Below are 114,514 nucleotides of genomic sequence, written 5' to 3' on the forward strand. Positions count from 1 at the left end.
TCTGAGCCTCGCGACGGTCGCCACGCTCGTCGGCGAGCTGCTCGATCTGCGGATGATCACCGAGGTCGGGTTCGAGGACTCGGCGGGCGGCCGCCCCCGGGGCCTCGTGGCCGTCAACGCGTCGGGGGGCGCGTTGATCGGCGTCGACATCGCGGAGACGTACGTCCGTGTCGAGCTGTTCGACCTGGCGCTGAATGTGCTCGCCCGCGCCGAGGAGGACGTCCGTCCCGGTGAGAGCCTCCCCGAGGAGATGGTCGGCCATGTCGCCGCCGCCGTCGGCTCGGTGGTCGCACAGGCCGGCGTCGAGGGCGCGCGGGTGCTGGGCGTGGGCGTCAGCGTGCCGGGGCAGGTGGACCGCGACACCGGCGTCGCCGAGTACGCGCCCAACTGGGACTGGCACGACGTGCCGCTGCTCGACCTGCTCACCGAGCACATCGCCTACCCCCTGTACCTGGACAACCCGCTGCGCGCGGTCGCGGTCGCCGAGCTGTGGTTCGGGGCCGCCCGCGGGCGCGGGGACGCCGTGGTGGTCACCCTCGGAACCGGCGTGGGCGCCGGGCTCGTCCTGGGCGGCGGGCTGCACCGCGGGATCAGCAACAGCGCCGGCGAGTGGGGCCACAACACGATCGTCCTCGACGGCCGGCTGTGCCACTGCGGCAACCACGGCTGCGTGGAGACGTATGTCGGCGCGCCCGGAATCATGCTGAACCTGCGGGAGCTCAGCCCCGGCAGCCCGCTGCTGCACCCGGAGGACCAGACGGCCACCATCGCCGCGCTGGCCCAGGGGATGCGCGAGCACGACCCGGTGGCGGTCAAGGTGGTCCGGGACACCGCCCGTTACCTCGGCGCCGGCATCGCCGACCTGGTCAATCTGTTCAACCCCGAAGTGGTCGTGCTCAGCAGCTGGGTCGCGGCCGCCCTGGGCGAGCCCCTGGTCGCGGAGGTGCGCGAGGCCGTCGCCCGGCACGCGCTGCCGCGTCCGCTGGCCGCCACCGAGATCGTCCTCTCCCCGATCCCCACCGACCCGGCATGTCTGGGTGCGGCGACGTTCGCACTGGAAGGCGCGCTGCAGTCCGTCGGGCAGAGGAATGCCAAACGCACCCCCGCAAGGAGCCGTACCGCACCACCTTCATGACGACGGAAGGGATGCACGTGTCTCACCCCCACCCCCGCAGATCCGCCCTGTGGACGGCCGCAGCCGCGCTCGCCGTCGCGGGCCCCCTGATATCCGCCCCGTCCTCCTCGGCCGCCACCCCCACGGCGGCCGAGGTCTCCCCGCACGCCGCCCAGACCATCGACGACATCGGTGCGTCGGGCGCCTGGTGGGTCAACGACCTGCAGCACTTCAAGCCCGAGGTGCAGGCCCGGGTCGCGGGCCTGCTCTTCTCCCAGCAGGGCCTGGCCCTCTCCTCGTACCGCTACAACATCGGCGGTGGCGGCGTCGCGGTCACCACCCCGGCCCGCGCCGCCCAGGACTTCCTGGGCCCCGACGGCTCGTACAACTGGAGCAATGACAAGGGCGGCCGCACCTTCCTGAAGTACGCCGCGAAGTACGGCGTCAAGGACCTGATCGGCTTCGTCAACAGCGCGCCCGCCCAGTGGACGACCAACGGCCACAGCTGCGGCGGTCGGTTGAAGGCGGGCAGCGAGGCGGACTACGCCAAGTACGTGGCGGACGTGACCGACCACTTCGCCGAGCATGGCGTGAAGCTGGACTACATCAGCCCGTTCAACGAGCCGGACAACGACTTCGGGGACTGCGGCCAGGAGGGCATGCAGGTCACCGTCGACCAGCGCGACGACATCGTGCGGGCGTTGGGTGCCGAGCAGCGGGCCCGCAAGCAGCAGACGTCGATCATCGCCGACGAGTCCAGCAAGACGACCCAGTTCACCGACGAGCTGCCGCAGTGGATCTCGCAGCCCGGCACCGCGCAGTATGTGTCCGCGCTCGCCCACCACACGTACAACAACCCCAATGACGGCCAGCTGGGCAACGTCTACGAGACGTCGAGGGCGGTCGGCAAGAAGTCCTGGGCCACCGAGATCTGCTGCTTCGGCAAGGGCGGCACGGGCTGGAACCAGGAGTACGACCCCACCATCGACAACGCCCTGCTGATGTCGCGGATCATCTACAAGGACTTCGCGAGCTCGCACGATTCGGCGTTCCAGTGGTGGGTGGCCCTGGCCAGCGGCTACGGCACCTCACCCACCGAGCGCAACGACACGGGCTGGAACGACGGCCTGATCTACTACGACCCCGACTACGCGACGAACGGCAACCAGCAGCTGTACTTCACCAAGCGGTACTACGCGCTCGGCCAGTACAGCAGGTTCGTGAGGCCGGGCTCGGTCGCGCACGACGTGACCGGGGCGCCGGACGGCGTCGAGGTGTCGTCGTACGACCGGGGCGGCAAGTGGGTCGTCGTGGTCAACAACCACAACTCCACCGACACCCCGCTGAGTTTGCACTTCAACAACAAGACACCGGTGCGGGCCGCGCAGGCCGTGCGGACCTCGGCCACCGAGGACTGGGCGAACGTCGCCAGGCCGACGGTGAGCGGCGGCACGGCCTCCACGACCCTCGCGGCCCGCTCCATCACGACGTACGTCTTCGACCAGAAGGGCAAGGGCAGTTCGGCGATCACGGGTGCGCTGCAGGGCAAGCAGTCCGGCAAGTGCCTGACCGCGGGCGCGTCCGGGGCCGCCATCAGCACGTGCACCGGCGGGACCGAGCAGTCGTGGTCGTACGACGGCAAGGGCGCCCTGAAGGGTGCGAACGGCTATCTCACGGCCGGGAGTTCGGGCCTGACGACGACGGCCGACTTCACCGGTGACGCAAGCCAGCGCTGGCTGCTGAACGCCAACGGCCAGATCCTCAGCGAGGCGTCCGGCAAGTGCCTGGACGTCAGCGGGCAGGCGACCGCCGACGGCGGCAAAGTGATCCTGTACAGCTGCAACGGCGGCACCAACGAGGTCTGGAACAAGGCCTAGTCCCCCTGTACCGAGGGCCGCCGGCCACACCCTGACCCGGCGGCCCTCACCCCCGCACCGACCCCCATGTTCGGGATTCCGAACCGGATTTAACGCTTCGAACAGACTTCGTCCAACCCCTTGCCGAAGCCTTAGCCGAAGGTTAACGTCCCCGCACCACAACGCAATTCGAGCCACGCAGCAGCCAGGTGCGCTGGAGCCGTGGAGCCGCAGCCGCAATCGAGACAAGGACGTCAGCATGTCGGCAATGAGCAACAGCAACTTCTCCCGTCGGTCCATATTCCGGGCTGCCGCGGGCATGGCCGCGGCCGGCACGCTGGCTGCGTGCGGCAGCAACAACGGGCGGGGCGGGAGCGGTGGGGGCTCGGGCAAGCAGCTCACCCAGTACTTCCACGCCTACGGCGAGGCGGGTACGGAGCAGGCCCTCAAGCGGTACGCGGCGGCCTACAAGAAGGCCAACGTCAACACCAACTGGATCACGGGCAACAACTTCGAGTCCGCGCTGTTCGCGGCGCTGCTCACCTCGAAGGCGCCCGACGTCTTCGAGTTCCACCCGCAGCTGCAGCTCGTCAAGAGCGGCCAGGTGGCGGACCTGACCGACATCATCGACCCGGTCAAGAGCGACTTCAACCCGAACGACATCAAGTCCCACACGGTCGACGGGAAGATCTACGGGATACGGATGATCGACGACCCGCAGTTCTTCTACTACCGCAAGTCGATGCTGGAGAAGGCGAAGGTCGACGTCCCGACCACGCTCGACGAGCTGATCGAGGCCGCCGCCAAGCTCACCACCGGCAAGGTCAAGGGCGTCTTCCTCGGCAACGACTTCAGCGCGATCCAGAACCCCATCATCTGGTCCGCCGGCGCCGACACCATCAACGAGAAGAACGAGATCGCCTATCACACGGACGGCGTCATCGGGGGCCTCAAGCAGCTGCGCAAGCTGTTCACCAGCGGCAACGTGCTCCTCGACGCCCCGACCGACTTCTGGGACCCGTCCGCGCTCAACCAGGGCCTGTGTGCCATCCAGTGGGGCGGCATGTGGTCCATGCCCGCCATGCAGAAGGCGCTCGGCGACGACCTCGGCATCTTCCCGTTCCCCAAGATCGGCAGCGCGGGCAAGCCGTCCGTCTACAACGGCGGCTGGTCGATCTTCGTCAACGCCAAGGGCAAGAACGTGGAGGCGGCCAAGGAGTACGTGAAGTGGCTGTGGCTCGACCAGACGCAGTACCAGGAGGACTGGGCCACCTCGTACGGCTTCCACATCCCGCCGCGCACCTCGATCGCCAACAAGGCCACCAAGCTCAAGTCGGGCCTGCCGGCCGAGGGCGTGAAGCTCTTCACGGACTACGGCCACTTCGACAACATCGCCTACGACCAGACCATGCAGAACGCGTTCGCCGAGGTGATCGCGTCCTCCGTCCGTAAGAACGGCGACCCGGAGAAGGCGCTCGACACCTGCGACAAGAAGGTCAACGTCGAGCTCAAGAAGCTGTTCGGATAGGCCGCCGGGAAGACCACGACATGTCGACCACCACCACACGCGGGGTCGCCCAGCCCGCCCCGGCCAAGGCCTCCCAGGCCCGGCCGCGGCGGGGCCTGCGGGGCAACGCCACCCTGAACTTCTGGCTCTTCACCGGGCCCTTTCTGATCGGCCTGGCGATCTTCGTCTTCGTGCCGATCGTCTGGAGCATCTGGCTCAGCTTCTTCGACGCCCGCTACACCGTCACACCGAGCCATTTCATCGGTTTCGACAACTACAAGCAGATCCTGACCAACAGCGAGTTCCCCGGCTCGCTGGTGACGTTCACCGTGTTCGCCGCGTTCATCGTGCCGACCACCTGGGCGCTGTCGCTGGGCCTCGCGCTGCTGGTCAACCGGCTCAGGTTCATGCGGGCGTTCTTTCGCTCGGTGTTCTTCCTGCCGACCGCCGTCTCCTACGTGGCCGCGGCCCTGATCTGGAAGATGTCCATCTTCAGCGGCGTCCGCTTCGGCCTCGCGAACACGGTCATCGGCTGGTTCGGCGCCGACACCATCGCCTGGATGTCCAACCCCACGCCGCCCTGGTACTGGCTGGTCATCGTGACCCTGCGCCTGTGGATCCAGTCCGGCTTCTACATGATCCTGTTCCTGGCGGCGCTTCAGAACATCCCGAGCGAACTGTACGAGGCGGCCGCCATCGACGGTGCGAAGAAGGGCTGGCAGACCTTCCGGTACATCACGCTGCCGCAGCTGCGGGCCACCTCCACCGCGGTGATCCTGCTGCTCCTCATCGCCGCCTACCAGGCGTTCGACGAGTTCTTCAACATCATCGGGCAGAAGGCGACCTGGGCCCAGACGCCGCTCATGGTGCTCTACAAGTCGGCCCTCGGCACCAGCCAGGACTACGGCGCGGGCAGCGCGGGCGCGGTCATCCTGTCGCTGCTCATCTGTCTCGTCACCCTGATCCAGGGCAAGTTCATGGGCTTCGGAAGGGGGGACGAGTCCAAGTGACCACCACCGCACCCCAGGTCGGCAAGCAGCGCAAGAAGGGCCGGGGCGTCTTCGGCAACACCGGGCTCTACATCGCCGTCGGTGTCGCCGCTCTGCTCTTCCTGATCCCCTTCTATCTGATCGTCCGCAACTCCCTCTCCACGGATCTGGAGATCACGGGCGAGAACTGGAAGGTGCTGCCCTCCTTCCAGTGGGGCAACATCTCCGAGCTGTTCGACGATCCCACGGTCGACTTCGGCCGCTCCATGATCAACTCGCTGGTGGTCGCGGTCCTGACCACCTTCGGCACCCTCCTGGTCTGTTCGCTGGCCGGCTACGGCCTGGCCCGCATCCCGTACAAGCACGCCAACAAGGTCTTCTACGCGGTCCTGGCGACCCTGATGGTCCCGACGGCCGTCACCTTCGTGCCCAGCTTCGTGCTCGTCTCGTCCCTCGGATGGGTGGACACCTACCGCGGTCTGATCATCCCGGGCCTGTTCAGCGGTTTCACGTGTTTCCTCTTCAGGCAGTACTTCCTGGGATTCCCCAAGGAGCTGGAGGAGGCGGCACGCGTGGACGGGCTCGGCTACTGGGGCGCGTACTGGCGGATCGTCGTGCCCAACTCGCTGAACTTCTTCGCGGCGATCGCCACGATCACCTTCATCAGCGCCTGGAACTCCTTCCTGTGGCCGCTGGTCATCGGCCAGGACCCGAGCTCCTGGACCGTCCAGATCGCGCTGTCCTCCTTCATGACCAACCAGACCGTGAACTTCCATCTGATCTTCATGGCCACCGCCATCTCCATCCTGCCCCTGATCTTCGTGTTCCTCTTCCTCCAGCGCTGGCTGGTGCAGGGGATCGCGCAGACCGGTATCAAGGGCTGACACCCGCAATCCCGAGACCTGGAGACCGATGACTTCCCGCACCACGGCCATCGACTACGTCGAGGACGTCTCGCCCGGCAGCGGCGCCCTCCCGCCCCGCGCCTGGTACCCGTCCTCCGATGCCAAGTCGCTCTCTCTGAACGGCAGTTGGCGCCTGCGCGTCTCCCCGACCGTCGACGCCGAGGACGACTCCTTCGCCGAGGAGGGGTACGACGCCGAAGGCTGGCCCGAGGTCACGGTCCCCGGCCACTGGGTCCTCCAGGGCGACGGCGCCTTCGGCCTGCCCATCTACACCAACCACCTCTACCCCTTCCCGGTCGACCCGCCGCACGTCCCGACGGAGAACCCGACCGGCGACCATCTGCGCGTCTTCGACCTGCCCGCGGACTGGCCGGCCGACGGCGGGGCCGTCATCCGCTTCGACGGCGTCGAGTCCTGCGCCCGCGTCTGGCTGAACGGCACGGACATCGGCGAGTTCAAGGGCTCCCGGCTGCCGCACGAGTTCGCGGTCGGGCACCTGCTGAAGCCGAGCGGCAACGTGCTCGCCGTACGCGTGCACCAGTGGTCCGCGGGCTCCTACCTGGAGGACCAGGACCAGTGGTGGCTGCCCGGCATCTTCCGTGACGTCACGCTGCTGCACCGTCCTGCCGGCAGCGCCCTCGACTTCTTCGTGCACGCCTCCTACGACCACGTCACCGGCGAGGGCACCCTGCGCGTCGACTCCGACGTGGACGGGCGGGTGACCGTGCCCGCACTGGACATCGATGTCGCGACCGGGGAATCGGTGACGGTGCCCGTCGAGGCGTGGACCGCCGAGACGCCGAAGCTCTACGACGGCGTACTGGCGACGGACGGCGAGCGCGTCCCGCTGCGCATCGGCTTCCGGACCGTCGTCCTCGAGGACGGCCTGATCAAGGTCAACGGCAAGGCGGTCCTCTTCAAGGGCGTCAACCGCCATGAGTGGCACCCCGAGAAGGGCCGCGCCCTCGATCTGGAAACCATGCGTGAGGACGTGCTGCTGATGAAGCGGCACAACGTCAACGCCGTCCGCACCTCCCACTACCCGCCGCACCCGGCCTTCCTCGACCTGTGCGACGAGTACGGCCTGTGGGTCGTCGACGAGTGCGACCTGGAGACCCACGGCTTCACCGAGCAGGCCTGGCGGGACAACCCCGTCGACGACGACCGCTGGACCCCGGCCCTTCTCGACCGTGCGGCCCGCATGGTCGAGCGGGACAAGAACCACCCGTCGGTCGTCATCTGGTCGCTGGGCAACGAGGCCGGCACCGGGCGCGGCCTCACCGCCATGGCCGAGTGGATCCACGGCCGCGACGCCTCGCGCCTCGTGCACTACGAGGGCGACTGGAACTGCCGTGACACGGACATGTACTCGCGGATGTACGCCTCCCACGCCGAGGTCGAGCAGATCGGCCAGGAGCTGGACGGGGGCACGCACAAGCGGCGCCGGCTCCCCTTCATCCTGTGCGAGTACGCGCACGCCATGGGCAACGGCCCCGGCGGACTCGCCGACTACCAGCGGCTGTTCGAGACGTACGAGCGTCTCCAGGGTGCCTTCGTCTGGGAGTGGATCGACCACGGCATCACCCACCCCGAGCTGGGCTACGCCTACGGCGGGGACTTCGGTGAGGAGCTGCACGACGGGAACTTCGTCTGTGACGGGCTGCTGTTCCCGGACCGGACTCCGTCGCCGGGGCTCCTGGAGTTCAAGAAGGTCGTCGAGCCGGTCGGCATCGGGGGCGACGGCTCCGACGGAACCGTACGGGTGACGAACAAGCAGGACTTCGCCGACCTGTCCGCCTTTGCGTTCGAGTGGTCGTACCAAGTGGACGGGGAGACCGTCGAGTCGGGTTCCCTGCCGGTGCCCGCGCTCGGCCCGGGCGAGTCGGCCGATGTGAAGCTGCCCGAGCCGCCCGCCGACGGTGGCGGCGGCGAGACACAGTGGACGGTGCGGGCCTCGCTGGCGGCCGACACGGCCTGGGCGGCCAAGGGCCATCCGGTGGCATGGGGCCAGTTCGCCGTGGTCGCACGGCCGTTGCCGACGGTCACGGCGTCCGACGGGCCGGTCCTCGGTGAGCGGGTCATCACCCTGGGCCCGGCCTCCTTCGACGCCCGCACCGGTGCGCTGAAGACCGTCGGCGGGATCGCGGTGAACGGTCTGCGCCTCGACGTGTGGCGGGCGACCACCGACAACGACGAGGGCGCCGAGTGGCAGACCGACGCGCGCTATGCGGAGCTGTGGCGCAAGTACGGCCTGCACCGCATGCGGCACCGGCTCGACGGCGTGGAGATCGGCGACGACGCGCTGACCGTACGGACCCGGGTGGCCCCCGCCGCCTGGGAGTTCGGCCTCGCGACCGTGTACCGCTGGACGTCCGACGGCAACCGGCTGAAGCTGACGGTGTCGGTGGGCCCGGAGGGTGAGTGGACGGTGCCGCTGCCGCGGCTCGGCGTCCGCTTCGGGCTGGACGCGGGCGCCGATCGCGTGCGCTGGTTCGGCGGCGGCCCCGGTGAGGCGTACCCGGACACCAAGTCGGCCTCGCAGATCGGCCGTTGGGAGTCCACGGTCGACGCACTGCAGACGCCGTACCTCCGCCCGCAGGAGAACGGTGCACGCGCCGACGTCCGCTGGGCGGAGATCGGCGGACTGCGCATCGAGGGCGACCCGGAGTTCTCCTTCAGCGCCCGGCGCTGGACCACCGAACAGCTGGACGCGGCCTCGCACCGCACCGATCTCACCCCCGGCGGCACCGTGTGGGTCAACCTCGACCACGCCCTGCACGGCATCGGCACCGGGTCCTGCGGCCCGGGCGTTCTGCCGCAGTACCAGCTGCGCGCCGAGCCGGCCGAGTTCTCCTTCGTCTTCTCGGAGATCAGTTGACGGACACCGACATACGGTCCACAGCGGCCGGCCGGCTCTTCAGCAGGCCGGCCGCGGTGGCGTCGTGCGTCGGCTTCGTCCTCATCGGCATGCTCCAGGCGCTGTACGGCCCCTCGGTGCCGGGTCTGCGTGCGGAGTTCGGTCTGTCCCCGGCCGGTGCCGGGCTCGGTCTGAGCCTGCACTTCACGGGCGGTGTCGCGGGCGTCCTGGCCTTCAACGCGATCCACTCCCGGATCAGCAACAGGGCGCTGCTGGCGGCGAGTTACGGCCTGATGGCGCTGGGCGGCGCCGGCTTCGCGCTCGCCCCCGACTGGCCCCTGGCGCTCGGCGCCGCCTTTCTCGGCGGCCTCGGGTTCGGCGGCATCGACTACGGCCTCAACCAGCTCTTCGCGGTCGGCTTCGGCGACCGTTCCACGGCCATGCTCAACGTACTCAACGCCCACTTCGGCATCGGGGCGGTGCTCGGTCCGGCGGTGGTGGCCTGGCTGGGTCCGGACGCGTACGCCTATGCCTTCGGGGCGTGTGCGGTGCCGGCCGCGGTGCTGGTCCCGCTGGGATCGAGCGGCGTCCGTACCCGCCCTGTCGAGCGGTCGGAGAAGGAGCGGCGGCCCGGCTCGCGGGGCGGCGGCCTCTCCCGCGTCCTCGTCGGCTTCCTCGCTCTGTACATCCTGAACGTGGGCGTGGAGGCGGGGGTGGGCGGCTGGGAGCCCACGCATCTGGAGACCGTCGGCTACAGCGCGACCGTGGCCGCCTCGGCGACCTCCGTGTACTGGCTGATGATGACGGCGGGCCGTTTCCTCGTCGTGCCGATCACCCTGAGGCACTCCCCCGAGCGGATCCTGACGATCTGCGCGGCCGGCATGACGGTGTGTCTGCTGCTGGCACGTGTAAAAGGAGTGGCGCCGGTGGCCTACGCCGGTGTTGGGTTGTTCATCGCGCCGGTCTTCCCGACCGGACTGCCCTGGCTGAACAGGGCGCTTCCCCAGGCGAGGCGCGCCGGTGCCTGGGTCATCGCCGCGTCGATGATCGGCGGAGTGGCGGCTCCCCCGCTGCTGGGGGCGGGCATCGAGGCCTCGGGCATCCACGCCGTCCCCTGGCTGCTGACCGCGCTCTCCGCCGCCTCGCTCGCGGTGACCGTCTGGCTGATCCAGCTCACCCGGAGGTTCATCGAGTGATCGGCAGTATCGAGGTCCGCTCCCTCTCCCGCTCCTTCCACACCACCGTGCGCCGTCCGGGTCTCGCCGGCGCGCTCAGATCGCTCGTCAACCCGGAGCGCGCCGTCAAGCACGCCGTCTGCGACATCAGCTTCGACGTGGCGCCGGGTGAACTCCTCGCCCTGCTGGGCCCGAACGGCGCAGGCAAGTCCACCACCATCAAGATGCTCACCGGCATTCTCACGCCCACCTCCGGCGAGGCCCGGGTGGCGGGCGTGGTGCCGTACGAGGAGCGGGAGCGCAACGCCCGCAACATCGGGGCCGTGTTCGGGCAGCGCACCCAGCTGTGGTGGGACCTGCCGGTGCGCGAGTCGTTCTCGATCCTGCGGGACATCTACGACGTTCCGGATGCCGAACACACCGCCCGGCTGCGGGAGTTCGACGACATCCTCGAACTGTCCGCCTTCTGGGACACCCGGGTGCGCCATCTCTCCCTCGGCCAGCGGGTGCGCTGCGACCTGGCCGCGGCCCTGCTGCACGACCCGCCGGTCGTCTTCCTCGACGAGCCGACCATCGGCATGGACGTGGTGGTCAAGGAGCAGGTCCGGGAGTTCCTGCGCCACCAGGTGGAGGAGCGCGGCCGTACGGTGCTGCTGACGACGCACGACATGACGGAGGTCGAGCGGCTCGCCGAGCGGGTCGTCCTGATCAACCACGGGCGGCTGGTCCTCGACGGCACTCTCGACGAGATCCGCCGCAAGTTCGGCTCGACCTGGCAGGTGCGGGCGACGCTCGCCGACGGGCACGGCGACGTCGTACCGCCCCCGGGCATCGCGCTGCTGCGGCAGGACGGCCCGCAGGTGGTGTTCGGCCCGGATGGACCCGAGGCCCCCACGGTCCACCAGGCGCTCAAGGCGGTCATCGAGCGGTACGAGGTGACCGGCATCGCCATCGACGAGGCGGACCTGGAGGACGTCATGCGGGTCGCGTACGCGCATGCGGAGCCCGCGGCGGAAGGGGTCTGACATGGCCGTTCCGCACGCGTGGCGGGCCGCCCGCGTCACCCCGCTCGGCGAGCTGCACGCCCCGCCCCGGATGACGGCCGTCCTGGTCCGGCTGGTCGTCCAGGTGGTCCTGGTGGCGTCCCTGTGGAGCGGCCTGTACGCACATTCCGGCGCCACGGCCGGCATGAGCCGCGAGCAGGCCATCACCTACGCCGTGCTGGCCGTACTCGCCTCCCGGCTAAGGGAGTTGGACCAGTACACGGGCCGGGACACGGTTCTGCAGCACATGCACTTCGGCACCATCGTCTACTGGTATCTGCGTCCGCTGCCGCCCGCCCGCTACCACGCGCTGCGCGCGCTCGGCGAGCAGGTCTACGGGGCCGCGTGGGCGCTCGCCGGATACGCGGTGTGTCTCGCGGCCGGGGTGATCGAGCCGCCCGGGTCGGCGGCCGTGGCCGGGGTGTTCGTGGTCAGCCTGCTCCTCGGCCAGCTGGTCCTCTACTTCGTGATGCTGCTCCTGGACCAGCTGTGCTTCTGGACCATCCGCAACAACTCCGCGATGCTCATCCTGCTCTTCGCGCAGAACCTGCTGTCCGGGGTGTACGCCCCGCTGTGGTTCTTCCCCGGCTGGTTCCGCACCATGAGCACCTTCCTGCCCTTCCAGGCGACGCTCAGCGTGCCCCTGTCGCTGTACGTGGGTCGGATCCAACTCTCCGACGCGGGCGGGCAGTTGGCGATCCAGGCCGTGTGGGTCGTACTGCTCTTCCTCCTCACCCGGTTCCTGTGGCGGCGGGCCGCCCACCGGGTCATCTCCCAAGGAGGCTGAGGCTCATGAATGCCGTCCGGATCGCCTGGCGCATCACACGCCTCAACATTCGCGCCCAGATGGAGTACCGCATCGAGTTCCTGCTGAACATCGCGATCGGCGCGATCTGGCAGGTGTCGGTGATCGTGTTCGCGACCGTGCTGCTGACCCGGTTCACCGGGATGGGCGGCTGGGACAGCTCTCAGGTGCTGCTGATCCCGGCGACACGGATGCTGGCCCACGGTCTGTTCGTGCTGTGTCTGGGCCGGGTGCACCAGCTGGGCCGGTTCGTCCAGGAAGGGAAGATCGACACCTATCTGCTGCGCCCGATGCCGGTCCACCGGCAGGTGCAGCTGGAGTTCTTCCCCACCAACGCCTTCGGTGACCTGACGGTCGCCGTGGGCCTGATGGTCGGCGCCCTGTCCCGCAGTCACCTCGACTGGACGGCGGGGCGGGCCGCGTATCTCATCGCCTGTGTGCTCGGCGGCATGCTGCTGGAGGCCGCCCTGTTCACGGCGGTCGCCTGCGCCGCGCTCCGCTTCCCGGCCGCCGACTACTGGGGCCGCTGGCTGGAGGAGCTGCTCGGCACCTTCGGCAGCTACCCGCTGAACGTGCTGCCCAAGGCGGTGGGCGGCTTCCTCACCTTCGGCCTCCCGCTCGCCTTCGTCGCCTACTTCCCGGCCGCGGTGCTCACCGGGCACGGACACGACACGGGCGTCCCGTACTGGCTGGCGGCCGCCTCCCCGCTGCTCGGCGCGCTCGCGTACCTCGGGGCGCGGCTGCTGTGGCGCTGGAGCCTGAACCACTACACGGGGGTCAATGGATGATCCCCCTCAACGCGCCCGTGCCGGCCGGGGCTTCGTTTCCCTGAGCCGCCACGCTCGGCCGCCGTTCACGCGGTGACCAGGTCGTTCCAGTGCTCTGCCAGCTCCGGAATGGGCTGCGGGACGGGGCCGAGGCCTCTGTCGTACGGGGCTTCCAGCTCGTCGACGGCGTCCTTGACCGCGCGTTCGGAGAGGGCCGGCGGTACGGGGGGAAGCGTGTAGCGGACGCCCGGGCCGTCGCAGGGGTGCGGGGTGGTGTCGGCGTGGTGCGGTACCGGTGTGTAGCTGGTCCAGTCGAGGCTGTTGAGGCGGTGGATCTGTTCGGCCCAGTGCTGGGCGTCACGCATGTCACCGCGGCGCAGATGGAGCAGATACAGGCACAGGGCGGCGGTGACGCTGCCGGCGCCCGCGGTGTAGCGCCACCAGAACTGGGCGCCCTCCTCCTGGTCGGCGAGGTACAGCAGACAGGCGAAGGTGAGGGCGCCGTCGGGGTCGCGTTCGGTGTCGAAGGCGGTGATGCGGCGGGCGGCACCGTGGTGGTGGACGGTGCCGCGGCACAGCAGGCGCAGGTCGTGCGCCGCCTGTTCGTGCAGGGCGGCCGGGAGCGGGTTGGCCCCGGCGGTGCGGCCGCGGTGCGCGGCGATGGTGAGGAACCGCATCCAGCGCAGCTCGTGCAGGTCACGTGCGAGGTCGTGCCGGGCGGCTTCCAGGTCGGCGTAGCTGTACTCGCCCCGGAAGACGCGGGAACGGCGCAGGGCCTCCTCGATGCTGCGCGGGGTGCGGTTCACGGGTGGGTCACTCCTTCTCGTCGTCGGCGGTGTCGGGAGCGGTGCAGGGGGCGACCTCGGTCCGGTAGCCCATGGCGGTCGCGAGCCGGTGGATCGCGGTGCGCCGGGTGGACCGTACGGTGGCCTCACGGATGCCCATGATCAGCGCCGTGTCCCTGGTGTCGAACTCGAGCACGTCACGCAGCAGGATCACGTCGAACTGGCGCTCGCTCAGCCGTGACATCTGCCGGAACAGGCCCAGCCCTTCCTCGAGTTCGGCGATCTCCTCTCCGTACTCGGCCTGGAAGGCGCTGCGGAAGGCGCCGAGCAGGGGTGCGCTGGCCGCGCGGATGGCCCGTGCGAAGGCGAGGGTCTCGGTCGTCGCCGGGCTGCGGCCCTGAGCGGTGAGTTCGCCGTGGACACGCTGCTTGAACAGGGCCCAGGCGTAGGCGCCGGGATTCTCCATGGCCTCCAGGCGGGGCCAGATGGTGGCCAGGTACAGGAAGGTGCGGTTGACCAGCCGGCGGGCTGCGAGGGCGTTGCCGCCGAGGTGGATGCGGCTGTACTCGAAGCACGCGCGGTCGTAGCGGGCGTGGAAGTCCCAGAACTCCGGCGGCATGACGAAGTCGGAACTGCGCCTCGTGCCTCCCGCGGGGTCGGGCTGCGGGCTGGTCATCGGTGGCCTCCTTCGGTCCAGGAGGCCTGGGCGGGGGGTGTCGGAGCGGGGGGAGGCTGCTGTTCGCTCAGGGCGAGGGCCCCTACGCGGACTCCGGCGCCGAGCAGACGCCGCACTAAGAACCACACGTCGGGCGCGTACGAGCGCGCCACGGCGGCGAAGGCCAGCACGAGGCTGACTACGTCGTAGTTCACAGTGACTGTTTTCCTTCTCTTTCAGTCAGTGCCGTTACCGCCCGGTCCCCCGCACTGGACGGGCCTGACACCTAGAGCCTCGTTGCTCTGGGAAACAGACAACCGGACGCGACCCGGGAAACGTGCAGTCCTTCGAACAGATCTTTCTAACGGAGGGTAACTTTCCGCTGACGGTTGGCCAGCGGCGAATTCACACCCGCGCACCGCCATGGCACGTCGGCCCTCGCACCTCATGTGCCACCCCCGCCGAACTGCGCATCCACCGAAAGCGAAGGATTTCGAACGCCGTTTGCGCGAACGTGACTTGATGGACCCCGTAGGTGCTGTGCCATAGGTCACAGTCACCCGGAAGGGATGCGGGCCGCCGCGCAGGATGGGGCCATGAACCCGCCCTTCGACGACCCCACTCCCCGTCAGGTCCGGCCCGGCGAGTACCCCGCACTGGACGAGGCTCTCGCCCTGGTCAACCGGGACCTCGCCGCGACGCTGCCGGAGCAGGCCCCGCTCCGGATGATGGCCCTGCCGCACGGGGAGGAGGGCGAGCCGGAAAACGTGTACGTCAGTCCGCCCGACGGCGATTGGTGGGGCAGCCGGCTCTGGCTGAACTCCCCCGACTCGCCCCGCGACGACCCCCTCGCCACTCTCGCCGTCGTCGCCGAGGCGGCGCAGGACGCCCTCACCGAGGACCTCTGGCAGGCCTGGCCGGTGTGCACCGTGCACGACCTCGGGATGCATCTGGGCGAGGCGGACGGGCGGCCCGTGTGGCGGTGCGCCGGAGCCGGGCGGGACCCGGAGCACGTACGGGCGGCGGTCGGAGAGCTCGACACGCTCCGTCGGGGACGGTGATCACGCCAACTCCGCCCGGAACCCCTGGCGCCACGACGGGTACCGCGGCTCCCAGCCCAGCTCCCGCCTCGCCTTGGCGTTGGAGAAGCCGCGGCCCTCGGTCATCATGGCGACCACCATCTCGCCGGCCAGCAGCCGGGCCAACCACGCCGGGAGCCGCCGCGGCGGCTTGGCGCCGGCGCACCGCGCGAGATACGGCAGCCACTCGGCGACCGGCGCGGGCTCGTCGTCGACGATGTTGAAGACACCCCTGGCCTTCTGCTCCACGGCCAGCACGGTGGCGCTCGCCGCGTCGTCGAGATGCACCCACGAGGTGTAGCCGGTGCCGCCCCCGACGAGCGGGAACATCCGCCTGCGCACCATCCTCACCTGGTCGTCGTTGGCGCCCGGCCCGTAGAACGCGCCGTAGCGCAGGGCCGCGCCGCCGGCGCTGACGACGGCGTCCTCGAGATGACTGAGGGCCTTGGTCCCCTCCAGCACCTCCAGCGGGTCCTCCTCGGTCTTGACCCAGCCGCCCTCTCGGTTCCCGTTGAAGCTGGCATGGCTCTGCGCGACGACGTGCGAGACGCCGGTGGCCTCGGCAGCGGCCAGCAGATGGTCGATCCCCTCGGTGCGGAGCCGGTTGGTGGTGGCGAAGAACCGCTCGGCCTTCCGCATGTCGGGCTTGCCCGCGTGCACCTCGGAAAGGCCCGTCATCTGATGCACGATCACGTCCGGCCGGGCCTTCGCCACCGCCTGACCGACCGACACCGCGTCCAGTCCGTCCATCACGACCCCTTCGGCACCCAGCCGCGTCAGCAGGTCCAGCTTGGCCGGACTCGTCGTCGTGGCCGTCACCTGATGCCCCCGGGCCACCAACTGCCCCACCAGCCGCCGCCCCAGGACCCCGCTCCCGCCTGCCACGAACACCCGCATGACCATCACCTTCCTGATCCCGAACCTGTTTCCGAAGCCCTTCTTCGAGATCTGGGACGAGACAGCCCGGCCGCCTGTGACACGGGAATCAAAATTCGTTCGCCGAGAAGCAGCTAGGAGCACTAGGTTATTTCCTAGGGCTCCTAGGAAAGGCATTCAATCCATGGTCAGAGCCGGCCTCACCCCCGCCCGTATCGTCGCGGCGGCAGCCGACCTCGCCGACGAGGTCGGCTTCGAGAACGTCACCCTGTCCGCCCTGGCCCGCCACTTCGGCGTGAAGGACGCGAGCCTCTACTCGCACATCAGGAACCTCGACGACCTCCGCACCCGCCTCGCGCTGTTCGCGGGCGCCGAGCTGATCGACCGCATCGCCCTCGCGGTCGCGGGACGGGCCGGCAAGGACGCGCTGGCCGCCTTCGCGGGCGCCTACCGGGAGTACGCGCTGGAGCGGCCCGGGCGGTACGCCGCCACCCAGATCCGTATGGACCAGACGCTGATCGCCGCCTCTCCCGGCTTCCGCCGCACCGCCGAGATCACTTACGGCATGCTCCGCGCCTACGGCCTCGAGGAACCCGATCTCACCGATGCCGTACGCCTGTTGCGCAGCACCTTCCACGGCTACTGCGCCCTGGAGGCCACCGGCGGCTTCGGCGCCGCACGCGAGGTACAGAAGTCCTGGGACAAGGCCGTCGACGCCCTGCACGTGACGCTCGAGAACTGGCCCCGGGAGAACAACAACGAGATGGACAGCGAGAACAACAGCGAGGAGCAGAGCAATGGCTGAGGACCTGCACTACGACGTACGCGGCAAGGGGCCCGTCCTCCTGATCGTCCCGGGCGGGGCCGGGCATCCCATGGGGTTCGCCCCCATGACGGACGTGCTCGCCGACCGCTTCACCGTCGTGACGTACGACCCCCTCGGGCTCGCGCACGGACGGCTCGGCGAACCCGTCGGCGACCAGCGGGTGCAGGAGTGGAGCGACGGGGCAGTCCGCGTCCTCGACGAGGTCCTCGCCGAGGACGAGTCCGCGTACGCCTTCGGGACCAGCTCCGGCGGTATCGCCGTCCTCGACCTGCTCGCCCGGCACCCCGAGCGGCTGAGGCACGTCGTCGCACACGAACCGCCGTGCGTGGGGGTGCTCCCCGACGGGCCACGGCAGCAGGCCCTGTTCCAGGAGGTGTACGACACCTACCGCGCCGCCGGACTGCGGGCAGCCGCCGTCCGGCTGGGCGCCGTGCTCGCGGGACAGCGGCCGGAGGACCATCCGTCGGGTCAACCCCTCTCCCGTGAGGAGGAGTTGGGCACCCCGATGGCCCTCTTCCTCGTCCATGTCCTGCGGCAGTTCACCTCGTACGCCCCCGACCTCCCCGCGCTCGCCGCCTCATCCGCGAGACTCACCCTCGCGGCAGGTTCCGACTCACGCGGTCAACTCCTCCACCGCACCGCCCGGTTCCTCACGGAGCGCTGCGGCGACGGCAGCCGCTTCGTCGAGTTCCCCGGCGGGCACATCGGTGTGGCCGAGCATCCCGTCGCGTTCGCCGAGCGGCTCACCGGGACGCTGGAGGAGGCGGCACACCCGCCCCTCTGACCACCTAGACTGGAGGCTTCGGGGGAGGGAGCGTGCCGTGTCTCAACAGCAGCTGGGACGCGGTCCCTTGAGATCGGACCGCACCGCACCGGAACCCGGCGGGCCGAGCGAGGCCGCACGGTTCGTCGGCTGGCTGGGCAGCCTCGGCTGCGCTGCCGCCGGGTATGCCGTCTTCCAGTTCCTGTTCGGGGTGCTGCCCGGCTCCCTCGGCGGGGAGGCCGCCAAATACCTGATCTCGGGGGTCAGCGGGATCGGGACCGGCGTGGCCGCCTGGCTCGCGGCGGCACTGCTCAGGGCCCGTGCCGCGGCCGGCCCCTCCCGGCCCGCCACCACCGCCCCCGTCGTCATGGAACGCTCCGCGCCGGGCCCGCTCCCCCAGGTCTACGCCGCCGCGTACGCCACCCTCGTCGACAAGGTGTGCGTGGTCGACGACCCGGCCCGCGGGCGGCTCACCGGCTGGTCGCACTCCCTGGGCGAGAGCAGCCCGCCCCGCCCCACCTCCGTGGGCACGGCCTACGGCCTGCACATCATGCTCGACTTCGGCGTGCCCGACGGACGGCTGCGCACCGGCGATCTCGTCGACACGCTGTGGCGGCTGCGGCTGCCCCACGGGGGCTGGTCCGCGCGGTCGCAGGGCGCGGAGCCACGGCCCGAGGTCACCGCGCTGGTGCTGGGCGCACTGGCCCGGGCGGGCGCGTCCCGCGAGCGGCTGGCCGAGGAGGTCGGCCGCTGCACGGCCGGCTTCACCCGCGAACTCGACCGCGCCGGGCGGGAGTCGACCCACGTGGTGACGACCGTGCTGCGCGGATTGCTGCGCGCCGCCCCCGAATCCGCCGTACTGCCCGTGCTGCGCGAGGCCCTGTGCGACGGCGCGATCAGCGACCCGCGCCGTGATCACCTGCGCTGCTGGAGCTACCGTCTCGACCCGCCGTACGGAATGCCCTCCGCGCTGCACACCGCGCAGGCGGTGGTGGCCCTGGACCGGGCCGCCCGGGTGCTGGACGAAGCCGAGGGCGCGGGCGCCCGCTCCGCCCGCGAGGACGGGGTGCGCTGGCTGCTGGCCTGCGCCGGCGCGTCCCACATCCGCTGCCCGGACCTGCGGAACCTGCGCGAGGAGGTGCGCCGCCCCCGCACCGACGACCCCGAGCGCCACGAGGTGCTGAACGTACGGCACTTCACCGCGTCCTGGGTGCTGCGCGCCCTGATGACCCCGGGCGCCCGCGAGGTCGCGGCACAGGACGGACTGGAGGATGCCTGGCGGGAGCGGCTGGACGGGGCGGCGGCCGCCGTGTGGGCCGGGCAGACGGACGGCATCTGGTCCTGGGGCCGGACCGACAGCAGTGAGCTGCGGCATCCCATGTGGATGACCTACCAAGGTCTTTCGGCGCTGCGGGCACATGCCGTATGGATGTATCGACCGGAAGAATGAACCGGAAACCGTAGGCCGAAAGCAGCGAACGCGGAGGTATGTGTGCATGGGCGGTCGGCAGGTTCTGGCGGCGCGACGACTGCTGGCCGGGACGCTGGACGGTGAACTGCCCGAACACGAACGGGTCGCCGCGGCCCGCTGCGTCGTCGCCGAACTCGGTTCACCCGAGCGGCTGTTGGAGCTGGTCGCCGAGCTGGCCTCCGGCGAGGGCGATCCGGAAGGGTGCGCCCGGCTCTCGTACCGGCACGTCCTCGGCTTCGACAAGCTGCTGCTGATCGACGGCGGACCGCGGCACATGCTCCGCGCCCACCTCTGGCACCCGGGCGCCGGAGCGATCGGCAAGGAGGACATCCACAACCACCGCTCCCCGCTCGCCTCTTACGTCGTCCGCGGGCGGCTCGCCATGGAGTTGTACGACGTGGAAGGCGGCGGCAGGGACGGGATCCCGGCCGCCCGGTACGAGGAGTCGCTGAGGGAGGGTTCGGCGGACTGGCTGCTGGAGCCGGCCGGTCCCGCGCGGCTGCGGCTGACGCATGTGGGGCAGTACGCGGCGGGCAGCGCGTACGCCCTGCCGGCGCACACCCTGCACCGCGCCTGGTGCGACACGGACGTACCCACGGTGACGCTGTTCCTGGAGACGGGAAGCGGACGACGGCAGCACACCGACGTGTTCACCGAGGCGGGCCCGCATCCGGGTGCCGTACCGAAGGTGCCGCTGGAGACGGACGACTATCTGGCGGCGCTGGACGGACTCGCCGAGCTGCTCAGGAGTTCGTGAAGGCCTGGTCCACGATGTCGAGGTTGTACTCGTCGATCTCGACCGTGGTGAGCTCGGAGCGTTCGAGCCAGGCATAGGCCTGGTCGGCCCGAGGGAGGGTGATCTGCTCGCTCAACGGCCTGACCAGGAAGTTCTCCTGCCAGTTCTTGATCTCGTGCCCTCGGTACTCGCTGACGAAGGACGACTCGCCGACCTTGCGGACGACCTCACCGAGGAGCCCCGTCTCCTCCTTCAGCTCCCGCAGCGCACCGTCCCGGGCGCTCTCCTCCGGATCGAGCTTGCCGCAGGGGACGCCCCACACTCCGGGCAGGAACTTCTCCGTCTCGCTGCGGCGGACCAGGAGCACCCGGCCCTTGTCGTCCATGACGACGGCAGCCGCCAGTCGCTTGTCGCCGGGGATGTCCATGTCCATGGTTCCTCGGTCCCTCGCCGGAGATGAGTCCAAAGGGTCTGATACCCACGAAAGTCCCCACTCTACCAAGGACTCACCGCCGAGCGCTGTGAGCCGGGTCATGAGAGGCGGGTTTACCGGCCCGGTTCCTCCAGGTGGCGGCCAGTTCGAGGACGCGGTCGACCACGCCGGTGACGGCCCGGGCGGGAGTTTCCCGTGGAGTCCCGGTCATACCGGCAGGCCAGGAGCGCCTGGCTTCAGTGACGGCCGCACTGTTCGTGCGTAAACCGTTCGCCTCACACCCCATCCGTTCGGGTCACGCCCGGCCCCTTCGTCCTCGCCGAGTCGCGGGAGGACACGGTCCGGACGGGTGAAATCGCTGCTCCATGAGGGGCGTTGCGCGCGGTCGTCACGCACCGCGCGCACACCGCTCCTCGATCATCTCGGCGTCGGCGCTCGGCCGGCCCGAGACGAGGAGCGGCGCGATGACTCGAAATGTTGCCTGGAAGCGGTCGGCCCGACGGCGCGCCAGGTGGGCCGCGGTCTGTGCGGGGTTCGCCCTGACGCTGGCCGTGGGGCAGCAGAGCGCGGCGGTCGCGGCCGACAGTCCCGCGCCCCCTCCGCCACCGCGGAACCTCCTGGCCCTCCCGGCGGCGGGGGTCGGCGGGCTCCTCGACCCGGAAGGGTCACCGGCCGGGGCCGACGACTGGACCTGCAAGCCCACGCGTCAGCATCCGCGCCCGGTCGTCCTGGTGCACGGGACCTTCGCGAACGCCAAGCTCAACTGGGGCACGATGTCCCCGTATCTGAAGCAGCTGGGCTACTGCGTCTTCGCCGTCAACTACGGCGGGGCGCCCGGCAACCCGATCAAGGCGACCGCGCACGTCCCGGACTCCGCCCGGCAGATCGCCGCCTACGTCGACCGCGTACTGAAGGCCACCGGGGCCAAGCAGGTCGACCTCGTGGGGCACTCCCAGGGCGGCGGTCTGACGCCCCGCTGGTATCTGCGGTTCGCGGGCGGCACGGACCCCGCGCACCCGAAGCGGAACAAGGTGCACAGCCTCATCGGACTGGCGCCCTCCAACCACGGCACGACCGCCTCCGGCCTCGGCACACTGACCACCAAGCTGGGTCTCAACCAGCCCGTCTCCCTCCTCGTCGGCCAGGCCTACGCGGACCAGATGGTCGGCTCCGAGGTGAACAAGACGCTGGACCGGGACGGGGACACGCAGCCGGGCGTCTCCTACACCGTCATCGCCACCAAGTTCGACGAGGTCGTCACCCCGTACACCCACCAGTTCCTGACCGCGGGACCGGGCGCGACCGTCAAGAACATCACGATCCAGGACATCTGCCGCCAGGACCTCTCCGAACACGTGTCGATCGCCTACGACTCCAACGCCGCCCAACTCGTCCGCAACGCCCTCGACCCCACCCACGCCCAGCCCGTCCAGTGCGGTCTCACCCTCCCCGTGCTCGGCGGCTGAAACCCGCCACGAGGTGACGCCCGCCGCCCCGGGAAACCGGGGCGGCAACCTTCACGCCCCGCCGGGTCCGGACCGCCCGTAGGCCCGTCGTCGCGTGGACTCGCCGGACTCGCCGCGACCGCCGCGCTCGTCGGTACCGGTACGCCACGGCCGGCGCCTCGACCCGGCCGCCGACCGCCCCTCGGTCACCACCAGCTCGGTGAGCCTGGTGGCCAAGTTCCCCTATCTTTCGGCGGGTTACAACGACACATGGCGGGGACGGGGCAGGACACGGCCTCGTCCGTGGCCGGATGCACCGGACGAAGTCCGGCGGACCCGGGCCGCGCCCATGCGCACCAGCGAGTGCGCGGACGTGGCCGCGCGGGGTTCAGCCCGGCGCGCTGCCACCACCCCCCGTGGGCTGTGCCTCCCCCGTCGTGAGTCATCACCCTGCGGGACGGGACTCCTCCACGACGATCTCGTCCCGCAATCCGCGGAGCCGGACCCGGACCTCGGGCCCGTCGCTCCAGCGCACGGTCAACTCCCCGGCCCCGTCGACCCGTACGCTCACCGTCTTCCCCAGCGGCACGGGATCCTCCTCCCCGGTCAGCCGGGCCAGCGCCACGAACAGGGTCTCTCCCGCGCCGGTGGCCCCGGTGAGCGCGTCGGAGAGCCCGACGACCGGCGACAACTCGGCCCGCAGGCCCTCTTCCGCCGCCCACCCCGTCAGCCGCACGGTCGTCCCGGGCTCCGCCCCCGCCACCAGGTGCGCCCGCACCTCCACAGCCCCGCGAGCCAGCACCACGCTGGTGACCCGGGCTCCCCCGCCCGCAGTGTGCCGGGAGGCAACCCACCCTTCCCCCACGCCCAACGGCTCGATGTCCGTCCGGCTCGGATCGCCCCCGAGGATCACGCTGTTGTCGTACGACGACGAAGGCTTGGTCACCGTCGAGTAGGCCAGGCGCGTGTAGTACGGGTCGTAGCGGACGTCCTCGCTGCCATGGTTGTGGAGACGGACGATCCCGTCCGAGCTCGTGGACTGCAAGAGCCAGTTGGGGGCCAAGATCGGAGTGAGTGCGTCGGAGCGCTCCGCCGGGCCCGGCTCCTCCGTAGCCGTCCACACCGGGTGGTCCGGCGGCAGGAGCAGGCCGAGGAAGCCCTTGCTCGCCCAGTACGGGGAGGCGGGGCCCGAATAGCCTTGCAGGACACCCGGGTCGGGGCCGTGCCAGCCGAGGGTGAGCAGGCCGCGGGAGTCCATCGCGCCTCGTTCCAGGAAGTACTTCAGGGCCCCCGAGGCCAGCCGCCGCGTCTCGCCCGGCGGCAGCGGCGTGTGTCCCGTCAGCGCGCCCAGCCACAGCGGGGCCGTCGTCGCGAAGCGGTAGGTGAGCGAGCGGCCCTGGTGCATCGGGGAGCCGTCTTTGCCGAACAGGCGGGCGTAGTCCTCGAGATGGCGGGAGAGCCTGCCCCCGTACAGGTCGAGCAGGGCGGTGTCCTGCGCCAGCCAGGCGTGCAGCACCGGGTACAGGTGCATCGCCCAGCCGTTGTAGTAGTCGAACTTGCGGCCGCCGCCGTCGGTGTACCAGCCGTCGGCGACGTACCAGCCCTCTATGCGCTCCAGGCCGCGGTCGACCGCCTTGCGGGAGGCCTCCGTCTCGTAACCGATTTCGGCGAGGAATCCGCCCACCGTCACCGGGAACAGCTCCCAGTTGCAGGGCCAGGCTTCGGCGGTCAGCGCGTCCCCGAGCCAGGCGGCCGCCCGCTGTCGGACGCCGTCGTCGAGGCGGTCCCACAGCAGCGGGCGGGTCAGCCGCAGCGCGAGAGCGATCGACGCCGCCTCGACCAGGGGTTGGCCGCGGTCCTCGATCCGCGGCCAGACACCCGCGACACCGGCCGCGAGCCCGTCGGCGTAGCGCTGAAGCACGGTCTCGTCGCGGCGGAAGGCCGCGGCGAGCAGCGTACGGGCGTAGCCCTCCAGACCGTCGGACAGCCGGCCGGACCAGCTCGTGCGGTCGCCGGGGAGGTGGTAGAGCGCGCCGCCCTCCGCGGCGTACGGCTCGACCGCGGTCAGCAGGGCGTCCGCGGCCGCCTCCCAGTGGGCACGGGTGTAGCCGGTGTGCGGACTCGCCGTGCGGTCCTCGGCAGGCAGGTGCATCGGTTCTCTCTCAGGAGCTGCGGCGACGGACGAAGGGGGGACCTGGGGCGCCCCGGTTCCGGTCGAGACGCCCCAGGAGTTCATCGCACCCGCACCAGACCCTCCGGGACCAGATGCTGGGCGACAAGTGCGTCGCGGACAAGTCCCGCGTACACCGTGGCGCCGTGGACGGAGGTGTGGGTGTTGTCCTTCTTCTCGTTGTACAGATAGATCGCCTTGGAGCCCTCGACGCCCAGGGACTCCACCAGCGCCTTCGTCCCGGCCGTCAGGTCGACGAGTGGCACGTGCTGCGCCGCGGCGACCGAGCGGATGACAGCAGGATGGTCCACTCCGAGGCCGTTGACCAGCAGTGCGGTGTTGTTGTTCAAAGTGCCGTCCGCATTGAACCAGCGCCGCACGACGGGGGTCACGAGCACCGGTTCGCCGCCCTTCTCCCGTACACCTGCCACCAGTGTCTCCAAGTTGGCCCGGTACGTCGCCTCGTCCGTGGTCTTGTCATTGTGGGCGAGCTGGATCAGGACCAGGTCGCCGGGGCGGATCAGCGGCTGGACGGTGGCCCACAGCTGCGGGTTCCTCAGATACGTCACCGTACTCTCGCCGGAATCCGCGTAGTTGGCGACGGACAGGCCCCGGCGGAGGTACTGCGGCAGCTGCTGGCCCCAGCCGGAGTACGGGGCGGCGGGCTGGTCGCAGACCGTGGAGTCGCCGACCAGGAGGATCTGGTGGGTGTGCCGGGCGGGTGTGACGCTGATGCCGGCGAGCGCGGGGGCCGAGCCGCCGACCGCCAGATCCAGACCGGGAGTTCCGTCCGGTCCCGTCGGCTCGCCCTCCGGTGTGCGCACGTTCACCGTGAAGCTGCGGGCGACGCGTTCACCGGCCGCCGCGGCCGTCTCGGGGAGCAGGGAGCGCCGGGTCTCGCCGCTGATGCTCGTGCTGGACGCGGCCGCGCCGCCGAGGAGGACCTTCACGTCGTACGTGCCGGGCGGTACGGCGAAGTGGCAGGCGCCGGCGGTGCAGTTCTCGATGCCGAGGGGGCGGGGCTTGTCGTCGGCCTGGGCCGGTGCGGCCGTCAGCCCGGCGCTCAGCGTCAGCGCCGCCAGCAGGGCGAGCTTGAAACGTCTCATTCGCGTGTCCCTCCGAGGAAACGACCGGACGACAAGGTCTGGCGGCTGGGACCGTACCCCTCCCAACAAGCGCTTTCTAGCTATCCGACCAATTTCACAAGATTGCCAACCTCGCGTCCGTGAAAGCCCTTTCGCGAAATCGATTCAGCTGTCACCCTCACAACCACTCGCTCCACCCCCACACCGCTTCCGGAGGAGGCACCCCCCATGTCCGAAACCGCGAACAGACCGGTCGGCCGCCGTACCTTCGTCCTCGGTTCCGCCGCTGCCGCCGGGACGGCCGCCCTCGCCGGGCCGCTCGCCTCCACGGCCTCGGCCGCGAGCTTCGGCTACTCCGACGACGGGTCGAACTACGTCGTCGACACCGGCGCGAGCCTGGTCTTCAAGGTCAGCAAGACCAACGGCGACCTGACCTCGCTGGTCTACAAGGGCACCGAGTACCAGGGCTACGGAGGCAAGAACTCCCACATCGAGTCCGGTCTCGGCACCTCCACGGTGACGATCAAGCAGTCCGGTTCGACGATCCTGATCTCCGTCGCCCACGGCACCCTCAAGCACTACTACGCGGCCCGCAGCGGCGAGAACAACGTCTACCTGTGGACCAACAAGGCCGACGACTCGGTCAGCGCCACGCGCTACATCGTGCGCGTCAAGGCGGGCATGTTCCTCAACGACGAGCCCGACTCGTACACGTACGCGCCCACCACCGTCGAGGCCTCGGACGTGTTCGAGAAGTCCGACGGCCAGACCCGCTCCAAGCACTACTCGAAGCTCCGCGTCATCGACTACGACTACATCGGCTGGTCCACGGGGAGCGTCGGTCTGTACGTGGTCCGCTCCAACCACGAGAAGGCCTCCGGAGGCCCCTTCTACCGCTCCCTGCTGCGCCACCAGAGCGCCGACGGCGGCGGCCTGTACGAGATCCTCTACTACGGCGAGAACCAGACGGAGGCCCAGCGCTTCGGCCTCCAGGGCCCGTACGTCATCGCCTTCACGGACGGCGGCGCGCCCTCCTCGGCGCTGTACCACGCGAACCTCACCACCTCCTGGGCCGACTCGCTCGGCATCTCCGGGTACGTCGCGGCGAGCGGACGCGGCAGGGTCGCCGGCGTCGGGATCACCGGGCGGAACACGGCGTTCCCGTACACCGTCGGGCTCGCCGGCCCGGCCGCGCAGTACTGGGGTCCGGCCCGCTCCTCGGACGGCTACTTCTCCATACCGGGGGTGCTGCCGGGGACGTACACCCTGACCGTCTTCAAGGGTGAACTGGCCGTCCACACCGGCTCGGTGACCGTCACCGCCGGCGGGACGACGACCCTCAACACCATCGCGATCCCCTCCTCCAACGACCCGGGCAACGCGAGCGCGATCTGGCGGATCGGGGACTGGAACGGCTCGCCGAGCGGGTTCAAGAACGCGGACCTGATGACGTACGCACACCCGTCCGACAGCCGGGCCGCGTCCTGGACCGGCAACGTCGTCATCGGCAGCGGGACGGAGACCTCGGCCTTCCCCTGCTACCTCTGGAAGGACGTCAACAGCGGCATCCTCGTCTATTTCAGGCTGACGGCCGCGCAGGCCGCCGCCGCGCACACCCTGCGCATCGGTGTGACGACGGCCTACGCCAACGGACGGCCGCAGATCAGCGTCAACGACTGGACGTCGTCGATCCCCTCGCCGCCCGGCCAGCCGAGCACCCGGTCGCTGACCGTGGGCTCGTACCGGGGCAACAACCACACGTTCACCTACAGCGTTCCGGCGAGTGCCTGGCTCACCGACACCAGCCGGTACAACGTGCTGAAGATCAACGTGGTGAGCGGCTCGGGGACGACGTCCTTCCTCAGTGCGGGTACGTCGATCGACGCGATCGATCTCCTGATCTGACGTCAGGTTCCGCGCGTCCACTGCTGGTTGGTGCCTCCGTTGCAGGTGTAGGTGATGATCGCGGCGGAGTTGGCGGTGGACGCGCCGGACACGTCCAGGCACTCGCCGCTCGCGCGGGACGTGATGTTGGCGTAGGAGCCGGAGGTGGTCAGTGACCACTGCTGGGTGGTGGCCGAGCTGCTGCAGTTCTCCTGGGTGACGGTGCTCGCGTTCTCCTGCACGCACAGGGAGCTGTTCCTGACCACCAGCTGGTAGTAGCCGCTGCCGAGGGACTTGAACCAGTACTTCTGGTTGGTGCCGCCGTTGCAGTCGTACTGCTTGACCTGGGCGCCCTGCCACAGCGACTGGTTGGTCACGTCGGCGCACCTGCCGCTGTGCCGTGCGATCAGCGTGTTGTACGTGGCGCTGGTGCCGGTGACGGTCCCGGCGGCAGTGTCGACGGTGAGCTCCGGGGACCAGGACATGGACATCGAGGTGGAGCTCGGGAAGGTCAGCGGCAGCCAGACGTACCGGGAGTCGTTGACCGTGCCGCCGAAGGAGTTGCCCCAGCGGTCGCCCATGTAGAGGTACGAGGTGCCCGAAGTCCCCTGGACGGGAAGGACGTACGCGGTCTGCGAGCCGTAGGCGGTGGAGTCGCCGACGTTCGTCATCGCGGTCCACGGGCCGGAGAGGCTGGTCGCGGTGGCGTACTGCTGCTGGTTGGGGCTCCAGCCGGTGGCGCCCGACGTCAGCATGAAGTAGACACCGCCCCGCTTGAACAGGGCCGGGGCCTCGCGGTGGCCGCCCGGCCACGGGTTGGCGACCAGGGAGGCGATGCCGGTGTAGTCGGCGGTGAGCTCGTAGATGTGCAGGTCGTAGTTCTCGTTGGCGGCCGAGACCATGTAGGCCGTGCCGTCGGTGTCGACGAACGTGGTGATGTCCCGGGACATGTACTGGCCGAGCGGCTGGAAGCTGCCCTGGTAGGTGTAGTTCCCGTCGACGGTGTCGGAGACGGCGACGGCGGCGCGGGCCTGGCTGTAGTCGACGCCGTTCTCCTTGTGCATCCACATCACGAACTTGCCGGTGGCGGCGTTGTAGATGACCTTCGGGCGCTCGATGTAGGCGGTGCCGAGCTCGGTGGCGGACGACTGGGTCAGGACGTGGTTCCGGAACTCCCAGTTCTTCAGGTCGGTGGAGCGGTAGGCGTCCACGTACCTGAAGGTGTTGTCGCTGTTGCGGTCCTCGCCGAACCAGTAGTAGTAGGAGCCGACCTTGATGACGCCGCCGCCGTGGGCGTGGACCGGGTTGCCCGAAGTGTCGGTGAACTGGACGCCGTTGGGGACGGTCTGGGCGGCGGCCTGCGCGGGGCCGGCGGTCGCGAGGGCGCCGAACAGGGACAGGCAGAGGGCGAGCAGTACCGCGTACGCACGTCTCATCTCACGCCGTCCTTACCGGAGTCGGCCGCCGAGCCGGCGACCGTGTCGGCCACGGGCACACCGAAGTGGGGGGTGCCGTCCTGGTTCCAGCCCAGCTTCTGGATCCGCGTGTGGCGGTTGGGGTCGTTCAGGGGGTCGCCGGTGATCTCCTTGTACTGGCGGGCGTGGTAGACGAGGACGTCGCTGCGGCCGTCCTCGGCGACCGTGAAGCAGTTGTGGCCGGGGCCGTACTGCTTGGTGGTGTCGTTGCTGGTGAAGACGGGGACCTGCGACTTGGACCAGTTGGCGGGGTTCATCAGGTCGGCGTTCGCGTCGACGGTCAGCAGGCCCATGCAGTAGTGGTAGTCGGTGGCGCTGGCCGAGTAGGAGAGGAAGAGACGGCCACCCCGGGCGAGGACCGCCGGGCCCTCGTTGACCTTGTAGCCGACGGTCTCCCAGTCGTACTCCGGGGTGGAGAGCCGAACTTGAGGTCCCGTCAGGGTCCAGGGGTTCGCCATCCTCGACAGCCACAGGGCGGTGTTGTTGTCCATGCCGGGCTCGTGCTGGGCCCAGACGAGATAGCGGGTGCCGCGGTGGCTGAAGGTGGTGGCGTCCAGGGAGAAGGTCTCCCAGGCGGTCTTCACCTGACCCTTCTCCACCCAGGTCCCCTTGAAGGGGTCGGGGCTCGCGTTCTCCAGGACCCAGATGCGGATGTCCCAGACGCTCTCGGCGGGCGCGGAGGCGAAGTAGATGTACCACTTGCCGCCGATGCGGTGGATCTCCGGCGCCCAGATGTGCGCGCCCATGACCCCTGTGGCGTGCTTGGTCCATATGACGGACTCGGGGGCGGTCGCAAGGCCGTTCAGGGTGCGGGAGCGGCGCAGGATGATGCGGTCGTACTCGGGGACGGTGGCCGTGAAGTAGTAGTGGCCGTCGGCGTGGCGGTGGATGTACGGGTCGGCGCGCTGACGGACGAGGGGGTTCACGAACGGGGCCGCCTTCGCTGTCGGCGCGGCGGTGGCCACGGCGGGGGTGGCCGCCAGGGCGCCCGCGGCGAGGGCGGCTCCCTTCAGCATCAGGCGACGGCTGGGGACTTGGGGCAGGTCGTTGTTGCGGCTCATGCGGCTGCCTCTCATGGGGGGCGTTCGAGGTAGCGAACAACATCTGTCATTACGAACGCCGAAAAGGTAAGGGTGTGGAACGGGGAGGTCAACGGGTCTGACGGGACCGGCAGACAGCGCTTTCCAAATTTCCGCCCGTTCGGCGGTTTTTCTGTTATCGGCGGCTCTCCCGGCCGTCTCCTCTGACGTGCGCAGCCATACCCCCCACCAGACAGCAGCCTTCGCCGGAGCCCTCGCGGCCGTCGCCGCCCTGCTCTCCACCGCTCCCCCCGCAGCAGCAGCCGGTGCCCGTGATGTCACCGCCGAGGTGCTCGCCGACCGGGACGTGACGCTCACCGGTGACACCGTGGTCACCGTGCCGTCCGGGACGACCAAGTACGACGGGGTGTTCCGCGGCGAGGGCACGCTCACGGTGCGCGGCGGCGGAACGCTGGTCCTCACCAAGGACAGCGACTTCACGCTCCCCCGGTCCCGTCAGCGGCAGGTCGTGAGGACGCGGGGCGGCAACCACCCGTACGTCACCACGGCCGACGCCGACCCGCCCGCGATCACCGTCGAGCGGGGCGCGACCCTGCAGTACGGCGACGGCGGGACGACCGGGCTGATCGGGCACTTCCCGTACAACACCCCGGCGTTCCGGCTCAACCAGGACAACATCCGGGTCGACGGCACGCTGCGGCTGTCGCTGACGAGCGCCTACAACCTGGGCACGATCAGCGGCTCGGGCCTGATCACCCAGCCGCGCTTCCTGTGGGGCAGCTGGTCCCTGTCGGGCACCCACTCCTTCTCGGGGGTGATCGACAACGGCACGCAGCTCAGCGCCGGCGCGCCGGAGTTCGCCACGTCGCTGCCGAACGTGCGCAAGGTCCTCAACCAGGGCACCTGGACCGTGGACACGCCTCTCAATCAGACCGTCACCATGGGCATGGACTTCTACCAGCGCGAGTACGGCAGTGACATCAACGTCCAGTCACGGCCCGGCAGCAAGGTGATTCTGACCGGCCAGTACAGCTGGTCGAACCAGGGCGGCGACACCGACCCCTCACTCAGCGACCCGTCCCTGAACTGGACGCCCGCGCACAAGAACGTCAACAAGCGCGGCACCAACATCAAGGGCGCGAACGTCCAGTGGGGCGACGGCACGACCCACAAGATCTTCATGCCGGGCACGGCAGAGACCGTTTACATCAACTTGCTTGCGGCGCGCTCCCGTTCGCTGCTCACGTTCGACTACGACGGGCCGGTGACACTGGGCGCTCCCATCGGCGGCGGCAGGTTCCACGACACGCTGGCCGCGCCCGGCGCCGGGGACATCGTCATCAAGGGGACGAAGGGCAACGATGTGACCTTCGCCGCCGTCCAGTACTACAACGGCTCGACGACGGTCGAGAAGGGCGCGGTACTGCGACTGGGCAGCGGCAGGCCGGGAGGGGACGGCGGCCTCTACACCAAGGGTGACCTCTACAAGGTGGTCGACAACGGCTCGCTGGTGCTGAACAACACGGGCAAGTCCCTGGCGCTGTCCCGGATCGGCGGCAGCGGATCTCTGACACAGACCGGGACCGCCACGGCCACCCTGACGGGAAGCCAGGTGACGTACACCGGCACGACGACGGTCGAGAAGGGCACCCTGGCACTGCGCTCCGGCGCGACCCTCGTCCACAGCAAGGCGATCAGACTCGACTCGACGGGCTCGCGGCTCGACCCCGGGCCGTCCGGACTGCGCGTGGCCACCACGCTGAGCGGCAAGGGCACCGTGAAGGGGGCCGTGACCAACGACGGTGTCGTGGCGGGCGGGGTCACGGTCTCCGGGAGCTACGCACAGAGCGCGAAGGGCGAACTGGTCCTGGGCGCCGCGCCGTTGAAGGTGACGGGATCATCGGTCCGACTGGCCGGAGACCTCGACCTGTCGGCCGCCGGGACGAAACCGGCGCCTGCGATCACCGTCATCGAGCACTCGGGGAGGTCGAGGACCACCGGCGCCTTCAAGGGGTTCAAGGAAGGCACACGGCTGAAGCTCGCCGACACCACGTACCGGATCAGTTACCACGGCGGCGACGGCAATGACGTCACCCTGACCGCGGCCACCGGGAGCCACTCCCCGACCGCCGCCCGCCCGGACAGGGCATCCTCCGGCGCGGCGGCGGCGGGCGGCACCGCGGACAGCGGCCTTGGTTGGTGGCCGTACGTGCTGGCGGCGGGGCTGCTCGTCGGGCTCGTGGTGCCGGCGGTCAGGCGCGGGCGCGGTGGCGGGCGGAGGGGCGGACGGCATGCGGCGCACGGTTAGGCCGACGCCTCACCGCTTCACACGGTTCGTGACCGCAACCCGGCGTCCCACATGCTGGGCGACCTGTTCACGTGATGGACATGGACGGTCGTCGCCGGCCTCTTCGGCTAGCGTCTTCACATGACCAGCGACACCCCTCCCTCCCTCGCCGAGGCCCTCGCCGCCACCACCGTGGTGCTCGACGGCGGTATGTCCAACCAGCTCGAGTCCGCCGGGCACGACCTGAGCGACGAACTGTGGTCGGCGCGGCTGCTCGCCGAGCGGCCCGAGGCGATCACCGAGGCGCACCTCGCGTACTTCGAGGCGGGTGCGGACGTGGCGATCACGTCGAGCTACCAGGCCACGTTCGAGGGGTTCGCGAAGCGCGGGATCGGGCACGAGAAGGCGGCCGAACTGCTCTCCCTGAGCGTGGAGTTGGCGCGCGAGGCGGCACGGCGGGCGCAGGCCGAGGGGGTCACGCGGCCGCTGTGGGTGGCCGCGTCCGTGGGCCCGTACGGGGCGATGCTCGCGGACGGCTCCGAGTACCGGGGGCGGTACGGGCTGAGCGTCGACGAGCTGGAGCGCTTCCACCGGCCCCGGCTGGAGGTGCTGGCCGCCGCCCGTCCCGACGTGCTGGCGCTGGAGACGGTGCCGGATTCCGACGAGGCGACGGCGCTGCTGCGGGCGGTGCGCGGACTTGGCGTCCCCGCCTGGCTTTCGTACACGGTGGACGGTGATCGCACCCGTGCGGGGCAGTCGCTGGAGGAAGCCTTCGGCCTCGCCGCCGACGTGGACGAAGTGATCGCCGTCGGCGTCAATTGCTGTGCGCCGGAGGATGTCGACGGTGCGGTGCTGACTGCCGTCCGGGTCACTGGCAAACCGGTCGTCGTCTACCCCAACAGTGGTGAGGCCTGGGATGCGGAGGGTCGCACCTGGGCGGGGCGGTCTTCCTTCGCCGCCGAGCAGGTTTCGGGGTGGCGGGGCGCCGGGGCGCGGCTGATCGGCGGGTGCTGCCGGGTGGGGCCGCAGGCCATCGCGGGGATTGCCGGGGCGCTGGGTCGCTGAAGCGTTCGCCTTTTCGCCGTAGCGGGTTCTGTTGCCTCGCGACTACGGATTGTTCGTGGTCGCTCGCGCCCGCGCGGCGGAGCCGCATATCGACGCTGTCCCGCGCCCCTTCGGGGGCGCAAGCCCGGTGGTCACTGTCTGCGGACCGAGCCGGGCAGCCGCAGCCGGCGTACGACGGAGCGCAGCTCCGTGCTGCGCGTGGACGTACCGTCGACCGGGACCGAGGCGGGAGTGGAGGACGGAGTCCTGAGCGCGTCGGCGGTCCACAGGGCGATCTCGGCGTCCCGCGGCCCGTGGACGGTGCGGGGCTCGCCCGCGTCGAAGATCCGCACCGGATGCGTGGCGTCCCAGGGCTCCCAGCCGGGTTTCCCGTCGGCCGCGAACCGCACCCACGCCGCGTGCATGGTGTCGGCCAGCTCCTGGGGCGCGCCCTCACCTGCCAGTTTGCGCGATTCCGGGACATCGCCGGTGTCGAAGACGAAGCCGAGCTCCAGGGCGTGGCAGGCGCCGAGGTCGGGGAGGTTGGAGGGCCAGGCGAACTCGTACACGTACGAGGTGCTGGGGCGGGCGTCGGCCAGGCGGTGCAGCGGGAGGCGCAACAGATGGTCGGTGACCATCTGGCCGACGATCTCGGCGGTGCCCGCCTCGGGGTGCAGGGTGCGATAGCCGCGGGGCACCTCGGTGTTGCAGTGGCAGCGGGCCATGGCGCCGGCGAGGGCGACCGCGCCCAGGTGATCGACGCGTTCCAGGAGGCCGCCGGGGACGAGCCAGAGCCGGTACTCGTCGCTGGTCCAGCCCATCATCAGGTCGACGCCCCGCGCCGCGTCGCCGTCGACGAGCGCCTCCAGCGGATCGCGCGGCACCAGATCGCCGTCGACGACGATCCCGAAGGAGGGGCCGCCGAGCACTGGGCTGCTGAGTTTGCCCACGTCGGCCTGGGTGCGCAGGAGCAGATCGCGGTCGACGTCGGCGAAGGCCGCGGCGGTGGCGGGGATCTTCAGGCGGGTGGCCATGCGGCGCACCATGCGCCGTACCTTGTCCCGCTCGAACGCCTCGGGCGGCCCGCTCTGCAGGACCGCCCGCCGTACCAGCCCCTGCGCCTGCGGGGCGGCCAGCAGGGCGCCGATGCTGATCGCCCCCGCGGACTGCCCGGCGACGGTGATCCGGCCGGGGTCTCCGCCGAAGGCCCCGATCGACTCGTGCACCCATTGCAGAGCGGCGAGCTGGTCGCGCAGACCGGGGTTGGCGGGAGCGTCCGGGAACAGTCCGTAGCCCTCGACGCCCAGCCGGTAGTTGATCGAGACCAGGACGACACCGTCCCGGGCGAAGTTCCGCCCGTCGTACACCGGCACCGCGGAGGATCCCCTGGTCAGGGCGCCGCCGTGCAGCCACACGAGAACGGGGAGCCGGGCCCCGGGGCCCGGCTCAGGCGTCCACACGTTCAGATTGAGACAGTCGTCACCGGGGACGACCGGGTCGGACAGGTACTTCTCGAAGGCCTCGGAGTACGGCGGCTTCGGCGGCGTCGGCCCGAACGCGCCGGCGTCGCGCACACCGTCCCAGGGTTCGGGCGGCACGGGCGGACGGAACCTGCGGGGGCCGAAGGGGGGTGCGGCGTACGGGATGCCCCGGAACACCGCGACGCCGTGCTCGTACCGGCCGCGTACGGCCCCGTACGGTGTGTTCACCACCGGGTCTGCCTGGACTGTTGCCGTCATACGACCATCAGCCTCCTCACCGCGCCCCTGCACCGGTAACAACAGAGCACCACAGATCGCTCCGGTATTCCGGTGCAGAGCGCGATTCACCGGCTACTTGGCGTACATCAGGATGCCGAACCCGAGCCGGCCGTAGCCGCCGCTGGTGGAGCCGTAGTCACCTCCGCCTTTCGGGGGCGACGAGGTCGTGGTACATGGCCGCCACGTTCGAAGTTTCGAAAGTCTGAAACCGCGTAGACCTGAGAAGTCCGGCCTCTTCCCGACGTGATCTGGTGAATCTAATGTGGGGAAGCGCTTACTGCTTCTGTGGTGGTCGAAACTTTTCATGGCCCTCGGGCGGGCCGGAGAGGTGGTTCCCGATGGTCCGCACGGGGAGTGCGAGCGTGGCGGCCGGGCCGACGCTGGCGGTCGTGGCCCGCGAGGCGGGGGTCTCCGTGCCGACCGCGTCCAAGGTGGTCAACGGCCGGGAGGACGTGGCCCCGGAGACGCGCCGCCGCGTCACGGAGGCCCTGGACCGGCTCGGCTACGTCCGCAGACCCCGGTTCGACGCGGCGAAGGTGCCGGGGCTGGTCGACCTGGTCGTGCACTCGCTGGACAGTTCCTGGTCGGGGGCGGTGCTCCACGGTGTGGAGGCGGCGGCGCACGACGCGGGTCTCGAGGTGGTCGTCTCGGCAGGACTCACCCGCACCCGTGGCGGACGCCCGGAGCGCGGCTGGCTCGACAAGCTCATCGCGCGCGGTTCGTCCGGGGTGCTGTTCAACCTGGCCGAGCTGACGCCCTCGCAGTACGCCTGGCTGGCCACGCACCGCATCCCGTACGTACTGATCGACCCGGTCCTCGAACCCCCTCCGGGCGTGGTGTCGGTGGGCGCGGCGAACTGGCAGGGCGGGGTCACCGCGACCGAGCACCTGCTCTCCCTCGGCCACGAACGCATCGCCGTCATCGCCGGCCACCAGCGCAAGATGTGCAGCAGCGCCCGGGTCGCCGGGTACCGCTCGGCGCTCGCGTCGGCGGGGGTGCGGCACCGGCCGGAGTACGTCCGCCACGCCGGTTTCGACGAGAGCGTCGCACACCGCCGCATGCTGGACCTCCTGGACCTGCCCGAGCCACCGACGGCGGTGTTCGTCTGCTCCGACCACATGGCCCTGGGGGTGTACCGGGCCCTGGCCGTACGGGGGTTGCGGGTGCCGGACGACATGAGTGTGGTGGGCTTCGACGACCTGCCCGAGTCGCGGTGGGTCGCTCCCGCGCTGACGACGATCCGGCAGCCGCTGGCGGAGATGGCGGGGGCCGCGTTGCACTTGCTTGTGCGGATGATGGCGGGGGATCGCCTGGAGGGGACGCGTACGGAGTTGTCGACTCGGCTGGTGGAGCGTTCCAGCACGGGACGCCCGCGCTGAGCGCAAGCCGGGAGTGCCGCTGTACGTCGTTCGTCTGCGGCTGCGTCGTGGCTGGTCGCGCCCGAGCGGCGGTAGCCGCACATCGACGCAGCCGCGCGCCCCTTCAGGGCGCCGCCGCACCCCCTGCTGCATCAGTTCCGCCGCACAGGCGTTCCATTGTGGTGGCCCTCTGCGTAGCCTCGGCCGGCATGAACGCCATTCCCGTGCATCTGGACCATCTGGTTCTCGCGACCCCCGAACTCGCGGCGACCGTGGCCGACTTCGCTCGGCTCACCGGTGTGACGCCTGCACCCGGTGGTGCGCATGTGGGGTTCGGTACTCGCAATTACCTGGTCTCACTGGGCGGTTCCAGCTATCTGGAGATCATCGGGCCCGACCCGGAACAGTCCGGGCCGGAGGGCCCCCGCCCGTTCGACGTCGACCAGCTGGCCTCCGCGCGGACGGTGACCTGGGCGATCAGTCCGCCGGACCTGGACACGGCGGTCGCGGCGGCGCGGGCGCGGGGATACGACCCCGGTCCGGTGCGCCCGATGAGCCGCCGTCGGCCGGACGGGACGCTGCTGGAATGGCGCCTGACCGACGGCGACACCGCGCATCCGTCCGGTCTCGTTCCCTTCCTGATCGACTGGGGGTCCTCGGCGCACCCGACATCGGCGGCTCTGCCCGTCACTCCCCTGCTCCGGCTGTCGGCCACCGCCCCGGACCCGGACGAGATACGCCCGCTGCTGTCCGCCGTCGGAGCCGAGCTGGCCGTGTCCGAGGGGCCGGTGGGTCTCTCGTTCACGGTGGACACGCCTCGCGGGCCGGTGACCTTCGGCTGAGGGTGTCCGATTCCTTCAAGACCGGCCGCGGGGGCGCTGCCTACGGTGACGGCATGACTCCACGATTCGCCGTGGTCGGCCTGGTCGTCTCCGACATGGCCGCCTCGCTCGCCTTCTACCGTCGCCTCGGGCTCGTCTTCCCCGAGGGCTCCGAGGACCAGCCGCACGTCGAGACCGAGCTGCCCGGCGGGCTGACGCTCGCCCTGGATCCCGAGGAGACCGTCCGTTCCTTCCACCCCGCGTATCAGCCACCGGCCGGCGGCGGCCGGATTTCGCTCGCCTTCAACTGCGGGTCGCCCGCCGAGGTCGACTCCGTCTACGAGGACCTCGTGGGCGCCGGGTACCACGGCGAACTCAAGCCGTGGGACGCCTTCTGGGGGATGCGGTACGCGGTGGTGCACGACCCTGACGGCAACGGCGTCGACCTGTTCGCGCAGCTACCCGCGGCCGAGTAGCTGCCCGAGCCGCAGCCCCGCAAGCTCCTTGACGTCCCGAGCCAGATGGGCCTGGTCGGCGAACCCGGCCCGGGCCGCCGTCTCCGCGAACGGCACCCCTTCCCGTGCCAGCCTCAGGGCCCGCTGCAGCCTCAGCACACGGGCCAGCGTCTTGGGGCCGTAGCCGAAGGCCGCCAGGGAGCGGCGGTGCAACTGGCGGGCGCCCAGGCCGAGTTCGTCGGCGGTGGCGGCGACGGGGCGGCCCTCGCCGAGGGCGGTCACGAGGTGCCGTAGCAGCGGGTCGGGGGGTTCGGTGTCGGCGGCCAGGCGCAGCGCGAGTTCCTCCAGGCCGCTTGCCGGTTCGGCGGCCGCGTTCACGCGGGCGGTGAGGCGGCGGACCTCGGCGGCCGGCCGCAGTTCGCTGAGCGCCACCCGGCGGTCGCGCAGCTCGTGTGCGGGCACACCCAGCAGGGCGGGCGCGGTGCCGGGGTAGAAGCGGACGCCCACCCACACTCCGGGCTCACCCGCGGTGACGTAGGCACGCGTGTCCGGCCCCGCGACCAGCAGCCTGCCCCGGTGCCACAGCAGGTCCATGCAGCCGTCGGGCAGCACACGGCCGGCTCCCGCCCCGGACGGGGTGTTGGTCCACACGACGGCCCCGGTCAGCCGGGACGCCCTCTCCGCGTACACCCACGGAAGGCTACGCCGTCCGCGTCCGACGTTCCTGCGGGGACTACGCCGTCCGCGTCCGATACTCCTGCGGGCTCACGCCGTACACCCGCTTGAAGGCGCTGGACAGTGCGAACGCGCTGCCGTAGCCGACCTGGCGGGCGATGGACTCCAGGGTGTCGTCGGTGTCGCGCAGGCGGTCGGCGGCCAGGGCCAGGCGGCGGCCGGTCAGGTACGTCATCGGGGCCTCGCCCACGAGGCCGGTGAAGCGGCGGGCGAGGGCGGCCCGGGAGACTCCCGACTTGGCCGCGAGCGAGGCCACCGTCCAGGGGTGGGCCGGATCGTCGTGGAGCAGGCGCACGACCCGCCCCACCACGGGGTCCGCCAGCGCCCGGTACCAGGCCGGTGCCGCCGCCTCCGGGCGGGCGAACCAGGCCCTGAGCGCCGCGATGACCAGCAGATCGAGGAGGCGGTCGAGGACAACCTCCTGGCCCGGCTCGTCCCGCACGATCTCCTCCATGAGGAGCGGGGTGAGCGGGCAGTCCCATACGTCGGGCGTGAGGGACAGCAGCGGCGGCAGGGCGTCCAGCAGGCGCCCGCCGACCTCGCCGTGCCAGAGATAGGTGCCGATCAGCATCACGGCCGACCCGTCGAGCCGGTCCCCCCAGGTGCGCACGCCGAGGTCCATGACGCCGTTGAGGGAACGCCCGTCGGGGTAGCGGCACTCGGCACCCGGCAGGATCAGGGCCTGCGGTTCGGTCTCGGGGTCGTCGGCGCAGGTGTACGGGTCCGGGCCGCGCGCGATGGCGAGGTCGCCGGGCCGCAGCAACACCCTCCCCCAGCCCTCGGCCGGGGGGACCCCCATCTCGCTTCGCTCGCCCGCGTCCGTCATGATCCACGCCTCGCCGCGGACCATCAGCATGACGCTGAGCGGGGCGCGGTCCTCGATCCGTACGCACCAGGGCGGTTCGAAACACGCCCGGATCATGAAGGCGCCCCGCGCGCGGGGTCCGTCGAGGAGACCTGCAAGGGGGTCCATGCCCTGAGCGTAGACGCCCGCACATGGGAATGAGCCGTTCGGCGATGGGGTCTTGGGGCGTACGGACCTTGACTGGAGGCATGGCTGAGAACGCAGCGAACACGCAGAACACGACGGTTGTGGTGACCGGTGCCTCGGGGCGCACCGGGAGCCGCGTGGCGCAGGCGGCGCGGGCGGCGGGGCTCGCGGTGCGGGCCGCCTCCCGCGCCCACGGTTTCGACTGGGAGGACCCGACGACCTGGGCGAAGACCCTGCGGGGCGCCGACGCGGCGTACCTCGTGCACCCGTCCGACGTCGGCGCCCCCGCGGCGACCGAGAGCGTCGGGGCGCTCGCCCGGGAGGCGGTCGGGCTCGGGGCGCGGCGGCTGGTGCTGCTGTCGGCGCGCGGCGAGCGGCAGGCCCTGGCGACCGAGGAGGCGCTGAAGGCTTCGGGTGCGGACTGGACGGTGGTACGGGCCGCATGGTTCGCGCAGAACTTCAGCGAGGGGCCGCTGGTGGAGGAGTTGCGCAGGGGGGAGCTGGTGTTTCCCGCCGGTGAGGTGCGGGAGCCGTTCGTCGATGTGCGGGACATCGCCGACGTGGTCGCTGTCGCTTTGACGGCCGGGGAGCGGTATGTCGGGCGGACGGTGGAGTTGACCGGGCCGCGGTTGCTGTCATTCCGTGAGGCGGTCTCGGAGATCTCCTCCGTGACCGGTACGACGGTTTCCTATACGCCGGTGCCTGCGCGGGCTTATGGCGAGGCGCTTACCGGGTTCGGCGTGCCGGCCGAGGAGGCGGAATTCCTGGTGGGGGTGTTCGAGGGGCTGCTTGATGGGCGCAACGCGTATCTCACGGACGGGGTCCGGCAGGTGTTGGGGCGGGCGCCCCGGGACTTCGGGGAATTTGTGAGGGAGGCTGCGGCGGCGGGAGTTTGGAAGGTTTAGCGGGGAGCGTCGACACAGCCCCGCGCCCCTTCAGGGCGCCTCCGAACCGTCGTGTTTGTGGTGCGGGTGGGTGCTCTTCACGTGCGTTCGCAGGCGGGACGTCACGTCCTCCGGTGGCAGGAAGCGGGACCAGCGTTCCGGGAACTCGGAGGGCATGTCGGGGTCGGTCGGGTCGGTTTCGTGGCCGGCGGCCGCGCGGGCCACGTGTTCGGCCAGCTGCACCTCGCGCAGCCGCTCGTTCGCGGCGCGGGCGGCGGCGGTCGCGGCGGCCGGCCAGACCCGGTCGATCGCGGCGTTGACCGCGGCCCCGACCAGGACGGCGAACGCGGACACGCCGATCCACAGCAGTACGGCGACGGGTGCGGCGAGCGAGCCGTAGATGGTGGGGCCCTCGACCGTGCTGGTCAGGTAGATGCGCAGCAGGAAGCTGCCCAGCACCCACATCGCGAGGGCGACCAGGGCGCCGGGCACGTCCTCGATCCACGGGGAGCGGACGGGCACGGACACGTGGTACAGCGTGGTCAGGAACGCGATCGACAGGACGATGACGACGGGCCAGTACAGGACCTGTACGACGGTCGTCGACCACGGCACGACGTTCACCACCGCGTCCGGCCCGGCCACCATCAGCGGCAGCGCGACCGAGCCGATCAGCAGGGCCACGATGAACAGCGCGAAGGACAGCAGGCGGGTCTTCACGATGCCGCGGACGCCGTCGAGGCCGTACATCACGGTGATCGTGTCGATGAAGACGTTCACCGCGCGGGAGCCCGACCACAGGGCGAACAGGAAGCCGATGGAGATGACGTCGGGCCGGCCGCCCTTCATGACGTCGTGCAGGATCGGCTGCGCGATCTCCGAGACGCCCTTGTCGGACAGGACGGTGCGGGACGCCTCCAGGATGTTGTTCTCCAGGCTCGCGATGGAGTGCGCGCCGGTCCAGTCGTCGACGTAGCCGAGCAGGCCGATCAGGCTCAGCAGCAGGGGCGGCACGGACAGCAGCGTGAAGAACGCGGCCTCGGCCGCGAGGCCCAGGATGCGGTACTCCATGCACGAGTTGACGGTGTCCTTGAGCAGCAGCCAGGCAGTCCTGCGCTTCGAGACGTTCCGATAGAGGGCACGCGCCCGGTGGAGACGCCCGGAGGGGCTCTGCGGCGGTTCACTTGCTGACTGCACGACCTAACGGTATCCGCCGCGGCCGAGTGCACTCATCCCCCGGCCCGGTGGCCGCCGGAGTGATACGACCCATTTTTCTGTCATGTTCGCGTTGGCCGGATTGTTCGGGGTCCATCCGGCCGCCCGTGTACACGGCACACGTCGTCGGCCACGGCATGTGAGGAGCGGGGTACGGGGAGGGCGGCACCCGTAAGCGGGGTGCAGGGGGCGCAGCCCCCACCGGGGTCGAAGGGGCGAGGCCCGGGGACGGGGCGGGGAGGGGCGGCGGGGGCGAGAACCGACCGCCCCTGGGGCCGAGGGCCGTGCGTGACCCCCGCCCCGCCCCGAGGTACTTTCGCCGCATGGCAGGCACCACGCACACCGTGACCAACCAGCCCCCGCCCCTGGCCGACTACGACCTCTTCGGCGGCGACCGTGCCCTCACCGCGGCCGTCGAACGGCATCTGGACCCCGAGCTGCTCGACGAGGCGCGCGGCGAGCTGGCCGCGCTCGGCCGGGCCTCCGGTTCGGCGCAGCTGCAGGAGTGGGCGGTCCAGGCCAACGAGAACCCGCCCCGGCTGCGCACCCACGACCGCCACGGCCACCGTCTCGACGAGGTCGACTTCCACCCCGCCTGGCACCGCCTGCTCGGCAAGGGTGTCGCGGCGGGGCTGACCGCGGCCTGGGTCCGGCCCGGCGGCCATGTCCGCAGAGCCGCCGCGTTCCTGGTGTGGACGCAGGTCGAGGCCGGGAACCTCTGCCCCCTGTCGATGACCCACGCGGCCGTCCCCGCCCTGCGCACCGACCCGGCCCTGGCCGCCGAGTGGGAGCCGCGGCTCACGTCCATGGTCTACGACCGCGAGCTGCGGCCCGCCCGCCTCAAGGCCGGGGCGCTGTTCGGGATGGGCATGACGGAGAAGCAGGGCGGCAGCGACGTACGCGCCAATACGACGAGCGCACGGCCCCTCGCCGAGGAGGGAACATACGAGCTCACCGGGCACAAGTGGTTCTGCTCGGCCCCGATGTCCGACGGTTTCCTGGTGCTCGCCCAGGCTCCGGAAGGGCTCACCTGCTTCCTCGTGCCACGCGTCCTGGAGGACGGCTCCCGCAACGTCTTCCTGATCCAGCGGCTCAAGGACAAGCTCGGCAACCGCTCCAACGCCTCCAGCGAGGTGGAGTTCGACGGCACCTGGGCCCGACGGGTCGGCGAGGAGGGGCGGGGGGTGCGGACCATCATCGACATGGTGGCGGCGACCCGCCTGGACTGCGTGCTGGGCTCGGCGGGTCTGATGCGGCAGGCCGTCGCGCAGGCCGTGCACCACTGCACCTACCGGGAGGCGTTCGGCGCGAAGTTGATCGACAAGCCGCTGATGCGCAACGTCCTGGCCGACCTCGCGCTGGAGTCGGAGGCGGCGACCACACTCGCGCTGCGTCTCGCCGCCGCCTGTGACGAGGGCGGCGAGCAGGAGCGGGCGCTGCTGCGGATCGCCGTGCCGGCCGCCAAGTACTGGGTGACCAAGCGCTGTACACCGGTCGCGGTCGAGGCCGCCGAGTGCCTGGGCGGCAACGGGTACGTCGAGGAGTCGGGACTGCCCCGGCTGGTGCGCGAGTCGCCGCTCAACTCGATCTGGGAGGGCGCGGGCAATGTGCAGGCGCTGGACGTGCTGCGCGCCCTGCAGCGCGAGCCGCAGGCCCTGGGCGCCTACCTCCAGGAGGTCGGCAAGGCCCGCGGCGCCGACCACCGCCTGGACGCCGCGATCAAGGACCTGCTGACCGAGCTGGCCGACCTGGCCGGGATCGAGGGGCGGGCCCGGCGGCTGACGGAGCGGCTCGCGCTGGTGCTCCAGGGTTCGCTGCTCGTCCGGTTCGCCCCACCGGAGGTGGCCGACGCCTTCTGCGCCTCGCGGCTGGGCGGCGACGCGGGCGCGGCCTTCGGGACGCTGCCTCACACACTGGACCTGGCGTCGGTGGTCGAGCGGGCCCGACCGGTGTCCTGACCTGGGCTCCTGTCGTACGGGGGTGGTGCTGCGCCGACACGGCACCACCCCCGCCCAACCGGCCCGTTCGAGGCCACGAACGCCGCTCGGGACGGCGTTGCTCAATATTCAATCAAGCAGGAGCCGGTCCACCAGGGTTGCAAGGGGTTGCAACTTGTTGCTGTCTGCGGCTGGACTGGGCCCGTCCGCCGCGAACGGACGGCACTATGGACGGACAGTACGGACGACTCCGGCTCCGTGGCCGAAACGCGACGGGAAACCGGTTGTCCCGAGCTCTTCTTCCGGGAGGCCCCGTGGTGCACCCGCCGACGGACGTGACGCAGCTCGCCGTGGTCGACACGGCGCGCGCGGCGCGGGTACTCAGCGAGGTCCGCGCCGCCAGGCTGTCCGGGCAGCGCACCCCCGTCGCGCCGCGCCCGGTGATCGAGCAGTCCTGGGGGCGCATGCTGCGCAGCGGCATCGACCCCGAACGCGACCATCGTTCCGGGCTGCTGCCCTCCGACGAGGTGCGGCGGCGCCGGGAGAGCACGACGCTGCGGCACGTCCTGCCGGTGCTGCGGGAAGGGCTGCTGTCGGTCGCGGACGTCGCCCACCACATCATGGTGGTCGCCGACGCGGACGGCCGGGTGCTGTGGCGCGAGGGCAGCCCGGCCGTCCTGCGCAAGGCGGACGGGCTCGGCTTCGAACTGGGCGCCGACTGGCGGGAGGACGTCGTCGGGACGAACGGCGTCGGCACCCCGGCGGTGGTGCGCCGGCCCGTACAGGTCTTCGCCTCCGAGCACTTCGTGCGCTCGCAGACCTCCTGGACCTGTACCGGCGCGCCCATCACGGACCCGCGCGACGGCCGGCTGATCGGTGTCGTGGACGTCAGCGGACCGCTGGAGACGATGCACCCGGCCACGCTCGCCTGGGTGGACTCGGTGGCCAAGCTGGCCGAGGCCCGGCTGCGCGAGCTGCATCTGACCTCGCTGGAGCGGCTGCGCGCGGTGGCCGCGCCGGTGCTGGCCCGGGTGGGCGGCCGGGCCCTGGCGGTGGACCGGGACGGCTGGACCGCGGCGGTGACCGGGATGCCGTACACCAGCCGGATCGCCCTGCCCAAGTCGCTGACGGCGGGCCGCCGGTGGCTGCCGCCGCTCGGGCTGTGCATGGTGGAGCCGCTGGCAGAGGGCTGGCTGGTCCGGGCCACGGACGAGCCGGTGCCGCGCGGCGCCACTCGGATCGTGCTGGACCTGACGCAGTCGCGCCGCTGGTCGGTCACGGTGTCCGGGTCCGCCGGCTCCTGGAGCCATGAACTCAGCCCCCGGCACGCCGAGTTGCTGTATCTGCTCGCCCTGCACCGCGGCGGCCGCAGCGCGGCGGGCCTGGCCGAGGAGGTCTTCCGCGACCCGGCGCGTACGGTGACGGTGCGCGCCGAGATGTCCCGAGTACGGCGCTATCTCGGCGGGTTGCTGGAGCACCGGCCCTACCGCTTCGCGGAGGACGCGGAGGTGGAGCTGCTCCTGCCGGCCGACCCGCGCGATCTGCTGCCGCAGTCGACGGCACCGACCGTGATCAACGCACGGCAGCCGGCCGACTTGCCCTGAGCGTGTCCGACACATACCCCTCAGTGACCACACGGCCGTATCTTCCGCATATTTGCACGGTCTTCGTGCCCTACCGCCCCGGACTGCCGTAGCATCCCTCTACGGGCCACCCCACCTGCTCCTTTGGTCAACACACGGACCAATGGCCGCAGTTGGCCCGCCTCGGGAGGACGTATGAAGCAACGTGGCCGACACCGCAGGCAGAAGCGGGGCCGCGCCCTGCGCGCCTTCCTCGCCGGAACCGCCCTCGCACTCACCGCCGCCGCCACCATGATCAGCGCCTCGCAGGCCACGGTCGGTGACCGGCCCGGGGCCCTGAAGGCACTCGCCGCTTCCGAGCGGACGACCAGGCTGCGGCTCCAGGAGCGGCTGGTTCCGCGCAGCACCCTCGACCGGCTCGCCGCCGCCATGGGCAGGCCCGTCGGCGTGAGCACCGTCCTCGACGACGCCGACCACTCCCTGCTCGGCGCCGCCGACTGTACGACCGGCGAGCGCACGGCGCTGCCCGTGGCGCCCGCTGCCACCCGCGCGTACTGCTGGGACGCCGCCGACACCCGCGGCTGGCGGGCCGGGGCGGTCACCACCTCCGGGGACGCGGACGACGACGGCCACTGGGGCGAGCACCGCGTGATCCTCTCCGGCTGGACCCACCAGGCGGGCAGGTCGGCGAAGCCGGGCCTCGCCCGGGTCGCCTTCGTCGACGCGAGCGACCCCGACCGCCTCACCTACGCCTGGGCGACCCTCGCCGTCCCCGTCGACGGCGGCCGCGACTACCGCGGGCTCACCTCCCCCGTCTCCGGCATGGTCTGGTACCAGGGCAAGCTCCTGGTGACCGCCGCCGACGGCCTGTACGTGTACGACATGCACCGCATCCAGCGGGCCACCGTCGACAGCGGCGCGGTCGGCAGGGTGCGCGGCGGCTGGGCGGCGTACGGCGCACGGTACGTCCTGCCGGCCATCGGCTCGTACCGGCTCACCGGTGGCAGCGCGGCCCGCCCGGCGGCGATCTCGCTCGACCGCAGTACCGCCCCCGACAGCCTCGTGGCGAGCGAGTGGGTCCCCGCGGACAGCGGCCGGCACACCCGGCTGTGGCGCTATGAGTTCAGCAGCGACCCGGCCCGCGCGGGCCTGCTGGCCACCGACCCGGCGGGACGCGCGACCGCGACCGAGGCGTACGAGACGAAGACGGCCGGTGTCGGCGGGGTCCTGTCGTACGGGTCACAGTGGTACCTGGCCCGCGCGGCGGACACCGCGGACGGCCATGGCACCCTGTGGCGGCAGAACACGCACGACGCGAAGGCCACGCGGTGCGGCTCGGACGGGACGAACCGCTGCTGGTTTGGACCCTCCGGGTCCCTCTCTTATTGGGAGGAGACCGGTGAGGTGTGGTCGCAGGGCGGGCGGATGTTGTATGCGTTGCCGCTGAGCTCGGTCGAGAGGGCTCTGGGGTAGCCGCTCCGCAGTGGGGCCGTCGTTCATCTGCGGCGACATCGTGGCTGGTCGCGCAGTTCCCCGCGCCCCTCTGGGGCGCTTCTCCTGGACGCCGATCGACACAGTTGCCGTACAGATGATTCCCTGGCCGCCATGACCAACATTCCCGTGACCACCTGGTCCCTGGAGCAGACCGCACCGACCGACCTCCTCCCGGCCGCCGCGCCGGAAGGGGACGTGCGGGTCGTTCGTTCCGAGGTGCCCTCGCCCGAGTTCAGCCGGTTCCTGTATGCGTCCGTCGGCGGCGACATCCGCTGGATCGACCGGCTGGGCTGGACGTACGCGCGGTGGCAGGAGCACCTGGACCGGCCGGGTGTGGAGACATGGGTTGCATACGACCGGGGAACGCCGGCGGGATACGTCGAACTGGACCCGCAGGACGACGGGGTCGTGGAGATCGTCTACTTCGGTCTGGTGCCGGCCTTCCGGGGGCGGCGGATCGGCGGGCACCTGCTGTCGTACGGCGCCGCCCGCGCCTGGGACCTCGCGGACCGCTGGCCCGGACTGGCGCAGACGAAGCGGGTCTGGCTGCATACGTGCAGCCTGGACGGGGAGCACGCCATGGACAACTATCTGCGCCGGGGCTTCAAGCTCTTCGACACCAAGGTCGAGGAGCAGGCCGAGGTGGCGGCGCCGGGCCCGTGGCCCGGGGCATACCGCGCCTGACCTGCGCCGACAAGACCGGCGGCAGTCGATGTGATCGACGACACCCTTGTCCCGCATTTCGAGACAAGGGTGTCCGCATCTTGGACGAAGCTGGACTGTGTCCAGATTGCCATGACACGCTTCCGTCATGTCTGGAACTGGAATTGCCTTGGTGAGTCGGCGGCACGTCGACCTCGGCCGCATGTCCAGCGCCATCTGTCCGGCGAGCTGACAGCTCCAGCGACGCCCGACATCTCCTGACATTCCCTCTCCACCTGCGCAAAGACGCGCACGTATGCCCATGCGCCCGAACGCGCAGGTCAGAGCCGCTTTCCCGCCTGTCCCGAAGGACGTAACAACCATGGCCGCCACCCCGCAGAAGCCTGCCGCCGCGACTCCCCGCCGCAAGGTGAGCCGTCACCGCGGTGAGGGCCAGTGGGCCGCGGGGCACCACACCCCGCTGAACGGCAACGAGCAGTTCAAGAAGGACGACGACGGTCTCAATGTGCGGACACGCATTGAGACGATCTACTCCAAGCGCGGCTTCGACTCGATCGACCCGAACGACCTGCGCGGACGCATGCGCTGGTGGGGCCTGTACACCCAGCGCAAGCCCGGGATCGACGGCGGCAAGACCGCGATCCTGGAGCCGGAGGAGCTGGACGACAAGTACTTCATGCTGCGGGTGCGCATCGACGGCGGCCGCCTCACCACCCAGCAGCTGCGTGTGATCGGCGAGATCTCTCAGGAGTTCGCGCGGGGCAGCGCGGACATCACCGACCGGCAGAACATCCAGCTGCACTGGATCCGCATCGAGGACGTGCCGGAGATCTGGAACCGCCTGGAGGCCGTCGGGCTGTCCACGACCGAGGCCTGCGGTGACACCCCGCGCGTGATCATCGGCTCACCCGTCGCCGGTATCGCCGAGGACGAGATCATCGACGGCACCCGGGCCATCGACGAGATCCACGAGCGTTACATCGGCAGCAAGGAGTTCTCCAACCTGCCCCGCAAGTTCAAGACGGCGATCTCCGGCTCCCCGCTGCTCGACGTGGTCCACGAGATCAACGACATCGCGTTCGTCGGCGTCAAGCACCCCGAGCACGGCCCCGGCTTCGACCTGTGGGTCGGCGGCGGCCTCTCCACCAACCCGAAGCTGGGCGTCCGGCTCGGCGCCTGGGTGCCGCTGGAGGAGGTCCCGGAGGTGTGGGCCGGTGTGGTCGGCATCTTCCGCGACTGGGGCTACCGGCGGCTGCGCACCCGCGCCCGTCTGAAGTTCCTGGTCGCCGACTGGGGCCCGGAGAAGTTCCGCCAGGTCCTGGAGGACGACTACCTCAAGCGCAAGCTGGTCGACGGTCCGGCACCCACCGAGCCCTCCGGCCGCTGGCGCGACCACGTCGGTGTGCACCGGCAGAAGGACGGCCGGTTCTACGTCGGCTTCGCCCCGCGCGTCGGCCGCGTCGACGGCGCCACCCTCACGAAGATCGCCGAGGTCGCCGAGGCCCACGGCTCGGGCCGGGTGCGGACGACCGTCGAGCAGAAGATGATCGTCCTCGACGTCGAGGAGGCTCAGGTCGAGCCGCTGGTCGAGGCCCTGGAGGCGCTGGACCTGACGGCCAAGCCGTCCCCCTTCCGGCGCGGCACCATGGCCTGCACCGGCATCGAGTACTGCAAGCTGGCCATCGTCGAGACCAAGCAGCGCGGTTCGTCCCTGATCGACGAACTGGAGCGCCGCATCCCGGAGTTCGACGAGCCCATCACCATCAACATCAACGGCTGCCCGAACGCCTGCGCCCGTATCCAGGTGGCGGACATCGGTCTCAAGGGCCAGCTCGTCCTCAACGACCAGGGCGAGCAGGTCGAGGGCTACCAGGTGCACCTCGGCGGTGCGCTGGGCCTGGAGGCCGGGTTCGGCCGCAAGGTCCGCGGCCTGAAGGTCACGTCCGAGGAGCTGCCCGACTACGTCGAGCGTGTCCTCAAGCGGTTCCAGGCCGAGCGTGAGGACGGCGAGCGGTTCGCCGCCTGGGCCTCCCGCGCGTCCGAGGAGGCCCTCTCGTGAGCGAGCGGGCCGCCCCCTTCTACTGCCCCTACTGCGGCGACGAGGACCTGCGTCCGTCCGAGCAGGGCCACGGCGCGTGGGAATGCGCTGCGTGCAACCGGGCTTTTCAGCTGAAGTTCCTCGGGCTGCTCGCCCGGGGCCTTCAGCAATCCGAAGCAGGGGGAGACACGAAATGACCGCCGTTCAGGAAGAGAAGGCGACCGAGGACCTCAAGGCGCTCGCCGAGCAGGCCGGCCGTGATCTGGAGGACGCCTCCGCGCTGGAGATCCTCCAGTGGGCGGCCGAGACCTTCGGCAAGCGTTTCTGCGTGACCTCGTCGATGGAGGACGCGGTGGTCGCCCACCTCGCCTCCCGCGCCATGCCCGGCGTGGACGTGGTGTTCCTCGACACGGGCTACCACTTCCCGGAGACCATCGGCACCCGCGACGCGGTCGAGGCCGTGATGGACGTCAACGTCATCACGCTGACCCCGCGTCAGACCGTCGCCGAGCAGGACGCGGAGTACGGCCCGAAGCTGCACGACCGCGACCCCGACCTGTGCTGCAAGCTGCGCAAGGTCCAGCCGCTGGAGCAGGGCCTGAAGAACTATGTGGCCTGGGCGACCGGTCTGCGCCGCGACGAGTCCCCGACCCGGGCGAACACCCCGGTCGTCGGCTGGGACGAGAAGCGCCGGAAGGTCAAGATCTCCCCGATCGCCCGCTGGACGCAGGACGACGTGGACGCCTACGTCGCCGAACACGGCGTACTGACCAACCCGCTGCTGATGGACGGCTACGCGTCCGTCGGCTGCGCCCCCTGCACCCGCCGCGTCCTGGAGGGCGAGGACGCGCGCGCCGGCCGCTGGGCCGGCAGCGCCAAGACCGAGTGCGGGCTGCACGGATGACGACGACAGACATTCAGGAGACGAACGTGACGACCGGAGCCACCGTCTGGCTCACGGGTCTGCCGAGTGCCGGCAAGACCACCATCGCGTACGAGCTGGCCGGCCGGCTGCGCGAGGAGGGCCACCTCGTCGAGGTGCTCGACGGCGACGAGATCCGCGAGTTCATCTCGGCGGGCCTCGGCTTCAGCCGCGAGGACCGGCACACCAACGTGCAGCGCATCGGCTTCCTCGCCGAACTGCTCGCCCGCAACGGCGTCAAGGCGCTCGTCCCGGTGATCGCGCCCTACGCGGACAGCCGCGAGGCGGTGCGCAAGCGCCACCAGGAGGGCGGGGCGCCGTACATCGAGGTGCATGTGGCGACCCCGGTCGAGGTGTGCTCCGTACGTGATGTGAAGGGTCTGTACGCCAAGCAGGCGGCGGGCGAGCTGTCCGGGCTCACCGGGGTGGACGACCCCTACGAGGAGCCCGAGACGCCCGATCTGCGCATCGAGTCGCAGCACCAGACCGTCCAGGAGTCCGCGGCCGCGGTCCACGCGCTGCTCACCGAAAGGGGACTGGCATGACGACGACCGTCGCTGCGGTCGAGGAGGGCACGGCCTCCCCGTACGCCCTCTCGCACCTGGACGCACTCGAGTCCGAGGCGGTGCACATCTTCCGCGAGGTGGCGGGCGAGTTCGAGCGGCCGGTGATCCTGTTCTCCGGCGGCAAGGACTCCATCGTCATGCTGCACCTGGCGCTGAAGGCCTTCGCGCCGGCCGCGGTGCCCTTCTCGCTGCTGCACGTGGACACCGGGCACAACTTCCCCGAGGTCCTGGAGTACCGCGACCGGACGGTGGCCAAGCACGGGCTGCGGCTGCACGTCGCGTCGGTGCAGGACTACATCGACCGGGGGGTGCTCAAGGAGCGCCCGGACGGCACCCGCAACCCGCTGCAGACGCTGCCGCTGACGGAGAAGATCCAGGCGGAGAAGTTCGACGCGGTCTTCGGCGGCGGCCGGCGTGATGAGGAGAAGGCGCGCGCCAAGGAGCGGGTGTTCTCCCTGCGGGACGAGTTCTCGCAGTGGGACCCGCGCCGCCAGCGCCCCGAGCTGTGGAACCTGTACAACGGCCGCCACGCGCCCGGCGAGCACGTGCGCGTCTTCCCGCTGTCCAACTGGACCGAGCTGGACGTGTGGCAGTACATCGCCCGCGAGGGCATCGAGCTGCCGGAGATCTACTTCGCGCACGAGCGCGAGGTGTTCGCGCGCAACGGGATGTGGCTGACCGCGGGCGAGTGGGGCGGTCCCAAGGACGGCGAGACCGTCGAGAAGCGGCTCGTCCGGTACCGGACCGTCGGCGACATGTCCTGCACGGGCGCCGTCGACTCGGACGCCGTGACGCTGGAGCAGGTCATCACGGAGATCGCCGCCTCCCGGCTCACCGAGCGCGGCGCCACCCGCGCCGACGACAAGATGTCCGAGGCCGCGATGGAAGACCGTAAGCGCGAGGGGTACTTCTAGGCATGAGCACGACCACGGAAATCTCCGAGACGACCCTTCTGCGGTTCGCGACCGCCGGTTCGGTCGACGACGGCAAGTCCACGCTCGTCGGCCGGCTGCTGCACGACTCCAAGTCGGTGCTCGTCGACCAGCTGGAGGCCGTCGAGCGCGCCTCCGCGAGCCGCGGCCAGGAGGCCCCCGACCTCGCGCTGCTGACGGACGGTCTGCGGGCCGAGCGCGAGCAGGGCATCACGATCGACGTGGCCTACCGCTACTTCGCCACGCCCCGGCGGCGGTTCATCCTCGCCGACACGCCCGGCCATGTGCAGTACACCCGCAACATGGTGACGGGTGCCTCCACCGCCGAGCTGACGGTGATCCTGGTCGACGCCCGCAACGGCGTCGTCGAGCAGACCCGCCGCCACGCCGCGATCGCCGCGCTCCTGCGCGTCCCGCACGTCGTCCTCGCCGTCAACAAGATGGACCTGGTCGACTACAAGGAGCCGGTCTTCGCCGCGATCGCCGAGGAGTTCACGGCGTACGCGACCGAGCTGGGCGTCCCCGAGGTCACCGCGATCCCGATCTCGGCGCTCGCCGGTGACAACGTGGTGGAGCCGTCCGCCAACATGGACTGGTACGGCGGCCCGACGGTGCTCGAACACCTGGAGACGGTGCCGGTCACACACGACCTGAGCCACTGCCACGCGCGCCTTCCCGTGCAGTACGTGATCCGCCCGCAGACCGCCGAGCACCCGGACTACCGGGGCTACGCGGGTCAGATCGCCGCGGGTTCCTTCCACGTCGGCGAGGCCGTCACCGTGCTCCCCTCGGGCCGTGCCTCCCGCATCTCCGGCATCGACCTGCTCGGTGAGCCGGTCGACGTCGCCTGGACCACCCAGTCGGTGACGGTCCTCCTGGAGGACGACATCGACATCTCGCGCGGCGACCTGATCGTGCCCAGCAAGGACGCCCCGGCGACCACGCAGGACATCGAGGCGACCGTCTGCCACGTCGCCGACCAGGCACTGACCATCAACCACCGGGTGCTGCTCAAGCACGGCACCCGCACGGTCAAGGCCATCGTCAAGGACATCCCGTCCCGTCTCACGCTCGACGACCTGTCCCTGCACCCGCACCCGGGACAGCTCGTCGCCAACGACATCGGCCGTGTGAAGATCCGCACCGCGGAACCGCTGCCGGTGGACTCCTACGCCGACTCGCGCCGCACCGGCTCGTTCATCCTGATCGACCCGAACGACGGCACCACGCTCACCGCGGGCATGGTCGGCGAGTCGTTCGCGTCCCCGGAGCCGGTCAAGGACGAGTCCGACGACGACGGTTGGGACTTCTGACATGAACTCCCTCGACTACTACTCCACGTTCGCGAAGGAGGGCGGCCGCGTCGGCAGCGGCGCTCTGGGCAGCGGGCAGGGCGGAGTGGCGCGATGTGTGCGTTGACGTACGCGCACTGCCTGCGCGCCCCGTCCCCCCACCCGACGTCCCGGAAGCGACGAAGACCTGCCGACCTCCCGGCCACGACCTGAAAGACCGTGACCGCCGGGCCTCCGAGAGGAACACCTCCCGTGCCTGTCAACCGCTCAACGTTCCTTCGCCGCGGCATAGCCGTGGTAGCCGCACTTCCGCTCCTCACGCTCGCCGCTTGCGGCTACGGGTCGGACTCCAAGGACACCAACTCGAACGAGAAGGTCGCCGCGGGCTCCAAGAAGATCGACGGCCTCTCCTCCGTCAAGATCGGCTACTTCGGCAACCTGACCCACGCGACCGCGCTGGTCGGCCGTGAGCAGGGCCTCTTCCAGAAGGAACTCGGCGCCACCAAGGCCGACTACCAGATCTTCAACGCCGGCCCGTCCGAGATCGAGGCCCTCAACTCCGGCGCGATCGACATCGGCTGGATCGGCCCGTCCCCGGCGATCAACGGCTACACCAAGTCCAAGGGCACCAACCTGCGCATCATCGGCGGTTCGGCGTCCGGCGGCGTGAAGCTGGTCGTCAACCCGAAGAAGATCAAGTCCCTGAAGGACGTCAAGGGCAAGAAGATCGCCACCCCGCAGCTCGGCAACACCCAGGACGTGGCGTTCCTCAACTGGGTCGCGGACCAGGGCTGGAAGGTCGACGCGCAGAGCGGCAAGGGTGACGTCTCGGTCATCCGCACCGACAACAAGATCACCCCGGACGCCTACAAGGCCGGTTCCATCGACGGCGCCTGGGTGCCGGAGCCGACCGCGTCCAAGCTGGTCGCCGAGGGCGCGAAGGTGCTGCTCGACGAGTCGTCGCTGTGGCCGGACAAGAAGTTCGTGATCACGAACATCATCGTGTCGCAGAAGTTCCTCAAGGCCCACCCGAAGGCCGTCGAGGCCGTGCTGAAGGCCTCGGTCGAGTCCAACAAGTGGATCAACGCCAACCCCGACGAGGCGAAGGCGGCGGCGAACAAGCAGCTGGAGGCGGACTCCGGCAAGGCGCTCCCGGCGAACGTCCTGGACCCGGCGTGGAAGTCCATCCAGTTCACCAATGACCCGCTGGCCTCCACCCTCAACACCGAGGCGCAGCACGCGGTCAAGGCCGGTCTGCTGGAGGACCCGCTGCTGAAGGGCATCTACGACCTCACGGCCCTCAACAAGGTCCTCAAGGCCGACGGCGAGAGCACGGTCGACGACGCCGGTCTCGGCGCCCAGTAGTCCCGGATCCCGAGAGTTCCCAGGAGGTGACGATCATGGCCACCGCGATCGCCAAGGCCGACCGCGCCGAGTCGGTGGAGTACGCCGCGCGTATCGAGCACGTCTCGAAGTCCTTCGCCGGACCTGCCGGGCAGCAGCTCGTCCTGGACGACATCACCCTGGATGTCGCACCGGGCGAGTTCGTCACCCTCCTGGGGGCCTCGGGCTGTGGCAAGTCCACGCTGCTCAACCTGGTCGCGGGTCTCGACGACCCGACGGCGGGCAGTATCACGACCGAGGGGCGTCCTGCCCTGATGTTCCAGGAGCACGCCCTCTTCCCGTGGCTGACCGCGGGCAAGAACATCGAACTCGCCCTGAAGCTCGGGGGGGTTGCGAAGAACGACCGGCGCGACCGCGCCGAGGAACTGCTCGAACTCGTCCGGCTCAAGGGCGCGTACGGCAAGCGGGTGCACGAGCTCTCCGGCGGTATGCGCCAGCGCGTCGCGCTGGCGCGCGCCCTGGCCCAGGAGAGCCGGCTCCTGCTGATGGACGAGCCGTTCGCGGCACTGGACGCGATCACGCGCGACGTGCTGCACGACGAGCTGACCCGGATCTGGCAGGAGAAGGCGCTGTCGGTCCTGTTCGTCACGCACAACGTGCGCGAGGCGGTGCGGCTTGCGCAGCGCGTCGTCCTGCTCTCGTCCCGGCCCGGCCGGGTGGCGCGCGAGTGGACGGTGGAGATCCCGCAGCCGCGCCGGATCGAGGACGCCCCCGTGGCCGAACTGTCCCTTGAGATCACCGAAGAACTGCGTGGGGAGATCCGTCGTCATGGCCAGCACTGAGACCACCGAGACGGCGGCGGCCAAGGACTCGACCGGCCTCGGCGGCCTGGAGGCCGGCCTCGACGCCCTGGAGACCTCGGCCACCGGCCGTACGCCCTTCCGGAAGACCTTCGTCGACAAGATCCTGCCGCCGATCGTCGCGATAGCGGTGATCCTGGTCGTCTGGCAGGGACTGATCTCGCTGAAGATCGTCGACGATCCGACCAAGCTGCCCTCGCCGGCCGACGTGGGGGCGGAGTTCAAGGACGCCTGGCTCAAGGGCGATCTCCTCGGCTACATCTGGACGAGCGTCTCACGCGGTCTGCTCGGCTTCCTGTTCGCCCTGGTGATCGGCACGCCGCTCGGCCTGATCGTGGCGCGCGTGAAGTTCATCCGTGCGGCGATCGGCCCGATCCTGTCCGGCCTGCAGTCCCTGCCCTCGGTGGCCTGGGTGCCGGCGGCCGTGATCTGGCTGGGTCTGTCGAACTCGGCGATGTACGCGGTGATCCTGCTCGGCGCGGTCCCCTCCATCGCCAACGGCCTGGTCTCCGGCATCGACCAGGTGCCTCCGCTGTTCCTGCGGGCGGGCCGCACGATGGGCGCGACCGGGCTGAACGGGGCCCGGCACATCGTGCTGCCGGCGGCCCTGCCGGGCTACCTGGCCGGTCTGAAGCAGGGCTGGGCCTTCTCCTGGCGCTCGCTGATGGCGGCGGAGATCATCGCCGTCTCCCCCGACCTGGGCGTCGGCCTGGGCGCGCTGCTGGAGAACGGCCGCACCAACAGCTCCATGGCCATGGTCTTCGAGGCCATCATCCTGATCCTGTTCGTCGGCATCGCCATCGACCTGCTGATCTTCAGCCCGCTGGAGCGACGGGTCCTGCGCAGCCGCGGTCTGCTGGTGAAGAGCTGAAGTCCCATGCACACGAAGCCCGTTCTCCTCGTCATCGCCCACGGCAGCCGCGATCCGCGGCACGCCGCGACGGTGCACGCCCTTGTCCGCCGGGTGCGCTCGCTGCGCCCGGACGTACGGGTGGAGACGGGCTTCCTGGACTTCAACATCCCGTCGGTGCACGCGGTGCTGGAGTCGTTGGCGGCGGAGGGCGTCCGTGACGTCGTGGCCCTTCCCCTTCTGCTGACCCGCGCCTTCCACGCGAAGGCGGACATCCCCGCCGTCCTGCGGGACGCGCCGCGGCGGCTGCGCATCCGCCAGGCGGAGGTTCTCGGCCCCTCGCCGCTGCTCCTGTCCGCCCTCGAACGCCGTTTGTACGAGGCCGGATTGACGCCCGGCGACAAGTCCTCGACCGGGGTCGTACTGGCCTCGGCGGGGTCCACCGACCCGGAGGCGATCGCAGTGATCGCAGAAATCGCGCGGGAGTGGCGGCACACCGGTTGGTGCGCCGTGCGGCCTGCGTTCGCCTCCGCATCCCTGCCCCGTACCGAGGACGCGGTGCGGGAACTGAGGGCACTGGGCTGCGAGCGCGTCGCGGTCGCCCCGTACGTCCTGGCCCCCGGTTTCCTGCCGGACCGCATCGCGCGGGGCGCGGCGCAGGCGGACGTACTCGCCGAGGTGCTCGGCCCCGCGCCGGAAGTGGCGCGTGTTCTGCTGGAACGCTACGACAGCGCTGCAACACCGGTCCTGGCGGCGGTGAGCGCTTGATTTTCCCAGGCGGCACCCGCCACTGAATGGGAATCACGTGGGCGACCTCGTGGTCTGTCTCCATCCGCACCACACCGCACGGCGCGACGGTGAGCGCGGAACGCCCCTCGTCCATCCGGGACTAGTCGAAGGACAGCCCGCCCGTGCGGGTGCGCTTCAGTTCGAAGAAGTCCGGGGCGGTCGCCAGCACCCGGAAGCTGTCGAAGAGTTCGGCCGCCCGGGCGCCGCGCGGGATCGCCCTCAGTACGGGGCCGAACCACACCGTTCCGTCGACATGGATGGTGGGCGTGCCCACATAGCCGCCCGATTCCGGCTCGGTGCCCGTGTCGTGGCTGCGGCGTACGGCCTCGTCGTACGCCGGGTCGTGCGCGGCGGTGGCGAGATCCGCGGGGAGGCCGAGTTCGGCGAGGGAGTCGGTGATCACCTCGTCGAAGTCCTCGGCCTTGCGCTCGTGGATCCGGGTGCCGAACGCCGTGTACAGGTCGCGCAGGACCTTCTCGCCGTGCCGCTCGGCTGCGGCCACCGCGACCCGTACCGGGCCGATCGACTTGTCGACCAGCTCCCGGTACCAGTCCGGGAGTTCGTTGCCGAGGTTGTGCAGGTAGAGGCTCATCGCATGGAACCGGAGGTCGAGCGGGCGTTCGCGCTCGACCTCCAGGAGCCAGCGGGAGGTGATCCAGGCGAAGGGGCAGGCGGGGTCGAACCAGAAGTCGACCCGGGTCGGCGAGGTGATCGTCATGGGGTCGACGGTAGTGGCCGAGTGGTGCAGTGTCCCGGCCCAATCCAATGCCCTTTCAGTGGCCCAATTGGGGGTCCCGGCCACTGGCGGCGAGCGCCCGGTCGAACACCGGGGCGTCCTCCGGCACCGGCACCGGGTCGGCGAAGCCGTCGTACTGCCGGTAGAGGTCGCCGTGCTTCTCGACCACGCCGAGGACGAGGCGGGCCGCCTCGTCCGAGACGTGGAAGTGCTGGCCGGTGGCGGTGGCGACGTCCCAGCCGTGCACCGCCATCTCCTTGATGACCATCGAGGCGATCTCGGCGGCGGGCATCTTCGCCATGCCCAGGTCGACCTCGCCCTCCCACACCGCGGGGTCGGCCCAGGCCGCGACGGCGCGGTCCAGCTGGGCGGCGTAGGCCGCGGGCCACTCGGGGTCGGCGGTGAAGTCGCGGGCGGTCAGCTCCTCGGGGAGCTGTTCGCGCAGGGCGCGGTGCTCCAGGCCGTGGGAGGTGTAGAGCACCCAGTGGTTGACCAGGGCGCGGACGTCCCAGTCGGGGCAGTGGGTGGGGTTGCCGAGCCGGTCCGCCGGGACGCCGCGCGCCACACGCGCCGCCTCGGCGGCACACTCGGTCATGTACGTGTGCAGGTGCTTGGGGTCGTCGTCGTACGTCATGCGCCCCACGTTAGGAGGAGGCCGCTCCGGGCTCTTGAACAAACGCGACAGCCTCGTCGGCAAGGCGGACGAGCTCTGCGACCGGCAGGGATCCGGGGGTCCGGCGCTCGCGCGCGAAGGTGTTGGCGAGGTGCTGGAGAAGCTCGTTGAGCGGGGTCGGTACGCCGTGCAGACGGCCCAGCAGGGCGATCTCGCCGTTGAGGTGGTCGGCCTCGATGGTGCCGGTGCCGCGGGTGAGGGACTGCCAGGAGGAGCCGCCGCCGCGCGGGGCGCCGTCGAGGGGGACCAGATCGACCTTGTGGCCGCGAACCGCCTTCTGCTCCTCGGCGCTCGCGTACGCGATCCCGGCGGCGTCGAGCACGGCCTCGCCCTCGGCGCGCACGCGCGCGTACAGCGCCACGGCCTCGTCACCGGCGATCGGCCCGGCGACCGCCTCCAGCGCGTTGCCCAGGTTGGCGAGGAGCTTGGCGTACTGCCAGCGCGCCACGTCCGGCACGACCGGTGCCTCGAAGTACCCCGTCTTCTCCAGGTCGGCACCGACCAGCCGTACCGTCTCGTCGGTGCCGTGGGGAAAGCGGCCCAGATGCAGGATGCCGGTGAGCGGGGCGCCTGCGGCGGAGACGACGCCCGGTTCGACGAACGTCGAGGGCAGCCAGACGCAGACGCCGTACACCCGCCGGAAGACCCGCAGGGCGAGCCGCGGGCCCTCGACTCCGTTCTGCGCGCAGAACAACGGCAGCCGCTCGGCCGCGGTGCCGCCGCCGGCGACCGGCGCCGGGCCCCAGGCCCGCAGCGCGCCCACGGTGTCCTGCGTCTTCACGGCGAGGACGAGCACGTCGTCGGCCCTCAACTCGCCCAGCTCGTCCGGCCCTTCGACGGTCGGCAGCCGGTGGGTGTACTCGCCGTCAGGCACCTTCAGCCGCAGCCCGTCTTCCCGTAGTGCCGCGTGGTGCGCACCCCGCGCGACCAGAACCACCTCGTGCCCCGCACCCGCGAGCCGCCCGCCGACCGAACCGCCGACGGCTCCCGCTCCGATGATGATGTAACGCATGCAAGGAGCCTCGCACAGTCGTGTGTACGTGCCATGAAGAGCCGGGCTTGGCGGGGTCACTCCCCCGTGAGCTCCACCAGCTTCAAGACGGTGTTCCAGTTGCGGCTCGTGGCGATCAGGCCTTTGTTGATACGGGGTTTGGCGAGGTGGACGGCGAGCCGGGAGCGGCCGAGGCCGTCCGGCGCGTACAGGTACAGAGCGCGGTCGCCGAGGCGGAACTCCTCCGGGAGGTAGGCCTCCCGGTCGATCTCCGCGAACCGTTCGGCGTCCACCGGGGCGGAGAAGTAGGTGACGTGGAGCTGCTTGGGCTCCAGTTCGGCGGCCGGGAACGGGCAGGCCTCGGCGACGGCCCTGAGGTAGGCGTGGTCGCGCACGATCACGTCGACGGCGAAGCCGAAGTGCTTCTGGATGGCCTGCGCGAGTTCGGCGGCCAGGGACTCCTCGTCACCGTGACCGGACGCGAAGACGGCCTGGCCGCTCTGCAGATGGGTGCGTACGCGCTCGTAGCCGAGGCCGTCCATCAGCTGCCGCAGTTCGGCCATCGGGAGCTTCTTCTTGCCGCCCACGTTGATCCCGCGCAGCAGCGCCGCATACGTCGTCGTCATGGCGCACACCATAAAGCGGCCGTCGTGCCCCGTGGGGGTGGGCACGACGGCCGCCGCGTCCGCTCGGGCGGACTGCCCGAAACTCTGTCCGAACCCGGGGCTGCGGATCAACCGATACACGCAGCTGTGACTTGTTCAACAAGGTTTCGCAATAACAAAGAGGAGCGATGCCGACGGACCGGACACCCCGATCTTCATCCCCGAGAAGTCCCGATAGATGTAAGGGGCCGAAATCCTCCCCAGCGGTGATACGCCGGGGTCCGAGGGGAGGACCCGCGCCCACCGCACTTCACCGGGCAGCACGACGAGACCTGCTTATCGCGCCCATACCTTCGAAGCGGAAGGTGACGGCAGGGGGCTGTCACCGCAGACGAGGGGGCAAGCCCGTCATGGGGAACGGAGATTCGCGGGTGCGGGGCATAGCCGCCCGGGCCGGTGGCTGGAGCGCCCGGCACCGATGGGCTGCCGTCGGCATCTGGGTGCTGTTCGTCGTCCTGGCGATGGGGCTCGGTTCGGCCGCCGGCCGGGTCGACGTCAAGGAGAGCGAACAGCTCAAGGGCGAGACACACACCGCCGCCAAGATCATCGAGGATGCGGGGATCGAGGAACCGGCCAGTGAGACGGTTCTGATCCAGGCGAAGGCCGGGAACGTCAAGGCGACCGACGCCGAGTTCAAGGCGGCCGTGGACGCGGTCGTGAAGGCGGTCGACGGGACCGGCAAGGTCACGGATGTGAAGTCGCCGTACGTCACGCACACGATCTCCAAGGACGGGCGCAGCGCGCTGGTGCAGTTCGACATGCGCGGCGACGCCGAGACCGCGTACGAGCGCGTGGAGCCGGTTCTGAAGGCCGTCGCGGGGGTGCAGAAGGACCACGAGACGCTGCGGATCGAGGAGATCGGCGGCGCCAGCATGAACAAGACGTTCAAGGACGCGTTCGGCGACGACTTCAAGAAGGCCGAGCTGTCCGCGGTGCCGGTGGCGCTCGGCATTCTGCTCATCGCCTTCGGCGCGCTGGTGGCCGCGCTGCTGCCGGTGGCGCTCGCGATCACCGCGATCATGGCGACGATGGGTCTGATGGGCGTCGTCAGCCATGTGATGCCGATGAGCGACACCGCCAACTCCGTGATGCTGCTGGTCGGTCTGGCGGTCGGTGTCGACTACTGCCTGTTCTATCTGCGCCGTGAGCGCGAGGAGCGCGCCGCCGGACGGGACGCGCAGACTGCCCTGCGGATCGCCGCCGCCACCAGCGGCCGGGCGATCGTCGTGTCCGGCATCACCGTGTGCGTGGCGATGGCGGGCATGCTGTTCACCGGGCTCGTCACGTTCCAGGGGATGGGTCTGGCCTCGCTGATGGTCGTGGCGGTCGCCATGGTCGGGTCGGTGACGGTGCTGCCGGCGCTGCTCTCGCTGCTGGGCGAGCGGGTCGAGAAGGGCAGGATTCCCTTCCTGCGCAAGGCGATGGAGCGCCGGGCCGCCCGCACGGGCGGGGAGAGCCGGTTCTGGACCGCGGTCCTGCGCGGTGTGCTCGCGAGGCCGCTGGTCTCCGTGCTCGTCGCGGCCGGTGCGCTGCTGGCCGTCGCGGCTCCGGCACTCGGCATGAAGACGCAGAACCTCACGCTGGACCAGGAGTTCGGCGACTCGCTACCGATCGTGCAGACGTACAACCGGGTCAACGACGCCTTCCCGGGCGGCTCCGAGCCGGCCGAGGTCGTCGTCAAGGCCAAGGACATCAACGCCCCCGAGGTGAAGTCCGCGCTCGCCGACTTCAAGGCGCGGGCGATCAGTTCGGGCGCCTCGCGCGGCCCGGTCCAGATCACCCTGCACGACGCGCAGAACATCGCCTACGTGTACGTCCCGCTGGTCGGCGGCTCCGACCTGGACAAGGCGGGCGCCAGCCTGGAGAAGCTGCGGGACGAGGTACGGCCCGCCACGCTCGGCAAGCTGGACGGCGTGCAGGCGCCGATCACCGGGCAGGTGGCCGGTTCGAAGGACTTCAACGACCAGCTCGGCGGCGCCGTCGTCCCGGTCTTCGCGTTCGTCGTGGTCTTCGCCTTCGCGCTGATGCTGCTGTCGTTCCGCTCGCTGACGGTCGCGATCACCTCGATCGTGCTCAACCTCCTCTCCGTGGGCGCCGCCTACGGCATCCTCGTCGCCGTCTTCCAGCACGGCTGGGGCGCCTCCCTGGTGGGCGCGGAGGGCGTCGGCGCGATCATCACCTGGCTGCCGCTGTTCCTGTTCGTGATCCTGTTCGGTCTGTCGATGGACTACCACGTGTTCGTGGTCTCGCGGATCCGCGAGGCGCGGATGCGGGGGCGCACGACGAGGGACGCGATCCAGCACGGCGTGGTCACCACGGCAGGTGTCGTCACCAGCGCCGCGGTCATCATGGTCGCCGTGTTCGCGATCTTCGGGACGCTGTCCATGCAGTCCATGAAGCAGATGGGTGTCGGCCTCGCGGCCGCGGTGCTCATCGACGCGACGATCATCCGGGGTGTGCTGCTGCCGGCGGTGATGGCGCTGCTGGGCGAGCGCAACTGGTACCTGCCGAAGTGGCTGGACCGGATGCCCGATCTGACGCACGACGAGTCGGCCGGGGTCATCACGCACTCGGTGCGGCGCGACGAGGGTGAGCGACTGGGCGTCTGAAGGGGCTGAGCCCCCACAGGGGTTGAACCCTCACAGGGGTTGAGCCCTCACCGACCGAGGGCCCGTCGGCCACAGGGGAGCCGGCGGGCCCTCGTCATGCCCACAACTACCCGGCCCCTACGGGCAGTTCGGCCTCGATCAGGTCGGCCGCCCGCCGGGTCCCCCCTTCCTTCGCCATGTCGGCCTGGATCTCCTTCAGGCGGCGGGCGACCTCGGGGTCCTCGACGAGAGCGAGGGCCGTCCTGCGCAGGGTCTCGGCGGTGGCCTCGTCCGTGGGGACGTGGCGGGCGACGCCCAGGGCCTGGAGCATGTCCGCGTTGCAGAACTGGTCGACGGCCTGCGGTACGGCGATCATCGGTGTGGCGGTGGCCAGACCCTCCTGGCTGCCGCCCGCCCCGGCGTGCGTGACGAACAGGTCGGCCTGCCGGAGGACCGCCAACTGCGGGACCCAGGAACGTACTTCCACGTTCGCCGGTACGGTCCCAAGCGCCTCGGGGTCCACACGCTTGCCGATCTGCAGGACGAGGTGCCAGCCGGGCAGGCCGCCGAACGCCTCCACGCACTCCCGGTAGAAGCCGGGCCGGTCGGTGAAGGTCGAGCCCAGCGACACCAGCGCCACCTTCTCCGCGCCGGCCGGCCGCTGCCAGTCGCCCTCCGTGGTGCGCTCGCCCTGGCAGGCGCCGACGAAGGTGTACACGCTCTCGTCCACCCGGTCGGCGTGGGGCTGAAGCGCCTTGGGGATCAGGACGAGTGAGCGGTCGGGACGGCCCGCGAAGTCGTCCGGGTGCTGGGTGATTCCGTTCTCCTCCAGCCAGGCCCGGAAGCGCGCGTAGTACGCCCGGCCGCGCTCGGTCCGCTTGGGCTCCGCCCACAGGGGCCCGGCGACCTCCTCCTCGTATCCCTCCCAGGCGACGAGGTTCGGCGAGAGCGAGATCGCGGGGACGCCCCAGCGGTGGGCGAGGACGCGGCCCGGATACGCCGTGATGTCGTGCAGCACGAGATCCGGCGCGTCCCCGTCGTACGCCTCGGTCAGCTGCGGCAGCGCCTGGATCGCGTCTGCGAGGAACAGCTCGACGTGGTCCAGCAGTTCACTCCCCCATGCCGCCGGGTCCGCGTCGGGCCCCGGCAGCGTGGACTTCCACAGCTTCGGTTCGGCGCCGGTCTCGGCGACCTTCTCCGCCAGCGCCGGCGGGATCGCATACGTGACGCGATGCCCGCGGGCGACCAGCTCGCGGATCACCTCCAGGCTGGGGTTCACATGGCCGTGGGCGGCGACGGAGAACATCGCGATGTGGGCGGGACGGGGTGTGGGGGTCTGGGTAGGCATGTCCTCGACGGTAAACGAGACGATACGTCTCGTCCAATCATTTGGAAGTCCCCGCCGATCACCCGCACCTGAGCCGTGCCGGAGAACCGGGTGCGCAGCACGGGGACGAGCCGCCGGTCGATCTCGTAAGCGCGCGGTTCGCGGCAGCGCGGGGCGCGCCGTCCGGCAAGGGTTTTCCGTGGCGGCCGTCCGCTGCCCGCTCTCAGCGCTGGTAGCGGGCGAGCACCAGGTTGCCGTCCTTCTCCAGCCGTCTGCGCAGTTCACCGAGGCCGATGGCTCCGCTGTAGTACTCCTGGAACGCGGGCGTCGCCACCTTGTCCTTCCACTCGGGGTAGCCGCGGACGGACTGGGCGGGCGCCGAGCGGAGGTGGGCGGCCAGGGCGGTGCCGGTCGCCCAGCCGTCCTTGGCCGTGTGCAGGGCGGGGTCCTTGAGCGCCTGGGTGCCCGTCGGCAGCATCCAGTCCCCCAGCGCCAGCCGCACCATGTTCTTCGGCCGGAGCAGGTAGTCGACGAACTCGGCGGCCTCCTTCTTGTGCGGGCTGTCCGCGGCGATGGACAGGGTCTGCGGGCTGACACCCTGGGTGAGGCCGTCGGCGCCGGCCGGCGCGGGCAGCACCTGCCAGTCGAAGCCCTTCGGTGCCTGCTGCACGATCTGCTGGCGGTAGGAGAAGCCGAGCGGCACCATCGCGTACTTGCCGCCGAAGAAGCCGGGCAGGGTGTCCGAGCCGCCGCTGCCCAGGGTGGTGGGCGAGGCGCTGCGGTCGGTGTTCGCCTGGTCGTGAATCGTGCGCGGCACCACCTGGTCGGCCGGCTCGAAGCGGACCGTGACCTTGCCGTCCGGGCCCCGGTGGAAGAGCCGACCGCCCGTCGACAGGGACAGGTTGAGGGTGGCGGACACGGGCTCCTTGAGCGGCCAGGCCACGCCGTACTTGCCGTTGCCGCTCAGCCGCCTCGTCACCTGCCGGAACTCCGCCCAGCTCCACGGCCGTTCGGGTGTCGGTATCCGTACGCCCGACTTCTTCAGCAGGCCCGCGTCGGCGATGAGGACGCGCGGCTCCTGGAGGAAGGGCACGCCGTAGACGCCGTCGCCGAAGGTCGCCGACCGCCAGCTCCGTTGCGGGATGTCCGATTTCAGGCGCGGGGGCAGCAGGTCGGTCAGATCCGCGAGGTAGCCGCCGTAGGCGAAGTCCGCGAGGTCGTCCGAGGCGTCGTGGATGATGTCGGGCGCCTCACCGCCCTCGAAGGAGGTGAGCAGCTGGTCATGGACGCTGTCCCAACTTCCCTGCACATACTCGACCTTGACGTCCGGATGGCTCGCGTTCCACTCCTTCACCAGCTCCTTGTTGGCCTCGACGGACTCCTGCTGCCAGGCCAGGGACTGGAAGCGGAGCGTGATCCGTCCGCTCGCCGTATCTCCGCTCCCACCGCCCGTACAGGCGGCCAGCAGCAGCGCGAGGACGAGGGCCAGTACCCCTCCCGCGTGGCCCGTGGATCCGGTGGTACCGCGCATCAGTTCTTCACCGCCCCGGTGAGCATGCCGCCCGTGATCCGCCGCTGGATGACCGCGAAGACGACCAGGGAGGGAAGGGTCGCGAGGAACGCGGACGCCGCCAGCGGGCCCAGATCCGCCACGCCCTCCGCGCCGATGAAATGGCTGAGCACCACCGGCAGGGTCTGTCTGTCCGGTGTCTTCAGCAGGACCAGTGCGAAGAAGAACTCGTTCCACGCGGTGACGAACGCGAACAGTCCCGTCGCCGCGATCCCGGGCGCGAGCAGCGGCGCCACCACCGACACCAGCGTGCGTACCCGCCCGGCCCCGTCGACCGCCGCCGCCTCCTCGACCTCCGCAGGTACGGCCCGGACATACCCGGCCAGCATCCACAGCGCGAACGGCAGCGCCCACACGACGTACACCAATGTCAGTCCCGCCAGAGAGTTGATCAGGTGCAGGCTCTTCAGCACGAGGAACAGCGGGATGATCACCAGGACCAGCGGGAACGCCTGGCTGACGACCACCCATCCGGTGGCCGCCCGGGTCAGCGGGGTGCGGCGCCGGGCCATGACATACGCCAGCGGGGTCGCGATCAGTACGGCGATCACCGCCGCCCCCGCCGCCGCGAGCAGGGAGTTGAGCGCGGCGTGCAGCAGTGGCTGCTCGTCGAAGGCCTGCCGGAAGTTGCCCAGGGTGGGGTGCCGGGGGATCCAGGTGGGGTGCAGGCTCCCCAGCTCCCGCGGCGACTTGAAGGCGGTGGAGAGCAGCCAGAGGAAGGGGAGGGCGAGAAAGAGGAGATACGCGAGCAGGGCGGCGTACTGGCCGACGCGGGTGCCGGTCCTGGTCCTCATGTGTCGTCCCCTCCCCTGAGCCGGCCGGCCAGGAAGACGGCGAGGAGCACCGAGATCAGCGCGACCATGACGCATCCCATGGCCGCCGCGTACCCGAACTGCCCGTAGCGGAAGGCCTCTTCGTAGGCGAACAGCATGGGCAGCCGGGTGCGGCCGCCGGGCCCGCCGTTGGTCAGCACATAGACCAGGGCGAAGGAATTGAAGTTCCAGATCAGGTTGAGGGCGGTGATGGCGAGGGCGACCGGTCTGAGGGCGGGCCAGGTGACCGTGCGGAAGCGCCGCCAGGCGCCCGCACCGTCGACCGCCGCCGCCTCGTGCAGTTCACGCGGGGTGTTCTGCAGTCCGGCCAGCAGCGCGACCGTGGTCTGCGGCATGCCCGCCCAGATGCCGACGACGATCACCGCGGGCAGCGCGGAGCCGAGACCGCTGAGCCAGTCCCGCCCGTCGCCGAGGCCGAGGTCGTGCAGGGTCTCGTTGAGGACACCCGCGTCCGGGTTGTAGACCAGCCGCCACATGATGCCCACCACGACCTCGGGCATGGCCCACGGGACGATCGCGAGGGCCCTGGCGAGCCACCTCAGCCGCAGATCCTGGTTGAGCAGCAGGGCGAGGCCGAGCGCGAGCAGGAACTGCGGCACGGTCACACCGACCGCCCAGACCAGCCCGATGCGGAACGACTCCCAGAACAGCGTGTCGTGCAGCAGGTCCTGGAAATTGAGACCACCGATCCACTCGGTGGACCGGGTGCGGCCGGACTGGGCGTCGGTGAAGGCCAGCAGGATGCCGTAGAGCAGGGGTCCGACGCTCAGCACCAGGATCGGGATCAGCGCGGGCAGCACCAGGAACCAGGCCCCGCGGTCGGGGAGCCGGCGGTCCCCGGCGGTGCGCGGCGCGCCCTGCGCCGACCGCCTCGTCGCGGTCACCAGTGTCACGTGATCGGCTCCTTTGCGCGGCTCGTGACGTTCGGACCCGGCGGGCCTGAGTCATGGTCGTGAAGGGGGTATGCGCCGTCAAGGCCGTACGCACACGGTCCGACCTGTGCGAATGCGAGACTGGGCCGGTGGGTGGCGCAAACTCGACGCCGTTCACCGATGCATACGCGGACGTGGGAGGAAGGCGATGGACGAGTCACGGGCGCGCGAGGTACTGGCCGCGGCGCGGGTACTGCCCGGCCCGGCGCGGGACGCACGGCTGCTCGCCCTGGGCGAGAACGCGGTGTTCGCCTCCGGCGACCTGGTCGTCAAGGTGGGCCGTGACGCCGAACTCCTGGACCGGGCGCGCCGCGAGCTGGACATCGCGCTGTGGCTCGCCGAGGCGGGGGTGCCCGCGGTGCGGGCGGCGGAGCCCAAGCCGCTGCTGGTCGAGGGTCACCCGGTGACGGTGTGGCACCGGATCCCGGATGCCGTACGGCCGGCCGAGCCCCGGGATTTGGCCGAACTGCTACGGGTCGTCCACGCACTGCCCACTCCCCCTTCCGATGCTTTCGAACTGCCGCCCCGCGAGCTGCTGGGCGGTGTGGAACGCTGGCTGCGGCTCGCGGGCGATGCGATCGACGCCGCCGACGCGGCGTATCTGCGCGAGCGGCGCGACGGGTTCGCCGCGGCGGCCGCGGCACTTGCTCCGCATCTGCCGCCGGGACCCATCCACGGCGATGCGCTGCCCCGCAATGTGCATGTCGGGCCGGACGGGCCCGTTCTGGTCGATCTGGAGACCTTCTCCGCGGATCTGCGTGAGCACGACCTGGTGGTCATGGCGCTGTCCCGTGACCGCTACGGGTTGCCTGCGGCGGCTTATGAGGAGTTCACCGAGGCCTACGGGTGGGATGTGCGGGAGTGGGAGGGGTGCTCGGTGCTGCGGGGTGCCCGTGAGACGGCCAGCTGCGCATGGGTTGCGCAACATGCGCCGAGCAACCCCAAGGCGTTGGATGAATTCAAACGCCGGGTGGCGTCACTGCGTGACGGGGACGAGTCAGTGCGGTGGTATTCGTTCTGAGCGCCTATTGATCCGGGGCTTGTTGTTGTCCGGCGACCGCGGGTTCCGTGTGGCTGGTCGCGCCGTTCCTCGCGCCCCTGTGGGGCGCCGGCTCCCGCAGGGGCCATGTGCCGTCGACCACCGCGGTCGTGTCCCCCTTGCGGCGCAGGAAGTTCTGGAAGTCCGCCGCCCACTCCGCGTACCACTCGATCTGGCGGAGGTGGAGTTCCGCCGGGCCCAGGGCTGCGATCTTGGGGTGGCGGGTGGCTATGGCGCAGGCCAGGCCGGCTGCGGCGAGGGCGTCGGCGGAGGCGTTGTGGGCGGCGTCCAGGGTGACGCCGTATTCCGTGCAGACCGCTTCGAGGTTGCGCTTGCCGCGGCGGTAGCGGTCGACCCAGCGGTCGATGGTGTACGGGTCGATGACCGGAGCGGGATCGATGCCGCCCAGTCGGTCGCGCAGGGACGGCAGTCCGTATCTGCGCAGTTCCGCGGAGAGCAGGCTCAGGTCGAAGGCCGCGTTGTAGGCGACGACCGGGACACCCGTCTTCCAGTACGTCGCCAGGACGTCCGCGATGGCGTTCGCCACCTCGTCGGCCGGGCGGCCCTCAGTCGCCGCGCGTTCGTTGCTGATCCCGTGCACCGCCACGGCGTCCGCCGGGATCTCCACGCCCGGATCCGCCAGCCATTCCCGGTGCCCCATGGGCTGTCCGCCCCTGACCTCGATCACGGCCCCCGTGACGATGCGCGCCTCGCGCGGATCGGTCCCGGTCGTCTCCAGGTCGAAGCCGATCAGCAGCTCCCGGTGCCAGCCCATGCGTGGCCCCCCTTCTTGGTGGTGCTTTCCCCCAGTGGTCTCCACCTTCCCATGGGCCACTGACAATCCGAGGACCGCATTCCGCTTGGCCGCGGCGACAGTTCAGGACACAGGTCGCGAATCAGCCCAGGACGTTTCGAACTCCTCGCGGTATGTCGGGAAGAGCCCGCTCTCCACTCCCTTGTCCATGTCGTCCGGCTTCACCACCCGGCTGCCGTTGCGCAGCACCAGCACCGGGGCCTCCATGCCGCGCGAGCGCCGCAGATAGGACTGCACCACCGCCACGCCGTCCGAGCCGTCGCCGTCGACGAGGTAGGCCGTGAAGCGCGGGGTCTCGTCGTAGACCTGGATCTCGAAGGCGGCCGGGTCGCGCAGCCTGGAGCGGACGCGGCGCATGTGCAGGATGTTCATCTCGACCGCTCGGCTCAACTCGCCGCGCTTCATGCCGAGTTCCCGCTCGCGTCGTTTGACGGCGCTGGAGGCGGGGTTGAGGAACAGCAGCCGGACCCGGCAGCCCGCCTCGGCCAGGCGCACCAGCCGGCGTCCGGAGAAGTTCTGCACGAGCAGGTTGAGGCCGATGCCGACGGCGTCGAGGCGGCGGGCGCCGCCGAAGATGTCCTCGGCCGGGAACTGGCGCAGCAGCCGCACCCGGTCGGGGTGCACCGCGACCACGTCCGCGTACCGGTCGCCGACGAGTTCCTCCACCGCGTCCACGGGCAGCCGGCGGGCCGACGGCACGTCCCCGGCCGCGCCGAGGATGTCCAGCAGCTTCGCCGAGGCCCGCTCCGCCTGGTTCAGGACGGCCTCGGACAGGGCCCGGTTGCGGGAGACCACGTTGCGGGTGACCTCGAGCTCGTCCAGGGCGAGTTCGACGTCACGGCGGTCGTCGACGTACGGCTCGAAGCAAGGCCAGTGCTGCACCATCAGCTCGCGCAGCTGAGGCAGGGTGAGGAAGCTGAGCACGTTGTCGTCGGCCGGGTCGAGGAGATAGCCCTTGCGGCGGCTGACCTCGCGCACGGCGACCGCGCGCTGCACCCATTCCTGGCCGGCCGGCCCGGCCGCGGCGACCACCCAGTCGTCGCCGTGGACGGGTTCGTAGATGGGCCGCAGAACAGCGGCCACGACCGCGCGCAGCCGCTGTTCGACGAGGTTCAGCCAGATGTAGGCCCGGCCGGCTCGCTGGGCGCGCGTACGCACCTCGCGCCAGGCGTCGGCATCCCAGTCCAGCTCCGGCCCGATGGAGTTCGTCGCCATCGGCCGGGCCAGGGACACCGTGCCGGGCGGGACATCTGTGGAGTTCCCCTCGTGACCCTCGTCACCAGGGGGCAACTCCAGCCCTCCCGACCCCACCCGCGCACCGCCTTCCGCTCCCCCGAGCATCCCCGTGTCAACGATCAAGGAAGGGTACTCCGGGAGCAGTCAGCGGTGCAGCCGGATGGACAGGTCGATTCTCAACTGCCTTAGTGCCAGTGCCCGTTCTGAGCGGCCAAAGCGGCCGGAGTGAGCGGATTCATAGCCGTGACGTCGCGCGGGGCGATGGAGAAACCCTGCCAGTGGACCGGCATCGGCTGCTGGTCCTCGTCCCGGGCTATGTGGTGGAAGCCCACGTTCACCCAGACGATGGGGTGGGTGAGGGTCTGCCCGTTGATCCACTTGTCCACGGACTTGCCGTGCCCGGCACCGCAGTTGAGCGGGTTGCCGCTGGCGTACTGCTCGCACTTGTTGTACTCGGTGAAGTACACGTCGTGGCTGGTGAAGCTGCGACCCGGGTACTTCGCGGTGGGGCCCTGGACGATCTCGTACGAGCGCGGGTGGTCGTCCTTGTTCTTGCCGGCCGTGCTGACCACGCGCCACCAGCGCATGTCCTTGGCGTCGCCCGCGAGTTCCTTGGTGACCTTGGTGAGGGTCGTCTTGTTGGTCGGCGCCTGCTGGCTGCCCACCGGGGCGCTGACCTTGGAGTCGTACTGCTCGACCTTGGTCTTGGAAGAGCCGTCGAGGCCGAAGTCGAGCCGCCAGAAGATGTTGTGGCTGTGACTGGTGGCGTAGGCCTTGGCGCCCTTGCCGATGGGCCAGCCGCGGCCGTCGCCCGCGTCGTAGTCGTCGGGCGAGAGGCTTCCGGTGGCGCCGGCGTTCATGGTCATCGTGCCGTCGTCCTGGAAGCGCCACTCGGTGATGTACTCGTACCAGCCGACCTTGTTGACCGTGTAGAGGAGCAGGTCCTTGCCCTGCGCCTGGTAGGTCTTGCCCGCGTCGGACAGCAGGTGGTAGGCGTGGCCGCGGGAACGGGTCGTGGCGCACAGGCCGTTGACGTCCGACGAGTCCGAGTAGAAGGGCGTCGCGACCTTGACCGTCTTGATGGTGCCGCCCGGGCATTCGTCGGGAGTGAGGTTCAGCAGGCCGTCGCCGAAGTTGTAGTCCGTGACGTCGTTGTACTCGACGCTGCCGTCGTCGTACGGAACGTCTATCTGGGCGAGTTTGGCGCTGTTGAGGACCTTGATCGGCTGGGACTCGCCGGGCGGCTGGTAGGAGATGTCGTCCAGGATGACCCCGGATCTGCTCTCGAAGCGCCAGCACATCCGCCAGGTGGTGCCGGTGGAGAGCTTCTGTTCGATCTGGTAGGCCGCGCTGCACTGGGGGGCCGCGGCGGCGGCCGCCTCCTTGTGGTCGGCGAAGGCCGGTGCCGCTGCCGTGCCGCCGAGGGCGAGCCCGACCGCGAGCGGGCCCACCAGGGCCCGCCTGCGCAGCGCGCTGCGGCGGGCACGGCTGTCTCTGTTGACGTGCATGACGAGGTGACTCCCTCACAGGAGAAGCAGGTGTGAAAAGTGAACGGAGCCCGGCTCAGCCGAGCTTGACGACCTTGCGGGCGCTCAGGTCGATCACGAAGTCCCGGGTGTCGATCCAGGCACCGTTCTTGACCTTCGGGAAGAGCCGGGTGCAGCGGTGTTCACCGCATTTGCCGAGCTCGGCCGGCTTCACGCCCGGGGTCGCCCGGAACACCATGCTGGTGAGCGTCAGCTGGTCCGGGGAGGTGAGCTGCTTGCCCGTGGCGTCCTTGTAGTCCGCCTTCAGGCCCGCGCCCAGCGGGTCGGCGATCAGCAGCCGGGCCGCCTCGGTCTGCTCGGCGATGCTGAGCGGCGGCTGGACGTCGTGCTGGGTGCTCGTCTCCTCGACCTTGCCGGTGTCCAGGTTGACGGTCTTGGTGACGACGCTGTCGCTGCGGTAGTCGTAGAACGTCACGTCCGCGCGCCGGGTCGCGTTCGCGCCGTCCGGCTGGTCGGTGTCCGGCTCGGTCAGCTCCACGGTGAGGCGCTGCGGGCCGCGGGCCCCCTTGACGTTCTCACCGGAGTTCAGCAGTTGCGGGCTCAGCGCGATCTTCTCGACGCGCTTCGTCTCGTCGTCGGTCAGCGGGTCGAGACCCTTGCCCTTCTCGCCCTCGGCCGGGGCCTGCTCGACGACGCCCGGAGCGGGCGTGCCGTTCGCCTGGGCCGCCTGCTGGGCCTGGCTGGTCCCTCCCGAATCGTCGGCCCCCGCCGTCCCCGGCAGCGTGATCCCGACCATCACGGCAGTCCCGGCCACCGCTATGGCCGCACCGGCCACCACCTTGCCCAGATGGCGGTGCACTATCTTGCGCACATTTGCCCCCTACTCCCTCTTCATCCCCAGGAGTACTTTTCTGCCCCACTGATTGGCATACGGCCTTGCCATACGGCGTATGCACAGGTCGCCCGGTAAGAGGGACGTAAGTCATAGGTGGTTCCATCACTTTCGGGGACACTCGACGCCAAGGCGCCCCCTGGGGCGCGCTCCACCTGAAAGAGTCGTGTCCATGCAGGTCTGGCCTGGCGAGGCGTATCCCCTCGGTGCCACGTACGACGGCGCCGGCACCAATTTCGCGGTCTTCACGGAGGCCGCGGACCGAGTAGAGCTGTGTCTGCTGCACGACGACGGCTCGGAGACGGCGGTGGAACTGCGCGAGAGCGACGCATTCGTACGGCACGCGTACGTGCCCGGCATCATGCCGGGACAGCGTTACGGCTTCCGCGTGCACGGCCCGTACGCCCCCGAGCGCGGCCTGCGCTGCAACTCGGCGAAGCTGCTGCTCGACCCGTACGCGCGTGCGATCAGCGGTTCCATCCGCTGGGGCGAGGAGGTCTACGGCTACCACTTCGACGCGCCCGACCGGCGCAACGACCTGGACTCGGCGCCGCACACGATGACGTCGGTCGTGGTCAACCCGTACTTCGACTGGGGCGACGACCGGCTCCCGCGGCGCGGCTACCACGAGACGGTGATCTACGAGGCCCATGTGAAGGGCCTCACGATGCAGCATCCCGGGTTGCCGGAAGAGCTGCGCGGCACCTACGCGGCACTCGCTCACCCGGTGATCATCGAGCACCTGGTGGAGCTGGGCGTGACAGCGCTGGAGCTGATGCCGGTCCACCAGTTCGTCAATGACCACCGGCTGGTCGACATGGGCCTGAACAATTACTGGGGCTACAACACGATCGGTTTCTTCGCCCCGCACAACGCGTACGCCTCCTGGGGCGACCGCGGCCAGCAGGTCCTGGAGTTCAAGTCGGCGGTCCGGGCGCTGCACGAAGCGGGCATCGAGGTCATTCTGGATGTCGTCTACAACCACACGGCCGAGGGCAACCACCTGGGGCCGACGCTGTCCTTCAAGGGCATCGACAACCCGCAGTACTACCGGCTCACCGAGGACCCGCGCTACTACATGGACACCACGGGCACCGGGAACTCGCTGCTCATGCGGTCCCCGCACGTCCTGCAGCTGATCATGGACTCGTTGCGCTACTGGGTCACCGAGATGCACGTCGACGGCTTCCGCTTCGACCTGGCGGCGACCCTGGCCCGGCAGTTCCACGAGGTGGACCGGCTGTCGTCGTTCTTCGACCTGGTGCAGCAGGACCCGGTGGTCTCCCAGGTGAAGCTGATCGCCGAGCCGTGGGACGTCGGCGAGGGCGGCTACCAGGTGGGCAACTTCCCGCCGCTGTGGACCGAGTGGAACGGCAAGTACCGCGACACGGTACGCGACCTGTGGCGCGGCGAGCAGCGAGCGCTCGCGGAGTTCGCGTCCCGGCTGACCGGCTCCTCGGACCTCTACCAGGACGACGGGCGCCGCCCGCTCGCCTCGATCAACTTCGTCACCTGTCACGACGGTTTCACCCTGCACGACCTCGTCTCCTACAACCAGAAGCACAACAAGGCCAACGGCGAGGACAACCGGGACGGGGAGAGCCACAACCGGTCCTGGAACTGCGGGGAGGAGGGCGAGACCGACAACGCCGAGGTGCTGAAGCTGCGGGCGCGCCAGATGCGCAACTTCGTCGCCACGCTGATGCTCTCCCAGGGCGTGCCGATGATCAGCCACGGCGACGAGTTCGCGCGCACCCAGCGCGGCAACAACAACGCGTACTGCCAGGACAACGAGCTGGCCTGGGTGAAATGGGCGGATCCGGACGCGGAGGAGGACGGGGCCGACAGCGAGCTGCTGGCCTTCACGCGCGCGATGGTGTGGCTGCGCAAGGACCATCCGGTCTTCCGTCGGCGCCGCTTCTTCCACGGGCGGCCGGTGGAGGGCACCCATGACGAGCTGTCGGACATCGCCTGGTTCACGCCGGAGGGCAAGGAGATGACCCAGCGGGACTGGGACTCGGCGCCGGCCTCGGCACTGACGGTGTTCCTGAACGGCAACGCGATCTCCGAGCCGGGTACGCGCGGGGAGCGCATCACCGACGACTCGTTCCTGCTGATGTTCAACGCCTCGCCGAAAACGCTGGACTTCGTGGTGCCCGTCAACCACGGCCGCCAGTGGGAGGTGGTGGTCGACACCGCCCGCCCGGACGGGGTGCCACCGCACACCGGCCCGAAGGTACAGGCGGGCGACCGGCTGACGCTGGTGGACCGGAGCCTGACGGTGCTGCAACGACCGGTCTAGACCTTTCGTTCGCGGGTACGCGCGCGTGGAGCCCAGGTCCGGTGGGCCCGGGGTACGAGGTCGGGCGCGCCGTGAGGGCGATCGCGCAGGCGAGCACGGCCGCCGTGCTCGCCGCGGCGAAGGGGGCGGGGGCCGTACGACTCGGCGGGGCGGCCGGTGACGGCGACCGCGAGGGCCTGCCCGCCGACGAGCGCACTCGCCGCGAACGCCATCGCTCGGTCGGCGGACGGTGAGGGGGATGCGTGCGGGCACGTGCCCATGGAGAGGCCCGCCACCGCACGCATCACGCCCTGGGGTGGACGGAGCGGGGCATGCGGGGCGGGAGCGCGTGGCGCTGCGGGCCGGACGGCCGCCGCGCCGTGTCGCCCTCGCCGTCGGGTGCAGTGCGAAGCCGCTGCCGCGGGTACGGCGACCAGGCCGACCAGGGCCGGGCCCGGGACGAAGGAGATCTGGTCGAGGGTGCTCTCGAAGGAGACCAACGGGCCGGGGGCCACAGGGGGCCGATCAGCGGCACGGTCGCGCCCGCCGCCCCGAGGAGCGCCGGCAGCGCGACGGAGACACCTGCGAGGGCCCCGGCGACGAGCGCGGCGATCGCGGCCGCGTTGGCGAGAGAGAACGCGAGCACGACCCTCCGCTCGCCGTACCGGTCGGCGAGCCACCCCGCCCAGGGGCCCGCAGGCAACCTGCACGGCCGCCAGCGCCATCCGACGGGCGCGGCCCAGGGGCCGATCAGCGGCACGGTCGCGCCCGCCGCCGCCCCGACGAGCGCCGGCAGTGCGATGGACAGACCGGCGAGGGCCCGGCGACGAGTGCGGCGAGCGCTCGCGAGAAGGCGTCCCGCCGGCCGTGCCGGTCGGCGAGGCGCCCCACCAGCGACTCCCTGGTGCGGGTGCCGGGCAGCCCGCTGCCGAACCGGATCGTGGCCGTCGGCAGCCACGCGTGCGTGCACTCGTGCAGGGGACGATGACACGAAGGGCGGCAGGGCGGGTACGTAGGTTTGCATGACACCTGAGCGACCCGATCCCCCGGTGCCCACGGCCACCTACCGGCTTCAGCTGCAGCCCGAGTTCCCGTTCGCGGCCGCGGCCGCCGCCGTGCCGTACCTGGCCTCGCTCGGCGTCTCGCACCTGCACCTGTCCCCCGTCCTGGAGGCCGTACCGGGCTCGGCGCACGGCTACGACGTCGTGGACCACGCGCGCGTGCGTGAGGAACTGGGCGGCGAGGAGGGGCTGCGCACGCTGGCGCGCACCGCGCGGGAGCAGGGTCTCGGTCTGGTGGTGGACATCGTGCCGAACCACATGGCGATGGCTCCGCGCCACAACCGCGCGCTGTGGGAGGTGCTGCGGGAGGGCCCCAAGTCGCCGTACGCACGCTGGTTCGACATCGACTGGGAGGCGCAGGGCGGCCAGGTGCTGCTGCCGGTGCTGGGCGGACCGCTCGGCTCGGTCGTCGGTGAGCTGCGGGTCGACGGTGACGTGCTGCGCTACTACGACCATGTGTTCCCGCTGCGCGAGGGCACCGAGGAGCTGCCGCTGCCGCAGCTCCTGGACGCGCAGTGGTACCGGCCGGTGTGGTGGCGGCTGGCCCGCACCGAGCTCAACTACCGGCGTTTCTTCAGCATTTCGGAGCTCATCGGGGTGCGGGTAGAGGACCCGGAGGTGTTCGAGGCCACGCACACGAAGATCCTTCAGCTGCTGCACGAGGGCGTGCTCGACGGACTGCGGGTGGACCATCCCGACGGGCTCGCCGACCCCGACGCGTATCTGCGGCGGCTGCACGAGGCGACCGGCGGCCGCTGGACGGTCGTGGAGAAGATCCTGTCGGACGGGGAGCCCCTGCCGGCCTCCTGGCCCGTGGCGGGCACCACCGGCTACGACGCTCTGCGGCACATCGACGGCCTCTTCACCGATCCTGCCGGGTTCGGGGAACTCCTCGGCCAGTACCGCCGCTTCGCGGCCCCGCAGACCGACCGCGGCGGCGAGTGGGCGGCGACGGTACGGCGGGCGGCGTACAAGGTGCTCACGCACGAGCTGGCCACCGAGATGGACCGGCTGACGCGGGTGGCGAGCCGACTGTGCGCCGCCGCGCCGGACCCCGCCCTGCGCGACCGCGCTCCCTGGGCGCTGCGTACGGCCCTGCAGGAGCTGCTGGTCCGTCTGGAGGTCTACCGGCCGTACGCCTCCGGGGACGCGGCCCGTGTGGTCACCGAGGAGGCCGCGGCCGAGGCCAAGCTCGCCTTCGTCGTCCCGGAGGAGTCCGGCGCGGTCGACGTCGTACGGGATCTGGTCCTCGGGCGTCACGGGGACGGGCCCGACCACGTGGAGTTCCGGGCGCGGTTCGCGCAGACCGCGTCCGCGCTGCGGGCCAAGTCCGTGGAGGACACGGCGTTCTACCGCTATGTGCCGCTGCTGTCGGCGAACGAGGTGGGCGGCAACCCGGGGAGCCCGGCGGTGTCCCCGGAGGACTTCCACGCCTACTGCGCGCGCGTGCAGCGCGACTGGCCGGCGACCGGGACGGTCGTGTCGACGCACGACACGAAGCGCAGTGCCGACGTACGGGCGGCGCTGGCCCTGCTCACCGAGTGCCCGCAGCGCTGGGCGGACGTGCTGGCGGAGGTGACGCGCGCGGGAGAGGGCGTGCCGGACGCGCAGGTGGCGTGGGCGGCGTGGCAGACGGTGTTCGGGCTCGGTGCGACGGCCGAGGAGCGTGTTCAGCAGGCCCTGTTGAAGCATGTGCGCGAGGCGGGGCTGCTCACGAGCTGGACGGAGCAGGAGCCCGCCTACGAGGAGGCGGTGGCGGCGTTCGTCTCGGCGGGCCCGTGCGGGGCCCCTGGCGAGCACGTGCTGGCCCTCCGCCGTGCGCTGGAGCCCCACATCCGGGCGAACGTGCTGGGCACCGCCCTGGTCCAGCTGACGATGCCGGGAGTGCCGGACGTCTACCAGGGCACCGAGGGCGAGTACCTGGCGCTGGTGGACCCGGACAACCGGCGTCCGGTGCGGTTCCCGCCCTCCGCGGACCCCGGTGAGAAGGGTCTGGTGACCGCGGCGGCGCTGCGGCTTCGCGCGCGGCGGCCCGGCGCCTTCGGGGACGCGGCGACGTACGCACCGCTGACCGCCGAGGGGCCGGCGGCGGGCCATTGCGTGGCGTTCGCGCGCTCCGGAGAGGTCGTCACCGCCGTGACGCGGCTGTCGCTGCGGCTGGCGGAGGCGGGCGGCTGGCGGGACACCGTGCTGCCGCTGCCGGGCGGGCGCTGGTCCGATGTGCTGTCTCCCGGGCGGGAGTTCGAGGGGCACGCGCGCGTGGAGGAACTTTTCGAACGGCTGCCGGTGGTGCTGCTGGAGCGGGTCGCCGCGGACTGAGCCTTGGCGGGCTGTCTCCTTGCGGCCTTGCCGCGGGTGCGAGGGCTGTCGGTCGTCTGCGGCCGCGTCGTGGCTTGTCGCGCCCACGCGGCGGAGCCGCCTGTCGATACAGTCCCGCGCCCCTCATGGGGGCGCTGTCGAACCACGGGGAACCCTGCTCACCCCGCCGGGGAGACAGGCCTCCCCAACCGCGGCCAGGACGCCGGTCGGTGGCCCGCGACCACCGGGGCGTGGAGGCGCACCTCGCGCAGGTCGGCGTACGGGTCGTGCGGGGAAACGCCCTGCTGACGGGGCGCGCACGGTACATCTACAGGGCCTCGCCGGTGAAATCGCGCCGGGTGTGCGGGACTTCGCCGCACGCCGGGGGATCGTCCTGGCCACCGGCTCGCGGCCGCGCATGCTCCCGGGGCTCGAGCCGGACGGCCGGCGCGTGGTGACGAGCGACGACGCGCTCTTCGCGCCGGGTCTGCCGGCGCGAGCCCTGGTGCTCGGCGGTGGCGCGATCGGCGTCGAGTACGCCTCGCTCCACCGCTCGATGGGTGCGGAGGTCACCGGCGGGCAGGTGCTCGGTGTGCACCTGGTGGGCCCGGACGTGGCCCGCCACATCCACCCGCACCCGACGCTGCCGGAGGCGGTCGGCGGGACCTTCCCGACCCTGGCCGGACGCGGGCCGCACCCGCAGTGAGCGCCGGTCGTCCGCGCCCCCCTTCGGCAGCAATGCCCCTTGTCGTGGGCGGTGAATGCACCCGGGCGCCCCCTGGAGCCTCCCCCCAGGCGTTATTGACACTTCACCTTGACCGTGGGGTACTGCGGATTGCGAAGCCGGGCGGACGTGACGGGGGTGAGTCTCCTGCCGCAGCTGCGCTACCCCACCCTGACTCAACTCATCGCGTCCGCGGGCGCGTTGGTCGCTCACAGACCCGGTCTGTGCACCCTGAGGCAGGTCGGCGCCTCCCGGGCGGGCAGACCCCTGCACCTGCTGTCCGTGGGCCATGCCCGCCGTGCCGTGCTCGTCGTCGCGGGGGCCCACGCCAACGAGCCGACCGGCGGCTCCACACTGCTCGCGCTCGCCGAACGGGTGGTCTCCGAGCGGCAGTTGCGTGCCGACACCTCCTGGCACTTCCTGCTGTGCGCCGACCCCGACGGGGCGAGCCTGCACCGCACCCCGGCGCCGCGCAGCCTCTTCGACTACCACCTGGGGTTCTTCCGACCGGCGGCCGAGGAGCAGCCGGAGTGGTCGCCGTCGGTGCTGCCGCCGCACCGGCTGCCGCCCGAGACCCGCGCCCTGACCCGGGTCATCGACGAGCTGCGCCCCTACCTCCAGGCGACCCTGCACGGGACCGACCTGGGGGGCAGCTGGGTCCAGCTGACCAAGGACATACCGGGTCTCGCCGAGCCGTTCGCCAAGTCCGCGGCCGAGCTGCACATCCCGGTGGAGACGGGCGCCTCGGACGCCGCTGGCTGGGCCGCGTCCGGGCCCGGGGTGCATGTGATGCCCTCCCCCGGTGCGGGCGCCGCGTACCCGAGCATGCCGGACGACGCCCGCCACAGCACCTGGTACGCCACCCACCGCCACGGCGGTCTGACGGCGGTGGTCGAGGTGCCGATGTGGGCCAGCGACCTGGTGGACGACCCCGCTCCGCATCCCGCTCCGGCCGCGGCGATGCGCCGGCTGGCACGCCGGCTGCTGCGGGACGCGCTGGAGGTGGAGCGGGTGCTCGCCGAGGCGCTGCCGCGTCTTGAGGGCCTCGACGGTCCGCTGCTGCGGGCCGCCAAGTGGGCGCTGGAGCTGGTCCCCGGCCTGGCCGCGGACTGGGTGCACACACCGCCCGCCGACAACACGATGGCGTACGTCGGCAGTGTGGACGCGTTCGGCCGCCGCCTGCCGCTGCGGGCGGCGGCCATGCTGCTGCGCGTCCTGCAGGAGGCGGACGACCGGGCGGCACCGGGCCTGGAACGGCTGGTGGCGACCTGGAGCGACTCCTTCGCGGAGCGCTTCCGCGCCCGCTGGGTGCCTTTGGAGCACCAGGTCGAGCACCAGTCCCGGACGGTCCTCGCGGCGGCGCTGCACGCGCGCGACCGGGCGGCCTGACCCGGGGACCGGCACGCGCGCGGCAGGCTGCCCGCCGCGGTGTCGCCGTCAGGCGTCCAGCGCGAACACCGATCCGGTGCGGCCGGCCATGACGCAGGCGCTGGAGAAGGTCTGGGTGTACTCGACCCGCCGCCCGCTCCACTCCCCGCGCGCGTGGACGGTCACCGGTGCGTAGATCATCGGGCAGAAGATGTTCTTCTTCGACGGGATGCGGGCGATGTCGCCGTCCGCCGCCGCCAGCTCCGAACACGCGTCGGCCGCTCGCGCATGCCCCTGGGGCGGGTCGCACAGCAGCAGGGTGTCGCGCGTGTGCGGGGACCGGGCGTCGCCCTTGGTGACCGTGAGGTAGAGCCAGTCGGTCGGCGGGAAACCCGGGGACGCCGCCTGGGCCGGGGCCGCGCCGCCGGCGAGGAGGGCGGCCGCCAGCAGCGAGCCCCGTACCGCTTTCACTGTGGTGCTGATCGTCATTCCCGATGCATCGGCACGGCGGCCTGGGAACCCCACCCCGACTCACCCGAACGGGAGCACGCGGGCGCGTCCCGCAGGGCGAGCTCGAACGCCGCGAGCACCACGCGCGACTGGTACTCCACCTGGCGCGCGACCGGGATCCAGCGTGCCCCCATGCCCTCGCGGTAGTCGGCGCACCAGTCGTCGATGAGCCGGTCCAGGTCCGGCAGCACACCGGCCGGGTCGCGGCCGGCGCGGGTCACGAGCTGGTGCAGCAGCCCCGCGGTGCGCAGGGCCAGCCTTCGTCCGGCGATGCGCAGGGCGACGAGGTGGGCGGTGCTCAGCGGCGGGAGGGGGCGGGCCCCGTCGGCGACGTCGGGATCCCATGCGTCGGCGAGCCCGGGGCAGACCAGTAAATAGTCGTCCACCGGGGCGAGCAGGCGGGCCGCGTCCGGCATGCCTGCGAGATGGGGCCGCAGCCGCGCGAGGAGCACCTCCAGGAGCCCGCTGTCGTGGCGCAGCGTGTGGCTGACCGTGCGCAGCACGGCGGCCGCGTCGGCGGGTGGAGAGCCGTCCTCCACGGCCGCCACGCCCCACATGGGCGCCTCGACGACGGCCGTGACCGTGCCGTGCGGGTAGGGGTGCAACCAGGTCGACTCGACGGCCGCCTCGGTGATGGCCGCGGCCAGGTCTCCGAGGCGGGGAGGTGGGATGCGGTGGACGGCGGGCCCGAGGCTCGGCCAGTACAGGGTGTCGTAGGGACCGAGTTCGCGCGGGATGCCGAGGCGTGCGGCGGTGTGCGCGACGCGTCCCGCGAGGCCCGGCAGGTCGTGGGTGAGCTCCACGAAGCCGCCGCCCACGTCGACGCCGTGCAGCGAGCACTGCAGGAAGGGCCGCAGTTCGTCCTGGAGGTCGAGCAGGGTGCGGGTCTCCGGCAGGGCGGCGCCCGCCGCGCCGTCGGGCAGCCATTCGGGCTGTTCCAGGAAGCCGGGCCGGAAGAAGTTCCGGAAGTACCGGCCGAGGGTGTACGGGCCTGGCAGCCAGCCCTCGTTGCGGCGCAGGCCGTCGGGGTCCAGGCTCAGCAGCAGGTTCCAGGTGGCGTCGGCGCCCTCGGTGAAGCTGGGGTCGGCGAGCGCCCGTTCGGCCAGGCGCAGCACGGTGGCGCCGCCGACGGGTTCGTTGGCGTGGGGTCCTGCCACGACGAGGGCCTGACGGCTGCCGTGACCGACGGAAAGCAGCCACATGGGGGTGCCCGCGCGCGAGGTGCCGACGCGGCGCAGACGGGCGTCGCCCGGACGGCGGGATACGAGTGCTGCCGCCCGCGCGCCGAGCTCGTCGACGGTCGGGTAGCGGAGGAGGGGCGGCAGGGCACACCTCCACAATGTGGCGCCGTCGGTTCACCTGATGTACATGGCGTACGCACAGTCAGTCACGACTTGAGGGGTACGTCAACACCACGGAGGGGAAAGCGATTTACACCATCACCCCACGTCAACGCAGTGTCATGCTCAGGCCAAAGCTAAGGCGTGAATCAGTCGCGCCTCAGCCGACGGCGAGCCGGAACGCCATCCGCCCGAAGCCCACCTGATCGCCTTCGCGGACGACGGCGGCTCCGATGACCCGCCGGCCGTTCACCGTCGTGCCGTTGGTCGAGCCGAGGTCGCGCAGCACCCACATGCCGCCCTGGCGGCTGAGTTCGGCGTGCACCCGGGACACCGTTTCATGCGTGAGGCGCAGCCCGTTGGCCGGATCCCTGCCGATGCGCAGCGGGTGGCCGCCCGCCGGGTGGGGCAGCAGCAGCTTGGGGAGGCGCTCGGCCTGCCAGGCCCTGCGCAGCCGTACGGTGAAGCCGGAGACCGCCTCCACCGTGCCGAGCACCAGGCGCGCGACGCGGCTCTCCTGCGGCAGGTCGGCGGTGAGTGCGGCGAGCTCCTCCGAGCGGCGGGCGGTGAGGGCCAGCTCCATACGGCGGATGAACGTGTCGTGCGAGAGCCGTCCCATGGCGACGCCGTCACGCAGCACCTTCAGCGCCTTGTCGCGCTCCACGTCGGACAGCCGCGCGGGGTACGTGTTGAACTCGAAGGACGACGTCACGTTGGTGATTGTCGGGCAGTGAACCCCGGGTGTCCAGAAAACGAGAAAACGGCCGCCACGCGCGCGTACCTGACGACACCCGCCGTAAAAGGGGTGATTCAAAAGCGGATTGATCTCGTTTGAAGCACCATGGACGGGCTACATCACGGTGAGCAGACGAAGGGGAACCGTCCGTGCAGTTCGAGGTGTGGGCACCGCAGGCCGGCCGAGTGACGCTCCAGTGCGACGGCGCCACGGGCGCGTTGGAGCGCGATCCGGACCGGGAGGGCTGGTGGCGGACGGAGGCCGCGGCGCGGGACGGCTCGCGGTACGGGTTCGCGGTGGACGACGGCCCCGTGCTGCCCGACCCGCGTTCGCGCCGGCAGCCGGACGGCCCGGACGGGCTGAGCGCGGTCGTCGAGCACGACCGGTACGCATGGCGCACCGAGTGGGCCGGGCGCCCGCTGCCGGGCGCGGTCCTGTACGAGCTCCATGTGGGCACGTACACCCACGAGGGCACCCTGGACGCGGCCGCCGAGCGGCTCGGGCATCTGGTCGAACTGGGCGTCACCCACGTCGAGTTGATGCCGCTGTGCCCCTTCCCGGGCCGGCACGGCTGGGGTTACGAGGGCGTCTCGCTGTGGGCCGTGCACGAGCCGTACGGCGGACCCGAGGCGCTGAAACGGTTCGTCGACCGGGCGCACGAACTCGGCCTGGGCGTGGTCCTGGACGTCGTGCACAACCACCTCGGGCCGTCGGGCAACTACCTGCCCGCGTTCGGCCCGTACTTCACGGACACGCACCACACGCCCTGGGGCTCCGCCGTCAATCTGGACGCTCCCGGCTCGGACGAGGTGCGGGCGTTTCTGCTCGGCAGCGCGCTGGCGTGGCTGCGTGACTACCGCATCGACGGGCTGCGCCTGGACGCGGTGCACGCGCTGGCGGACACGCGCGCGTGCCACTTCCTCGAGGAACTGTCGACGGCCGTGGACGCCCTCGCGGCCGAGCTGGGCCGACCGCTGTTCCTGATCGCCGAGTCCGACCTCAACGACCCGCGGCTCATCACACCCCGGACACAGGGCGGGTTCGGGCTGCAGGCGCAGTGGAACGACGACTTCCATCACGCCCTGCACACCGCGCTGACCGGCGAGTCCCAGGGCTACTACGCGGATTTCGCCCGCGCTCCGCTCGCCGCGGTGGCCCGGACCCTGACCCGCGGCTACTTCCACGACGGCACGTACTCCAGCTTCCGCGGCCGGCACCACGGGCGCCCCCTCGACAACACGCGGGTGGCCGGGCACCGGCTGCTGGGCTACAGCCAGACCCACGACCAGGTGGGCAACCGCGCCCAGGGCGACCGTCTGTCGGCTCTGCTCTCCCCCGGCCTGCTCGCCTGCGCCGCCGCCCTCACGCTCACCGCGCCCTTCACCCCGATGCTGTTCATGGGCGAGGAGTGGGCGGCCGGTACGCCGTGGCAGTTCTTCACCGACCACACCGATCCGGAGCTCGCCGAGGCCGTACGGCGGGGCAGGCGGCGGGAGTTCGCGGCGCACGGCTGGGCCGAGGAGGACGTCCCGGATCCACAGGACCCGGCGACCCGCGACCGCTCCTGTCTCGACTGGGCGGAGCTCGCGGACGAGCCCCACGCGCGCGTGCTGGACTGGTACCGCAGGCTCATCGCCCTGCGGCACGAGCAGGCCGATCTGACCGATCCCGACCTCGCCGACACCAAGGTGGCCTTCGACGAGCAGGAGCGCTGGCTGGCCTTCCGGCGCGGGGACGTCCGCGTCGCCGTGAACCTCGCCAAGGAGCCCGCGGCGATCCCCCTGGGCCCCCGCCACGCGGACGTACTCGCCGCATGGGAGCCCGTCGAGCCGCCGGGTGCGGACGGGGTGCTGCATGTGCCCGGGGAGTCGGCCGTCGTGCTGCTGCAGGCGTGACGGGCTGCCGGGCGCTCCGCGGGCCGTGCCGCGACCGGCCGTCCGTCGTCCGCGGGGCCGTCCTGCCACCGCACCGGACTTCGCCGGGGCCGCCTAGACCTCCTCGTCCGCGTCCTCGTCCCGGAACTCCGTCACCCTCTCCAGGAGGATCGCCTCCCAGGCGCGTCGGAGCTGGAGCCTGAGCAGGGGCAGGGGGCCGGTGTCCTGGCTCTGGAGGTGTTCGGCGAGGCGTACGACGGTGTCGCAGCGGGCCAGCCAGAGGCCGCGGAGGCAGGGGCGGGCGGCGTAGCCGGCGAGTGTGGCGGCGCGGACGGCGGCGGGTGAGCCGACCGCGATCGCGAGGCCGGCGATGTCCTCGGCGGGGTCGCCGACGGCCGCGTCGGTCCAGTCGAGGATGCCGCGCACCCGCCCGTCGGCGCTGACCACGAGGTGCTCGCCCTTGAGGTCGTGGTGGACCAGAACGGCGGTGCCGGGCTGCGCGGCGAGCTGGACGGCTGCCTGCGGGGTGAGCTGGTTCAGGCGGCCGGGATCGAACTCGTCGGCCGCGGCGAGGCGTTCGGCGGCGCGCCCGGCGGCCCGGCGCAGCGCCTCCAGGGAGCGCGGGGCGGTACGCGGGACACCGAGCGTCTCGGCCTGCCGTGCGGGCACCTCGCGCAGCCCGGTGAGCAGCCCCGCGAGATCGGCCTCACCGACGGCGGACACGTCGTGCTGCTCCGCCGTCCCGCCGGGCACCTTGGTGTCGAGCGTGTACGTCAGCCCGGGTGCCCACTCGCCGTGCGCCACGCTGGTCGGGACGGCGACCGGCAGGTGCGGGCGTACGAGGTCGCGCAGGCGCAGTTCGCGGCGCTGGCGCAGGGCGGCCTCGCGGTCCGGGGCGAGCCGTAGCACATGGCGGGTGCCGACCCACCAGGTGGAGTGCTCGCCGCCCTCGGCGACGGGCCGCACCTCGGGTCCGCCGGCCCCCCTTGTAGTGCCCTCCTTGATCAGAGAACTGACCAGCCGGCGGACGGTGTCCGCGGTGGGTGTCGGTGCCTGGGTCATGGTCGCGCCGTTGTCACTCGAAGGTGTGCTGGGGCTCCTGGGGTCGTTCAGTCCACTATGACCATCTCGCGGTCGGTGTTGTTGAGGCGACGGCCGCCGTCCTCGGTGACCGTGACGATGTCCTCGATGCGCACGCCGAAGCGGCCGGGCAGATAGATCCCGGGCTCGACGGAGAAGCACATGCCGGGCACGAGCGGCTGCCGTTCGCCCTCGATCATGTACGGCGGCTCGTGCGTGGTGACGCCGATGCCGTGCCCGGTGCGGTGGATGAAGTACTCGCCGTACCCGGCCTCCGCGATGACCTCGCGGGCGGCGCGGTCGACCTCCTGGCAGGCCACGCCGGGCCTGACCGCCCGGAAGCCCGCCTCCTGGGCCTCGCGCACCAGGTCGTGCACCCGGCGCTCCTCCTCGGTGGGGTCGCCGACGTGGACGGTGCGGGAGGTGTCGGAGCCGTAGCCGTCCTTGAGTCCGCCGAAGTCGAGGACGACCATGTCGCCGCGTTCGATGACGCGCTCGCCGACCTCGTGGTGCGGGTTGGCGCCGTTCGGGCCGGAGGCGACGATGGTGAAGTCGACCTGCGAGTGGCCGAACTGACGCAGCAGGTCGGCGAGGTCCGCTCCGACGTCGGACTCCCTGCGTCCGGCGAAGGGAACCTTGCGGATCTCCTCGAACGCCGCGTCCGCGGCCGCTCCCGCGGCCGCCATCAGTTCCAGTTCCACCGGGTCCTTGACGGCGCGGAGCATCGGCAGGGCGTCGGTGAGGGACGCGTAGTCGGTGCCGGGCAGCGCGCGCTGCAGTCCGAGCAGATGCATCGCCCACGCGTTGTCGCTGATGCCGAAACGGCCGGTGCCCGCCAGCAGGGCGGCGGTCGCGGCGTAGGGATCCTTGCCGTCGGTCCAGTCGCGCAGGGCCAGGGCGGGGGCGCCGGCGGCCTGTGCGGCGTCCGGGGCCTCCAGAGTGGGGACGACGAGGACGGGGGTGCGTCCCTGGACGAGGACCAGCAGGGTGAGCCGTTCGGTGACCGCGGTGGGCGCATAGCCGGTCAGCCACACCAGGTCCGGCCCGGGTGCCACCAGCAGCCCGGAGAGACCGGCGTCGGCGGCGGCCCGCGCGGCGCGGTCCATCCGGTCCCGGTAGTCGTCGGCGGTGAAGGGCGCGCGCGTACTGCCGGTCATCCGGGCCTCCCTGGGCGGGTGAAGGGACCACAAGGGACTACGGGCAGCATCCTGCCCGTACCGCGGGGGCGGCGCGACCGGTCTGCCGCTCTTTCGGCTGCCGCGTCGGCCATGGCGTCAGCTCTCCAGGGCGAGGCGGACGCCGAGGAGCAGCAGCACGCCCCCGGAGACCTGCTCCAGGCGTCGGCGCACCCCTGCGCGGGACAGGACGGCCCGCATCCGGCCGACGAACCACACGTACAGGCCGTAGTAGCCGACCTCGTAGGCCGCCCAGAGCGCGGCGAGACCCACCTCCCCCACTGCCTTGAGGGCGTGGGAGGTACCCCCATCGGGCAGGTGCCCTCCCAGCCGTCCGGGGCCCGGTCGGTGCGCCGCGCCTGCCGCAGCGCCTGGATGCCGAAACCGACCAGGACGACCGCACCGGCGATCCGCAGCACGTCGTACGCCACCTGGGAGGCCGCGAGCAGCGCGGTCAGCCCGAACGCGGCGACCACGCCCCAGACGAAGACGCCGGTCTCGTTGCCGAGCACGGTCAGGAAGCCGGAGCGGCGGCTGCGCAGCGACTGCTTGATGATCAGCACCGTGCTGGGGCCGGGCGAGGCGGCGATCAGGGTGCAGGCGCCGAGCAAGGCGAGAAGGGTGCTCAGCATGTGGCCCATCGTGGCCCACTCCGTGGACGGGGACCAGTGATTTCCCGCCGCTCGACGGGGGCCGGACACCATGTTCGCGGCGCTGCTGGAGCGGCGGCCGGAGATCGCGGGGTGGCTCACCACTCACTTCCGGATGCTCACGTGACGACGCCGGGCACCGCCGTCAACTGCTGGTAGCCGCCGCTGCGGTGACGGACCGTCAGTGTGATGCCGACGCCCGGGCGGGCCCGGGCGACGGCTCGTGCGAGGTCGGCGGCCGAGTCGATGCGGGTCCTGCCGAACGCGAGGAGTACGTCTCCCCGGACGAGCCCCGCCGCATAGCCCGGGCCGGGCACGTGGACGCCGACGACCAGGGCGCCCGCCCTGTACGCGTCCACGGCCTCCAGGCCCAGGGTCGCGGCGGCGGGCGCCGGTGACGCCGACGCCGGCGGGGACGACGGACCGGGGTGCGCCCCGGCCGACGGGGTGGCCTGCGCCCGGCGTTGCAGGTCGGCGAGTTTGCTCATGCCGATCACCGTGGCGCCGACCGTGCCGAGACCGACTCCGGACAGCACCAGGACCGTGCCGACGAGCAGGCCGAACAGTGCGGCCCTGAGCCGTCGGCCGCGCCGGCGCGCGGCGTGCGGGCGTCGGACGGGCCGGGTCTCGGTGCCGTCGCCGGGCTCCCCACCGGGCATCGGCTTGGGACGCAACGCAGTCTGTTCCATGGATCGCCTCCGGCTGGAGCTCTACCCGGAGCCCCGGCGCCCGACGAGCCACGAACGAGTGAGACTGCGACGGCCCGCGGCGGTCAGCCGGTGTGGCCCTCGCCGTGGCCGCCGTGCGCGCCGCCGTGGTCGAACTTCATCGCCTCCTCGGGCATCACGACGAAGGGCCGCATCATGCCCATGTCCTCATGCTCCAGAAGGTGGCAGTGGTACATGAACCGGCCGTACGCGCCGTCGAACTTGCCCATGACGCGCAATATCTGACCGCCCGGCACCCGGAAGACGTCCTTGTAGCCGCGTTCGTTGGGCGCCAGCGGAATCTGCGTGCCCGCGTCGAACGCGATCGGGGCCCGTGTGCCGCCCACCGCCGGGTCGAAGCCCGAGACGTCGTACGCGTCCCGGCCCAGCAGCTGGAAGTCGGCCAGGTGGATGTGCATCGGGTGGACGATCGGCGCGAGGTTCAGGAAGCTCCACTGCTCGTAGGAGCCCTCGGCGATGGTGAAGCCGAGGCCGTCGTTGAACGTCCGCGATGTGCGCCGGTACGTCTTCGTCGTGCCGTCCGGGCCCTTGAGCTGGATGATGCCGTCGGTGGGGACCTGGATGTCGCCGGGGTCGGTGACCTCGGTCATCTCCCAGATCTCCGGGTGTCCGCCCCCGCCCTTGGTGGCGGGCGGGGTGAGCACGATCAGACGGTGACCGTGCGGGATGTCGTGGGTGAGCCGGCGGAAGGAGCCGGAGAGCACCTCGGGCAGTTCGAAGGTGTCCGTGCAGCCGCCCTCGCCCACCCGGAACTCCAGGACCGCGGGGTAGCGCACGTCGTTCACCGGGTCGGGCACGCCCGGTGCCTGTCCGCGGCCCTTGTTGACCAGGCGCAGAGTCCGGCCCGCGAGGCCGCGGAAGTCGACGAGCAGGTCGAAGCGCTCGGCCGGGGCCGCGGTCAGCGTGGGCAGCGCGTCGTCGAAGTCGACCGGGACCGGGCGGGGCAGCAGTCCGCCGTCGCTGCCGATCTGGTGGACGACACCCGGCACCGGGTTGTCGTCCTCGTCGACGAGGACGAGGCTGTAGATGCGCGCGTTGGACGCGTTGACGAGCCGGAAGCGGTACCAGGCGTCGTCGACCTCGGCGTACGGCCAGATCCGGCCGTTGACCGTCGTGTACGGGCCGGTGAACGGGATGGAGACCGGTTTGCCCGTCTCCGGGTTCTGCTGCTGGACGATCACCGTCTTGTGCAGCAGCCGTCCGTTGAGCCGGCCGTCCTCGTCCGTGTCGAGGTTCCGGTCGGCGAGCAGCAGCGGGATCTCCCTGTCCCCGGAGGGCAGTCCGAGCGCGTCCTCCTCGTCGTCACGGACGAGGTAGGTGCCGTACAGGCCCGTGTGCACGTTCCACCGGGTGATGTTCATGGCGTGGTCGTGGTACCACCACTGCACCGCCTGGTGCTCGTTCGGGTACTCCGAGAGCTGGGCGTCGCCGTAGCCGACAGCGTTGTCCGCCCAGCCGTCGTTGCCGCCGCCCGTCTGGGCTCCGTGCAGGTGTGTCACCGACCAGGCGGGCAGGGCGGCGACATCCTTGTCGGGCTCGACGCCCTCCCGGCCGGGCTCGGTGGTGGGCGGCGGGGTGCCGGGGGCGCGGACCGGCACCTCCACCGAGGTGACCGGGTATTCGCTGCCCTTGGGAATGCGGTTGGTCCAGGCGATGCGGACGCGCTGTCCGCGGCGCACCTCGACGGTCGGGCCCGGCACCTGCCCGTCGTACCCCCACATCAGGGTCGGCGGAAGCTGTGGGTGCAGCCGGACCCAGGTCGGGCGCACGGCGATCTCCGTCTCCCGCAGGACGTCGCCGGATCCGGGACGCACGACGGGCGGGACGGGTAACGGCGTGACGTACGGTGTCAGTTCGTCCGGAGTCGGCGCCGTCTCCCCCGTGCCGCCCTCGGTGATCCTCTCGATGATGTCGGTCAAGGCTCGAACACCCCCGTGTTCTGTGGTCTGTCTGTTCCCCTTACCTCAGAAGACTCCCGACGCCTCGCCCAAGTTCCCTGAATGTCCCGTTCCGCACGAAAAAGTTCAATGCACGGTCACGACGGCGGGGCGGTCCGGGAGGAAGCCGTGAGTGCGGCGGGCCAGCTGCTCCGGCTTGTAACGGTCCACGTTCCGGTGCCAGTTGAGGATGCCCGCCATCCAGTTCTGCAGGTCCTTCACATAGCCGTCCATCGCCTCGCGCCCCTCGGCGGAGAGGGTGAAGTCGTCGTAGACGACGGGTAGTTCGTGTGCGGCGATGTGTTCGAACTGGCGCATGCGCTGGGTCATCAGGTCGTGGACGACGGAGAGTGCGGTCGGATAGTCGATGCCGAAGAAGTTCTGCACGACGAGGATCGCGTTGTGGATCTCGCCCTCGTACTCGATCTCCTTCTGGTACGAGAAGACGTCGTTGATGAGGCACCCGTAGTCGATGGCGGCGTTCTCCAGGGCGCGGACGGGGCCGCTGCGGTAGACCTCGGGCGGGACCGCGGGGCCGTGGCCCATCCGGCACATGCTCAGGGTGAGGTCGGAGCCGAAGGTGGCGCGGCGCATCTCCAGGTAGTCGACCGGGTCGGGGATGCGGTTCTGCAGCTGGTTGGACAGCTCCCACACCCAGCTCTCGGTCATCACGTTCACCGAGTCCTTGAGGGTGCGCCGCTGCTCGGGGGTCATCTGCGCCGTGGTGCGCGCCCAGAGGTCGATGAGGCCGCGCTCCATGCCGTTCAGCGGGGCGGGGGCCTCCTCGCCGTCGACGGGCATGCAGTCCGACAGGCGCCGGGTGGTCAGCCGGGCGGCGGCCAGGTCACGGCGGTGGCCGTGGACGAGCGGGTAGTAGTCGTCGCCGTACGTGCCCCAGGCGAGCCACTGCGAGCTGAGGTCGAGGGCCTCGGGTGTCGCGTCGGGGTCGAGGCCCGCGGAGCACAGCGGGAGGTCGGCGGCGGCGAGCCTGTCCTCGTCCCAGACGCCCTCCTGGAGCATGCCCATGGCGTGCATCCAGCCGGTGAGGCGCTGCCGGGCTCCCTCCAGGTGGGGACTGAGTTGGACCTCGAAGGGCATGTGGAAGTCGGGCAGAAGGGAGGGGCCGACCTTCTGGTACGGCACATGCGTGTAGGCGCGCAGGCGCTCGGCGCCGGCCGCCGCGAGCAGGGCGCCGACATCGGCGGCTGAGGTCCCCGGGCCGGTCAGACCGTGCCACGGCTGCGTGGTCTGCGCGCGGGCGTTCATGTAGCGGCTGGAGCGCATGTGCCATTCGTGGCCGCCGGACTGCCAGTCCTGAAGTCCCTGGGTGTACTTGGCGACGGCGGCGACCTCGTGCGGGGTGAGGCCCTTGTCCAGGGCCAGTGCCGGCACTTCGGTGAGGGCGGTGTGCTCGAACTGGTGGAGGCGGGAGGTGAGGACGTCGTTGACGGTGTCGGCGGCCTCCTGGGTGGTGCAGTCGAAGAAGGTCTCCAGAACGAGCACGCCGTTGCTGTTCTCGCCCTCGTCCTCGACCTCGCGCTGGTAGGAGAACAGGTCGTTGCGCAGGTGGACGGCGTCGGAGAACGTCTCCATCAGCACCCTGAGCGGCCTCGACTGCGCGACGGATGCCGGGACTTCGGCGGTCGCGTACTCCACGAGCCCCGCCGACCAGGGGGCGCCGCCCACCTTGCGGCGCATCTCGATGTACTCGACGGGGTTGGCGATCCGCCCCTCGTTGATGTTGGACAGCTCCCACAGGGACTCGTTGAGAAGGTGCTCGGTCGCCACGGCGAAGCGGCGGCGCCAGTCCACCGACATCGACGGCACGGTGCGTGCCCACAGGTCGGCGAGCCCGGCCTCGACCGGGTTCTGCGGCTCCGGTACGGGAGTGGCGAGGTCGAGGGGCATGAACAAGGGCAGCCGGTCCAGGTAGGCCTTGCCGCCGACGCGGTCCTGGCTGCGCTTGAAGGTCTCCAGGAAGTGGTCGTCGAAGAAGAAGACCCACACGTACCAGTCGGTGATCAGGGAGAGGGCGGGGCCGTCGCACTCGGGGTGGGTGTAGGCGCAGAGGAGTCCGTAGTCGTGCGCGTCGAGGTCGGACTGCTCCCAGATCCCGGACCCCTCCAGCATGCCCATCCCCCGTGCCCACTCGGTCGAATGGGCACGCGCCTCGTCGACATGCGGGTTCAGCCGCGCGGGGTACGGCATGTAGAAGTGCGGGAGTTCGAAGGGCTGCTGCGTCATGGCCGGGGCCCTACCCGTGCCTCTCCGGCACCATCCGCCGGCCGGGACATGATCACACCATCGCGTGAATCGGGGGCGAACCGGGAACAGGGCGGCGGTCCTAGGATCCCCGCACCGCCCGCCCCACCTCCGCGCGCAGCGCCACGAACTCGGGCAGCCCCCGGGTGACGATCTGGTCGCGTTTTCCGGGGAGTTCGACGGGCAGGTCGAGGACGATGTGGGAGGCGGGGGCCGGGGAGAGGACGACGACGCGGTCGCCGACGTAGACGCTCTCGTCGATGTCGTGGGTGACGAACACGATCGTCGTGCCCTCGGTGCGGTGGACCTCCAGCAGAAGGTCGTCGAGGTCCTCGCGGGTCTGGGCGTCCAGGGAGCCGAAGGGTTCGTCCATGAGCAGCAGGGAGGGGCGGCAGACCAGGGCGCGGGCGATGGCGACGCGTTGCTGCATGCCGCCGGAGAGCTGCCAGGGGTGGCGAAGAGGGAGCGGCCGTAGTCCTGGAAGACGACGGCCAGTCGGTCTGGTACGCCGGTGACCGGGGTTCCGTCGACGGTGACGGTGCCCTCGTGCGCGGGCTGGAGTCCCGCGACGGTGCGCAGGAGCGTGGACTTGCCGCATCCGGAGGGGCCCACGACGCACAGGAGCTGGCCTTCGGGCACGGTGAGGGTGATGTCGTGCAGGACGCGCTGGTCGCCGTAAGTCTGGCCGAGGGAGTCGAGGCGGAGCGTCACGCGGTGCAATTGCCATGATCACCATATAGAGACGGGCCAACCGGCCACTCTTTGGAGAAATACGAAGACCTTGCCGAAGCCCCGAGGAAAACGCCACCGTGATCGCATGCATGAGACCCCACCGGTCCCGGACGTCTTCGATCCACGGCAGTACGCAGCCGGGGTTCCCCACGCCGCCTACCGCGCACTCCGCGACCACCACCCCGTGGCCTGGCAGGACGAGCCCGAGGTGCTGGGCTGGCCTGCCGGGCCCGGCTTCTGGGCGGTGACCCGGCACGCGGACGTGGTACGCGTCCTCAAGGACTCGGCGTCCTACTCCTCACACCTCGGCGCCACCCAGATCCGCGACCCCGACCCCGCAGACCTCCCCTTCATCCGGCGCATGATGCTCAATCAGGATCCGCCGGAGCACGGGCGGCTGAGGCGACTGGTCAGCCGCGCCTTCACCCCCGGGCGCATCGACCGCTTCAGGTCCGTCGCGCGGGAGCGGGCGCGCCGGCTGTTCGCGCAGGCCCTCGAAACGGCCCGGGCGGCGAACGGCACCGTCGACCTCGTCACCGCCGTGACCGACGACTACGCCCTGCTCAACCTCGCCGACCTGCTCGGCGTCCCGGACGGCGACCGCGGCCTGCTGCTGCACTGGACGCGGCGGGTCATCGGCTACCAGGACCCGGACGAGGCCGGCACCCCCGTGCTCGACGCGGCGGGCGAACCGGTCAACCCCCGCTCCCCCGCGATGCTCCGGGACATGTTCGCCTACGCCCAGCAGCTCGCCGCGCACAAGCGCCGCCACCCCGCCGACGACGTGCTGACGACGCTCGCCCAGGACCCCGAACTCGCCGACGCCGAACTGGAGATGTTCTTCTTCCTGCTCACCGTCGCGGGCAATGACACCGTCCGCGGCGCCGCCCCCGGCGGGCTGCTGACCCTGGCCGAGCACCCCGAGGCGTACGAGCTGCTGCGCACCGGAAGGGTCGAACTGCCCCTCGCCGTCGAGGAGTTGCTTCGCCGGCACCCACCGGTCCTCACCTTCCGCCGCACCGCCGCCCGCGACACCGAGCTGGCGGGGCGGCGCATCCGTGCGGGCGACAAGGTGGTCGTCTTCCATGCCTCCGCGAACCACGACGAAAGGGTCTTCGTCGCGCCGGAGCTCCTCGACCTGTCCCGTACGCCGAACCCGCACGTCTCCTTCGGGGACGGTCCGCATGTCTGCCTGGGCGCACACTTCGCCCGGTTGCAGCTGCGGGTGCTGTACGGGGAGGCGCTGCGCGCCCTGCCGGTCCTGCGCACGGCGGGGCCGGCCACGCGGCTGACGTCCAACTTCATCAACGGAATCAAGTCGCTGCCGGTGCTGGTGGCCTGAGGTTCAAGGGCAGGTCCTCAGGTCCGCACCTGGATCAGCGCGTGGGTGCCGCCGGTCCGCCACCGCTGCCCCTCGGCCGCCACGAGCGCGGCCTCGGTGTCGGGGGCCAGGCCGGTGATCACGTCGGACTTCAGGGTGCGCAGGGCGGCGACCGGGCCGGGGAAGTGGGCTGTGACGTCCGCGAAGGAAGTCGTCGGTTCCCACAGCCGATCGCCCACGAGACGACGGTAGTTGAGGTCGCCCTTCACGACGGTCAGCGCGGCCGTGGCGAGCTCCGCGCGGAGGTCGCCCGGCATGTCGGCGTACGGCAGCGGTCCGGCGGAGAAGGGGTGGGCGCGCAGACCGAGGCGGCCGTCGGCCATCGCCGACCACAGGATGCGGCCGTACTCGGCGGCTGCGCCCCGCGCCCCGGTCAGCCTCCTGAGCGCGTCGAGCACATCGGCCGTCGTCGCGTCGGAGACGTAGTACGGGTACGGCTTGATGTGCAGGACGGCGCGCCCGATGCGCCCGCGTTCGAGGAGGTGGGCGATGAGCAGCAGGTCGGGGACGAGTTCGCGGCCCGCGTTGTCCGCGATGAGGCAGAGCGTGCCCGCGCCGGCCTGTGGGAGCAGCGACCAGAGGGTCTCGCTGTCGTCGGCGACCAGGCCCGGGGCGGTGTCCGGGGCGCCGGCGGCGGTGGCGGAGAGGCGGAAACCGAGGTCGGCGCGGTTGCCCCAGAGGGAGCCGTGCAGCAGGGCACGGTCCTGGTCGTCCGCGGACAGGGCGTCGAGGGCGGCCAGTTCCTCGTCCGTCTCCGGGGAGTCGAGCTCGGCCAGCTTGAAGGGGCGGAACGGGTCGATGCCCTGCCAGGGACCGGCGCCGAAGTAGCCCACGGCGTCGAGGAGTTGGCGGTAGAAGTAGCTCTCCGACCAGAGCCAGGGGATGTCGTACCAGGAACGGCCGGCGTACTCGGCCATGCCCCACGCCTCCCAGCGGGCCCGGTCGTGCGCGTCGGCGGGAAGCGGTTCCACGACGCCCTTGGTGCAGCTCGCGAGGAGCGCGTCGAGAGCGCGGTGCTGTGCGGGGCCGTAGGGGAAGGCCTCCCGTACCTGCCGGATGATCGCGGGGTGCCGCTCGGCGAGCACGCTGTGGGGGAACGATCCCGGCTCGTTGCCGAGGATCACGGGCGCGGACGGAGGGTGGGGCGACGAGGTGTCGGGCATGCGCCCCACGATAGGTCCGCCCCCGGGCGGGTTCTCGGATCCTCCGTCAGACGGTTCTGATCTCGCGCTCCAGCCGGGCGGCGAGGCTCACATAGCGGGCGCGGCGGGTCACCGGGACCAGACCGCGGATCGTCAGGTGCCACATCTCGGCCAGTCTGCGGGGCTGGTGGGCGACGGGTTCGAGGGAGCGCCCCACCACGCGGGTGCCGACGAAGAAGCTGACGAGGGAGTGGGCGACGGCGTCGACGTCGATGTCCGGGTGGACGTCGGACTCCTTGACGGCGCCGAGGAGTTTGCGAGTGGCGATGTCCCGCCACTCGTTGAAGGGGTGCCGCAGCGGCGGCCGCACAGCCACCTCGCCGGTGGCGAGCCGGAGCCCGGCCCGGGGGATCGGGCCCTCGACGGAGAGACGGGCTATGCCGAAGGTGATGCGCATCAGGGTTTCGAGCGAGGAGTAACCCTTGCCGTCGAGGTCCTTCGTCACCTCGTGGGAGGCCTTGGACTGGAGCTCCATGATGGCGTGGGCGAGGTCCTCCTTGGCCGCGAAGTGGAAGTAGAGGGCGCCCTTGGTGACTTGGGCGTGTTCCACGATGTCGCTCAGGCTGGTCGATTCGTAGCCGCGGCGGTCGAACAGGTCTGCTGCGGCCGTGATGATCGTCGCGCGGGTCTGCTCGGCGCGTAACTGCCTCGCCATCGACTGAACACTCCTGGGGCTGGAAACGGGCCGTGCTGTTTGTTTTTCTCACTCCCAGTGAACGATATCTCACCGTGCGGCGGCGCCGACGGTGCACTCGAACACCGTCGACCCGCCCTGGAATCCGCGGACCTCCAGACCTGTCACGGTCTCGTCGGTCACCTCGATCCAGGTGGGTCTGTCCAGCTCAGCATACTGATGGAAGGTCGCGTGGAAGGACCCGCCCCCCGCCGGACCGACGGCCCGGACACGGGCCGCCTGCCGGGCCGCCTCCAGGAGCAGCATGCCGGGGACGTGATCGAGCGGATGGTCGAAGAAAACGGGATGCGCGGTATCTACTCGCAGTTGCCAGCGACCGGGCCGGTCGGGCGGGGCCAGTACGACGTCCGCGCGCAGGGCACGGTCCACGGCGGCGGCGGGCAGCGCGGGCGGGAGCGGCAGCGCGGTGACGGTGGCCGGAGTGCGGCCGCCCCGCAGCCGGCGGTAGACGGACTCACTGGTCCAGCTGACGGCGATGTGCGCGGTGGCGACGCGCTCGCCGCCGAGGCGTACGACGGTGTCGTAGCGGAGCGCGGTGGGGCGGCCTGCGCGGTGGCGGACGTCGTACACGGTGACGTCCAGGGCGGGTTCGGCGGGCGCGGCGGCGACGGCGAGGTGCTCGGGACGCGTGGTGAGGTGCAGCTCCCGCAGCACGAAGCAGTGGTCGAAGGGGACGTCGTACTCGGCGTGCGCGAGGAGCGCTCCGCACTGGCGCACGGTCTCCGCGACGAGCAGCGGTTCGTACGCCGACCGGTCCGGCGACACGTGTAATTGATGGGCTCGCGGCCACTGCGCGAACAGCGTGAACCGGTCGGGACCGGAGCGCTCCCAGTCGGTGAGAAACGTTTCCGCCACGGCGGCGCGGTGGACGAGCTGACGAGGCACGGTGGCCGTCAAGGCCGGTCGGGGCATGGTCGTTCGGGGCATGTCCCTCCCTCGTCCCCCCGGAAACGGATCACAGACCAGACGGTGAGGTGCCCGTGCCGGCGATCGCCAGAGTACGAGGCGACCGGTTGGTTTTCAATGTGATCCGGGTGGCCGCGAGGGGCGTACGACGCAGGTGAACGGTCAAGGTTCAAGCAGCCGTTCGCTCCGGAACCGCGCCCGGGCGTCGGGCGCTGAACGCGCCGGGCCGGTTTCCCGTACTTCACGGGAGCACATCGTTCCGCGCCTGGCCGAGGAGACGTTCCGGATGCCCCGGATGACCGCACACCGCACCGCCCTGGCGGCCGCCCTCGTGACCCCGCTCCTGCTGCCCCTGTGGGCGGCGGGCACCGCGCAGGCGCACGGCGCGCCCACGGATCCGGTCAGCAGGGCCTACGCCTGCTCACCCGACGGCGGCAGCGACGCGCAGTCGGCGGCGTGCAAGGCGGCGGTCGCCGCGAACGGCGCCCCCTTCACTTTCTGGGACAACCTGAGGGTCGCGGACGTGGGCGGCAGGGACCGGCAGCTCATCCCCGACGGGAAGCTGTGCAGCGGCGGGCTGCCCGCCTACAAGGGCCTCGACCTCGCCCGCTCCGACTGGCCGTCGACGACCCTGAAGCCGGGCGCGACCCTGACGATGAAATACGCCTCGACGATCCCGCACACCGGGACGTTCAAGCTCTACCTCACCAAGCCCGGCTACGATCCGAAGAAGCCGCTGACCTGGGCCGAGCTGCCCAACCGGCCGTTCGCCTCGGTCAAGGACCCGGCCCTGACGAACGGCGCGTACCGCATCACCGCGAAGCTGCCGTCCGACCGGACCGGGCATCACGTGCTCTACACCATCTGGCAGAACAGCAGCACGTCGGACACGTACTACTCCTGCTCCGACGTCCAGTTCGGGACGGCCGGGAGCGGCAGGAGCGGCGGTACGCCGGCATCGGCGTCCGCGTCCGCGGGCGGTGGCCGCAAGAGCGCGAGCAGCAGCCCCACGGCCACGCCCGGACCTCGTACGACTCCTTCCCGTACGGCAGCGGCGGCGGCGACCCCACAGAAGGGGTCGACCGAACCCGACAGCACGCCGGTGGCCTCGACCTCCACCGCGGGCTCGGGACCGTCGGCGCCCATGCTGGCGGGCGGCGCCGCTGCGGTGCTGGTGCTCACCGGCGGCGCCGCCCTGGCGCTGCGTCTGCGTCGGCGCTGAACTACGCCTGGCCGGGCGTCAGTTGACGTAGACGGTGGCGCCGTTGTCGGTCACCGGGGCGTACTTGGCGGTGAAGTAGCCGCTGCTGAAGCAGAGCGACGAACCGGACACCTTGGTGAACTGCTGGTTGGTGAAGTTGATGCTGGCGTCGCTGTTGCTCGTCGTGCCGGTCAGGCTCGGAGCCTGGTAGACGCAGGTGATGGAGCCCAGCAGAGTCTTCAGCTTGACCGTGGTCTGGATGGTGGAGCCGCTCGCCGGGGTCACGGTGAGCGTGCCGTCGGAGGCCACGGTGGTGGTGTACGGCAGGTTGTCGACCGTGATGCTGGTGACGCCCGTGACGCCGAGGACGTTGCTGGTGCAGCTGCTGCTGTCGAAGGTCTGCGCGCCGACGGACTCGGTGGCCGTGCCCGGCGCGGCGGGGTTGTCCGTGACCGTGGCGGTGAACGTCGAGGACGCGCAGCTCACGCCGCTGGTGCCGGTCGCGCTGGAGTAGAGCGTGGCCTTGGTGCCACTGGCCAGCGGTGCGGAGAGGACGTCGCCGACCGCGACGGCGGTGCCGTCGGCCGAGCCGGTGGTGAGGACCGGGGTGTCGGCCGCCGAGGCCGGGACGGCCGCGGGGATCGAGAGCGCGGCGACGGTGCCGACGAGGGTGAGGAGGGTGCGAGTGCGCATGCGGACGTACCTCTTTCTTGTGCGGGGTTTGGGGGTTGGGGGTCGGGGGGCTTCCGAGGTGGCGCGAGGAAGGTGGGGGGACGCCGGTCGACGTCCGCCGATGCCGGACCGTGACGCCTTCTCCGTACGTCACGGACCGGCAACGGCGTCCGGCCGGTGACCGGCCGCAGACCCTGGGGGTGGGCCGGCGGCCGGACCGGGCGGAAGCGACGGCCCGGAGCGGAGCAGGGGGGAAGTGCCCTTACCGGGCCGTCGGGGGGATCTCGGGCCGTGAAGGGCCCGTGCGGACAGGAGGGGTCCGGGAGACGCGGACGGTGCCGCGTGGCTGGATCCGGCGCCACGGATCCGGGGGAAGCCAGGGGCAGTTGTAGACCTGAGGCTCAGTCAACGTCAAGGCGGGGCAGGGTAGTTGACGATCGTTCAAGGGTTTGGCGGAACAGGCGAAACGCGCCGAGCCACAGGTGGGGCACAACCAACACCCTTTTTTCACAACTCCCTTGACCCTTGAAAGTAACCACGGGTAACTTCCTCGCTGGCTACTGCGGAGTACGAGAAAGCCCTTCCACCCGCCGGGAGTTCGGGAGGAGACGTGCGTCCGCAGCCGCTGTCCGCGCCAGGACAACGCGCCGATGATGCCCAACCCGCACTGACTATGCACATGGGAGCAGAAATGGCCTCGTCCGCCGAACTCACCACAGGGAACCCAGAAAGCGGTTCCTCACCCGACCCCGCGAGACGCGGGCGGGTCCGGCTGCGCCGCGCCGCGGTGATGGCGGTCCCGGCCGTCGCGGTCGCGGCCGGCCTCGCGATCATGACGGCCGAGGGGGCACTGGGGGTCTCGTTCTCGATCTCCGGAATGCCCTTCACGGTGACCGCCAAGTCGCTCGACGGCACCGGCTTCGAGCAGTTCGGTGGGCTCGACAGCATGATCGACAACAGCCCCAACGCGGGCGACACCGGCGGGCAGGTGCTGATCGTCACCTCCGCCATCAAGAGCGCAACGCTGGACAGCCTGTGCCAGAGCGTCGACCTGGGCGGCACCAACCTGCTGATCAAGGCGGGCAGCGGCTCGTCGAAGGTGCAGGCGACCGACCTCACCACGGACTCGACCCAGCTGACCGGCGACGCCGCCTTCAAGAACATCGAGATCGGCAACGACGCGAGCACGCTCAACAAGGCCGGTGTCAAGGGACCGGCGGGCGTCTTCAGCCAGCAGGCCGACACGGTGCACATCGACAACCTGCGGCAGACCAACTACGCGACGACTGCCGGGGTTTTCAAGCTGCCGGGCCTGAAACTCAGCTTCAGCGACTCGGGTTGCTGATGTCGGACAGTCCGAGGCAAGACGCGCGGCCCGCTTTTCGTGAGTGGCGGGCCCGCCGTCCGTTCTGGGGCGGGCTGCTGCTCGCCCTGGGCGGGGCGGAGATACTGGGCACCGAGAAGGCCTCGCTGAAGGTCATGATGCACGCCGCCACGCAGAACCTGGCCGGCTACCTCCTACCCACCGTGATGCTGTTGTGCGGGCTGCTGACCCTCTTCAACCCCACGCAGCGCCTGTTCTACTCGCTCATCGGCGTCCTGGCCTCCCTGGGCACGTGGCTCACCTCGAACCTGGGCGGCTTCTTCATCGGTCTGCTCCTCGGTGCCGTCGGAAGTTGCCTCACCTTCGGCTGGCTGCCGGATCAGGAACCGCGGGTGAGCCGGCGGAAGCGGAGGAAGGAAGCGCGGGCTGCGGAAGCCGCACGAACCGTGCACGAGGCCGTGCAGCTGTAGCCACGCCGTGACGGTGGGAATGGACATGGCCGTCGCTGTGGCTGCGGAACGTGACTGAAGAATGTGTGCATGCTGGACGACCTGGACCGTGCTCTGATCCATGCGCTGCACATCGACGGCCGCGCGCCGTTCAGCCGGATCGCCGCCGTGCTCGGCGTCTCCGCGCAGACGGTCGCGCGGCGGTACCGGCGGCTGCGTGCGGAGGCCTCGCTGCGGGTGGTGGGGTTGTCGGACCCGCACCGGGCGGGGCAGACGCAGTGGCTGGTCCGGCTCACCGTGGCGGCGAGTTCCGCGCGGGATCTGGCGTATGCGCTGGTACGACGTCAGGACACGTCATGGGTGAAGCTCGCCTCCGGCGGTACGGAGATCGTGACGGTCATCCACGCCCCGACGGACTCGGAGGCGGCGGGCAACTCGCTGCTCCTGCACGACATTCCACGCACCGGCGCCATCACCGCGGTGTCCGCACACTGTCTGCTGCACACCTATCTGGGCGGGCCGACGAACTGGCGCCGGAGCGCGAGCGCGCTGGACGAGCGGCAACAGCGCGCCCTGCGCGAGCATGAGGCGCCCGACACGTCCTATGTGCCGGTGCCGCGCCAACTCGCCGACGAAGACGCCGAGTTGCTGCTCGCCCTGCAGAAGGACGGGCGGGCCACGCACGCCGAGCTGGCGCAGGCGACCGGCTGGTCGCCGGTGACCGTGGCGCGGCGGCTCGCGGATCTGCGGGCGGGCGGCACGGTCTTCTTCGACGTCGAGGTCGATGCCGGCCGCTTCGGTGTCAACACACGGGCGCTGCTGTGGATGGCGGTGCGGCCGGCCCATCTGGACCGCGTGGCGACAACGCTGGCGGGCCACGACGAACTGGCCTTCGTCGCGGCCACCACGGGCCCCACCAACCTGGTCGCGCAGGCGCTCTGCCGCGACCCCGCCGACCTGCACCGCTATCTGGTCCACCGCCTCGGCTCCCTGGACGCGATCCACACCCTGGAAACCAGCCCGGTCCTCCAGAACCTCAAGGCAGCAAGCCCGATCCTCACTCCCCTGCCGAACCCCCGCCCCTGGGTGCTCCGCCCCCAGCCCCCCGTCCGGCCCTGAAGGGGCCTGCCTCGCCCTCAAACGCCGGACGGACTGAAAAGCCGAGGCACCCGGCCGGCAGACCCGGCACCTCGGCGTTTGTGCAACGGGGTCCGGGGCGGAGGCCCGTCACGGCGTACAGGGGGCGGAGCCCCCCGCACCCAGGGCGTGGGGCGGAGCCCCGCCACCCGGGCCGAGGGGCTGTCAGCGCCCCGCCCCGGCATCCGCAGGCGCGCTCGTGTCGACCATCATTCGGCTCGTCCCGAAGCTCACCGTGCCCAACCCGATCGCCGCCCAGACCGCCCACTGCACCGCCCGCAGCCCCGTCGTCGCGTCGCCGGGGCCCGTACCGCCCAGATACGCACTGCCCAGCACCGCAACCCCGAGCGTCGCCCCCAACTGCTGCACCGCATTGAGCAGGCCCGCGGCCGAGCCGATCTCCTGCGGGCGCAGCGGCTTCAGGGCGATGGTGAAGAAGGCGGGGGTGAACAGGCCCACGCCGAGCCCGACGACCCCCAGCGCGAACAGCAGCGGCGTGGGGTAGGAGCCCGCGTCCGCCGTCCTGTACACCGCGATCGCCGACAGGGCCCCCGACAACAGCACCCCCAGACCGAGCGACATCACACGCCGCCCGTACCGCCCGACCAGACGCGCCCCCGCGATCCAGGACGCGACGGCCAGCCCCACCGACCACGGCGCCAGCGTCAGCCCCGCCTTCAACACCCCGACGCCCGCGCCCAGTTGGAGCTGGAGCACGACGACCGTCAGCAGACCGTTGGTGACGGCGAAGAAGCACGTCGACGTCACTAGGGCGGCCGGGAACCCGCGGTGCGCGAAGAGGCTGGGTTCCACCAGCGGGGTGCGCCCGGCCACGGCCGCCCTGCGCTGGTGCACGGCGAACAGTGTCATCAGGCACAGCCCGGCCGCCACGAGCCCCCAGCTCCACCCCGACATCGCGGCCAGGTCCGTGCCGATCAGCGGGTGGACGACGAGCCCGATCCCCGCCATGGCCAGCAGAGTGCCCGTCAGGTCGAGGGTGGGCCGCTGCGGCGCGCGGTTCTCCGGCAGCCTGGGCGAGAGCGCGAGCACGACCAGCGAGAGCGGGACATTCACCAGGAACGCCGCGCGCCACGAGGAGCCGAAGAGGTCGGCGTGGGTGAGCACACCGCCGAGCACCGGTCCGCACACCGCCGCCAGACCCATCACGGGGCCGATGCTGCCGAGAGCCTTGGCCACCTCGGGCCCCGTGAACATGGCCTTGATCAGCCCGATGGTCTGGGGAATGATCACGGCCGCCGCCCCTCCCTGCAGCACCCGGAACGCGATCAGCAGCCCCACCGAGGGCGCCATGGCGCACGCGACGGACGCCAGCATGAAGCCCGTGACCCCGAGCACGAACAGCCGTTTGCGGCCGGCGATGTCGCCCAGCCGGCCACCGGTGATCAGCAGCACCGCGAAGGGCAGGGTGTAGGCGGTCGTGAACCACTGGATGTCGGAGACCGAGCCGCCCAGATCGGCGTGGATGGCCGGCGCGGCGACCTGCACGATCGTCGCGTCCAGCAGGTTCATCGCCTCACCGAGCAGCAGTGCGGCAAGCGCCGGCCACCGCCACCGGTACGCGGCGGGAGTCGGCGTCAGCACGCGTTCAGCAGTCATCGGGGGTTCCTCTCCACCGTCGTAGGACCTCGGCCGGTGCCTCGTCGAGCAGGGCGTCCGACCGGCCACGGCTCAGCGTGGAGGCGGGGAGAGAAGGACCTCCAGCCACAGGTTCCGGAGTGAAGATTTCTTCCGTCGAGGCGGTCCGCGGTGTCGATTTCCCACACTCCCGGCCCCGCCCCTCTCGCCCGTCCCGGCCGTCAGCACCTACCTGTTGGTCCCGTGACCGCTGCGGCCCAAGTGGTTTGCGTGGCCCGCGAGTTGACGAGGTTGGTTGTCGAGGTTCCGTGGAGATCGACGACGTTACGGGAGGGGCCGCCGTGCCCGAGGACAGCGCCCGGCCGCTCGGCCGCACCACTGCATCCGACAGCGGCTCCGCCGCGGGAACGACCGCGCACGCCGCGCGGATCTACGACTACATCCTGGGCGGAAAGGACCACTACCCCGCGGACCAGGAGGCGGGCGACGCCATGTGCCGGGAGTGGCCCGCCCTGCCGGTCCATATGCGGGCCAACCGCGACTGGATGAACCGCGCCGTGCGGTGGCTGGCCGTGGAGGCAGGCGTGCGGCAGTTCCTCGACATCGGCACCGGCATTCCGACCTCGCCCAACATCCATGAGATCGCCCAGTCGGCGGCCCCCGCCTCCCGGGTCGTGTACGTCGACAACGACCCGCTCGTCCTCGCCCTCTCGCAGGGCCTGCTGAACAGCACGCCGGAGGGCAGGACCTCGTACGTCGAGGCGGACATGCGCGATCCGCAGGCCATCCTCGGCAGTGCCGCCTTCCGCGACACCCTGGACCTGGACGAGCCGGTCGCGCTGACCGTCGTCGCCGTCGTCCACTTCCTCCTCGACGAGCACGACGCCGTCGGCATCGTCCGCCGCCTCCTCGAACCGCTCCCCTCGGGCAGCCATGTGGCGATGTCCATCGGTACGGCCGAGTTCGCACCGGACGAGGTCGGCCGGGTCGCCCGCGAGTACGCGGCCCGGGGCATGCCGATGCGGCTGCGCACCCTCGCGGAGGCCGAGGAGTTCTTCGAGGGCCTCGAACTCGTCCCGCCGGGCATCGTCCAGGTCCACAAGTGGCATCCGGACGGGACGGACGGCGAACCGGTCCGCGACGAGGACATCGCCATGTACGGGGCGGTGGCCCGCAAGCCGTGACGAGCCCTCCCGCTGTCCGCGGGCCGTGGACGCCCCCTGCCGGCCGGAACGCATCATCACGATGCGGCAGCAACAACTCACTCAATGTTGCTGATCACTTGACTACCGGCGGTCACACACGATTGGCTCCGGCCAGCGAGAGTCATCCGGACGGTGTACGGCGTGCCGGACACCCTTCGGTGACTCCTCTCGCCGTTCCGCTTGCTCGGCCGCTCAGCGAGGTGCCGCACCCTCATGAACACTCCGCCCCCACCGCCCGCATCCCACAGATCCGCGCGCGTCGCCGCCCTTGCCGCGGCCGTGTGCCTGTTCGCGGCCGGCTGCTCCGCGGCCGGCGCCACCTCCGGCTCCGCCAAGGACGGCGTCGGCAGGGCGGGCACCCCCCGTCTCAAGGTCGCCCTGGTCACGCACGCCTCGCCGGGCGACACCTTCTGGGACCTGGTGAAGAAGGGCGCCGAGGACGCGGCGGCGAAGGACAACATCGACCTGACCTACGCCAATGACTCCGACGCGGCGGGGCAGGCCGAACTGGTGCGGGACGCGATCCGCCAGAAGGTCGACGGCATCGCGGTGACGCTCGCCAAGCCGCAGGCGATGAAGGGCCCGATAGCGGCGGCCAAGGCGGCGGACACACCCGTGGTCGGCCTCAACTCCGGCATCGACTCCTGGCAGTCCGAGGGGGTCCTGGAGTTCTTCGGGCAGGACGAGAGCCTCGCCGGGCGGGCCGTGGGCGACAAACTCGACGACCTCGGGGTCAAGCACGCCCTGTGCGTGATCCACGAGCGCGGCAACGTCGCCCTGGAGGCCCGCTGTGCCGGCGTGAAGAAGACCTTCGACGGCAGGACCGAGATGCTCTACGTCGAGGGCGCCGACGCGAACGCGACCGCCGCCGCGATCACCGCGAAGCTGCGGCAGGACCCGACGATCGATGAAGTAGTCACCAACGGCGCCCAGTTCGCGCTCACCGCGGTGAAGTCGGTGCGGCAGACGGGCAGCAAGGCCCATGTCGCGACCTTCGATCTCAACCAGGACCTGGTGAAGGCCGTGGAGAGCGGTGACGTGCAGTTCGCGGTGGATCAGCAGCCGTATCTGCAGGGCTATCTCGCGGTGGACGCGCTGTGGCTGTACCGGACCAACGGCAACATCAGCGGCGGCGGGGTGTCCCCCGTGCTCACCGGCCCGGCCTTCGTGACCAAGACGAACGTGGCCTCCGTCGCCAGGTACGCGGCGCGCGGCACACGCTGAGCCGGACGCCAGCGACACTTCGTACATCAATGTCGCGAAAGATTCGGAGACCTGTGGCACGTGCGGTCACTTGTACGGATAGCATCCTGTGCACCCCTTCTCTCCCCGCTCACGGCCACCCCCGTGTTTCCCCCTCTCTCCCCTCCGCTGACCGCCTAGGACGACGATGTCTCCACGGACAGGTGCCCGGCGCCGTCTCGGCTCCATACGTCTCTCCCTGATCCTGCTGGCCCTGGTGCCCGGCGTCACCCTCGCCGCGATGTGGGCCCTGACGACGACGCAGATGTTCAACGAGGGGCTGCGGCTACGGGGGCAGACCGAACTGAGCCGGTCGACCGGGGCCATGGGCACGGAAGCGACGCTCGCGCTGCAGCGGGAGCGCAGCCTGTCGGCGGCCTGGCTGGCCGGTGACCCGCGCGGCTCCCGCGCCCTGCTGGTCGCCCAGCGCAAGGAGACCGACCGGGCGGTCGCGAAGCTGGTCGGCCAGTCCGACGCGATCAAGAAGGCGCCCGCGCGCATCTCGGACCGGATGTACTCGGTGCTCGGCTCGGTGGGCAGCCTGGAGTACTACCGGGGTCAGGTGGACGATCCCACCGACATCACCGCGGCGCAGGCGCTGGACCAGTACAGCTCGATCATCGACGACCAGATCCACGCCTTCCAGGAGCTCTCCCAGGTCGACGACGGCGACCTCACCTCGCAGGCCGGACCGCTGGTCGCCCTGGAGCACGCGGCGGAGCTGGTCGCGCAGGAGGACGCGCAGCTCACGCTGGCCTGGCCGTCGGGGCGGCTGAGCGACAAGTCGTGGGCCACGTTCACGCAGCTGGTCGACACCCGGCGCTGGCTGGTCGAGGACCAGATCGTCCCCTCGCTGGAGGGCAGCGCCAAGACCCAGACCGAGCGGATCCTGCAGAGCCCCGAGTGGCGGACCGTCCAGGAGATCGAGGACAAGGTGCTCGCGGCCCGGCCGGGTCCGGACGGGAAGGTGACCCTGCCCGACGCCCGCAAGCAGTGGGCACTCTCCTTCGCCAAGGTCGGTGACGAGTACGGGCAGATGATCCGGGTCCAGACGTCCGGGCTGCTCGATCGCAGTGGGGACAAGGCGCACAGCCTGCTGCTCACCGCCGCCTCGCTGAGCGCGGGCGGTCTGATCGCGCTGCTGCTGTGCGTGGGCATGTCCTGGCGGATCACCCGGTCCCTGTCCCGGCGGCTGCGCGGCCTCAGGGAGGCCACCCTGAGCCTGGCCGAGGAACGGCTGCCGGACGTCGTGGCCCGCCTCGACCGGGGCGAGAAGGTCGACGCGGACCTGGCGACCCCGCCGCTGGACTACGGCCGGGACGAACTCGGCCAGGTGGCGCGGGCGTTCAACAAGGCACAGCGCACGGCGGTGCACACCGCGATCGAACTCGCCGACACCCGGCGCGGCTTCCAGAAGGTCATCCTCGGCATCGCCCGGCAGAGCCAGAACCTGGTCAATCTCCAGCTCACCAAGCTGGACGCGCTGGAGCGCAGCCACTCCGACCCGGACGTCCTCAAGGGTCTGTACGAACTGGACTCCACGGCGAGCCAGCTGCGCCGCTACGAGGAGAACCTGGTCATCATCAGCGGCGAGCAGCCGCGGCGCAGCTGGCGGGAGCCGGTGGCGCTGATCGACATCCTGCGCAGCGCCGTCGGCGAGGTCGCCGAGTACCAGCGCGTCGAGGTGCACACCGACGAGGACGTGTGCATCGCGCCGCCCGCGGTGGCCGACGTGATCCATCTGCTGGCCGAGCTGATCGACAACGCGACCGCGTACTCGCCCTCTCCGGCGCCGGTCGACGTGCGGGCCGCGATGGTGGCCAAGGGTCTGGCCGTGGAGGTGGAGGACCGCGGCCTCGGTCTGTCGGAGGAGGACTACGCCTCCTTCAACGCGCAGTTGGCGGTTCAGCCGCAGTTCGACGTGGTGGCCCTGGCCGACGACCTGCGGCTCGGCATGTTCGTGATCGCCCGCCTCGCCACCCGGCACGGCATCGCGGTCACGCTGCGCCCCTCGCCGTACGGCGGAACGACGGCGATCGTGCTGCTCCCGCACGAGATCGTCGTACGGGAGCCGGTGCCGGCCCCCGCCGAGGACACTCCCGCCGCCAAGGAGCCCGCCGCCGCGGAGGAGCCCGCTCAGCCCGTACGGGAGCACCGCCCCGTGGCCCCGGCGCGCACCGCCCTCGCCGCAGCCGTGCCCGCCGTGCGGCGCGACAGCCTCGCCCCGCTGCCGCGCCGTGTCCCCCAGACCAGCCTGGCCGCCGAGCTGCGCGAGGAGCCCGCCGGCGGCGAACACAACGGTCACGCCGAGGAGTTCACCGCCGAGCGGGCCGCGTCCTCGCTCGCCGGTTTCCAGCGCGGCACGCTCCAGGCGCGTGACGACGACACAGAGACGCAGTACGACCAGGGCCAGGAGGAAGCGCCCGGCACTCGGGAACCGGGTGCGCACCTCCCTGCCGAAGGAACCGACGTCCCCTCGACTCCGCCCGCCGACCGCTGACGAAGGACACCGCCATGACACGCCCCATCCCAGCCACCCACACCCAGCTCGACCAGTTGCTGACCGGACTCGTGGAGCGGGTCGCCGAGGTGAACCACGCCGTGGTGCTCTCCGAGGACGGGCTGGTCGTCAGCAAGTCCACCGGGTTCCTGCGCGACGACGCCGAACGCCTCGCGGCGACCGCGTCCGGTCTGATGAGCCTGAGCAAGGGCGTCAGCATGGACTTCCGCGGCGGCCCGGTGCGGCAGGCGCTGATCGAGATGGCGCACAGCTATCTGATCCTGACCTCGGCCGGCCCGGGCGCCCATCTCGTCGTCCTCACCAGTCAGGGCGCGGACGTCGGCGTGGTGGCGTACCAGATGAACATGCTGGTGAAGAAGATCGGCGAGCATCTGAGCGCGGCACCGAGGGCGGGTCTCGGCCCGACCGCCGAGTCCGGCGCGTGAGGTGAGCGGAGGCGACACGGACGGTCGTCTGGTACGGCTGTTCGCGCTCACCGGAGGACGGACCCGGCCCAGCCGTGCCGACTTCACGCTCATCACGACGGTGACCGCGGTGGACCCGCCGCCGACCTGGGCCACCCGACCGCAGCCCGAGCACCAGCGCATCCTGCGCCGCTGCGCCGAGCCGATCGCCGTCGCGGAACTCGCCGCCCTGCTCGATCTGCCGGTGAGCGTGGTCGTGATCATGCTCTGCGATCTGCTGGAGAGCGGCCGTATCACCGCCCGTCCCCCGCACCCCGTCTCCTGCAAACCGGAAGACCTGGACCTGCTGCAGAAAGTGAGGGACGGCCTTGGCCGGCTCTGACCTCGTCACCCGGGCGGCGCCCGACACGGTGAAGATACTGATCGCCGGTGGCTTCGGCGTCGGCAAGACCACCATGGTCGGTTCGGTCAGCGAGATCGCCCCGCTGCGCACCGAGGAACCGCTGACCGCCGCCGGCCTCGGCGTGGACGACCTGGACGGCATCGAGGAGAAGCGGGCCACCACCGTGGCCCTGGACTTCGGCCGCATCAGCATCGGCAGCGACCTCGTCCTGTACCTCTTCGGCACGCCCGGCCAGCAGCGCTTCTGGTTCATGTGGAACGACCTGGCCCTGGGTGCCCTGGGCGCGGTCGTCCTGATCGACGTCCGCCGCCCGGAGACCAGCTTCGCCGCCATCGACTTCTTCGAGCGCCGGGGCATCCCGTTCGTGGTGGGCGTCAACGGCTTCTACGGCGACCACCCGTACCCGCCCGAGGAGATCCGCGAGGCGCTCGCCCTCCCGGACCACGTCCAGGTCCTGCTGTGCGACGCACGCGAGCGGGAGTCGTCCCGGGACGTACTCATCGCCCTGATCGACCAGTTGATCGCGACGGCGGTCCACACAGGCGGCACACGGCCGACGGAGAAGTGAACGGCGAGAACCAGCCAAGCGCGACCGCTTCATTGACGCACGCGGGCCACATCCTTAACTTCTGATCGATTTACCGAACTCGGTTCGAGATATCGACCAGCAGTGTCGAGCGCCCCCGCACGCCCCCATGGAGCACGAATGAACGCGACGCCGCACCCCGCGCACCACCCCCACCCCTCCCGCCGCTCCTTCCTCGGCATGGCGGCGACCGTCCCGCTCGCCGCCACCGGTGCACTGGCCCTGGGCGCGGGAACCGCGCGGGCCGCCACCGACTCGGCCCATGTCATGTGCTACTTCACGGAGTCGCCGGACATGCTGGCCGCCAACTACGGCCTGCACCTGGCCGTCAGCCCCGACGGCCTGCAGTGGACCCCGCTGAACCAGAACAACCCCGTCGCCACCCCCACCGAGGGCTCCCTGGGCCTGCGCGACCCGTTCATCCTGCGCAAGCAGGACGGCACGTTCGTCGTCCTCGCCACCGACCTCAAGGGCACCGACTGGACCTACGTCAGCCAGTACATCCACGTCTGGGACTCCACCGACCTGCGCACCTTCACCGGCTACCGGCGGATGAAGCTGCACGACATGAACACCCACAGCTGGGCACCCGAGGCCTACTGGGACGCGAGCCGGGGCACGTACGGCGTGATCTACTCGGCCGTGAACTCCAGCGGCCACAACGTGATCATGGTGAACTACACCAGTGACTTCGTGACCGCGGGCAGCCCACAGGTCTTCTTCGACCCCGGCTACGACGTCATCGACGGCGACCTGGCGATCGGCGTGAACGGCGTCAACTACCTCTACTTCAAGAAGAACTCGACCCTGGTCGGCGCCCGCTCCAGTTCACTCGACCCGGGCAGCTTCACCGCGTTCAGCACCGCCGTCTCGCACGGCGGCACCGAGGCCCCGACCCTGGTCAAGTCCCTTACGTCCAGCGCCACTTGGTACCTCTGGGGCGACACCTGGTCGCCGAACGGCGTCTTCTACGCCTGGCAGACCAGCAATCTGGCCGCCGGCACCTGGACGGCCCTGGACCAGAAGACCTACACCCAGCCGCTCAACTCCAAGCACTGCGGAATCCAGCCGATCACCTCGACCGAGTACGCCAATCTGCTCGCCAAGTGGGGCACGCCCGCCTGGAACCGGCTGAAGTCCTACAACTACCCGGCCCGTTACGTCCGCCACGCCGACTACGTCGGCCGGATCGACCCGTATGCCTTCGACCCGTACACCGACTCCCAGTGGAAGCTGGTGCCGGGGCTCGCGGACTCCTCGGGCGTCTCGTTCCAGTCGGTCAACTACCCGACCCGTTATCTGCGGCACTACGACTACGCGCTCCGGCTCGACGTGAACGACGGCACGTCGACCTTCGCCGCGGACGCCACGTTCTACAGGACCGCCGGGCTGGCCGACTCCTCCTGGGCGTCCTTCCGCTCGTACAACAACCCGACCCGGTACATCCGCCACTACGACTACGTCCTGCGCATCGACCCGGTCTCGACCACCACCGAGAAGCAGGACGCGACCTTCTACGTCGGCTACTGAGCGGGGCCGGGCAGACGACGCGGGCGCCCCCGCGGTGGGGGACGCCCGCGTCGGGTCCGTCCGGGGTCAGCCCAGGCCGGCCGACTTCAGCCAGGCCTTGGCGACGTCCAGCGGGTCCTTGTTCTCGAGCTGGACCTGGGTGTCCAGTTCGAGCAGGGACTTGGTGTCCAGCTTGGCCGAGACCGCGTTGAGCGCGGCGACACCCTTCGAGGACAGACCGCTCTTGTAGACGAGCGGCTGCACGTTCTCGAAGCCGAAGAGGTTCTTCGGGTCCTGGAGGACCACGAACTTCTCCTTGGTGATGTTCGGGTCCGTGGTGAAGATGTCCGCGACCTGCACGGTGTTCTTCTTCAGCGCCGCCAGGGTGAGCGGGCCGCCCGCGTCGAGCGCCTTGAAGCCCTCGAACTCCAGGCCGTACACGGACTTCAGACCGACCAGGCCCTGCTGCCGGGTCTGGAACTCCGGCGAGGCGCCGATGGTCAGGCCCTTCGCGATGCCCTTGAGGTCCGCGATGCTGGACTCGGAGGTCAGCTTGTACTTGTCGGCGGTGGCCTTGTTGACCGTGACCGAGTCCTTGTCCTGCGCGGCGGCGGGGTCGAGGAGCGTCAGCTTGGAGTCCAGCTTGGCCTCGATCGCGGCGGTGGTCGCCTCGACCGTCTTCGGCGCGGCCTTGGGGTCGAGGTAGGCCAGCAGCGCGCCGTTGTACTCCGGCAGCACGGTGACGGAGCCGTTCTTCAGCAGCCCGTACGTCGTCTCGCGGCTGCCGATGTTCGGCTTGTAGGTGACCTTGACACCCTTGGCCTTGAGGGCCTCGCCGTAGATGTCGGCGAGCAGGATGCTCTCGGGGAAGTTGTTCGAGCCGACGACGACGGTCTTGCCGTCGGACCCCCCGTCCTGGAGCGGATCGGAGGACTTGTTGCCGTCTGAGGAGCCACATCCCGCCAGCAGGGCCGTGGTCGCGGCAAGCGCGACGGCCGCCGCGGGGTAGCTCCTGATGGACCTGCTGCGTGGGGCGTTGGAAGTCACGATTCCCGTTCCGGACCTTGGGGATTGATGAGAAGCAAGCTCTGGAACTGATCCAATCCAGCCTGTTCTTACTCAGTCAAGAGCAACAGGGTCACCAATTGGCGTCAATGCGTGATCAGTTGTGAATTCTGTGTAAACAGGCAGGGGTCGAACCGGGGGCTCTTTGTAATGGATTCTTGACTAAGCGCAACGTGCTTGATCGTTCAATGAGACGATAGTCTCCACCCAGTTGGCGATCAGAATCGGTCAGTCCGCAATGGTCGCACGCGTCGAGACCCCGCATGAAGATGAAGGAGGCCCGGTGGCCGGCATACGGGGCTTCGCCGACCGATGGTCGTTCCGCCGCAAGCTCAACCTCCTGGTCGGTGTACCCCTGGCGGTCGTGGCCGCCCTGCTCTCCTATCTCATTTCCGGCCAGGTGGGCCAGGCGCGGGGCGCGGCATCCGCGGCGGACCTCGTGCGCAACAGCGAGCAGGTGGCGTCGCTGGTCAACGACCTGGAGAGCGAGCACCAGCTGGCGATCCTGCTGTCCGTGCGCTACGAGGCCAAAGGCCGCGGCGTCCAGTCCACGCTCAGCGCCTACCGCAAGGCGCAGGACGCGGTCGACAGGCAGATCGCCGTGGTGCGCCAGGCCTTCGGCGACGGGCTGCCGGACAGCGAGGCGCAGGCGCTCAAGGAGGTCGAGGGCCTCACCAGCCTGCGCGGGACGGTCGAGCAGAGCTATCTGCCCGCGAGCAACATCGACCCCGCCTACGACAATGCCGCCAGGACCGTGATCGACGGTCTGGGCCTCGACCGCAACGCGGAGCTGGCGGCCACCTTCACCGGCAACCTCCTCGACTCGCTGCTGCGTGCCGACGCCGCGCACGGCTCCTTCGAGACCGGCGTGTTCTCCGCGACGACCGGTGACACGAACGCGCAGATCGAGTTCACGACCGCGGTCGGCGCGTACCAGCTCTACACCAGCCAGGCCGAACGCTTCTCCCGGTTCGCCACCGAGCAGCAGGCCGACGAGCTCGGCGCCATCGAGCACACCGCCGCCCAGCGGGACATCGCCCAGGCGTACGCGGAGCTGCAGGTCGCGCCCAGCACCCTGCAGGCCACCACGCCGGCGGAGATCAAGGCCGCGTTCCAGGACGCCCTGAGCGACTACCCCGCCTACCCGGAGCAGGCCGCGGCCCGGCTGAAGATCACCTCGTCCCTCATCGCCCAGATCGCCGACGGCGCGGACCACGCCTCCACCAAGGCCTGGTGGCGCGCGGGTCTGCTGCTGGCGGGTGCCCTGCTCGGCTTCGTCCTGTGGCTCGCCTTCTCGGTGCTGGTGCGCCGCTCGGTGGTCCGGCCGGTGCAGGCCCTCACCGGCGCCGCGCGGGAGGTCGCCGAGGTGGCGGGCCGGGAACTGGCCCGGGTGGCCGACGACGACGCCGAGGACGACAGCCCGCCGAAGCTGCGCGAGATGCCGGTGACCGCGGACGACGAGATCGGTGAGCTGGCCGAGGTGTTCAACCGCGTGCAGACCACCTCGATCGCACTGCTGGAGCGGCAGGTGCTCAGCCGCCGCAACATCGCCGAGATGTTCGGCAACGTCGGCCGCCGCGTCAGCAACCTGACGACCCGTCAGCTCGCCCTGATCGACGCGGTGGAGCGGGGCGAGACCGACCCGGCCCTCCTCGAACGCCTCTACTCCATCGACCACATCGCCGTCCGTCTGCGCCGCAACGCGGACAGCCTGATGCTGCTGGCCGGCATCCGCGAGACCGTCCTGGACTCCGGTCCCACCGCCCTCACCAACGTCGTACGCGCCGCGCTCGGGCAGATCGAGGGCTTCCAGCGGGTACGACTGCACGCGCGCACCGAGGTCATGGTGGAGCCCGACATCATCGGCGACCTGACGCTGATGGTGGCCGAACTCCTCGAGAACGCCGTGTCGTTCTC

The 114,514-nt window shown here is 70.8% G+C and carries 99 protein-coding genes and 3 pseudogenes (2 of these 102 running past the window's edge); 59 read left to right on the forward strand and 43 right to left on the reverse strand.

Annotation, left to right across the window (positions count from 1 at the left end):
* The 10 genes from ABT254_RS12030 to ABT254_RS12075 form a co-directional block, all read left to right on the forward strand.
* On the forward strand, positions 1–1,135 hold the 3' portion of the coding sequence (locus ABT254_RS12030) for an ROK family transcriptional regulator (protein ID WP_351467319.1). The gene continues 107 nt to the left of window position 1, outside the view; 1,135 of the gene's 1,242 nt are visible here — the last part of the coding sequence; its start codon lies beyond the left edge, outside the window; its stop codon occupies positions 1,133–1,135.
* Between the two features lie 11 nt (positions 1,136–1,146).
* Positions 1,147–2,991, forward strand: coding sequence for a glycoside hydrolase (locus ABT254_RS12035; protein WP_351467322.1), 1,845 nt, complete (start codon positions 1,147–1,149; stop codon positions 2,989–2,991).
* Positions 2,992–3,229: 238 nt separating this feature from the next.
* Positions 3,230–4,498, forward strand: coding sequence for an ABC transporter substrate-binding protein (locus tag ABT254_RS12040; protein ID WP_351467325.1), 1,269 nt, complete (start codon positions 3,230–3,232; stop codon positions 4,496–4,498).
* 20 nt (positions 4,499–4,518) lie between these two features.
* A complete protein-coding gene (locus ABT254_RS12045) occupies positions 4,519–5,487 on the forward strand; it encodes a carbohydrate ABC transporter permease (RefSeq protein ID WP_351467328.1) in 969 nt (322 codons plus the stop codon).
* Entirely contained in the window at positions 5,484–6,350 is an 867-nt protein-coding gene (locus tag ABT254_RS12050; protein ID WP_351467331.1) for a carbohydrate ABC transporter permease, read from the forward strand. The genes ABT254_RS12045 and ABT254_RS12050 overlap by 4 nt, the downstream gene beginning before the upstream one ends.
* A 28-nt stretch (positions 6,351–6,378) precedes the next feature.
* Positions 6,379–9,249, forward strand: a complete 2,871-nt coding sequence (locus ABT254_RS12055) for a glycoside hydrolase family 2 TIM barrel-domain containing protein (protein WP_351467333.1) — start codon at positions 6,379–6,381, stop codon at positions 9,247–9,249.
* A gap of 89 nt (positions 9,250–9,338) precedes the next feature.
* Complete coding sequence (locus ABT254_RS12060) at positions 9,339–10,424, forward strand: MFS transporter (RefSeq protein ID WP_450748403.1); 1,086 nt, start codon at positions 9,339–9,341, stop codon at positions 10,422–10,424.
* A complete protein-coding gene (locus ABT254_RS12065) occupies positions 10,421–11,428 on the forward strand; it encodes an ABC transporter ATP-binding protein (RefSeq protein ID WP_351467339.1) in 1,008 nt (335 codons plus the stop codon). Before ABT254_RS12060 ends, ABT254_RS12065 begins: the two co-directional genes overlap by 4 nt.
* A gap of 1 nt (position 11,429) precedes the next feature.
* Positions 11,430–12,233, forward strand: a complete 804-nt coding sequence (locus tag ABT254_RS12070; protein WP_351467342.1) for an ABC transporter permease — start codon at positions 11,430–11,432, stop codon at positions 12,231–12,233.
* 5 nt (positions 12,234–12,238) lie between these two features.
* The gene (locus ABT254_RS12075) at positions 12,239–13,039 is read left to right on the forward strand and encodes an ABC transporter permease (RefSeq protein WP_351467343.1); all 801 of its coding nucleotides are present in this window, start codon (positions 12,239–12,241) and stop codon (positions 13,037–13,039) included.
* Between the two features lie 65 nt (positions 13,040–13,104).
* Here the strand turns inward: ABT254_RS12075 and ABT254_RS12080 are convergent, their stop codons facing one another.
* From ABT254_RS12080 to ABT254_RS12090, 3 genes are read right to left on the reverse strand one after another with little or no spacing between them, the layout of a single operon-like run.
* The gene (locus ABT254_RS12080; protein ID WP_351467346.1) at positions 13,105–13,824 is read right to left on the reverse strand and encodes a hypothetical protein; all 720 of its coding nucleotides are present in this window, start codon (positions 13,822–13,824) and stop codon (positions 13,105–13,107) included.
* 7 nt (positions 13,825–13,831) lie between these two features.
* Positions 13,832–14,479, reverse strand: a complete 648-nt coding sequence (locus ABT254_RS12085) for a sigma-70 family RNA polymerase sigma factor (protein ID WP_351467348.1) — start codon at positions 14,477–14,479, stop codon at positions 13,832–13,834.
* Complete coding sequence (locus tag ABT254_RS12090; protein WP_351467351.1) at positions 14,476–14,673, reverse strand: hypothetical protein; 198 nt, start codon at positions 14,671–14,673, stop codon at positions 14,476–14,478. Before ABT254_RS12090 ends, ABT254_RS12085 begins: the two co-directional genes overlap by 4 nt.
* Before the next feature lie 381 nt (positions 14,674–15,054).
* Between ABT254_RS12090 and ABT254_RS12095 the strand changes: the two genes are divergently transcribed.
* Positions 15,055–15,519, forward strand: a complete 465-nt coding sequence (locus ABT254_RS12095; RefSeq protein ID WP_351467354.1) for a hypothetical protein — start codon at positions 15,055–15,057, stop codon at positions 15,517–15,519.
* Here the strand turns inward: ABT254_RS12095 and ABT254_RS12100 are convergent, their stop codons facing one another.
* Positions 15,520–16,434, reverse strand: a complete 915-nt coding sequence (locus ABT254_RS12100; RefSeq protein ID WP_351467357.1) for an NAD-dependent epimerase/dehydratase family protein — start codon at positions 16,432–16,434, stop codon at positions 15,520–15,522.
* Between the two features lie 163 nt (positions 16,435–16,597).
* On the opposite strand from ABT254_RS12100, the gene ABT254_RS12105 reads away from it, so the two are divergent.
* The 4 genes from ABT254_RS12105 to ABT254_RS12120 are packed head-to-tail and all read left to right on the forward strand — an operon-like array spanning position 16,598 to position 20,230.
* Positions 16,598–17,218 (forward strand): TetR/AcrR family transcriptional regulator, encoded by a 621-nt coding sequence (locus tag ABT254_RS12105; protein WP_351467360.1) that lies wholly within the window; start codon positions 16,598–16,600, stop codon positions 17,216–17,218.
* Entirely contained in the window at positions 17,211–18,023 is an 813-nt protein-coding gene (locus tag ABT254_RS12110; RefSeq protein ID WP_351467363.1) for an alpha/beta fold hydrolase, read from the forward strand. Before ABT254_RS12105 ends, ABT254_RS12110 begins: the two co-directional genes overlap by 8 nt.
* A 37-nt stretch (positions 18,024–18,060) precedes the next feature.
* Entirely contained in the window at positions 18,061–19,452 is a 1,392-nt protein-coding gene (locus ABT254_RS12115) for a hypothetical protein (protein ID WP_351467366.1), read from the forward strand.
* A gap of 46 nt (positions 19,453–19,498) precedes the next feature.
* Complete coding sequence (locus ABT254_RS12120) at positions 19,499–20,230, forward strand: hypothetical protein (RefSeq protein ID WP_351467369.1); 732 nt, start codon at positions 19,499–19,501, stop codon at positions 20,228–20,230.
* On the opposite strand, the gene ABT254_RS12125 is transcribed toward ABT254_RS12120, so the two are convergent.
* Positions 20,217–20,636, reverse strand: coding sequence for an NUDIX hydrolase (locus tag ABT254_RS12125; RefSeq protein WP_351468063.1), 420 nt, complete (start codon positions 20,634–20,636; stop codon positions 20,217–20,219). The two genes, ABT254_RS12120 and ABT254_RS12125, sit on opposite strands and share 14 nt — an antisense overlap.
* A 470-nt stretch (positions 20,637–21,106) precedes the next feature.
* On the opposite strand from ABT254_RS12125, the gene ABT254_RS12130 reads away from it, so the two are divergent.
* Positions 21,107–22,108 carry an esterase/lipase family protein gene (locus ABT254_RS12130; RefSeq protein ID WP_351467372.1) on the forward strand — a complete coding sequence of 334 codons (1,002 nt, stop codon included), beginning with the start codon at positions 21,107–21,109 and terminating at the stop codon, positions 22,106–22,108.
* Between the two features lie 51 nt (positions 22,109–22,159).
* Here ABT254_RS12130 and ABT254_RS12135 read toward each other — a convergent pair whose 3' ends face one another.
* The 3 genes from ABT254_RS12135 to ABT254_RS12145 all read right to left on the reverse strand — a co-directional run bounded on the left by ABT254_RS12135 (position 22,160) and on the right by ABT254_RS12145 (position 25,363).
* A complete protein-coding gene (locus ABT254_RS12135) occupies positions 22,160–22,324 on the reverse strand; it encodes a hypothetical protein (RefSeq protein WP_351467375.1) in 165 nt (54 codons plus the stop codon).
* 208 nt (positions 22,325–22,532) lie between these two features.
* Positions 22,533–24,239 (reverse strand): DUF2264 domain-containing protein, encoded by a 1,707-nt coding sequence (locus tag ABT254_RS12140; RefSeq protein ID WP_351467378.1) that lies wholly within the window; start codon positions 24,237–24,239, stop codon positions 22,533–22,535.
* An 80-nt stretch (positions 24,240–24,319) separates the two neighbouring features.
* Complete coding sequence (locus tag ABT254_RS12145) at positions 24,320–25,363, reverse strand: rhamnogalacturonan acetylesterase (RefSeq protein ID WP_351467381.1); 1,044 nt, start codon at positions 25,361–25,363, stop codon at positions 24,320–24,322.
* 207 nt (positions 25,364–25,570) lie between these two features.
* On the opposite strand from ABT254_RS12145, the gene ABT254_RS12150 reads away from it, so the two are divergent.
* Positions 25,571–27,247 carry a rhamnogalacturonan lyase B N-terminal domain-containing protein gene (locus tag ABT254_RS12150; RefSeq protein WP_351467384.1) on the forward strand — a complete coding sequence of 559 codons (1,677 nt, stop codon included), beginning with the start codon at positions 25,571–25,573 and terminating at the stop codon, positions 27,245–27,247.
* 2 nt (positions 27,248–27,249) lie between these two features.
* Here ABT254_RS12150 and ABT254_RS12155 read toward each other — a convergent pair whose 3' ends face one another.
* Both ABT254_RS12155 and ABT254_RS12160 read right to left on the reverse strand, forming a co-directional pair.
* Positions 27,250–28,662 (reverse strand): RICIN domain-containing protein, encoded by a 1,413-nt coding sequence (locus ABT254_RS12155; protein ID WP_351467387.1) that lies wholly within the window; start codon positions 28,660–28,662, stop codon positions 27,250–27,252.
* Positions 28,659–29,762 (reverse strand): glycoside hydrolase family 43 protein, encoded by a 1,104-nt coding sequence (locus ABT254_RS12160; RefSeq protein ID WP_351467390.1) that lies wholly within the window; start codon positions 29,760–29,762, stop codon positions 28,659–28,661. Before ABT254_RS12160 ends, ABT254_RS12155 begins: the two co-directional genes overlap by 4 nt.
* Before the next feature lie 187 nt (positions 29,763–29,949).
* On the opposite strand from ABT254_RS12160, the gene ABT254_RS12165 reads away from it, so the two are divergent.
* Positions 29,950–32,049, forward strand: a complete 2,100-nt coding sequence (locus ABT254_RS12165) for an autotransporter (protein ID WP_351467392.1) — start codon at positions 29,950–29,952, stop codon at positions 32,047–32,049.
* Between the two features lie 120 nt (positions 32,050–32,169).
* Positions 32,170–33,093 carry a homocysteine S-methyltransferase gene (mmuM, locus tag ABT254_RS12170; protein ID WP_351467395.1) on the forward strand — a complete coding sequence of 308 codons (924 nt, stop codon included), beginning with the start codon at positions 32,170–32,172 and terminating at the stop codon, positions 33,091–33,093.
* A gap of 131 nt (positions 33,094–33,224) precedes the next feature.
* Here the strand turns inward: mmuM and ABT254_RS12175 are convergent, their stop codons facing one another.
* On the reverse strand, positions 33,225–34,811 hold the full coding sequence (locus ABT254_RS12175) for a carboxylesterase/lipase family protein (RefSeq protein WP_351467398.1): 1,587 nt from the start codon (positions 34,809–34,811) through the stop codon (positions 33,225–33,227).
* Positions 34,812–35,170: 359 nt separating this feature from the next.
* On the opposite strand from ABT254_RS12175, the gene ABT254_RS12180 reads away from it, so the two are divergent.
* The 3 genes from ABT254_RS12180 (at position 35,171) to ABT254_RS12190 (ending at position 37,487) form a co-directional block, all read left to right on the forward strand.
* Entirely contained in the window at positions 35,171–36,211 is a 1,041-nt protein-coding gene (locus ABT254_RS12180) for a LacI family DNA-binding transcriptional regulator (protein WP_351467401.1), read from the forward strand.
* Positions 36,212–36,399: 188 nt separating this feature from the next.
* Positions 36,400–37,032, forward strand: coding sequence for a VOC family protein (locus ABT254_RS12185; RefSeq protein ID WP_351467403.1), 633 nt, complete (start codon positions 36,400–36,402; stop codon positions 37,030–37,032).
* A 53-nt stretch (positions 37,033–37,085) separates the two neighbouring features.
* Positions 37,086–37,487, forward strand: coding sequence for a VOC family protein (locus ABT254_RS12190; RefSeq protein ID WP_351467406.1), 402 nt, complete (start codon positions 37,086–37,088; stop codon positions 37,485–37,487).
* Here the strand turns inward: ABT254_RS12190 and ABT254_RS12195 are convergent.
* Together ABT254_RS12195 and ABT254_RS12200 are read right to left on the reverse strand one after the other, a co-directional pair.
* The gene (locus tag ABT254_RS12195) at positions 37,470–38,156 is read right to left on the reverse strand and encodes a helix-turn-helix domain-containing protein (protein WP_351467409.1); all 687 of its coding nucleotides are present in this window, start codon (positions 38,154–38,156) and stop codon (positions 37,470–37,472) included. The two genes, ABT254_RS12190 and ABT254_RS12195, sit on opposite strands and share 18 nt — an antisense overlap.
* A 43-nt stretch (positions 38,157–38,199) precedes the next feature.
* Positions 38,200–39,174: an AraC family transcriptional regulator gene (locus ABT254_RS12200; RefSeq protein ID WP_351467412.1), complete on the reverse strand. Its 975-nt coding sequence runs from the start codon at positions 39,172–39,174 to the stop codon at positions 38,200–38,202.
* A gap of 80 nt (positions 39,175–39,254) precedes the next feature.
* On the opposite strand from ABT254_RS12200, the gene ABT254_RS12205 reads away from it, so the two are divergent.
* Positions 39,255–40,097, forward strand: coding sequence for an NmrA family NAD(P)-binding protein (locus ABT254_RS12205; protein WP_351467415.1), 843 nt, complete (start codon positions 39,255–39,257; stop codon positions 40,095–40,097).
* A 30-nt stretch (positions 40,098–40,127) separates the two neighbouring features.
* On the opposite strand, the gene ABT254_RS12210 is transcribed toward ABT254_RS12205, so the two are convergent.
* Entirely contained in the window at positions 40,128–41,273 is a 1,146-nt protein-coding gene (locus tag ABT254_RS12210; RefSeq protein WP_351467418.1) for a YihY/virulence factor BrkB family protein, read from the reverse strand.
* Positions 41,274–41,614: 341 nt separating this feature from the next.
* Between ABT254_RS12210 and ABT254_RS12215 the strand changes: the two genes are divergently transcribed.
* The 15 genes from ABT254_RS12215 (at position 41,615) to ABT254_RS12285 (ending at position 56,540) form a co-directional block, all read left to right on the forward strand.
* Positions 41,615–43,249, forward strand: coding sequence for an acyl-CoA dehydrogenase family protein (locus tag ABT254_RS12215; RefSeq protein WP_351467421.1), 1,635 nt, complete (start codon positions 41,615–41,617; stop codon positions 43,247–43,249).
* 293 nt (positions 43,250–43,542) lie between these two features.
* The gene (locus tag ABT254_RS12220; protein WP_351467424.1) at positions 43,543–44,832 is read left to right on the forward strand and encodes a GAF domain-containing protein; all 1,290 of its coding nucleotides are present in this window, start codon (positions 43,543–43,545) and stop codon (positions 44,830–44,832) included.
* Positions 44,833–45,006: 174 nt separating this feature from the next.
* The gene (locus ABT254_RS12225; protein ID WP_351467427.1) at positions 45,007–46,284 is read left to right on the forward strand and encodes a hypothetical protein; all 1,278 of its coding nucleotides are present in this window, start codon (positions 45,007–45,009) and stop codon (positions 46,282–46,284) included.
* 132 nt (positions 46,285–46,416) lie between these two features.
* A complete protein-coding gene (locus ABT254_RS12230) occupies positions 46,417–46,989 on the forward strand; it encodes a GNAT family N-acetyltransferase (RefSeq protein WP_351467430.1) in 573 nt (190 codons plus the stop codon).
* 127 nt (positions 46,990–47,116) lie between these two features.
* Positions 47,117–47,200 carry a putative leader peptide gene (locus ABT254_RS12235; RefSeq protein WP_309486338.1) on the forward strand — a complete coding sequence of 28 codons (84 nt, stop codon included), beginning with the start codon at positions 47,117–47,119 and terminating at the stop codon, positions 47,198–47,200.
* Between the two features lie 129 nt (positions 47,201–47,329).
* Positions 47,330–49,027 carry a nitrite/sulfite reductase gene (locus ABT254_RS12240; protein ID WP_351467432.1) on the forward strand — a complete coding sequence of 566 codons (1,698 nt, stop codon included), beginning with the start codon at positions 47,330–47,332 and terminating at the stop codon, positions 49,025–49,027.
* Positions 49,024–49,203: a hypothetical protein gene (locus ABT254_RS12245; RefSeq protein WP_351467435.1), complete on the forward strand. Its 180-nt coding sequence runs from the start codon at positions 49,024–49,026 to the stop codon at positions 49,201–49,203. Before ABT254_RS12240 ends, ABT254_RS12245 begins: the two co-directional genes overlap by 4 nt.
* Positions 49,200–49,910 carry a phosphoadenylyl-sulfate reductase gene (locus ABT254_RS12250; RefSeq protein WP_344401984.1) on the forward strand — a complete coding sequence of 237 codons (711 nt, stop codon included), beginning with the start codon at positions 49,200–49,202 and terminating at the stop codon, positions 49,908–49,910. The genes ABT254_RS12245 and ABT254_RS12250 overlap by 4 nt, the downstream gene beginning before the upstream one ends.
* Positions 49,907–50,473, forward strand: coding sequence for an adenylyl-sulfate kinase (cysC, locus tag ABT254_RS12255; RefSeq protein ID WP_344401983.1), 567 nt, complete (start codon positions 49,907–49,909; stop codon positions 50,471–50,473). The genes ABT254_RS12250 and cysC overlap by 4 nt, the downstream gene beginning before the upstream one ends.
* Positions 50,470–51,408, forward strand: a complete 939-nt coding sequence (gene cysD / locus ABT254_RS12260; RefSeq protein WP_351467440.1) for a sulfate adenylyltransferase subunit CysD — start codon at positions 50,470–50,472, stop codon at positions 51,406–51,408. Before cysC ends, cysD begins: the two co-directional genes overlap by 4 nt.
* 2 nt (positions 51,409–51,410) lie before the next feature.
* Complete coding sequence (locus ABT254_RS12265) at positions 51,411–52,739, forward strand: sulfate adenylyltransferase subunit 1 (protein WP_351467443.1); 1,329 nt, start codon at positions 51,411–51,413, stop codon at positions 52,737–52,739.
* A 231-nt stretch (positions 52,740–52,970) separates the two neighbouring features.
* Positions 52,971–54,083 carry an aliphatic sulfonate ABC transporter substrate-binding protein gene (locus ABT254_RS12270; RefSeq protein ID WP_351467446.1) on the forward strand — a complete coding sequence of 371 codons (1,113 nt, stop codon included), beginning with the start codon at positions 52,971–52,973 and terminating at the stop codon, positions 54,081–54,083.
* Positions 54,084–54,118: 35 nt separating this feature from the next.
* Positions 54,119–54,904, forward strand: coding sequence for an ABC transporter ATP-binding protein (locus ABT254_RS12275; protein WP_351467449.1), 786 nt, complete (start codon positions 54,119–54,121; stop codon positions 54,902–54,904).
* Entirely contained in the window at positions 54,891–55,793 is a 903-nt protein-coding gene (locus ABT254_RS12280; RefSeq protein ID WP_351467452.1) for an ABC transporter permease, read from the forward strand. The genes ABT254_RS12275 and ABT254_RS12280 overlap by 14 nt, the downstream gene beginning before the upstream one ends.
* Positions 55,794–55,799: 6 nt before the next feature.
* A complete protein-coding gene (locus ABT254_RS12285; RefSeq protein WP_351467455.1) occupies positions 55,800–56,540 on the forward strand; it encodes a sirohydrochlorin chelatase in 741 nt (246 codons plus the stop codon).
* A gap of 121 nt (positions 56,541–56,661) precedes the next feature.
* Here ABT254_RS12285 and ABT254_RS12290 read toward each other — a convergent pair whose 3' ends face one another.
* From ABT254_RS12290 to ABT254_RS12305, 4 genes are read right to left on the reverse strand one after another with little or no spacing between them, the layout of a single operon-like run.
* Positions 56,662–57,279, reverse strand: a complete 618-nt coding sequence (locus ABT254_RS12290) for a mycothiol-dependent nitroreductase Rv2466c family protein (RefSeq protein WP_351467458.1) — start codon at positions 57,277–57,279, stop codon at positions 56,662–56,664.
* A 55-nt stretch (positions 57,280–57,334) separates the two neighbouring features.
* A complete protein-coding gene (locus ABT254_RS12295) occupies positions 57,335–57,931 on the reverse strand; it encodes a TIGR03086 family metal-binding protein (RefSeq protein ID WP_351467461.1) in 597 nt (198 codons plus the stop codon).
* Positions 57,932–57,941: 10 nt separating this feature from the next.
* Complete coding sequence (locus tag ABT254_RS12300; protein WP_351467464.1) at positions 57,942–58,982, reverse strand: ketopantoate reductase family protein; 1,041 nt, start codon at positions 58,980–58,982, stop codon at positions 57,942–57,944.
* Between the two features lie 56 nt (positions 58,983–59,038).
* A complete protein-coding gene (locus ABT254_RS12305) occupies positions 59,039–59,587 on the reverse strand; it encodes a DUF1697 domain-containing protein (protein WP_351467467.1) in 549 nt (182 codons plus the stop codon).
* Positions 59,588–59,976: 389 nt separating this feature from the next.
* Between ABT254_RS12305 and ABT254_RS12310 the strand changes: the two genes are divergently transcribed.
* Complete coding sequence (locus ABT254_RS12310; protein ID WP_351467469.1) at positions 59,977–62,235, forward strand: MMPL family transporter; 2,259 nt, start codon at positions 59,977–59,979, stop codon at positions 62,233–62,235.
* 106 nt (positions 62,236–62,341) lie between these two features.
* Here the strand turns inward: ABT254_RS12310 and mgt are convergent, their stop codons facing one another.
* The 4 genes from mgt to ABT254_RS12335 all read right to left on the reverse strand — a co-directional run bounded on the left by mgt (position 62,342) and on the right by ABT254_RS12335 (position 66,837).
* Positions 62,342–63,562, reverse strand: a complete 1,221-nt coding sequence (gene mgt, locus ABT254_RS12315; RefSeq protein WP_351467472.1) for a macrolide-inactivating glycosyltransferase — start codon at positions 63,560–63,562, stop codon at positions 62,342–62,344.
* A gap of 202 nt (positions 63,563–63,764) precedes the next feature.
* A complete protein-coding gene (locus tag ABT254_RS12325) occupies positions 63,765–65,072 on the reverse strand; it encodes an ABC transporter substrate-binding protein (RefSeq protein ID WP_351467475.1) in 1,308 nt (435 codons plus the stop codon).
* Positions 65,072–65,905 carry a carbohydrate ABC transporter permease gene (locus ABT254_RS12330; RefSeq protein ID WP_351467478.1) on the reverse strand — a complete coding sequence of 278 codons (834 nt, stop codon included), beginning with the start codon at positions 65,903–65,905 and terminating at the stop codon, positions 65,072–65,074. Before ABT254_RS12330 ends, ABT254_RS12325 begins: the two co-directional genes overlap by 1 nt.
* On the reverse strand, positions 65,902–66,837 hold the full coding sequence (locus ABT254_RS12335) for a carbohydrate ABC transporter permease (protein ID WP_351467481.1): 936 nt from the start codon (positions 66,835–66,837) through the stop codon (positions 65,902–65,904). The genes ABT254_RS12330 and ABT254_RS12335 overlap by 4 nt, the downstream gene beginning before the upstream one ends.
* A 187-nt stretch (positions 66,838–67,024) precedes the next feature.
* Between ABT254_RS12335 and ABT254_RS12340 the strand changes: the two genes are divergently transcribed.
* The gene (locus tag ABT254_RS12340; RefSeq protein WP_351467484.1) at positions 67,025–67,897 is read left to right on the forward strand and encodes an aminoglycoside phosphotransferase family protein; all 873 of its coding nucleotides are present in this window, start codon (positions 67,025–67,027) and stop codon (positions 67,895–67,897) included.
* 4 nt (positions 67,898–67,901) lie between these two features.
* On the opposite strand, the gene ABT254_RS12345 is transcribed toward ABT254_RS12340, so the two are convergent.
* The 4 genes from ABT254_RS12345 to ABT254_RS12360 form a co-directional block, all read right to left on the reverse strand.
* On the reverse strand, positions 67,902–68,690 hold the full coding sequence (locus tag ABT254_RS12345; protein ID WP_351467486.1) for a 3'-5' exonuclease: 789 nt from the start codon (positions 68,688–68,690) through the stop codon (positions 67,902–67,904).
* A gap of 102 nt (positions 68,691–68,792) precedes the next feature.
* Positions 68,793–70,070, reverse strand: coding sequence for a DUF5919 domain-containing protein (locus tag ABT254_RS12350; protein ID WP_351468066.1), 1,278 nt, complete (start codon positions 70,068–70,070; stop codon positions 68,793–68,795).
* Positions 70,071–70,150: 80 nt separating this feature from the next.
* Entirely contained in the window at positions 70,151–71,473 is a 1,323-nt protein-coding gene (locus ABT254_RS12355; protein ID WP_351467489.1) for a copper amine oxidase, read from the reverse strand.
* A gap of 55 nt (positions 71,474–71,528) precedes the next feature.
* Positions 71,529–72,323: a Tat pathway signal sequence domain protein gene (locus tag ABT254_RS12360; RefSeq protein ID WP_351467492.1), complete on the reverse strand. Its 795-nt coding sequence runs from the start codon at positions 72,321–72,323 to the stop codon at positions 71,529–71,531.
* Positions 72,324–72,516: 193 nt separating this feature from the next.
* On the opposite strand from ABT254_RS12360, the gene glgX reads away from it, so the two are divergent.
* Together glgX and ABT254_RS12370 are read left to right on the forward strand one after the other, a co-directional pair.
* Entirely contained in the window at positions 72,517–74,646 is a 2,130-nt protein-coding gene (gene glgX / locus ABT254_RS12365; RefSeq protein WP_351467495.1) for a glycogen debranching protein GlgX, read from the forward strand.
* Between the two features lie 71 nt (positions 74,647–74,717).
* A complete protein-coding gene (locus ABT254_RS12370) occupies positions 74,718–74,879 on the forward strand; it encodes a hypothetical protein (protein ID WP_351467498.1) in 162 nt (53 codons plus the stop codon).
* Positions 74,880–74,929: 50 nt separating this feature from the next.
* On the opposite strand, the gene ABT254_RS12375 is transcribed toward ABT254_RS12370, so the two are convergent.
* A complete protein-coding gene (locus tag ABT254_RS12375) occupies positions 74,930–75,595 on the reverse strand; it encodes a hypothetical protein (RefSeq protein ID WP_351467501.1) in 666 nt (221 codons plus the stop codon).
* A gap of 52 nt (positions 75,596–75,647) precedes the next feature.
* On the opposite strand from ABT254_RS12375, the gene treY reads away from it, so the two are divergent.
* The 3 genes and pseudogenes from treY (at position 75,648) to ABT254_RS12390 (ending at position 80,097) form a co-directional block, all read left to right on the forward strand.
* The gene (gene treY / locus ABT254_RS12380) at positions 75,648–78,005 is read left to right on the forward strand and encodes a malto-oligosyltrehalose synthase (RefSeq protein ID WP_351467504.1); all 2,358 of its coding nucleotides are present in this window, start codon (positions 75,648–75,650) and stop codon (positions 78,003–78,005) included.
* 209 nt (positions 78,006–78,214) lie between these two features.
* Positions 78,215–78,612 (forward strand): annotated as a pseudogene (locus ABT254_RS12385) (FAD-dependent oxidoreductase); the annotation flags it as partial.
* Positions 78,613–78,846: 234 nt separating this feature from the next.
* Positions 78,847–80,097: a M14 family zinc carboxypeptidase gene (locus ABT254_RS12390; RefSeq protein ID WP_351467506.1), complete on the forward strand. Its 1,251-nt coding sequence runs from the start codon at positions 78,847–78,849 to the stop codon at positions 80,095–80,097.
* A gap of 48 nt (positions 80,098–80,145) precedes the next feature.
* On the opposite strand, the gene ABT254_RS12395 is transcribed toward ABT254_RS12390, so the two are convergent.
* From ABT254_RS12395 to ABT254_RS12405, 3 genes are all read right to left on the reverse strand, one after another.
* A complete protein-coding gene (locus ABT254_RS12395; RefSeq protein ID WP_351467508.1) occupies positions 80,146–80,565 on the reverse strand; it encodes an SSI family serine proteinase inhibitor in 420 nt (139 codons plus the stop codon).
* Complete coding sequence (locus ABT254_RS12400; protein WP_351467511.1) at positions 80,562–81,926, reverse strand: M14 family zinc carboxypeptidase; 1,365 nt, start codon at positions 81,924–81,926, stop codon at positions 80,562–80,564. Before ABT254_RS12400 ends, ABT254_RS12395 begins: the two co-directional genes overlap by 4 nt.
* 160 nt (positions 81,927–82,086) lie before the next feature.
* Entirely contained in the window at positions 82,087–82,638 is a 552-nt protein-coding gene (locus ABT254_RS12405) for an FHA domain-containing protein (RefSeq protein WP_351467514.1), read from the reverse strand.
* Positions 82,639–82,811: 173 nt separating this feature from the next.
* On the opposite strand from ABT254_RS12405, the gene treZ reads away from it, so the two are divergent.
* Positions 82,812–84,557, forward strand: coding sequence for a malto-oligosyltrehalose trehalohydrolase (gene treZ / locus ABT254_RS12410; RefSeq protein WP_351467517.1), 1,746 nt, complete (start codon positions 82,812–82,814; stop codon positions 84,555–84,557).
* Positions 84,558–84,650: 93 nt separating this feature from the next.
* Here treZ and ABT254_RS12415 read toward each other — a convergent pair whose 3' ends face one another.
* The 7 genes and pseudogenes from ABT254_RS12415 to ABT254_RS12450 form a co-directional block, all read right to left on the reverse strand.
* Complete coding sequence (locus tag ABT254_RS12415) at positions 84,651–85,598, reverse strand: aminoglycoside phosphotransferase family protein (protein ID WP_351467520.1); 948 nt, start codon at positions 85,596–85,598, stop codon at positions 84,651–84,653.
* Positions 85,599–85,645: 47 nt separating this feature from the next.
* Positions 85,646–86,773 carry a M24 family metallopeptidase gene (locus ABT254_RS12420; RefSeq protein WP_351467522.1) on the reverse strand — a complete coding sequence of 376 codons (1,128 nt, stop codon included), beginning with the start codon at positions 86,771–86,773 and terminating at the stop codon, positions 85,646–85,648.
* Between the two features lie 117 nt (positions 86,774–86,890).
* Positions 86,891–87,423, reverse strand: a pseudogene (locus ABT254_RS46520) (LysE family translocator).
* Positions 87,424–87,560: 137 nt separating this feature from the next.
* On the reverse strand, positions 87,561–88,130 hold the full coding sequence (locus ABT254_RS12435) for a PDZ domain-containing protein (RefSeq protein ID WP_351467525.1): 570 nt from the start codon (positions 88,128–88,130) through the stop codon (positions 87,561–87,563).
* An 83-nt stretch (positions 88,131–88,213) separates the two neighbouring features.
* Positions 88,214–90,088: an O-aminophenol oxidase PhsA gene (gene phsA / locus ABT254_RS12440; RefSeq protein WP_450748281.1), complete on the reverse strand. Its 1,875-nt coding sequence runs from the start codon at positions 90,086–90,088 to the stop codon at positions 88,214–88,216.
* A gap of 105 nt (positions 90,089–90,193) precedes the next feature.
* The gene (gene cyc2 / locus ABT254_RS12445) at positions 90,194–92,350 is read right to left on the reverse strand and encodes a germacradienol/geosmin synthase Cyc2 (protein WP_351467528.1); all 2,157 of its coding nucleotides are present in this window, start codon (positions 92,348–92,350) and stop codon (positions 90,194–90,196) included.
* Between the two features lie 100 nt (positions 92,351–92,450).
* Positions 92,451–93,079, reverse strand: a pseudogene (locus ABT254_RS12450) (ABC transporter ATP-binding protein).
* A gap of 106 nt (positions 93,080–93,185) precedes the next feature.
* On the opposite strand from ABT254_RS12450, the gene ABT254_RS12455 reads away from it, so the two are divergent.
* Complete coding sequence (locus tag ABT254_RS12455; RefSeq protein WP_351467531.1) at positions 93,186–94,442, forward strand: cytochrome P450; 1,257 nt, start codon at positions 93,186–93,188, stop codon at positions 94,440–94,442.
* A gap of 17 nt (positions 94,443–94,459) precedes the next feature.
* Here ABT254_RS12455 and ABT254_RS12460 read toward each other — a convergent pair whose 3' ends face one another.
* The 3 genes from ABT254_RS12460 to ABT254_RS12470 form a co-directional block, all read right to left on the reverse strand.
* On the reverse strand, positions 94,460–95,644 hold the full coding sequence (locus ABT254_RS12460) for a damage-control phosphatase ARMT1 family protein (protein ID WP_351467533.1): 1,185 nt from the start codon (positions 95,642–95,644) through the stop codon (positions 94,460–94,462).
* 46 nt (positions 95,645–95,690) lie between these two features.
* On the reverse strand, positions 95,691–96,338 hold the full coding sequence (locus ABT254_RS12465; protein WP_351467536.1) for a ScbR family autoregulator-binding transcription factor: 648 nt from the start codon (positions 96,336–96,338) through the stop codon (positions 95,691–95,693).
* Positions 96,339–96,407: 69 nt separating this feature from the next.
* A complete protein-coding gene (locus ABT254_RS12470) occupies positions 96,408–97,304 on the reverse strand; it encodes a ScbA/BarX family gamma-butyrolactone biosynthesis protein (protein WP_351467539.1) in 897 nt (298 codons plus the stop codon).
* A 265-nt stretch (positions 97,305–97,569) separates the two neighbouring features.
* Here ABT254_RS12470 and ABT254_RS12475 point away from each other — a divergent pair, with 265 nt between their 5' ends.
* On the forward strand, positions 97,570–98,505 hold the full coding sequence (locus ABT254_RS12475) for a lytic polysaccharide monooxygenase auxiliary activity family 9 protein (protein WP_351467542.1): 936 nt from the start codon (positions 97,570–97,572) through the stop codon (positions 98,503–98,505).
* Between the two features lie 18 nt (positions 98,506–98,523).
* On the opposite strand, the gene ABT254_RS12480 is transcribed toward ABT254_RS12475, so the two are convergent.
* Positions 98,524–99,177 (reverse strand): Tat pathway signal sequence domain protein, encoded by a 654-nt coding sequence (locus ABT254_RS12480; RefSeq protein ID WP_351467544.1) that lies wholly within the window; start codon positions 99,175–99,177, stop codon positions 98,524–98,526.
* A 670-nt stretch (positions 99,178–99,847) separates the two neighbouring features.
* Between ABT254_RS12480 and ABT254_RS12485 the strand changes: the two genes are divergently transcribed.
* The 3 genes from ABT254_RS12485 (at position 99,848) to ABT254_RS12495 (ending at position 102,048) form a co-directional block, all read left to right on the forward strand.
* Positions 99,848–100,501: a DUF6230 family protein gene (locus ABT254_RS12485; RefSeq protein ID WP_351467546.1), complete on the forward strand. Its 654-nt coding sequence runs from the start codon at positions 99,848–99,850 to the stop codon at positions 100,499–100,501.
* On the forward strand, positions 100,501–100,950 hold the full coding sequence (locus ABT254_RS12490) for a DUF6114 domain-containing protein (RefSeq protein WP_351467548.1): 450 nt from the start codon (positions 100,501–100,503) through the stop codon (positions 100,948–100,950). Before ABT254_RS12485 ends, ABT254_RS12490 begins: the two co-directional genes overlap by 1 nt.
* Positions 100,951–101,019: 69 nt before the next feature.
* Positions 101,020–102,048: an Lrp/AsnC family transcriptional regulator gene (locus ABT254_RS12495; protein WP_351467549.1), complete on the forward strand. Its 1,029-nt coding sequence runs from the start codon at positions 101,020–101,022 to the stop codon at positions 102,046–102,048.
* A gap of 183 nt (positions 102,049–102,231) precedes the next feature.
* Here the strand turns inward: ABT254_RS12495 and ABT254_RS12500 are convergent, their stop codons facing one another.
* The gene (locus ABT254_RS12500) at positions 102,232–103,683 is read right to left on the reverse strand and encodes an MFS transporter (RefSeq protein ID WP_351467551.1); all 1,452 of its coding nucleotides are present in this window, start codon (positions 103,681–103,683) and stop codon (positions 102,232–102,234) included.
* Positions 103,684–104,003: 320 nt separating this feature from the next.
* Between ABT254_RS12500 and ABT254_RS12505 the strand changes: the two genes are divergently transcribed.
* The 7 genes from ABT254_RS12505 (at position 104,004) to ABT254_RS12535 (ending at position 111,553) form a co-directional block, all read left to right on the forward strand.
* Positions 104,004–104,846 (forward strand): SAM-dependent methyltransferase, encoded by an 843-nt coding sequence (locus ABT254_RS12505; RefSeq protein WP_351467554.1) that lies wholly within the window; start codon positions 104,004–104,006, stop codon positions 104,844–104,846.
* A 234-nt stretch (positions 104,847–105,080) separates the two neighbouring features.
* Entirely contained in the window at positions 105,081–106,091 is a 1,011-nt protein-coding gene (locus tag ABT254_RS12510; protein ID WP_351467556.1) for a substrate-binding domain-containing protein, read from the forward strand.
* Positions 106,092–106,257: 166 nt separating this feature from the next.
* A complete protein-coding gene (locus ABT254_RS12515) occupies positions 106,258–108,609 on the forward strand; it encodes a sensor histidine kinase (RefSeq protein WP_351467559.1) in 2,352 nt (783 codons plus the stop codon).
* Positions 108,610–108,623: 14 nt separating this feature from the next.
* Positions 108,624–109,055: a roadblock/LC7 domain-containing protein gene (locus ABT254_RS12520; RefSeq protein WP_030940055.1), complete on the forward strand. Its 432-nt coding sequence runs from the start codon at positions 108,624–108,626 to the stop codon at positions 109,053–109,055.
* A gap of 1 nt (position 109,056) precedes the next feature.
* Positions 109,057–109,416: a DUF742 domain-containing protein gene (locus ABT254_RS12525; protein WP_351467562.1), complete on the forward strand. Its 360-nt coding sequence runs from the start codon at positions 109,057–109,059 to the stop codon at positions 109,414–109,416.
* Positions 109,403–110,005, forward strand: a complete 603-nt coding sequence (locus ABT254_RS12530) for a GTP-binding protein (RefSeq protein WP_351467564.1) — start codon at positions 109,403–109,405, stop codon at positions 110,003–110,005. The genes ABT254_RS12525 and ABT254_RS12530 overlap by 14 nt, the downstream gene beginning before the upstream one ends.
* A 138-nt stretch (positions 110,006–110,143) precedes the next feature.
* Positions 110,144–111,553 (forward strand): glycoside hydrolase family 43 protein, encoded by a 1,410-nt coding sequence (locus tag ABT254_RS12535; RefSeq protein ID WP_351467566.1) that lies wholly within the window; start codon positions 110,144–110,146, stop codon positions 111,551–111,553.
* A 66-nt stretch (positions 111,554–111,619) separates the two neighbouring features.
* Here the strand turns inward: ABT254_RS12535 and ABT254_RS12540 are convergent, their stop codons facing one another.
* Positions 111,620–112,579 (reverse strand): ABC transporter substrate-binding protein, encoded by a 960-nt coding sequence (locus ABT254_RS12540; RefSeq protein ID WP_351467568.1) that lies wholly within the window; start codon positions 112,577–112,579, stop codon positions 111,620–111,622.
* A 301-nt stretch (positions 112,580–112,880) separates the two neighbouring features.
* On the opposite strand from ABT254_RS12540, the gene ABT254_RS12545 reads away from it, so the two are divergent.
* Positions 112,881–114,514, forward strand: the 5' portion of a protein-coding gene (locus ABT254_RS12545; RefSeq protein ID WP_351467570.1) for a sensor histidine kinase. The gene runs 1,579 nt beyond the window's last position; only the first 1,634 of its 3,213 coding nucleotides appear in the window; it begins with the start codon at positions 112,881–112,883; the stop codon falls past the right edge of the window.

It is taken from the genome of Streptomyces sp. NPDC001137 (assembly GCF_040298885.1).
GTDB lineage: Bacteria > Actinomycetota > Actinomycetes > Streptomycetales > Streptomycetaceae > Streptomyces.

Excerpts from the sequence above, each read along its gene's own strand:
- ABT254_RS12100 (WP_351467357.1), bottom strand. The coding sequence starts at position 16,434 with ATGCGGGTGTTCGTGGCAGGCGGGAGCGGGGTCCTGGGGCGGCGGCTG.
- ABT254_RS12500 (WP_351467551.1), bottom strand. The coding sequence starts at position 103,683 with ATGACTGCTGAACGCGTGCTGACGCCGACTCCCGCCGCGTACCGGTGG.
- ABT254_RS12280 (WP_351467452.1), top strand. The coding sequence starts at position 54,891 with ATGGCCAGCACTGAGACCACCGAGACGGCGGCGGCCAAGGACTCGACC.
- ABT254_RS12105 (WP_351467360.1), top strand. The coding sequence starts at position 16,598 with ATGGTCAGAGCCGGCCTCACCCCCGCCCGTATCGTCGCGGCGGCAGCC.
- ABT254_RS12205 (WP_351467415.1), top strand. The coding sequence starts at position 39,255 with ATGGCTGAGAACGCAGCGAACACGCAGAACACGACGGTTGTGGTGACC.
- ABT254_RS12395 (WP_351467508.1), bottom strand. The coding sequence starts at position 80,565 with ATGACGATCAGCACCACAGTGAAAGCGGTACGGGGCTCGCTGCTGGCG.
- ABT254_RS12330 (WP_351467478.1), bottom strand. The coding sequence starts at position 65,905 with ATGAGGACCAGGACCGGCACCCGCGTCGGCCAGTACGCCGCCCTGCTC.
- ABT254_RS12420 (WP_351467522.1), bottom strand. The coding sequence starts at position 86,773 with ATGACCGGCAGTACGCGCGCGCCCTTCACCGCCGACGACTACCGGGAC.
- ABT254_RS12535 (WP_351467566.1), top strand. The coding sequence starts at position 110,144 with ATGAACGCGACGCCGCACCCCGCGCACCACCCCCACCCCTCCCGCCGC.
- ABT254_RS12085 (WP_351467348.1), bottom strand. The coding sequence starts at position 14,479 with ATGACCAGCCCGCAGCCCGACCCCGCGGGAGGCACGAGGCGCAGTTCC.
- ABT254_RS12300 (WP_351467464.1), bottom strand. The coding sequence starts at position 58,982 with ATGCGTTACATCATCATCGGAGCGGGAGCCGTCGGCGGTTCGGTCGGC.
- ABT254_RS12490 (WP_351467548.1), top strand. The coding sequence starts at position 100,501 with ATGTCGGACAGTCCGAGGCAAGACGCGCGGCCCGCTTTTCGTGAGTGG.
- ABT254_RS12465 (WP_351467536.1), bottom strand. The coding sequence starts at position 96,338 with ATGGCGAGGCAGTTACGCGCCGAGCAGACCCGCGCGACGATCATCACG.
- ABT254_RS12250 (WP_344401984.1), top strand. The coding sequence starts at position 49,200 with ATGACCGCCGTTCAGGAAGAGAAGGCGACCGAGGACCTCAAGGCGCTC.
- ABT254_RS12140 (WP_351467378.1), bottom strand. The coding sequence starts at position 24,239 with ATGCACCTGCCTGCCGAGGACCGCACGGCGAGTCCGCACACCGGCTAC.
- cysC (WP_344401983.1), top strand. The coding sequence starts at position 49,907 with ATGACGACGACAGACATTCAGGAGACGAACGTGACGACCGGAGCCACC.
- ABT254_RS12495 (WP_351467549.1), top strand. The coding sequence starts at position 101,020 with ATGCTGGACGACCTGGACCGTGCTCTGATCCATGCGCTGCACATCGAC.
- ABT254_RS12180 (WP_351467401.1), top strand. The coding sequence starts at position 35,171 with ATGGTCCGCACGGGGAGTGCGAGCGTGGCGGCCGGGCCGACGCTGGCG.
- ABT254_RS12230 (WP_351467430.1), top strand. The coding sequence starts at position 46,417 with ATGACCAACATTCCCGTGACCACCTGGTCCCTGGAGCAGACCGCACCG.
- ABT254_RS12345 (WP_351467486.1), bottom strand. The coding sequence starts at position 68,690 with ATGGGCTGGCACCGGGAGCTGCTGATCGGCTTCGACCTGGAGACGACC.
- ABT254_RS12060 (WP_450748403.1), top strand. The coding sequence starts at position 9,339 with ATGCTCCAGGCGCTGTACGGCCCCTCGGTGCCGGGTCTGCGTGCGGAG.
- ABT254_RS12515 (WP_351467559.1), top strand. The coding sequence starts at position 106,258 with ATGTCTCCACGGACAGGTGCCCGGCGCCGTCTCGGCTCCATACGTCTC.
- ABT254_RS12150 (WP_351467384.1), top strand. The coding sequence starts at position 25,571 with ATGTCCGAAACCGCGAACAGACCGGTCGGCCGCCGTACCTTCGTCCTC.
- ABT254_RS12075 (WP_351467343.1), top strand. The coding sequence starts at position 12,239 with ATGAATGCCGTCCGGATCGCCTGGCGCATCACACGCCTCAACATTCGC.
- ABT254_RS12285 (WP_351467455.1), top strand. The coding sequence starts at position 55,800 with ATGCACACGAAGCCCGTTCTCCTCGTCATCGCCCACGGCAGCCGCGAT.
- ABT254_RS12125 (WP_351468063.1), bottom strand. The coding sequence starts at position 20,636 with ATGGACATCCCCGGCGACAAGCGACTGGCGGCTGCCGTCGTCATGGAC.
- ABT254_RS12340 (WP_351467484.1), top strand. The coding sequence starts at position 67,025 with ATGGACGAGTCACGGGCGCGCGAGGTACTGGCCGCGGCGCGGGTACTG.
- ABT254_RS12130 (WP_351467372.1), top strand. The coding sequence starts at position 21,107 with ATGACTCGAAATGTTGCCTGGAAGCGGTCGGCCCGACGGCGCGCCAGG.
- mmuM (WP_351467395.1), top strand. The coding sequence starts at position 32,170 with ATGACCAGCGACACCCCTCCCTCCCTCGCCGAGGCCCTCGCCGCCACC.
- ABT254_RS12485 (WP_351467546.1), top strand. The coding sequence starts at position 99,848 with ATGGCCTCGTCCGCCGAACTCACCACAGGGAACCCAGAAAGCGGTTCC.
- ABT254_RS12040 (WP_351467325.1), top strand. The coding sequence starts at position 3,230 with ATGTCGGCAATGAGCAACAGCAACTTCTCCCGTCGGTCCATATTCCGG.
- ABT254_RS12350 (WP_351468066.1), bottom strand. The coding sequence starts at position 70,070 with ATGCTCGGGGGAGCGGAAGGCGGTGCGCGGGTGGGGTCGGGAGGGCTG.
- ABT254_RS12475 (WP_351467542.1), top strand. The coding sequence starts at position 97,570 with ATGCCCCGGATGACCGCACACCGCACCGCCCTGGCGGCCGCCCTCGTG.
- ABT254_RS12155 (WP_351467387.1), bottom strand. The coding sequence starts at position 28,662 with ATGAGACGTGCGTACGCGGTACTGCTCGCCCTCTGCCTGTCCCTGTTC.
- ABT254_RS12520 (WP_030940055.1), top strand. The coding sequence starts at position 108,624 with ATGACACGCCCCATCCCAGCCACCCACACCCAGCTCGACCAGTTGCTG.
- ABT254_RS12415 (WP_351467520.1), bottom strand. The coding sequence starts at position 85,598 with ATGACCCAGGCACCGACACCCACCGCGGACACCGTCCGCCGGCTGGTC.
- ABT254_RS12160 (WP_351467390.1), bottom strand. The coding sequence starts at position 29,762 with ATGAGCCGCAACAACGACCTGCCCCAAGTCCCCAGCCGTCGCCTGATG.
- ABT254_RS12035 (WP_351467322.1), top strand. The coding sequence starts at position 1,147 with ATGCACGTGTCTCACCCCCACCCCCGCAGATCCGCCCTGTGGACGGCC.
- ABT254_RS12235 (WP_309486338.1), top strand. The coding sequence starts at position 47,117 with ATGTCTGGAACTGGAATTGCCTTGGTGAGTCGGCGGCACGTCGACCTC.
- mgt (WP_351467472.1), bottom strand. The coding sequence starts at position 63,562 with ATGCCTACCCAGACCCCCACACCCCGTCCCGCCCACATCGCGATGTTC.
- ABT254_RS12305 (WP_351467467.1), bottom strand. The coding sequence starts at position 59,587 with ATGACGACGACGTATGCGGCGCTGCTGCGCGGGATCAACGTGGGCGGC.
- ABT254_RS12215 (WP_351467421.1), top strand. The coding sequence starts at position 41,615 with ATGGCAGGCACCACGCACACCGTGACCAACCAGCCCCCGCCCCTGGCC.
- ABT254_RS12120 (WP_351467369.1), top strand. The coding sequence starts at position 19,499 with ATGGGCGGTCGGCAGGTTCTGGCGGCGCGACGACTGCTGGCCGGGACG.
- ABT254_RS12435 (WP_351467525.1), bottom strand. The coding sequence starts at position 88,130 with ATGGAACAGACTGCGTTGCGTCCCAAGCCGATGCCCGGTGGGGAGCCC.
- ABT254_RS12240 (WP_351467432.1), top strand. The coding sequence starts at position 47,330 with ATGGCCGCCACCCCGCAGAAGCCTGCCGCCGCGACTCCCCGCCGCAAG.
- ABT254_RS12045 (WP_351467328.1), top strand. The coding sequence starts at position 4,519 with ATGTCGACCACCACCACACGCGGGGTCGCCCAGCCCGCCCCGGCCAAG.
- ABT254_RS12470 (WP_351467539.1), bottom strand. The coding sequence starts at position 97,304 with ATGCCCCGAACGACCATGCCCCGACCGGCCTTGACGGCCACCGTGCCT.
- ABT254_RS12510 (WP_351467556.1), top strand. The coding sequence starts at position 105,081 with ATGAACACTCCGCCCCCACCGCCCGCATCCCACAGATCCGCGCGCGTC.
- ABT254_RS12200 (WP_351467412.1), bottom strand. The coding sequence starts at position 39,174 with ATGGACCCCCTTGCAGGTCTCCTCGACGGACCCCGCGCGCGGGGCGCC.
- ABT254_RS12325 (WP_351467475.1), bottom strand. The coding sequence starts at position 65,072 with ATGCGCGGTACCACCGGATCCACGGGCCACGCGGGAGGGGTACTGGCC.
- ABT254_RS12275 (WP_351467449.1), top strand. The coding sequence starts at position 54,119 with ATGGCCACCGCGATCGCCAAGGCCGACCGCGCCGAGTCGGTGGAGTAC.
- ABT254_RS12455 (WP_351467531.1), top strand. The coding sequence starts at position 93,186 with ATGCATGAGACCCCACCGGTCCCGGACGTCTTCGATCCACGGCAGTAC.
- ABT254_RS12310 (WP_351467469.1), top strand. The coding sequence starts at position 59,977 with ATGGGGAACGGAGATTCGCGGGTGCGGGGCATAGCCGCCCGGGCCGGT.
- ABT254_RS12110 (WP_351467363.1), top strand. The coding sequence starts at position 17,211 with ATGGCTGAGGACCTGCACTACGACGTACGCGGCAAGGGGCCCGTCCTC.
- cysD (WP_351467440.1), top strand. The coding sequence starts at position 50,470 with ATGACGACGACCGTCGCTGCGGTCGAGGAGGGCACGGCCTCCCCGTAC.
- ABT254_RS12175 (WP_351467398.1), bottom strand. The coding sequence starts at position 34,811 with ATGACGGCAACAGTCCAGGCAGACCCGGTGGTGAACACACCGTACGGG.
- ABT254_RS12480 (WP_351467544.1), bottom strand. The coding sequence starts at position 99,177 with ATGCGCACTCGCACCCTCCTCACCCTCGTCGGCACCGTCGCCGCGCTC.
- ABT254_RS12225 (WP_351467427.1), top strand. The coding sequence starts at position 45,007 with ATGAAGCAACGTGGCCGACACCGCAGGCAGAAGCGGGGCCGCGCCCTG.
- ABT254_RS12355 (WP_351467489.1), bottom strand. The coding sequence starts at position 71,473 with ATGCACGTCAACAGAGACAGCCGTGCCCGCCGCAGCGCGCTGCGCAGG.
- ABT254_RS12070 (WP_351467342.1), top strand. The coding sequence starts at position 11,430 with ATGGCCGTTCCGCACGCGTGGCGGGCCGCCCGCGTCACCCCGCTCGGC.
- ABT254_RS12290 (WP_351467458.1), bottom strand. The coding sequence starts at position 57,279 with ATGACGATCACCTCGCCGACCCGGGTCGACTTCTGGTTCGACCCCGCC.
- glgX (WP_351467495.1), top strand. The coding sequence starts at position 72,517 with ATGCAGGTCTGGCCTGGCGAGGCGTATCCCCTCGGTGCCACGTACGAC.
- ABT254_RS12185 (WP_351467403.1), top strand. The coding sequence starts at position 36,400 with ATGAACGCCATTCCCGTGCATCTGGACCATCTGGTTCTCGCGACCCCC.
- ABT254_RS12460 (WP_351467533.1), bottom strand. The coding sequence starts at position 95,644 with ATGCCCGACACCTCGTCGCCCCACCCTCCGTCCGCGCCCGTGATCCTC.
- ABT254_RS12190 (WP_351467406.1), top strand. The coding sequence starts at position 37,086 with ATGACTCCACGATTCGCCGTGGTCGGCCTGGTCGTCTCCGACATGGCC.
- ABT254_RS12055 (WP_351467333.1), top strand. The coding sequence starts at position 6,379 with ATGACTTCCCGCACCACGGCCATCGACTACGTCGAGGACGTCTCGCCC.
- ABT254_RS12295 (WP_351467461.1), bottom strand. The coding sequence starts at position 57,931 with ATGACGTACGACGACGACCCCAAGCACCTGCACACGTACATGACCGAG.
- ABT254_RS12095 (WP_351467354.1), top strand. The coding sequence starts at position 15,055 with ATGAACCCGCCCTTCGACGACCCCACTCCCCGTCAGGTCCGGCCCGGC.
- ABT254_RS12145 (WP_351467381.1), bottom strand. The coding sequence starts at position 25,363 with ATGAGACGTTTCAAGCTCGCCCTGCTGGCGGCGCTGACGCTGAGCGCC.
- ABT254_RS12265 (WP_351467443.1), top strand. The coding sequence starts at position 51,411 with ATGAGCACGACCACGGAAATCTCCGAGACGACCCTTCTGCGGTTCGCG.
- cyc2 (WP_351467528.1), bottom strand. The coding sequence starts at position 92,350 with ATGACGCAGCAGCCCTTCGAACTCCCGCACTTCTACATGCCGTACCCC.
- treY (WP_351467504.1), top strand. The coding sequence starts at position 75,648 with ATGACACCTGAGCGACCCGATCCCCCGGTGCCCACGGCCACCTACCGG.